Here is a 113,248-nt window from a genome sequence, read left to right as displayed (position 1 = left end):
GCAAGTCGCTTGCCGGCCTGTGGGAATTTCCAGGCGGCAAGGTGGAACAAGGCGAAACACCGGAGGAGACCCTCGTCCGCGAGTTGGACGAGGAGTTGGGTATCAAGACCAAGATAGCCTGCCTCGCGCCGCTGACGTTCGCCAGCCATACCTACGAGACTTTTCACCTGCTGATGCCGCTTTACGTGTGCCGTCGTTATGAAGGCATGGCCCATGGGCGCGAAGGACAGGCAATTAAATGGGTAAAGCCGCAGGCTCTGCGTGATTATCCGATGCCGCCGGCCGACGAGCCGCTCATCCCCTTCCTTCAGGATTTGCTTTAAAGCGAACTTCCTGGCGGGTTCGATCCCCTCGCGCAGCCTGTTGAAAACATCCCGTAACTCCGCTTTACCGTGCCAAAACGAGGCTGTGTTAACAGATCGTTCAGCACCCTCTGGCAGATTGTTAAGCTAAAGAAGCGGTAAACTGCGCGTATGAGGTTGGCTATGAACGAGGATTTCTGGAAGACGGTGGAAGGTCGTCAGTCTTACTCCAATAAATCCCGTCGCACCGGCGTTCTTAATGTCGCGCTGCTTTTCGGGACGGCTGTGATTGCTCTTTCCTTGATCGTCACCCCCATGCTTGCCGGAAAATCATCAACGCGCGTCGCGCAGTTCTCCGACAATTACGACATGATAAGCACCGGCTCCATCAAGAAGACCGATGCTGGCAAGACGTATTCCATCCGCCGCAGCATAACCCAGCCGATGCCCGAGATGCCCTGTGTCGTGACGGGCTATAGCAGCGAGAGCGGTTGCTGATCGTTTACCATCATCGGTAACGGATTACTCATGCCCGTGGCATAGTATAAATTCGATTTTAGCAATATATAATGCCGGTTAGCGTAAGCACCGGATGGCGGATGGAGAATATCCCGTGCTGCATTGTTTTATTCGTTTCTTTAAAGACGAAAACGGCGCGACCGCAGTCGAATACGGCCTGATCGTCGGCGTTATTTCCGCCGCCATCATCGGTGGCGGAACCACCATCGGCAGCACCATCAATGCTGTATTCCAGTTCCTCGCCGATACTTTTGCCAACATCTGAGGCCTGCGCTACGCCTATCAGGAAAGCTTGACTTCGGTCGTCTTCAAGGCATCGGCAAGGCGCATTTTGGCGGAACCAGGTTTCAGCGGTTTCTGCTGGCTCTCGTGCGGTGCCCAGCCTGAGACATAGATGATGGAAAACGTGGCTCTGATCCGCCCGTCCGGATCGGAATAACGTTCGGCGTAAAGCTCCGCTGCCCGCAGGAAAAAAGCGCGGTTGAGCGGTTTTCTGCTGCGGCTTGCCAGCGGATTGGCCATGCCCATGGCGCGCAGATCGCGCATCAGCGGAAAAATCGAGTCGTAACGCACCGTATAAGTTTCCGCGTCGGTGACGGGAAGCGCAAAACCGGCACGCTGCAACAGTGCGCCAACATCGCGCACATCGGCAAAGGGAATGACGCGCGGGCTGGCGCCGCCGGTCAACTCGGCTTCTGCAGTCAACAGCACATCGCGCAGTTCCTGCAATGTGCCGCTGCCGGGAATGGCTCCGAGAAACAGTCCGTCCGGCTTTAACGCCCGCCTTATCTGGATCAACGCACCGGGGGTGTCGTTGGTGAGGTGGAGGGCAAGCGGGGAAACAATGAGATTGGCGGAGGCTTCTTCGAGCGGCAGATGCTCCATGGAGGCCACCTGCGGCAGATTCCCATCCGTCGCAAAGGAGGTATCCGTCTCGATACGACGGATAGCATCCACCTTGCCCGTCTCGGTCAAGCGCCGGGCGGTGATGCCCGTCCCGCCGTGCAGTTCGATTGCGGTCTCGAAACGGCGCTCGACGATGGCGAGCCTGTCGGCAAACTCGTCGGCGGCCATGTCGAGAAGAAACAGGGCCTTGTCGTCACGCCGGTTCCACGCCCGGCGGCGATTTTGTTCGATCAGGGCCTGGTCAAAGAGAATATCCATCGTCGTGCCTGCTCGGCCTGTAGCGCCTTTGGGATTGGCGGGCCGCATCGTTGCTGTCATGCCGCTTCGGGCATTGTTTTTCCGGTCAGAGGCCGAAACATATCTCTCTCGCAAAGGCACCCGTTCGGCGCTAAAGTCAACCTCATGGGCGCTGGTGAAGATCTGTTTTCGGGATTGCTGTCGAGGTCCGCGACGGTGTCGGTGGCGGCACGCAGCGTGTTGCACTCGGCCTTCCGCATGGTCTATCCGCCCACTTGCGCAGGGTGTTCCCGCATGACCGGCGGCGAGGGTGCCCTGTGTGCGGATTGCTGGCGGGATGTGGCCTTTATCGATCGACCTTTTTGTGAGGTTCTGGGCATTCCCTTCGCCCGGGATCACGGCGCGGGTGTTGTAAGCGCACAAGCCATCGCCGACCCACCGCCTTTCGACCGTCTGCGTGCTGTTGCCAGCCATGAGGGAACCGCGCGTAAACTCGTACACCGGCTGAAATATCAGGACCGGACCGATCTTGTGCGTTTCATGGCGCTGTGGATGCTGCGGGCAAGCGACGGAACGGTTGATAGCTGCGACTGTATCGTGCCGGTTCCGCTGCATCGCCACCGCTTCTGGCGTCGCCGTTTCAACCAGTCCGCTGAGCTCGCACGGCATCTGGCCAAGGCCACCGGCAAACCGCTGTTTGCCGGCACGCTGTTGCGCGTGAAGCCGACCGAGCGGCAGGTGGGGCTTTCCGCGCTTGCCCGGCAGGACAATGTGCGGGGTGCTTTTGCAATAGCGCCCGGCCGAAAAACCGATGTTTATGGCAAGCGAGTGGTGCTGGTGGATGATGTTTATACCACTGGTGCAACGGTGGGCGCGGCAAGTCGCGTCTTGCGGAAGGCGGGTGCCACGGATGTGACCGTTTTGACCTTTGCAATGGCCATTTCCGGCCCTATATGAAGCCTGAATGAAACGAGGATATCGTGCGTTTCAGCACACGTTTGCGAGGCTTCGAAATACATGGCACCGGTAACGATCTATACACGGGATTTTTGTGGTTATTGCGCGCGCGCCAAGGCGTTGCTGGACAGCAAGGGCGTCGATTACGCCGAATATAACGCGACGACGACGCCGGAATACCGGCAGGAAATGATCGAGAAATCCGGCGGAACGACCTTCCCGCAAATCTTCATCAACGGCCAGCATATCGGCGGTTGCGACGATCTGCATGCACTGGAGCGTGCTGGCAAACTCGACGTTATGCTGGCCGCTTAATCGGCTCGATTTTCGATACGGAGGACGTGATGATTTTCAAGGCTGCCGCCATTCAGATGCGCTCGGGTGTCGATACGGTGAAAAACGCCGCCGATATGGAGCGCCTGGTACGTGTTGCTGCGGCTGCGGGCGCTGTCTATGTTCAGACGCCGGAAATGACCGGCGCTCTCCAGAAGGACAGGCAGGCGCTTCGCGCCCAGCTGCGTGACGACGATGGCGATATCATCGTTGCGACCGCCGCGCGGCTGGCACGCGAACTCGGCATCCATGTCCATGTCGGCTCGACAGCGATTGCCCGCCCGGATGGCAAGATTGCCAATCGCGGTTTTCTGTTTGCGCCTGACGGTTCGCGTATCTGCAGCTATGACAAGATCCATATGTTCGATGTCGATCTCGACAATGGCGAAAGCTGGCGCGAAAGTGCGGCTTACGAACCCGGCGCTGTCGCTCGCGTTGCCGAACTGCCGCTGGGGAAATTCGGCTTTGCGATCTGCTACGATGTGCGCTTCCCGCAGCTTTTCCGGGCGGAGGCACTCGCCGGCGCCGAGGTTCTGACGGTTCCGGCCGCCTTTACCCGCCAGACAGGGGAAGCCCACTGGGAAATTCTGCTGCGTGCCCGCGCCATTGAAAACGGCGCTTTCGTCATTGCCGCCGCACAGGCCGGCCTGCATGAGGACGGGCGGGTCACGTTCGGCCATTCCATCATCATCGATCCCTGGGGCAAGGTGCTGGCAATGGCCGGTGGCGCCGGGGAAGAGATCATTTTCGCAGAGATCGACACGTCTCTCGTGGCTGCCGCGCGCGGGAAAATCCCCAATCTGCGCAATGCCCGCGAGTTCGGACTGGACACGGTTATTCCTGCTGGAGGTGAGGCGGCGTGATCCGTTATGCGCTGGCCTGTGAAAAGGGCCATGAGTTCGAAGGCTGGTTTTCCGGGAGCGACGATTTCGACAATCAGTTGCAGCGCGGCTTCCTGTCCTGCCCGATGTGCAATTCCCCGCAGGTTTCCAAACTTCTGATGGCGCCTTCGGTCTCCACCGCCCGCAAAAAAGACGAACGCCAGTCGCTCGCCATGGACACGGCCAGAAAAGAGGCTATCGCAAAAATCCGCGAGGCGGTCGCAAATATCCGCGCGAATGCGGAAGATGTCGGCGATAAATTTCCTGAAGAAGCCCGCAAGATCCACTATGGCGAGGCCGACGAACGCGGCATCATCGGCCACGCGTCTGCCCAGGACGCGAAGGCCCTGATTGACGAGGGCATCGAGATTGCACCGTTGCCAGTGCTGCCCGATGATGTGAATTGAGTTTGCTTGCGATTCTGATGACGTCCACCACTCAGGGTGACGTCATCCGTCGTTCATGACCGGAGAGTTGGGTACGCTGGCTTCACGCGGGTCTTTTCGCCAGCATCATGTAGTTGACTTCCATGTCCGGCGAGAGGTTCCAGCGGTCCTGCAATACGTTGTAGAAGACGCCGGTACGGTGGACGATATCCATGCCGCTGGCCACCAGCGGTCGTTCAAGCTCATCCGGGCGAACCAGCTTCTCATATTGGTGGGTGCCGCGCGGCAGCCAGCGCAATACGTTTTCGGCGGCGAAGATCGCGAGCGCGCGGGCTTTCAGCGTGCGGTTGATGGTGGCGGCGAACATCAGCCCGCCGGGACGCACCATTTTCGCGCAGGTGGTGACGAAGAGATCGACATTGGCCACATGCTCGACAACTTCCATGTTGAGGACGACGTCGAAGGTTTCGCCCGCCTCCAGCAACTGTTCGGCGGTCACGGCGCGGTAGTCGACGCTGACACCGCTTTCACGGGCGTGGGTGGAGGCGATGCCGATATTCTTTTCTGAAGGGTCGGCGCCCACCACGTCCGCGCCCATGCGCGCCACGGGTTCGGAAAGCAGGCCGCCGCCGCAGCCGATATCTAGCACACGCAGCCCTTCAAGCGGGCGGTGCGCCTTCGGGTCGCGGCCGAAATTATCGCAGATGCGGTTGCGGATATATTCAAGCCGCACCGGGTTGAATTTGTGCAGCGGCCGGAACTTGCCCGTCGGGCTCCACCATTCCGCAGCCATCGCGGAGAAGCGATCCACTTCGCTCTGGTCGACGGTCGTCTGTGCGGTTTCGCTCATGGTTCTGCTCCATATTGCTGTTGCATTGAAGTCGGATGATTGATCCCCGAAGTCAAGACCGGCGGCACATTCCGTCGGCAAATTCCCGGGTGCTTCATTGCCGCAGGTGGAACTGAAACGGGCTGCGATTTGTTTCATGCTGCGTTCATGGAACACGGCGTATTTTCCAGCCATGGCAGTATGTGGAACGCATGCTCGTCCATCGAAATCGATGGACGCCGACAAGGGCAAAGCGGGCTTTTGCTTGAGGAGAAGTAAGTGAAGAAAAAACTGTTTGGCGCAATTGCGCTGGTGGCCATGCTCGCCGCGCCGGCCCTTGCCGAAGCTGCGACTCGCGGCTTTGCCACCGCGAATGTGAATATGCGCTCCGGTCCGAGCACAGCCTATCCGGCCGTGGTCGTGATCCCGGTCGGCGCACCATTGACGGTTCATGGCTGCCTGTCCGATACGCCGTGGTGCGACGTCTCTTTCGTCAGCGGTCGTGGTTGGGTCGCCGGTCGTTACATCCAGACGACGTTCAGGCAGAACCGGGTCTACGTTGAGCCGCGTTATTACCGCGATCTCGGCGTTCCCGTGATCACCTTCGAAGCCGGTCGTTATTGGGACCGTTATTATCGTGACCGTGACTTCTACCGCGAGCGTGACCGCTGGCGTCGTCCGCCGCCATCAGGCGGTTACTGGAATGCTGCGCCTCCGCCGCCGCGCGGTGACTGGGAACGCCCGCGTCCGCGCGACGAATGGCGTGATGGCCGCCGGGATGAATGGCGCGATCCGCGTCAGGGCGGTGGACCGAATGATGGCCGCTGGGAGCGCCGTTACGGCGACTGGAACCAGGGTGACAGAAACCGGGGCGATGGAAATCAGGACAGGCCGCGTCGAGATGGTGACCGCCCGCGGTTCGAGGAAGAAAATCGCGACCGCAATCGCGATCGCCAGCCGAATCAGGACGAAGGCCAGCGTCGTCCGGAGCGCCGCCAGTGGGATGATCCACGCCGCGCGCCCGCCTCGGAAAACTTTCAGGGCGGTTGCCGGGTCGGTGATCCCGGTTGCGATCCGCGATAAACAGACAAAGCCCGGCGAGATTTCGTCGGGCTTTTCATTTGCCGGTTCATATTATCACGAGAGTACTTTTATTTCGCGGTTGCTGCCTTGCGTGCACGGGCCTTGGGTTTTGCGGGGGCTTCTGCCTCCGGCTCCGCAGCAGCGGTCTTCGGCACTGCTTTCTTGCGCTGGGCAGGCTTTGTCGCCTCCGACGTCTTCAGCAGCGAAAATTCATGCTTTGCCTGTTCCCAATGGTCCGCGTCACGGCCATGAGGATGGCCTTCCTTTTCCCAAAGTGTATAGGCCCGTTTGCTGATCCACTCTTGTTCCGAAACCTGCATGCTCGTCTCCCGTTGCTGTTGACAACGCCTTTGACAAGGCGACATTCCGCTTGGTCCGGCACACGCTCGACAGGAATCAATGCCGGCATTTCAAACTCCATTACATGCCATGATTTTCCGGGCGTCAAGCAAACATGCTGCATTGCGAAAGCGGATTTCAGGCATTTTACGCGGGTGAAAGCGGTTTGAGCGAAAGACGTTCCTGAAGGACAAGATCAACGTTGCGTGATCGCGCCCGGACCTCCAAGATGGGCTGGTGAACGGTAGCGGAGGAGGCGACCTTGGAAGTTGCAACGGAAGCGGAGACGCAGGTCGTCATCGAGAGACGGGTAGGGGCCGGTGTCATCCACCTGAACCGTCCGAAAGCCATCAACAGCCTGACGCTGCCGATGGTTCGTGCCATGCTTCAGGCGCTTCACCGTTTCGAGGATGATCCTGACGTTTCCTGCGTGGTGCTGACAGGAGAAGGCGACAGGGGGCTCTGTGCGGGGGGTGACGTTCGGATCATTCACGATCTCGGCAAAGCGGGCGATCCGCAGGTGCTGGATTTCTGGCGCGAAGAGTTTCCGCTGAATTATCACATTGCCCGCTTTGGTAAACCTTATGTCGCGTTGATGGACGGCATCGTCATGGGTGGCGGCGTCGGCATTTCCGCCCATGCCAGCCACCGCATCGTCACCGAGCGGACGAAGCTTGCCATGCCGGAAACCGGTATCGGCTATTTCCCTGACGTCGGCGGTTCCTGGCTTTTGCCCAGAGCGCCGGGCGAATGTGGCACCTGGCTGGGGCTGACAGGCAATGCGGTCACTGCTGCCGATGCGATCTATGCCGGTTTTGCCGATTATTTCGTCCCTTCTGCGCGCCTTACAGATTTGGTGCAGAATCTATCACAAGCGCTCGATCCTGATGGTGTCGAGGCGGTAATCGGAACTTATGCCGTCGAAGCTGGTGAGGGGGTCCTGTCGGCACACCGTGAGATCATCGACGCGGCATTCCGTTTCGACACGGTCGAGGAGATTTTCGCAGCACTTTCGGAGCGTGACGATACGTTTTCGCGCGAGACTCTGGAAATTCTCAAAAAACGCTCCCCTACCAGTCTCAAACTAACCCTGAAGCTGCTGCGCCTGGGGCGGGAAAGCGCCAGCCTCATCGAATGCCTCGAACGGGAATTTGCCGCCGGCACGGAGATATTGCGGGGTCATGATTTTTATGAGGGCGTGCGTGCGGCCCTGGTCGACAAGGACCGCAATCCGCGCTGGCGACCGGCACAGCTGGAAGAGGTGCGTGAAGAAGACCTTCTGCCATATTTTACCAAACATTCCGGTAATCTCTTTCCCGAGCACCGCCTTTAGATTGCGCAACGCAAAAGAAATCCGGCTTGCGGACATATATGAAATCATCACCTTTCGAATTGATGTTGCTTGGGTGAAATTTCTAATACGCTTCTGCTTAACGCACGGCTGTTGCTCGCAGGCGTTGTCGCCCCCCGTTATGTTGACGACCATTCGATTTTCCGGGGGTATTCATGAAACGTCTTCTCATCATCGGCACTGCCATTGCCGCTCTTTTTGCAGGTGCGGCGCAGGCGCAGTCTCCGACCACCATTCTCAACGCCTCCTACGATGTTGCCCGTGAGGTTTTCGCAGCCGAGAACGAGGCTTTCATCAAGCTGCATCCGGGTATCACGGTTGATCAGTCGCACGCCGGCACCTCCAAGCAGGCGCGTGCCATCGTTGAGGGTCTGGAAGCCGATGTCGTCACCTTCAACCAGGTAACGGATGTCGATTTTCTGGTGAAGCAGGGTTTCGTTTCCGCCGACTGGCAGAAGGATTTTGCGAACGACGCCTCGCCGTTCTATTCTTTCCCGTCCTTTCTCGTGCGTGCCGGTAATCCCAAGCACATCAAAGACTGGGACGATCTTGCCCGTGACGACGTGAAGGTGGTTTTCCCCAATCCGAAGACCTCGGGTAACGCCCGTTACACCTATCTCGCCGCCACGGCCTATGCCAAGGAGAAGTTCAACGGCGACGAGAAGAAGGTTCAGGAATTCGTCAAGAAAATCTTCGACAACACCCCTGTTTTCGACACCGGAGGCCGCGCCGCCACCACCACCTTTGTGGAACGTGAAATCGGCGACGTGCTGATCACCTTCGAAGCTGAGACCCGCGGCATTGCCAAGCAATATGGCGCCGACAAGGTTGAGGGCGTGGTGCCTTCCGTCAGCCTGCTCGCCGAATTCCCGGTCGCTGTGGTGGACAAGGTGGTCGACAAGCGCGGCTCGCGCGATCTGGCGAAGAGCTACCTCGATTTCCTCTACACCGAAGAGGGCCAGCGCATTGCTGCCGAATTCGGCCATCGCGTTCACAACGAAAAGGTTGTCGGCGAGTTCAAGGACAAGTTCCCGGCCATTCGCCTCGTCAACGTCAATGACGTCTTCGGCGGCTGGAATAAAATCCAGAAAGAGCATTTTGCGTCCGGCGCGACGCTTGATACGCTCTACGGCAGCCGTTAATCACGACGATATGCAACAGGTAAAAGACCCGGCGGGAAACTGCCGGGTCGCTTTATGATGAAATGGGGGCGGGGTTTGAAGCGGAATGTTCTGCCGGGGCTTAAATTGTCCCTCGGCGTTACCCTCACTTACGTCGCCATCATCGTGCTTCTGCCGCTCTCGGCGCTGGTGTTCAAGGCGGCGAGCCTCGGGCCAGCCGAATATTGGGCCATTATCTCTTCGCCGCGCGCTGTTGCGAGCTATCGCGTCACGGTGCTCTGCGCTCTCGCCGCGACCTTGTTCAACGTCGTTTTCGGACTGGCGCTCGCCTGGGTGCTGACGCGTTACCGTTTCCCCGGCTGGCGCCTTGTCGATGCCATTGTCGATCTGCCTTTTGCGCTTCCCACCGCCGTTGCCGGCATTGCGCTGACGACGCTGTTTGCGGGTAACGGCTGGTTCGGCTCGGTGCTTGCGCAATTCGGCATCAAGGTTGCCTATACGCCGCTCGGCATCATGGTGGCGATGGCCTTTACCAGTCTACCCTTCATCGTGCGCACCGTGCAGCCGGTGCTCGAAGACCTCGATCCGGCATTGGAGGAGGCGGCGCAATCGCTCGGCGGTTCCGATCTCGAAATCTTCCGCAAGGTCATCCTGCCGCTTTTGACACCCGCTCTGCTGGCTGGTCTTTCGCTGTCCTTCGCACGCAGCCTCGGCGAGTTTGGGGCAATCATCTTTATTGCCGGCAACCAGCCGTTCTCGACGGAAATCACCGCACTGCTGATCTTCATCCGGCTTGAGGAATATGATTATCAGGCCGCCGCCGCCATCGCCTCGGTGCTGCTCATCGCGGCCTTCGTGATGCTGGCGGTGACCAATTACCTCCAGGCGCGTGCGCTTCGTTATACGGTGAGGAGCTGAGACATGAGCGCGTTTTCTTCCCGCCGCAAGCCGCCACGCGTTGGTGATGCACCCTGGGTTCGCCGCAGCCTGATTGCTTTTGTGCTCGTCATCGGCGCGTTCCTGGTTGTCGCTCCTCTGACCATCATCGGTGTCGAGGCTTTTTCGCAGGGCTGGAAGGTTTACTCAGCCACCATCACCCACCCCGATACCCGCCACGCCATCATGCTGACGGTGCTGACGGCGCTGATTGCGGTGCCGATCAACACGGCCTTCGGCGTCGCGGCCGCATGGGCGATCACCAAATTCGATTTTCCCGGCCGGCGCTTCCTGCTGGTGCTGATCGAGATACCCTTCTCCATCTCGCCGATCGTCGCCGGTGTCGCCTATCTCTTCGTTTATGGGCTGCAGGGGCTGTTTGGGCCGTTCCTCGATGCGCATAATATCAAGATACTCTTTGCACTACCCGGCATCGTCATCGCGTCGATGTTCGTCACGGCACCCTTCGTGGCGCGCGAGCTGATCCCATTGATGCAGGCGCAGGGCCGCGATCTGGAGGAGGCGGCCACCTCGCTTGGCGCATCCGGCTGGCGCACCTTCTTTTCGGTGACGCTACCGAATATCAAATGGGCGCTGCTCTACGGCGTCGTTCTGTGCAACGCCCGCGTCATGGGTGAATTTGGCGCGGTGTCGGTCGTGTCAGGTAATATTCGCGGCCAGACCAACACGCTGCCGCTGCATATCGAGCTGCTCTACCATGATTACCAGACGGCCGGCGCCTTTGCGTCGGCCTCCATCCTCGCTCTGCTCGCCGTCATCACCATCATCGCCAAGGTGGCGCTGGAAGGGCGCGGTGCGGGGCGCGGGGCCAAGAAGACCAACGGCGGTGCCGCCATCGCCACGGAGACCTGATACCCATGAAAATCCGCCTCGAAAATGTGGTGAAGACCTTCGATACATTCCGCGCGGTGCGCGATGTTTCGCTCGATATTGAAAGTGGCGAGCTTCTGGCGCTGCTCGGCCCCTCGGGTTCAGGCAAAACCACGATTTTGCGCATGGTCGCCGGTCTCGAATATAGCGATGGCGGCCGCATCTTTTTTGGAGACGAAGACGCCACCAATATTCCGGTGCGCGATCGCGGCGTCGGTTTCGTGTTCCAGCACTACGCACTTTTTCCGCATATGACGCTGCATGAAAACATCGCGTTCGGCATGAAGGTGTCGAAGGTGAAGCGCGACAAAGCGGCGATCGATGCGCGGGTCGGGGAACTGTTGAACCTGGTCAAGCTTGACGGTCTGGGCGACCGGTTCCCGGCGCAGATTTCCGGTGGGCAGCGGCAGCGTGTGGCGCTGGCCCGTGCGCTTTCGGTCGATCCCAAAGTGCTTCTACTGGATGAGCCCTTCGGCGCGCTGGATGCCAATGTGCGCCGCGACCTGCGCCGCTGGCTGCGTGAAATTCACGGCGCGCTGGGCATTACCACGATTTTCGTGACACATGATCAGGAAGAGGCACTGGATCTCGCTGACCGCGTCGTCATCCTCAATCAGGGCGAGATCGTGCAACAGGGCACGCCGAAGGAAGTGTGCCGCCAGCCGAACAGCGCCTTCGTCATGCGCTTTCTCGGCGATGCCAACCGTGTGTCCGGCGTGGCGCGCGGCGGCAAGGTCTATGTCGGTGACAACGAACTGCCCTTCTCCTACGGTCAGGCGGATGGCGCCGTTGAGATCTATGCCCGTCCCTCCGACCTGGAATGGGAAGATCTGCACGAGGGCATTCCAGCCTCGGTTTCGCGGGTTCTCGACAGGGCAGGCKAGCGGCGGGTGATTGCCAGCACAGATGGCGGCGATCTCCTGGAATTCGACGTGCCGCCGGAAAATGATGTCGCGGCAGGCGATCGCGGTTCCGTCATCATCCGCCGTGCGAAGATTTTCCCGGCGGCTTGAGGGACGCTCTCGCCAGCCTCATATCAGCAGTTCGAAAAAGGCCTCGGCCGCCAGCCTGCCATTGACCATCAGGTCAACCTTGTGAACACCCGCATAGTGCTTGCGGGTGGTGAAATCGCGCATGGCGCGGCTTATCGAGAGCGCGCACGTTTCGCCCGGCTGCAACTCGATTTCTTTCCACTTGAAGACTTTCGCGGAGGCGTCACCGCTCTTTTTCACGTAATGCACGGCATAATCGATCACCAGTTTCTGCGGGCTTTCTGCCGTCGAGGTGAAAGAAGCTGAAATCCGCACTGGATTACCAAGAGCGACCTTTTCAGGAGAAACCTGAAACGCCGAAAGTGCGATCTGAGCCTCCTTATGGGCGCCCAAATGGGCGAGTGCGGCAGCGTCGCCTTTCTTGACCAGAGTGCGCAAGGCCTGCCGCACGATCCAGCGCGTATGCGGGTTTTCCTTCGGCCATGTGTCGATGAACGCCAGCACGAAAGCGGCATTGTCCTTGGTGATGTCGTTCAGATGATTGGCGACGGATTTGCGCACGTAAAGCGCCTCGTCAGCTTTCATGGCATCGAGGATCGCGGTGACCGGTGAGGGATCATCGATCAGGGCTTTGAGCTGAAACGACCAAGGCAGGCGCGGCCGGCAGCCTTCGCTCGCCAGCCTTCGCACATGTTCGTTGTCATGTCGCGACCATGTTTCCATCACGGCAAGTGTTCGGGCCAGATCCCTTTGCAGGAAATGGCGGATGGCAAATTCCGAGGAGCCGAAACGGGTGAAATATTGCAGCGCCTGCATGGAAAGATCGAAATCGTCGAGACCGTAAAGCGCCACATATTCTGGCAGCGAAATGGACGCGAAACCGTTGCCTATCCCGGGTGCTGCGGCTGTCAGAATTTCGATGTTGCGGGCAAAGTCGCCGGGAAGCGTGGCGTGCAGGCTGGTCGCCACCTGCCGCATGCGCTGCATGATGCCCAGCGCTTCGAGATTTGTCGTGGCAAGCGCCATGAAGGCGGGAACATCGAAAGGCGCATGAACGGCTTTGGTCTGATCGGCGATGTGTCGCAGTTTTTCGTGGTTGAAGATTTCCTTCAACGCGGGTGCCGCTGTCTCGCTCATAGGGCCTCTCAAAGTTCACTTTTTGTTCTTTTAGGACATGATGAGGACGGAGGCAAGGGAAGGCGCTACTACCGAAGAAAAGACATAGCAGATCTTGCTTCTTCACAGATTGACGAAGGCCTTTCACTCCGTCATTCCGGGCTTGATCCGGCATCCGGCATCCGGAATCCGGCCACTGGGCGCCTGCGCGGCGAATAGTCTTTTGCGATCAGTGACTTGACCGCGCTGGACCCCGGATCTAGTCCGGAGTGACGATGCGTGGAGATTCCGGGTTCGCCAAATTCAGGTTCAGGGCGGATATTGTCATCCGCCCTGAGCTTGCATCCAAAGCTTCAGCTCATCTGGCTGACGAATTTCGTCTCCAGATAGGCCTGAACCGCCTCCGAACCGCCCTCCGTGCCATAACCGGAATCCTTGACGCCGCCGAAGGGGACTTCGGGAAGCGCAAGGCCGTTGTGGTTGATGGTCAGCATGCCCGCCTCGACCTGGTGGCCGAGCGCATGCGCTGTCTTGACCGAGCTGGTAAAGGCGTAGGATGCGAGGCCAAAAGGCAGGCGGTTCGCTTCGTTGATGGCATCATCGAACGTCGAGAAGCGGTTGATGATGGCGACGGGACCGAAGGGCTCGTCGTTCATGATCTTGGCTGTCACTGGCACGTTGGCGAGCACCGTGGGCTCGAAGAAGTTGCCCTTGTTGCCGATGCGGCGGCCACCGGTCTTCAGTTCCGCGCCATGGGAAACGGCGTCGTTGATCAGGCCTTCCAGCGCTGGGATGCGGCGCTCATTGGCGAGCGGCCCCATGACGACACCTTCTTCCAGGCCGTTGCCGACCTTGATCGCCTTCGTGGCTTCCACGAAACCTTCAAGGAAGCGATCCGCCACACCGTCCTGCACGAGGAAGCGGGTGGGAGCGACGCAGACCTGACCGGCATTGCGGAACTTGGCAAGCGAGGTCACCTCGATCGCTTTTTCGATATCGGCATCGTCAAAGATCATCACTGGCGCATGACCGCCGAGTTCCATCGTGGCGCGCTTCATGTGCTTGCCGGCAAGCGCTGCCAGATGTTTGCCGATCGGCGTGGAGCCGGTGAAGGAAATCTTGCGGATGACCGGATGCGGGATCAGATATTCCGAAATCTCGGATGGCACGCCGTAAACGAGACCGATGACACCCGCCGGCACGCCCGCATCCACAAACGCTCGGATCAGTTCCGCCGGCGATGCCGGTGTTTCTTCCGGGGCCTTGACGATGATGGAGCAGCCCGTGGCAAGGGCAGCCGAAAGCTTGCGGACGATCTGGTTGATCGGGAAGTTCCATGGCGTAAACGCCGCGACGGGACCAACCGGCAGCTTGATGGCAAGCTGGGAAACGCCGGTTGCGCGCGCCGGGATGACCTGGCCGTAGGTGCGACGTGCTTCTTCGGCGAACCAGTCGATGGTATCGGCGGCGCCCATGATTTCGGTTGCCGATTGCGACAGCGGCTTGCCCTGCTCGCGGGTCATTATATAGGCGATCTTGTCCTTGCGCTCGCGCAGGATATCGGCTGCCCTGCGCATGATCTTGGAACGCTCGAAGGGCGAGGTGTCGCGCCAGACCTTGAAGCCACGCTCGGCGGCGGCAAGTGCCAGATCGAGGTCCGCCTTTTCGGCATGAGCGATCGCGCCGATGATTTCGTCGGTCGCAGGGTCGGATACGGCGATCGTCTTGCCGGAAACGGCGTCTCGCCATTCGCCATCAATGAGAAGTTTGATGTCGGGATAGGTGTGCATAGGGACTACCTTCATGATGCGGCCGATACGGCAGGGTGCCGTCCAGCCCGGAGACGTGAACAGAATTTTCCTGACCGGACTATATCCGGTATCGCCGCTTGCGCTGCGCGGAACGGGCGTCTGGGCATTTCCGGCAAGAGGAAGCTGAAAATGCCGGAAACGGAAATGACAGCTCTTATATTAAGTTGCGTACGGTATGTTTCAACCGTTCGCTCTGGCAATCGCCATGATTTTTCTGTGATGCGAAACTTGTCTCTCGGCTTTCCTGCCTGACAGGCAGGCGGATGCCGAACGCGCATTGGTCTTGTCCGATACGCGCGAATCATGTGTTGCTGTTGTTAAGCAATCACGCATATGCCGCAATTTGGCCTTTGTCGCACCAGACGGATTGATACGAAGACGTAACTTGTAGTGTTGCTTGCGTCATAACAGGGCGTGAAGTGTAAAAAAGTACAATAAGACGGAAAAATTATCCAAACGGTTTACTCAAAACCTAGAGAAAATACGGATAAAATCTCACTAAGGATATAACACTCATTCCTGATATATATTGCGAGCGTCGGTTCCCTTGACCCTCAGAGGTTGGCGAAAACCCCTCGACCTGAACGCTAGATGGAGAAAGAGTATGAGTTTCGCCCGGGTACTTCTCAGTGCGTTTCTGTCGCTCATGTGGCTTTCCTGTGCCGAGGCCGGGACGATCGCCAAGCCGCAAGGCAAGCCGATATTGACCATCTCCGGAAACATCACCAACACCAATGCCGATGGCGCTGCGGTATTCGATCGCGACATGCTGGAGGGATTGGGCATGGTGACGGTGGAGACCACGACGCCCTGGCACGATGGCCGCGTTCGTTTTGACGGCGTGTCACTGGCAAAGTTGATGGATCTCGTCGGTGCAAAAGGCACCAGCGTAACGGCAGTTGCACTCAACGATTATGTGAGCACCATACCGGTTGAGGATTTTAAGAAATTTAACGTTATCCTCGCGATCAAGCTGGATGGCAACTACATGACAGTTCGCGAAAAGGGTCCGCTGTTTGTCATCTATCCCTATGATAGCGACCCGGAATTGCAGAAGCAGACCTATTATTCGCGGTCCGCATGGCAAGTTGCCAAATTGATAGTGGAATAAAGGTGCCGTTTGCGAAAACTTGTGGCGGTGATCATCTGTTGCTTCGTCCTGGCAACGGGCTATATCGCTTTCGTCATTGCCGAGCGTCAGACCGCTCTGCAGAAATTTGCCCGCTATAACGATTCGTGGGCGGTCAGTCAGACCGTGGCGGAGTATCTCCGCCTTCAGAACAAATTGGCCGTTTTTGCGCTCAGTCCCGGTGTCATAGACCGGGACGAATTGCAGCTGCGCATGGACATCATGCTAAGCCGCCTGGAGCTCTTGAAGCAGGGTAACCTCGGCGCTTTCATCAATGAAAAACAGCAATGGCGGGATCTCGTAACCCGCCTTGACGCGGTTCTGGCCCGCCTGGAACAGCAGATGAACACCTTGGAGCCAAGGGATGTTCCGGATCTGCTCTCCGAGATGAGCTCGCTCGATGCGCCGATGACGACGCTGGCTTCGTCGTCGGTCGCCTATGACGTCAATCTGATCGATACGGCCCATGAGGACGTGCGCAAGCTGCATATCGTCTACACCGCGCTTGCGGGCGGATTGATCCTGTGCGGCATCGCGCTGGTGATATTGCTGCTTCGCCAGAACGATCTGTTGAACCGCGCGCAGAAAAGCATGCGCGGGCTGACGGACGACCTGCGCGCCGCCACGCTTGAATTGCAGGCCAAGAATGTCCGGCTGGAGCATGATGCCTATCATGATGCGCTGACGGGCCTTCCGAACCGCTCGCTGTTCCGGCAGGAACTTATCGAGCGGTTGCGCCGCTCTTTCGGCGGCAATGGAACGACGGCCATTCTTCTGCTTGATCTCGATGGGTTCAAGGACGTCAACGACACGCTTGGCCACGATTCGGGCGACGCCTTGCTTCAGGCCGTGGCACAGCGCCTTTCGGGGATCGGCGGTGATTACGACATGGTTTGCCGCCTTGGCGGCGATGAATTCGCTGTCGTGTCAGATGATCTCAATGAGGACACGGCGCGCCGTCTCGCCTCCAAGCTTATCGAGCAGATCAGCCGGACCTACCAGCTCGGCGAGCAGGAGGTGAAAATCGGCACCTGCATCGGCATCGCCATATCGCATGGTACCGTCGATGCGGATGAATTGTTCAAGCGCGCGGATCTGGCGCTTTATGAAGCCAAGGCCATCGGCCCTGGCCGGGCGAGTGTTTTCAAAGTCCGCATGCAAAAGCAGCTGACCGAAAAGAAATCCTTCGAGGCTGATCTGCAGACTGCGCTGCAGAACGACGAGATGGAGGTCTATTACCAGCCGCAGGTGGCGACGCAGACCCGCAAGCTTTGTGGCTTCGAGGCACTTTTGCGCTGGAAACATCCAGTGCGCGGCGATGTTCCGCCCAGCGTGTTCATTCCCGTTGCGGAACGAACCGGCCTTATCCATTCGCTCGGAAAATGGGTGATGGAGACTGCCTGCCGCGAGGCGATGCGATGGGATGAGGACATGAAGGTGGCGGTCAATCTCTCGCCGGTTCAGTTCCACAGTACCAACCTCATTCAGAACGTGATGGGTGCCCTTGATAAAAGCGGGCTGGAGCCGAGCCGGCTCGAGCTTGAGATCACCGAATCGATCCTGCTGAACAAGAGCGACCAGACGATCAACACGCTAACGCGGCTGAAGGCCGTCGGCATCCAGATCGCCATGGACGATTTCGGCACCGGTTACTCCTCGCTTGCGAATTTGCGCGGCGTGCCGTTCGACAAGATCAAGATCGACCGGTCATTCCTGCGCGATATCACCAGCGACCGCGACGCGCTGGCGATCGTCGAATTCGTGGTCGGCGTCGGGCGCAGCCTTAGAATGACCACCATCGCCGAAGGCATCGAGACGGAGGAGCAATATGAGCTGGTCAAACGTCTGGGATGCGATCTGGTACAGGGCTATCTGATCAGCAGGCCGTTGCCGGCCAAGGAGCTTGTGGCCTGGAGTTCTGTTTGAACGGGTTTGCTTTCGAACAGGGCAAGCCATGTTAAATTTCAGTGGGATACATCGTTGACGGCGAAAACCAATACCGTTTGTCGCACCGATACTGTAGAGCATTCGCGGTCTATGCGGGATCGTTCTGTTGACGAGACCGGGTTTTGAGAAAGGGCTTGGGAAATATGGAAATTCTGGATGTGCATGGCGTAGCCCTGCCTCTTTCTTCCGATGAGGTATCGCCCGTCATATGGCAGGCGCTGACCGACGGCAGCTATGAGGCGAAAGAGGCCCGCAGCGTCCTGAAAGCCATCAAGCCCGGCGATCGCGTATTGGAACTGGGGTCCGGCATCGGCATCATAACCTCGATCATTGCCGGTATTCAGGATGTTTCCGTTTGGGCATTCGAGGCCAATCCGTCCACAGCGGCACTGGCGGAACGGGTGATCAAGGCAAATTGCCGTGGCAATGTCGTGTTTTCCCAAGGACTTCTCACGGCCGACCAGCCGCGTACCTATCCCTTCTATGTCCGCAAGGATCTCTGGATGTCGTCCATGGACGAAAATCAGGGTCCTTATGAAAGGCGCATCGAAATCTCGTCCGAGAATATCGATGCGTTTGTCGCCAGCCGGGGCATCACGGCGCTCGTGATGGATATCGAGGGCGCGGAACGCGATCTGCTCGGCAATGCCGAGCTTGCTGGCGTGGAGCGGATATTCGTCGAGCTGCACGATCACCTTTATGGCCTCGAAGGTGTTCGCGACATCATGCAGGCACTGACCGCCAAGGGATACGCCTATGATCCGCGCGGTTCACGCGGCCCTTGCGTGTTGTTTTCCAAGGACGACAGCCCGAGGGAATACGATCCCGACGTGGATTGAGAGTTCGAATAACTTAGCGAGTTTCGTTTCCGGCGGTGTGCAGTCGCGACCGCGCCCGTGCGCCGTTGATTACAATTTAAACCGCAACTTATCCGGTTGGTTATTTCAATCCGTTTGCGTCTTCTGTCGCAACTTTTCGGTCGCGGTGCCGTTTAGCGCCGGTACCCGGGCGTAAGACAACGGGCGGCACGGCCATTATTGCCAGATCAGCAATTCATTCAGAATTATTGTTGCAATTGTTGCGGATATTTTCCTGCGTCATCATCCCTCCATCAAACCGGCGCACAACATAGATCGCACCGGAAGATGCCAACGCAACCGAAGGAGAAACGATCATGGGCTTTGTTAAGACGACAGATGGAACGGACATCTTCTACAAGGACTGGGGCCCGAAGGATGCTCAGCCCATCGTGTTTCACCACGGCTGGCCACTCAGCTCCGACGACTGGGATGGACAGATGCTGTTTTTCCTCTCGAAAGGGTATCGTGTCGTCGCCCATGATCGCCGTGGTCACGGTCGCTCCGCGCAGGTTTCCGAAGGTCACGATATGGACCATTATGCCGCAGACGCCTTTGCCGTTGCAGAAACGCTGGACCTGAAAAATGCCGTGCATATCGGCCATTCCACCGGCGGTGGCGAAGTGGCGCGTTATGTTGCCAGACACGGTGAACCCGCAGGCCGCGTCGCGAAGGCCGTTCTGGTTTCCGCCGTGCCGCCGCTGATGCTCAAGACCGAGGCCAACCCCGAGGGCCTTCCGATGGAGGTTTTTGATGGCTTCCGTTCAGCACTTGCCGCAAACCGCGCGCAGTTCTTCCGCGATGTGCCCTCCGGCCCGTTCTACGGCTTCAACCGCAATGGAGCGACCGTTCAGGAAGGCGTGATCCAGAACTGGTGGCGGCAGGGTATGATGGGCAGTGCCAAGGCGCATTACGATGGCATCAAGGCATTCTCGGAAACCGACCAGACCGAAGACCTGAAGGCCATCAGCGTGCCCACACTCGTGCTGCACGGTGAAGATGACCAGATCGTGCCGATTGCGGACTCTGCGCTGAAATCGGTGAAGCTCCTGAAAAACGGTACGCTGAAGACCTATCCCGGCTTCTCGCACGGCATGCTGACCATCAATGCAGACGTGCTCAACGCCGATCTCTTGGCCTTCATCAAGGCTTGATCCTTTTGCAAAACGGAATGCGGCTGGATACCCGGCCGCATTTTGTCGTCTTGCGTCAAGCCAGACGGGCCTGCCATTCGCTGCGATAGGCGGGAAGCCCTGCAATGGCATCGGGAGCGAAATGACGCTCGCGGCCGGCAAGTGGTTTGATACCGGTGAGGAGTGCTGCCCCGGCACTGGTGCCTGTGGAACCGCTGACGGCGATGACCTCAGTTTCGGCAACACCTGCCAGCGCCTTGAGATAAAGCGCATTGCTGGCGAATGGCCCTTCGACCAGTATCGGGCCTTTCTGCCCGATGAGCGATAGACTGAACTCCGTCATCAGGGCGAGATAAAGCGCCGCTGCCGCGTGCCGTTCAGCAACCGTGGCATTGTCGTCGGCAATCCAGCGCGCTGTTTTGCCGGGGAAGGGGCCGGAACCGCTGACGACGCTGGGCAACAGCATCATGCCTCTTGTGAGCACGCCGCCGAGAGCGGCTTTGGTTTCTTCGTCCGGAGCAGGCCCGAATTGTTGCGTCAGCGTTTCATATTCCCTGCCGCCCATGAAGCGGGAGGAGGGAACGGGACGCCCGAGGGCATCGACATTCAAAAGCGTATCACGGGCGGGATCCAGCGTCTCCGCCGTACCGCCGATGGCGAAATTCACCACCCAGGTGCCGGTGGAGACGACCGAAAAATCACCCTGCCGCCGCAGCAGATGCGGCAGTAGCGAGGCGTTGGAATCGTGGATGCCGCAATAGACCGATATATCCGCCGAAAGCCCGGTTTCCAGCGCCACCGATTCGCGGACTGGCCCGAGTACATCGAAGGCGGAGCGCACCGGTGCCATCAAGTGCGCAATGCCCAAGCGCTCGACCAGCGATGAAAACGCCTTCAGCCGCGGATTCCACAAATCCGTATGGCAACCGAGCGAGGTCGTCTCGGTGGCCTGAACGCCGGTCAGCCGCCCCGCCCAATATTGCGCGTAGGTGACGATGCTGCGCACCCCAGCGAATTCCTGCGGAAAGGCGGTTTTCTGGAAATGGATTTGTGCGCCAAGGTTCAATCCGGCTGGAAGCGAGGGCGAGCCGGTTTCAGCAAAATCCGGCCTGATGCGGAGATAGGCTTCCGCAACGCTTGCGGGGTAGCTGTGCTCGTAATCCAGCACAGGCATGGCAAGATCGCCGTTTTCGTCAAGAAGTGCGGCAGACGCGCCATGGGTCGTGATGGAAATCGCGTCGAAACCCGGCTCTTCCGCGAACCGCCGCAGAGAGGCGAGAATGAAGCTCCAGAGCATCTCCACATCGTAATGCGGATAAATGCCGTCACGAAGGACAGGGTTGGAACGTCTGTCACCGGTTATCTCTTCGCCGTTTCGGGTGTCGATGACAACGACCTTGGCATTGGTCTTGCCTATATCGATGACCGCGACGCGGCGTGGCTTTGTCATGTCATTCATGGCAGGTGGAACACCGTCACAAGGTCAGTCGCGACAGGCGAATTATCGGGGTTGCTTTCCATGATGTCAGCCATATGCGCCCACCATTTCTTCATCACGGGATGCTCGGGCAATGCTGCCATGCCGTGGTTCTTCGGGCGGGTCAGCACGCCGAACAGGATGTCGGTTTTCGGGTCGAGGTGGATTGAATAGTCGCTCACACCCGCTTCATGCAGTAGAGCAACCAGTTCCGGCCATATCTCGTCATGGCGCCGTCTATATTCGGCTTGCTTGCCGGCGAAGAGTTTCATCTTGAAAGCGTGTTTTTCTAATTCCGGCATGGCTTAGCCTCTGATGGCGCGAAGGCGGCGCACAACGATGGGTATGGCGATGGTGATGATCAAAAGCAGGCCGACGAAGATCGACATGACGATGCCAGGCACGTTCAGAAGACCGAGGCCGAAGGTGACGAGGCCCATGACGAAGGCAGCGATGACGACACCTGCAATGGTGCCGGAGCCGCCGAGAATGGACACGCCGCCGAGCACCACCATGGTCACGACTTCAAGCTCCCAGCCTTGAGCAATCGAGGGACGGGTGGAACCGAGCCGCGAGGTGAGGCAGACGGCGGCGATGCCGCTCATCAGGCCGGTCAAAAGGAAGAGGATGAATTTGACCCGCTCGACGGGAATACCGGAAAAACGGGCGGCAAACGGATTGTTGCCGATCACGTAGACCTGCCGGCCGAAATTGGTGGCGTGCAGCAGAATGGCGAAGATGACGGCCATGGCGAGGAACAGTACGAATTCGAAGGAGATGACCGAGTACACGTAACCCTGACCGAAATAGGCGAAATCCGCCGGATATTTGCCATAGGCCTGATCACCCAGCACCATATAGGAAATACCGCGAAACAGGCTCATCGTACCGATGGTGACGACGATGGATGGCAGTTTGAGGCCAGCGACGAGAAAGCCGTTGAACGCCCCGCAGAGTAGCCCGGTTCCGATGCCGATGGCGACGAGCCCCGGCGTGCCGACACCCATCTGCGCCGCCGCACCCATTGCGGTGGAGGCGAGAGCGATGATGGCGGCGACTGAGAGATCAATCTCGCCAGCGATGATCAGAAGCGCCATCGCAAAGGCGATGATCGCCTTTTCGGTGAAGTTGAACGTCGCGTCGGACAGGTTCCAGGCATTGAGAAAATAGGGCGAGGCAAACGAATTGGCGATGAAGATGAGGATCGCGACGCCGAGCAGCAGCACTTCCCAGCTTGCCAGGAGACGGCGCAACGGCGTGCCAAGCTTGTCTGGAATGATGCGCGGCTTCTGCGCCGGTTGAGAATTCGTACTCATGCTGCGGCCTCCTTGGCCTGATCGCTTGCCGCCCGGTCGCGCAGGATGAAGCGCCCTTTTCGAGCTTCGGCGCGGGCGTTGAAGACGACGGCGAGCACGATAACCACGCCGGAAATCGCCATTTGCGCGAAGGGAGAAATGCCGATGACGGGCAGGGCGTTCTTGATGACGCCGAGAAACAGTGCGCCGAGCACAGCGCCTGCCACCGAGCCAATGCCGCCGGCAATGGAGATGCCGCCAATCACATTTGCCGCCACGCTATCGAGTTCGAAACCGGCGGCGATATCCACATAGGCAACGGCATAACGCGACACCCAGAGATAGCTGGCAAGTCCTGCCAGTGCACCCGACAGAACGAAAGCCAGAAAGCGCGTGCGGCCGACATCGATGCCGGCATAGACCGCAGCGCCCGGATTACCGCCGGAAGCGTAGGCGGAGCGGCCGAAAGAAGTCCGGCTGAGCACCAGCCAGGCACCGGCGATGATGAGGATGGCGACCCAGGACAGAACCGGCATGCCGAGGATCATGGTGCGCGGCACGTTGAGGAAGGTCGGCGAAAGCTGGTGCGCATTCACCCAGCCGCCGCCCGACAGCACGAAGGCCATGCCGCGATAGATGGTGAGCGTGCCGAGCGTGACGACGATGGGCGGAATGCCGAGCCACCAGACGAGAATGCCGTTGATCGATCCCAGAAACGCGCCGATGCCGACCGCCATGGCGATGAGAAGCGGCAGTGGAATTCCCGGGAAGGCGGCATTGGTCATCGCCACTGCCATGCCGGTGAAGGCGAGGTTGGCGGCAACCGAAAGATCGATGGATTTGGTGAGAATGACCGCCATCTGGCCAAGCGCCAGGATGATGAGGATGGAGGTATCGTTGAAGATATTGACGAGATTGGCCGGCTTACCGAAACCGGGCGCTCGCAGCGCAAAGCCTGCGATCATGATGACGATGATGCCCGCCAGCAGCCATTCGCGATTTTTGAGAAAACGTTGCATGGTTTTGCCCCTCTCAGGCGTTGCCGGTGGCGGCGCGCACCAGCTTTTCCGGAGAAAAATCGGCGCGTTCGAACTGACCTGCCATCAGGCCTTCGCGCATGACGATGGCGCGGTCGGACATGCCGAGAATTTCGGGAAGTTCAGATGAAATCATGATGATGGAGAGACCTTCGGCCGCCAGCTCGCTGATGAAGCCGTGCACGGCGGCCTTGGAGCCGATATCGATGCCCTTGGTGGGTTCATCGAGAATAATGACTTTCGGCTGCGTGGCGAGCCATTTGCCGATCACCACCTTCTGCTGGTTGCCGCCGGAAAGCGTGCCGACGGGCACGGACAGGGCGGCGGCGCGCAGGTCGAGGCGTGAGGCATATTTGCGCGCCAGAGCAAATTCGTTTGCGGCGGCGAGAAAGCCCTTGCGAGAGGTGCGGGCAAGAGAGGGGAGCGACATGTTCTGGTAGATCGGCATGTCCAGCGCCAGCCCATGCCGTCCACGCTCTTCCGGCACATAAACGATCCCGGCGCGGATCGCATCCTCCGGCGAACGGATGACGAGCGGTTCGCCGTTGAGGGTAATCTGTCCTGAGGCTGGGCGCGTGATGCCGAAAAGCGACTGGCACAGTTCCGACCGCCCGGCGCCGATCAGCCCATAAAGGCCAAGAATTTCGCCTTTGCGCAGATCGAGAGAAATATCGCGAAATTCCGTCTGGTGTGAATAATTTTGCACCGAAAGAACCGTCGGGCCGAGTGTGACCTCCTGTTTCGGAAAGGCGTTCGTGACGTCGCGGCCAACCATCAGGCGCACGATCTCGTCCTGCGTGGTGGCGGCGAGATTACCCGCGCCGACCATCTTTCCGTCCCGGAATACGGCGTAATTTTCAGCGATTTCATATACTTCATCGAACTTGTGGCTGATGAACAGGATGGCCTTGCCCTGCCGCTTCAGGTTTTCAACGATGCGGAACAGATCATCGATTTCCTTGCGGGAAAGGGCGGCTGTCGGTTCGTCCATGATGACGATACGTGCCTCGACGGAAAGCGCTCTGGCGATTGCCACGAGGTGGCGCTGCGCGATGGAAAGGTCCTTCAGCCGAATGGACGGATCGATGGTGCTTTCGAGCTGTTCAAGCAGGACCCCGGCGCGCGCATTGATGGTCTTCCAGTCAATGAGGCCGAAACGGCCTTTGGGCGCATGACCGAGGAAGATGTTTTCGCCCACGGAAAGCTCGTCGAACAGCACGGTTTCCTGATGAATGGCGGTCACGCCGGCATCGATGGCATCCTGTGCGCCGTTAAAGGTGACGGGCCGGCCATCGAGAAGGATTTCCCCTTCATTCGGGCGGTAGATTCCGGTGAGAATTTTGACGAGCGTGGATTTTCCAGCACCGTTCTCGCCGATCAGCGCCGTGACCTTGCCGGGATAAAGCGCGATATCGACGCCATCCAGCGCCTTCACGCCGGGGAATATCTGGCTGATGCCGCGCATTTCCAGAATGGGCGTCGCGCTGGAAGTCTCGGTAACGTCTAAGATTTTGGTTTCAGCACGCATCATTCCGTCTTACCGGTTGGTTTTGAGTGAAGCGGCGAGAGGCACCCCCCTCTGCCCTGCCGGGCATCTCCCCCACAAGGGGGGGAGATCGGCAAGCGGATACACCCTGCCTATGGAACGAGCGGGTGCGGCATATCGATCTCCCCCCTTGAGGGGAGATGTCCGGCAGGACAAAGGGGGGTAGCCTTCGCACTGCCGGAAATTATTCAGATCAGAAAATCTTCGAGAACTGATCGATGTTTTTGGCGTCATAAATGAAGGGATCGGCCATGGCCGCTTCGCTATTTTCGCCAACCTTGATCTTGCCCATGCGGCCGGCTTCGATTTCCGAGCCCGGCTTGCCGTCTGCTTCACCCTTCACAAGGCGGTAGGCAATCTGGGTGGCGGAATAACCGAGGTCGATCGGGTTCCAGATGGCGAATTCCTTGGTTGCGCCTGATTTGATGGCGCCAGCCATCTCCGAGGGCAGGCCAAGGCCCGTCACAAAGACCTTGCCGATCTTGCCCGCATCCTTCACGGCCTGAGAGGCCGCAAGAACGCCAACCGTCGTCGGTGCGACGATGACCTTTACATCAGGATGGGAGGAAAGCAGGCCCTGTGCTTCGCGGTAGCTCTTGTCGGCAAGGTCGTCACCATAAACGGTGGTAACGAGGTTGAGGCCGGGGAAGTCCTTCAACTGCTTCTTCATCTCATCGATCCAGATATTCTGGTTCGTGGAGGTGGTGGTGGCAGAAAGGATGGCGAAATCGCCCTTGCCGCCTTCCAGGTGCGATGCGGCAAGCTGCAGGCACATCTTGCCGATCAGCGCGTTGGACGAGGGGTTGAGCTGCAGAATGCGGCCTTCAGGTGCCACGCCGGAATCCCAGGAGATGACCTTGATGCCGCGCTGCGCCGCCTTTTTCAGCGCCGGAACTACGGCGTCCGGGTCATTGGCGGAAATGGCGATGGCATCCACGCCCTGCGCGATCAGCGAATTGATGACCTCGATCTGGCCTTCCGCGGTGGTGCTGGTCGGGCCCGTATAGATGATCTCGACGCCACCGAGGTCTTTTGCAGCCTCCTGCGCGCCCTTGTTGGCGGCTTCGAAAAAGCCGTTGCCAAGTGATTTGACCACCAGCGCGATCTTCACATCGGCTGCCTGGGCAACGCCGCCAAGACCCGCGACGGAAAGCGCCGCGCTAAGTGCCAGGACGCTCGTCAATGTTCTGCGTGTAAGTTTCATGTTCCTTTTCCTCCCGTTTTTGAACCTGTTCCTCTCTTCGGTGCTTCCTCAAGCGACCGAAGAGGAATCCTCCTCATCAGGCGGGTTGGCTATCTTGCTATCCCCCGCTGCGCCGGCGATCAGCAATTCGACGCCGGCATTTTCAACCATCCGCGCCGCCTCATCCGAAATCCCGTCATCGGTGATGATGGTCGAGACGTTTTCGAGTGGGCATAAAATCAGGCTGGATCGTTTTTTGAATTTCGAGGAATCGACCATCACGATCAGCTCTTCCGCCTGCCGCATCAGCTTCTGCTCGCTCTGGATCACCAGCGCGTCCGATTCCATGATGCCGAGTGCGCCGATGCCCTGCGCGCCGAGAAAAATTCGCCTTGCGTAAAAATTGCGGATGGCATCGTTTTCGAAGGGCGACAGGATGAGGCTTTGATCGCGATAGATCGCGCCACCAGGCACGCTGACATTGCATTTGGAATGTTTGACCAGATGCTCCGCAATCGCGAAGGAATTGGTCATCACCTGCAGCCGTCGCGCCGCCATGTAGTGCACCATCTGGAATGTGGTCGTGCCACCATTCAGGATGATCGCATCACCATCATTACAGAGATCAACCGCCTTGCGCGCAATTGCGCGTTTCTTGTCGATGTTGACCGATTCGGACACGCGGAACGGTCGCGCGGCCAGATTGCCCAACTGCGGTGGATGCACCGCTTCGGCACCGCCACGCACGCGTCGTAACTTTCCCTGAACATGCAGGGACGCGATATCCCGGCGGATCGTTGCTTCCGACGCATCCGTCAGTTCGGCAATATCCTGCACCGTCACGACAGCTTTTTCCTGTGTGGCGCTCAAGATGATGCGATGGCGTTCGCGTTCGTGCATGTGGTCCTCCTGATTGTGATTATTCGCAATCTCTTTAAGTTGTCAATCAAGAACGATCAAATTAATCAATATCGCGCTGCAACATGAAAATTTATGATCGTTTTTGATTGACATTATGCTTTTGTATGCGCGATATCTGCCGTCAACGGAGGCGGGCCGATATCGGCACCCGCGAATGCAGACTTGACTTGGGAGGAAGACATGACGGGAAAATCCCGCCTTCTCGAAAGCCGTTGGGACGATGCCTATGCCAAAACGCTCGATGAGCCTGGCAAGCTGCTTTATCGCTCCAATCTGCTTGGCGCCGACAAGCGCATCACCAATTACGGCGGCGGAAACACATCCGCGAAGGTGCTCGAAACCGATCCGCTGACGGGCGAGAAAGTCCGCGTCATGTGGGTTAAAGGGTCCGGCGGCGATGTCGGTACCATCAAGCTCGATGGTTTTGCGACGCTTTATCTCGACAAGCTGGAAGCGCTAAAGGGCATTTACAAGGGTGTCGAGGATGAGGACCGCATGGTCGGCTTCCTGCCGCATTGCACTTTCAACCTCAACCCACGCGCCGCCTCCATCGATACGCCGCTGCACGGCTTCGTGCCTTTTGATCATGTCGATCATATGCATCCGGATGCGATCATCGCGATTGCCGCCTCCAAAAATTCGAAAGAACTGACGCAGCAGATCTTTGGCGATGACATCGGCTGGCTTCCCTGGCGCCGTCCCGGTTTCCAACTGGGTCTCGATCTCGAGGCTTTCGTAAAAGCCAACCCCGAGGCCAAGGGCGTTGTGCTGGAAAGCCACGGTCTGTTCACCTGGGATAACGACGCCAAGACATGTTACGAACTGACGCTCGCCATCATCAACAAGGCGATCGAATGGTTTGCGGCAAAGACCGAAGGCAGGACGATTTTCGGCGGTGCCGTTGCCAGGAGCCTGCCACTTGCCGAACGCCGCGCGATTGCTGCGCGGTTGATGCCGGAAATCCGTGGTCGGATCGGCCGCGAGGAGCGCAAGCTCGGCCATTTCGATGATCAGGACGCGGTTCTGGAGTTCGTCAATTCGAAGGATCTGAAGCCGCTCGGAAATCTCGGCACCTCCTGCCCGGATCATTTCCTGCGCACGAAAATACGCCCGCTGATCCTCGATCTCGATACGGCAAATCCCGATGTGGATGCGCTGACAGCCGCTCTCGACAAGGCGCTGGAGGCCTACCGCGCCGACTACGTCAGATATTATGAGGCGTGCCGCCATGATAATTCGCCTGATATGCGCGACCCGAACCCGGTGATTTTCCTGATCCCCGGTGTCGGCATGCTGTCCTTCGCCAAGGACAAGGCGACCGCCCGTATCGCCGGTGAATTTTACGTCAACGCCATCAACGTCATGCGCGGCGCTTCCACCGTGTCCGAATATCAGGGCCTACCCGAACAGGAAGCCTTCGATATCGAATATTGGCTGCTGGAAGAGGCAAAGCTGCAGCGCATGCCGAAGCCGAAAAGCCTTGCCGGACGCGTGGCCTTTGTCACCGGTGGCGCCGGCGGCATCGGCCGGGCGACGGCGGAAAGGCTGGCAGCGGAGGGCGCCTGCGTTGTTCTCGCCGATATTGACGAGGCGGCGCTGGAAGCGGCCAAGGGCGATTTCGCGAAGCGCTACAGTGCTGATGCGGTGCGCAGCGTCAAGCTGGATGTGACGCAGGAAGACGCGGTCATTTCCGCCTTTGCGGAAGCGAGCGTGGAATTTGGTGGCGTGGATATTCTCGTCTCCAATGCCGGCATCGCCTCTTCTGCACCGGTGGAAGACACGACGCTTGCCATGTGGAACAAGAATATCGATATTCTCGCGACGGGTTATTTCCTCGTGTCGCGAGAAGCATTCCGGCTACTCAGGCGTCAAAATCTCGGCGGCAACGTGGTGTTCGTCGCCTCTAAAAACGGTCTTGCCTCTTCGCCCAATGCTTCTGCCTATTGCACGGCCAAGGCGGCGGAAATCCATCTTGCCCGTTGCCTTGCTCTGGAAGGGGCAGAAGCCGGCATTCGCGTCAACACCGTCAATCCCGATGCCGTTCTGCGCGGTTCGAAGATCTGGAACGGCGAGTGGCGCGAGCAGCGCGCGGCCTCGTCCAAGATCGAGGTGACCGATCTGGAGGAACATTACCGCAAGCGCTCGATGCTGAAGCTCAATGTATTCCCGGAAGACATCGCCGAAGCGATCTACTTCCTGGCGTCCGACGCGTCGGCCAAATCAACCGGCAATATCATCAATGTCGATGCCGGCAATGCGCAGAGCTTTACGCGGTAGGAATTTCGGCACGTCTCACATCCGTCATCCCGGCTGAATGCCGGAATGACGGAGGGGGCGATGATCGAGCATGCACTGGACCGATTCCGGGGAGGAAGAGATGACCGACACCAAAATCGCCGCCGATGTGATCGCGGCCGAAAACGACAAGCGCGCCGCCGCGCTGAAGGACGACTACGATGCGCTGGGCAACCAGCTTGCGCGCCGCAACATCGATATCGATGCTGTCACCGCCAAGGTCGCGGAATTTTTCGTCGCTGTTCCATCCTGGGGTGTCGGCACCGGCGGCACCCGTTTCGCCCGCTTTCCGGGCGAAGGTGAGCCCCGCGGCATTTTTGACAAGCTGGATGATTGCGCCGTCATCAACCAGCTGACACGGGCGACCCCGAATGTCTCCCTGCATATTCCGTGGGACAAGCAGGACCCGAAGCGTTTGAAGGACCATGCCGACACGCTAGGTCTCGGCTTCGACGCCATGAATTCCAATACCTTCTCGGATGCACCGGATCAGAGCCATTCCTACAAATACGGTTCGCTCAGCCACACCGATGCCGCAACGCGGGGCCAAGCCGTGGAGCACAACATCGAATGTATCGAGATCGGTAAAGCCATTGGTTCCAAGGCGCTGACGGTGTGGGTGGGCGATGGTTCCAACTTCCCCGGCCAGAGCAATTTCACCAGAAGTTTCGAGCGCTATCTCGCGGCCATGGCCGATATCTACAAGGCGCTGCCGGATGACTGGCGCATCTTTTCCGAACACAAGATGTTCGAGCCTGCTTTCTATTCCACCGTCGTGCAGGATTGGGGCACCAACTACCTCATCGCCAATACGCTCGGTGAAAAGGCGTTCTGCCTCGTTGATCTCGGTCACCATGCGCCGAACACCAATATCGAGATGATCGTCTCCCGGCTCATCCAGTTCGGCAAGCTCGGTGGCTTCCACTTCAACGATTCGAAATATGGCGATGACGATCTGGATGCCGGCTCCATCGAGCCTTACCGCCTGTTCCTCGTCTTCAACGAGCTGGTAGATGCCGAACATCGTGGCGTGAAGGGCTTCCATCCCGCCCATATGATCGACCAGTCGCACAATGTGACCGACCCAATCGAAAGCCTGATTTCCAGTGCCAACGAAATCCGCCGCGCCTATGCGCAGGCGCTGCTGGTGGATCGCGCGGCTTTGGATGGCTACCAGCAAGACAACGATGCGTTGATGGCCTCCGATACGCTGAAACGGGCCTATCGCACCGATGTCGAGCCGGTTCTCGCTAAAGCAAGGCAGTTGGCGGGCGGCGCGATCGATCCTGTTGCCACCTACCGGGCGAGTGGTTATCGCAAACGGGTTGCGGCGGAACGCCCGGCTTCGGTCGGCGGCAGCGGCGGGATTGTTTAGGGGTTGGGGTTTGAGGGGACAGGCGGAGAAGCCGAGCCTACTTACAAACCTTGCCGCAAACGCGACGTCATCCTCGGCCTTGTGCCGAGGATCTGCCGACATTTCACAAAATAGATAGGTAGCAGATGCTCGGGACAAGCCCGAGCGTGACGAAGGTGAAGGTGTCCGTCACCACCTCACCAACTCCTCTGCGCCGTTCCCTCACTCCCCGGAAGGCGATTGCCTGCGGACCTGAAACGTATGCTCCGGCCCCGGAAACGCACCGGAGCGCACCTCTTCGGCATAACCTGCCGCTGCCTGTGAAACGGTCGCACCCAGATCGGCGAAACGTTTGACGAATTTCGGTTTGAAATCGGTGAAGAGACCGAGCATGTCGTCGGAAACCAGCACCTGCCCATCGCAGGCCGGTGATGCGCCGATGCCGACAGTCGGGACGGAGAGTTTTTCGGTCAATTCGCGCGCAAGCGGCTCGACGGTACCTTCCACGACAATGGCGAAAGCACCGGCCTGATCGACCGCAATCGCATCGCGCCAGATTTTCTGCGTTTCCGCATCTGAATGCCCAAGAGAGCGAAAACCTCCGGCGGTGTGGACCAGCTGCGGCATCAGCCCGACATGGCCGAACACCGGAATGCCGCGCGCCACGAGAAAGGCGATGGTTTCGGCCATTTCCTCACCGCCTTCCAGCTTCACGCCATCACAGCCGGTTTCCTGCATCAGTCGCACTGCGTTGCGGAACGCCTGTTCCTTTGATTCCTGATAGGTCCCGAAGGGGAGATCGACGATGACGCAGGCGTGTTCCACACCACGCATGACGGCGCGGCCGTGGGCGATCATCATATCCAGGGTGACGCCGACCGTCGTGTCCATGCCATAAAGTACCATGCCGACTGAATCGCCAACCAGCAGCAGGTCGCAATGCGGATCGAGCAGGCGGGCAATCGGCGTCGTATAGGCGGTGAGGCAGACGATGCGCGCACCGCCTTTCATTTGCTTGATGGAGGCTGTCGTCAGCCGCTTCTGTTTCGCGTGCGTGCTCATCGTGCAGCCTCCTGTTTGCCGGTTTTATCACGTCCGATGACGCGGTTGTCGAGAAGGCGGGTGTTGCCGACCCGCACGAACAGTGCCACCAGCACAGGCCCCGCCTGCAGCGAAACCACGGGGGCCAGCGTGTCGGGATCGCGCACCGCCACGACTTCGGGCAACGCCAGCTTCTCCTTGGCGATGAATTTTTCTATCGCCGCTTCTAAAGTGGCCGGGTCGTCGCAGCCCTCATCGTACAGCCGCTCGGCCTCATCAAGCGCGCGCGGCACAATTACGGCGGCGGCACGCTCTTCAAGGCTCAGGTAGACATTGCGCGAGGAGCAGGCGAGCCCATCCGCCTCACGTACGGTGGCGACGGGAACGACGCGGACTGGCTGGGCGAGATCGTCCACCATGCGCCGGATCAGCGTTACCTGCTGGTAGTCCTTTTCACCGAAATAGGCGGCACCCGGCTGCACGAGATTAAAAAGCTTAGTGACAACAGTCGTAACCCCGGCAAAATGCCCCGGCCGTACCGCACCTTCCAACTGGCTTCCCAGTTCCGGCACATCCACCACGGTCTGCATCGGGCGCGGATACATCTCCGTAACCTCGGGTGCGAAAAGAATGTCGACACCTGCCTCTTCCAGCAGCGCGCTATCGCGGGCGAGATCGCGGGGGTAACGGGCAAGATCCTCATTGGCTCCAAATTGCAGCGGATTGACGAAGATCGAGACCACCGTCACGTCGTTCTCCGCTTTCGCCCTGGCAACCAGCGTCAGATGGCCGATATGCAAAAAACCCATGGTCGGCACGAAGCCGACGGTCTTGCCATCGCGACGAAACTTGGCGGTCAGACCGCGCAACTCGGCGACGGTTTTTACAAGGCGCATAGGTTCTCCTCCGGCTCCCCGATCGCCCTCCGGCGAAAGGTGGTGGATAGAACTCGATTTGCCGAACGGGGTCAACGCGACTTTGGGCATTATATCGATTAAGACCTTGAGCGGTGGTTCAGGACCCGCCAGCCCAGATCGGCGGGCGTTTTCCAGCGAAGGCGTCTCTGCCTTCGCGCGCCTCCTCGCTGCTGCTGATCTTCGCGATGACGCTTTCGGCAAAGGCGAGCCGTTCACTGGCCGGCATGTCGCGCATCCTCAGCAGCGCTGCCTTTCCGGCGGCGACTGCGCCCGGCGCGTTCTGCCGCAAGCGGGCGATTACTCCCTCGATCACGCCATCGAGTTCGGCACGTGGCGCCGTGCGGTTGATGAGGCCGATGCCTTCGGCCTCTGCGGCGGTGACCGGTTGCCCCAGATAGGCCATTTCGTGGAGGCGGCTCAGCGGTATTTTGGCCAGAAGTTTCGCCGCCACCATGGCCGGGAAAAGCCCGACGCGAACTTCCGGCAGGCCGAACTCAGCATGATCGGCGGCATAAGCGAGATCGCAGGCCGCGATAAGGCCTAGCCCACCCGCCAGCACCCGGCCATTGACGCGGGCGATGACGATTTTGTTGCAGGTCTCGATAGCGCGCATCACATTGGCGATGGGGTTCGTTCCGTCTCGCGAGAGGAACATGCCACCAGCGCTTTCCTTCAGATCGGCCCCTGAGCAGAAGCTACGGTCGCCCGCCGCCGTTATCACAACGGCACGCAGGTCGCCGTCGCTGGAGGCCGTCCGGATCGCATGCGTCAAGGCGTCCGTCATCGCGGCGTTCATGGCGTTGTGGACGTCCGGCCGGTTAAGCGTCAGCCACAGAACGTCCTTGCGCTTCTCGCTCAACAGCTCACCCACCATGTGCATTATCCTCCATCTTTACGGCAAGCAGTGCTTTACCTGCGCGTGCCGCATTCGCCCTGCCGAGATGGCGACTTATCCAGTCTCCCGTTCTCGCCAACGTCATCAGGTCGATGCCGGTTTTGATGCCAAGCCCGTGCAGGAGATAAACAACGTCTTCGGTGGCGACATTGCCGCTTGCGCCCGGCGCAAAGGGGCAACCGCCGAGCCCGGCCACGGAACTGTCGAACACACAAATACCTTCCTCAAGCGAAGCCAGCACATTGGCGACGCCCTGCCCATAGGTGTCGTGGAAATGCATGGCGAGTTTTTCGCGCGGGATGCGGGTCGATACATGTTGGATGAGCTTGCGGATTTGCCCGGCCGTGCCGACACCAATCGTATCGCCGAGCGAGATTTCGTAGCATCCCATGGCGACAAGCGCTTCGGCCATCGCCGCCACATCTTCGGGTGCGACCGCGCCGTCATAGGGGCAACCGGCGATGCAGGAGACATAGCCGCGCATGCGGATGTTACGGCTGGCAGCTGCCTCCGAAACATCGCGCAGGCGCTCGAGGCTTTCGGCGCGCGAACAGGCGATATTGTGCTGGCTGAAGCCTTCGGATGCGGACACGAAAACGGCTATCTCCGTCACACCGGCTTCAACGGCGGCCTCGAAACCCTTGATATTTGGAACGAGCGCCGGATAGGCGGTATTGGGGTGTCGTTTGAGGCCTAGAAGCACCTCCTTCGACCCTGCCATTTGCGGAACTTTTTTTGGCGAAACGAAGGCTCCCGCCTCCACCGCTGCCAATCCGGCCGCAGCCAGCCGCTCGATCAACCTGATCTTGATGGCGGTGGGAACCTCAGCAGTTTCGTTTTGCAGGCCATCACGTGCGCCGACCTCGACGATCTTGACGGTTTTGGGCAAGGCCATCTCATGCGCCCTCCGGTTCGAAATCCACCAGCATGGCGCCGGCTTCGACCATATTACCTTCGGCGCAGTTGATGGCGGTGACGGTGCCTTTTGCTGGCGCACGGATAGTGTGCTCCATTTTCATCGCCTCCATCACCACAAGCGCGTCACCGGCCTCAACCGCTGCGCCCTGCTTGCTTAGAATGGCGCGGATGACGCCGGGCATCGGGGCTTCCAGACCGCCGGTATGGGTGGAGGTATCCGCTACATCGACCGGGTCGGGCTGGCTGATGCGATAGTGCTCGCCATCCAGAAAAAGCGCGTGGCCGTTATCGCTGGCAAAGAAACGGCACTGCCTTTGCCTGCCATCGACGGTCGCCCGCAGTGCGCCGTCTTGTGAGATGCTGCCATGAGCGCGGATTGCCCGCGTGCCGATCTCCAGTGAAAAACCATCTGGCTCATGTTTAACGGCGACATCGACCGGCTGTTGATCCAGGACGAAACGCAGGGTTTCCCGCGCTGGCGCATTGAGGCGGAAAGAGTTCGTATTGTTCCAAGGGCTATAAGGATCGGCCTGCGGCTTGGCCCCGTTCCGGCGTGAGAGAAGCAGGCCGAGCGTGGCCAAAGCTATTTCGTTCTCGCCCGTGGCTCCGGGGGCAAAGAGCGCCGCTTCGTTGCGGGCTATGAAGCCGGTATCGAGTTCGGCGGCGGCGAAAGCATCCAGCCCTGCAAGCCGTGTTAAAAAGGCGGCATTGCTGGTGACGCCGCAAATCGCCAGTTTTTCGAGTGCAAGACGCAGACGCCGCACGGCAGACAGACGGTCGTAATCCCAGACGATCAGCTTGGCGATCATCGGATCATAGTGCACGCTGATGGCGTCGCCGGTGCGTATGCCGCTATCTATCCTAAGGTGAGGTCCTTCTTCCGGAAAGGCGAGGTGGCTGACCGTGCCGATTGACGGCAGAAAATCATGCGTCGGGTCTTCGGCGTAAATCCGTGCCTCGATGGCATGGCCGTTGATGCGCAGATTGCCCCAGTCGTCCGGCAGCGCCTCTCCATTCGCAACACGGATCTGCCATTCTACCAGATCGAGCCCGGTAATATATTCCGTGACCGGATGCTCGACCTGAAGCCTCGTGTTCATTTCCATGAAATAGAACGCGCCGGACGGGTCGAGCAGGAACTCCACCGTTCCAGCCCCGCGATAGTCGATGGCGCGGGCGGCGGCGACCGCCGCGTCGTACATGCGTTGCCTGAGCGTATCGGGCAGGCCGGGGGCAGGGGCCTCCTCTATGACTTTCTGGTGCCGGCGCTGGATCGAGCAATCGCGCTCGAAAAGCGAAAGACAATTGCCATGGCCATCGGCAAAGACCTGCACCTCCACATGTCGCGGCCGTTCCAGATATTTCTCGATCAGCATACGGTCATTGCCGAAGGCGGCGAGCGCTTCGCGTTTTGCGCCGGCGAGTTCTGCCGCAAATTCACGCTTTTCACGGACAACGCGCATGCCCTTGCCACCGCCGCCAGCTGAAGCCTTGAGTAAAACCGGATAGCCGATGGCTTCTGCCTCGCCGGCAAGCTTTTCGTCGGCCTGATCCTCGCCGTGATAGCCGGGCACCACGGGAACGCCCGCCTTCGCCATAAGCGCCTTCGCCTCGCTTTTTCCGCCCATGGCGCGGATGGCATCGGGTGTCGGGCCGATGAAAATGATGCCGGCAGAGGCGCAGGCTTCGGCGAAACCGGCATTCTCCGAGAGAAAACCGTAACCGGGATGAATGGCTTGCGCGCCGCTTGCCTGTGCGGCGGCGATGATCTTTTCAGCATCGAGATACGACGAGCGGGCAGGTGCAGGACCGATCGCAATGGCCTCGTCGGCCAGCGCCACATGCATGGCGTCGCGGTCGGCATCCGAATAGACCGCGACGGTGCGGATGCCCATCTTGCGGGCGGTGCGGATGATCCGGCAGGCGATTTCGCCGCGGTTGGCGATCAGTATTTTTGAGAACATCGTCGCCTCACATCCTGAATATGCCGAAACGGGTGGGTTCAATCGGCGCGTTCAGCGCGGCCGACAGGCCAAGGCCGAGCACGAGGCGGGTGTCCTTCGGGTCGATGATGCCATCGTCCCACAGCCTTGCACTGGCATAATAGGGGTGACCTTCCCGCTCGTATTTTTCCCGGATCGGCTGTTTGAACGCCTCCTCGCCCTCCTTGGACCAGTGGCGGCCATCCGCCTCGATGCCGTCGCGCCGGATTTGCGCCAGAACGGATGCCGCCTGCTCGCCGCCCATGACGGAAATGCGCGCATTCGGCCACATCCACAAGAAGCGCGGCGAATAGGCGCGCCCGCACATGCCGTAATTGCCCGCACCGAAGGAGCCGCCGATAATGACGGTGAATTTCGGCACTTTAGCCGATGCAACGGCCGTAACGAGCTTGGCGCCATCCTTCGCGATACCATCAGCCTCATAGGCCTTGCCGACCATGAAGCCGGTGATGTTCTGCAGGAAAACCAGGGGAATGCCGCGCTGGCAGCAGAGTTCAATGAAATGCGTGCCCTTCAGCGCCGATTCCGAAAACAGAATGCCGTTATTGGCGACGATGCCGACGGGATAACCGTGGATATGGGCGAAACCACAGACCAGCGTCGTGCCGTAAAGCGCCTTGAACTCGTCGAATTCGGAACCATCCACCAGACGCGCGATGATCTCGCGCACCTCGAAAGGCTTGCGCGTATCGGTGGGCACGATGCCGTAAAGCTCCTCCGATGGATAAAGCGGTTCTGCGGGTTCGCGAATATCCAGCTCCACGCGTTTGCGGCGATTGAGGGTGGAGACGATCCTTCGGGTCAGCGAAAGCGCGTGGCGGTCATCGTGGGCATAGTGATCAGTCACGCCGGATTGCCGCGAATGCACATCCGCGCCACCCAGTTCTTCCGCACTCACCACTTCGCCCGTTGCGGCCTTCACCAGCGGCGGGCCGCCGAGGAAGATCGTGCCCTGATTTTTGACGATCACGGACTGGTCGCTCATAGCAGGCACATAGGCCCCGCCAGCCGTACAGCTTCCCATCACCACGGCGATCTGGGCGATGCCTGCCGCCGACATATTGGCCTGATTGTAAAAGATGCGGCCGAAATGATCGCGGTCGGGAAAAACCTCGTCCTGATTGGGAAGGTTCGCACCGCCGGAATCGACCAGATAAATGCAGGGCAGGTGGTTTTCGGCAGCGATCTCCTGCGCGCGCAGATGTTTCTTGACCGTCAGCGGATAATAGGTGCCGCCTTTCACCGTCGCGTCATTGGCCACGATGACGCATTCACGGCCTGCGACCCGACCGATGCCGGTGACGATGCCGGCGGCCGGAACGGGTTCGTCGTAGACCTCGTATGCTGCGAATTGCGAGAATTCGAGAAACGGACTGCCGGGATCGAGCAGTGCCTCTATCCGGTCGCGCGCAAGCAATTTGCCGCGTGACAGATGCCGTTCGCGCGCCTTGTCGCCGCCGCCCTTGGAGATTTTTTCGACATGCTGCCGCAGGTCATCCACCAGGCCCGACATGAAGGTGACGTTGGCGGAAAAGGTGGGATCGCGGTTCAGACTGGATGTAAGCTTCATCGCATTCCTCACCCGTTGCCTTTGACCAGTTCGCGGCCGATCAGCATCCGGCGGATTTCGCTGGTGCCCGCGCCGATTTCATAAAGCTTGGCGTCCCGAAGCAAGCGACCCGCCGGGCTTTCATTGACATAGCCGGAACCGCCGAGAAGCTGGATTGCATCCAGTGCAACTCGCGTCGCCCGCTCGGCGGCAAACAGGATCGCACCTGCCGCATCCTGCCTTGTGATGCGGCCATTGTCGCAGGCGCGCGCCACGGCATAGACATAGGCGCGGGAGGCGTTCATGGCCGAATAGATATCGGCAAGCTTTCCCTGCACCAGCTGGAATTCGCCGATCGGCTTGCCGAATTGCTTGCGCTCGCGCGCATAGGGTAGCACCAGATCGATAGCCGCCTGCATGATGCCAACAGGGCCGGCAGCCAGCACCGCGCGCTCGTAATCAAGCCCGCTCATCAGCACCGTCACGCCGTCGTTCAAGCGCCCGAGGAGGTTTTCCTCCGGGACCTCGCAATCCGTAAACACCAGTTCGGAGGTGGGTGAGCCGCGCATGCCAAGCTTGTCGAGTTTTTGTGCGGGGCGAAAACCCTTGAAGCCTTTTTCGATCAGAAAGGCCGTGATGCCACGCGCACCGGCGGACATGTCCGTCTTGGCGTATACAACCAGCGTGTCTGCCTCGTGACCGTTGGTGATCCACATCTTTGTGCCGTTCAGCACATAGACGTCGCCCTTACGTTCCGCCTTCAGCCGCATCGAGACGACATCCGAGCCGGCTTCCGTCTCGCTCATGGCGAGCGAACCGACATGCTCGCCCGACACCAGCTTCGGCAGATATCGCCGCTTCTGCTCTTCCGTTCCCCAGCGATGAATCTGGTTGATGCAGAGGTTGGAATGTGCGCCATAGGACAGGCCGATGGACGCGGAAGCGCGGCTTATCTCCTCCATCGCCACGCAATGAGCGAGATAGCCCATGTCAGCACCGCCGAATTCCTCCGAAACGGTAATACCGTGCAGACCGAGTTCACCCATCCGCGGCCAGAGCTGGCGCGGAAACTGATCGTTGCGATCGATTTCTGCGGCGAGCGGCGCTATTTCATCGTCTGCGAATGCTCTTGCGCTGTCGCGCAATGCTGCGATTTCCGGGCCGAGATCGGCATCGAAAATGGCGGCGAGGTTCAAACTCATCGCGTCTCCTCCTCCGGACGGCCTTTTATCTCCGTCCCTCTCGTCAGCGGCCAGCACCTCCTCCGTGCTGGCAACTCTCATTTATGGCGCGTCACCTCCGGTGAAGGCGGCGGAACGGCGCACGAATGTCTTGATGGCGAAATTGGACTGGATGCGCGACACACCGGGAACCGTGGTCAGGAAATCCAGAAGCTGCTGATAATGCGGTAGATCCCGCACCATTGCATGAATGAGATAGTCGGAACTGCCGCTCGTCTGGTAGCCGCCCACCACTTCCGGAATGGAGGCGACATGGTGCTCGAACGTCGTCAGCGCTTCCTTGATCTGCCGTTCCAGCGTGACGGAAATGAAGACGCCCATATTGCCGAGCAGCCGGTTCTCATCGAACACGGCGGTATAACCGCGAATGATGCCTTCTTCTTCCAGCTTGCGCACGCGGCGCAGTGTCGGCGTGAAGGAAAGCCCGATCCGGGCCGCCAGATCGCGCCAGCTCACACGCCCGTCATCGCCAAGCACATGGAGAATCTTCTGGTCGAAACTGTCGAGCTCAATCATGGATCATTTGCTCTATGATATGACTAATTGTTGGATCAAAGATATCGCCAATCAAAAAACTGTCAATCAAAATAGCTTTGAAATGAATTCGAGATAGTGATAGCGTTCACGTCAGTCGCGGTCTGGAGGAGATAGCGATGACGGTCGTTCTCTCGGTGGGAGGATGACCAAGGGAGGTGAATTTGGCTGTGCATGACCCTGTCGTTATCGTCGGGGCCGCCCGTACCGCTATGGGTGGGTTCCAGGGCGAATTCAAATCGGTGGCGGCTTCCGATCTCGGGGCGGCGGCGATCCGCGCGGCCGTCGAACGGGCTGCAATTTCTTCCGCTGACATCGACGATGTGCTGATGGGCTGCGTGCTCTCAGCCGGGCAGGGACAGGCTCCTGCCAGACAGGCAGCGATTGCCGCCGCCATTCCCAACTCGGTTGGCGCAACAACAATCAACAAGATGTGTGGCTCGGGCATGAAAGCGATCATGCTGGCACATGACCAGCTTGCGGCGGGAAGCTCTTCCATCGTGCTTGCCGGTGGCATGGAAAGCATGAGCAACGCCCCCTATCTGCTGGACCGCGCCCGCAACGGCTATCGTCTCGGCCACGGAAAGCTCACCGACCACATGTTTCTCGACGGTCTCGAAGACGCCTATGACAAGGGCAGGCTGATGGGGACTTTTGCTGAAGATTGCGCGCAAGAGTATCAATTCACTCGTGCGATGCAGGATGATTTTGCGCTCGCCTCACTGGAACGGGCACGACGCGCCGTAGAGGAAGGTGCGTTCGAAGCGGAAATCGCGCCTGTTGGCGATGATGGCGTGGACGAGTTGCCGGGGAAGGCAAAGCCGGAAAAGATACCGCAGCTGAAGCCCGCCTTTCGCGACGGCGGAACGGTGACGGCGGCGAATTCCAGTTCTATCTCGGATGGTGCAGCCGCTCTCGTTCTCACGCGCCGTTCCGAAGCGGAAAGACGAGGCCTTTCACCGCTGGCGACCATTATCGGTCAGGCATCCCATGCGGATGCACCCGCCAGATATCCGACGGCCCCCAACGGCGCGATGACAAAGCTGTTCGAAAAAACCGGCTGGTCGGCAAAGGATGTCGATCTGTTCGAAATCAACGAGGCTTTCGCGGTTGTGGTGATGGCGGCCATGCGTGATCTCGATCTGCCACATGAGAAGGTGAATGTGCATGGCGGCGCCTGCGCGCTCGGCCATCCCATCGGGGCTTCCGGTGCACGCATCGTCGTCACGTTGCTGGCCGCTTTGCAGCGTCACGGACTGAAACGCGGCGTTGCCGCCGTCTGCATCGGCGGCGGCGAGGCGACTGCGCTTGCGGTCGAGCGGCACTGAAGGGAGGCGGAGATGATCCTGAACGAAGCCCAGCAACAGATCAGGGACATGGCCCGCGATTTCGCCCGCGAGCGGCTTGCCCCCGGTGCTGCCGCGCGCGACCGGGAAAGCCGGTTCCCGAAAGACGAGCTGAAAGAAATGGGTGAGCTCGGCTTTCTCGGCATGCTGGTCTCGGAGGATTATGGCGGGTCGGAAACCGGTGCTGTCGCCTACGCCCTGGCGCTGGAGGAAATCGCTGCCGGTGACGGCGCCTGTTCCACCATCATGAGCGTCCACAATTCGGTTGGCTGCGTGCCGATCCTGAAATTCGGCACGGCAGAGCAGAAGCAGCGTTTCCTCCCCAAGCTCGCCTCCGGCGAATGGATCGGCGGTTTTGCGCTGACCGAACCGCAGGCCGGTTCCGACGCCTCCAATCTGAAGACAAAAGCGCGGCGCGATGGCGACCGCTATATCATCGACGGCGCAAAACAGTTCATCACGTCGGGCAAGAATGGCGATGTCGTCATCGTCTTCGCCGTCACCGATCCTGCTGCTGGCAAAAAAGGTATCACGGCCTTCATCGTGCCGACAGATACGCCCGGTTACGAGGTAATCAGGATCGAGGAAAAACTCGGTCTGCATTCTTCGGATACCTGCCAGATTGCCTTTACCGATATGGCGGTCCCAGCCGAATTGCGGCTCGGTGAAGAGGGGCAGGGGTATCGCATCGCGCTCGCCAATCTGGAAGGCGGTCGTATCGGCATTGCCGCACAGGCGGTTGGCATGGCGCAGGCGGCTTTCGAGGCGGCGCGGGATTATGCCCGCGAGCGCAAGGCCTTCGGGCAAGCCATCATCGAGCATCAGGCCGTTGCGTTTAGGCTTGCGGATATGGCAACGCGCATAACGGCGGCGCGGCAACTGGTGCTGCATGCGGCGGCGCTGAAGGAAGCGGGCGAGCCCTGCCTTTCGGAGGCCTCGATGGCAAAGCTCTTTGCCTCGGAAATGGCGGAGCGTGTCTGCTCGGACGCCATCCAGATTCACGGCGGTTACGGCTACATGGCGGATTATCCGGTGGAGCGGATCTATCGCGATGTACGCATCTGCCAGATTTACGAGGGAACCAGCGATGTCCAGCGCATGGTCATCGCGCGAAACCTCTGAAAATTGTTTCGTCGTCTGGAGGAGATGGCGATGGGAGGAGTAGAATGGATATTACCGAAACCACGCATCTCAGCCTGCATGTTCCCGAACCAGCGGTGCGGCCAGGCGACCAGCCGGATTTCTCCAATGTGAAGATACCCAAGGCCGGCTCCGTGCCACGCCCGGAGGTGGACGCAGCACCTGAAGACATGCGCGATCTGGCCTATTCCATCATCCGCGTCCTCAATCATCAAGGTGAGGCTGTCGGCCCGTGGGCCGGGCTGCTTTCGGATGAGGATTTGCTCGTCGGCCTGAAGAACATGATGCGGCTGCGGGCTTTCGATGCCCGCATGCTGATGGCACAGCGGCAGGGCAAGACCTCCTTTTACATGCAACATCTGGGCGAGGAAGCGGTCAGTTGCGCCTTCCGCAAGGCGCTCTCCAAAGGCGACATGAATTTCCCGACCTACCGGCAGGCCGGTCTGTTGATCGCCGACGATTACCCGCTCGTCACCATGATGAACCAGATCTATTCCAACGAACTGGACCCGCTGCATGGGCGGCAATTGCCGGTTCTTTACTCCTCGAAGGAGCATGGCTTCTTCACCGTGTCGGGCAATCTTGCCACGCAATATGTGCAGGCGGTCGGCTGGGCGATGGCATCTGCCATCAAGGGCGATACGAAGATCGCGGCAGCATGGATCGGTGACGGCTCAACGGCGGAATCGGATTTCCACTCGGCGCTGGTCTTCGCCTCCACCTACAAGGCGCCGGTCATCCTCAATATCGTCAACAACCAATGGGCCATTTCCACCTTTCAGGGTATCGCGCGCGGCGGTTCCGGCACCTTTGCGGCCAGAGGCCTGGGCTTCGGCATTCCGGCGCTCCGGGTCGACGGCAACGATTATCTCGCCGTTTATGCCGTGGCTCGCTGGGCGGTGGAGCGGGCGCGGCGCAATCTCGGACCGACGCTGATCGAATATGTGACCTACCGTGTCGGCGCGCATTCCACTTCCGACGATCCGAGCGCTTATCGCCCCAAGACCGAGTCCGAGGCATGGCCACTGGGTGACCCGGTTCTGCGGTTGAAGAAACATCTCATCCTGCGCGGCGTCTGGTCGGAGGAGCGGCACCGGCAGGCGGAAGCGGAAATTGCCGACGAGGTGCTTGAGGCGCAGCGTGAGGCGGAAAGCCACGGTACGCTGCATGAGGGCCGCAAGCCGCCAAAGAAGGATATTTTCGAGGGCGTTTACGCCGAGATGCCGCCGCATCTCGCCCGCCAGCGCCAGAAGGCAGGGTGGTGAGACATGACAAGAATGACGATGATCGAAGCCGTCCGCAGCGCCATGGATGTGTCCATGGAGCGCAGCGACGATGTGGTGGTATTCGGCGAGGATGTTGGCTATTTCGGCGGCGTGTTTCGTGCGACGCAGGGCTTGCAGGGCAAATATGGCAAGACACGCTGTTTCGACGCGCCGATCAGCGAATCCGGTATTGTCGGCACGGCCATCGGCATGGCCGCTTATGGCCTGCGCCCCTGCGTCGAAATCCAGTTCGCGGATTACATGTACCCGGCCTATGACCAGATCACCCAGGAAGCGGCGCGCATTCGTTATCGCTCCAATGGCGATTTCACCTGCCCCATAGTCCTGCGCATGCCGACCGGCGGCGGCATTTTTGGCGGGCAGACGCATAGTCAGAGCCCGGAGGCGCTTTTTACCCATGTCTGCGGGCTAAAGGTGGTGGTTCCCTCCAATCCTTACGACGCCAAGGGGTTGCTGATCGCCTCGATCGAAGACCCGGATCCGGTGATGTTTCTGGAGCCGAAGCGGCTTTATAACGGCCCCTTCGACGGCCATCACGACCGGCCGGTAACGCCATGGTCGAAGCACGAGATGGGCGAGGTGCCGGAAGGACATTACACCATTCCGATCGGCAAGGCCGAAATCCGCCGCGCCGGGCAGGATGTCACTGTCATCGCTTACGGCACCATGGTGCATGTTGCGCTCGCCGCAGCGGAAGAAACGGGCGTGGATGCCGAGATCATCGATCTGCGCAGCCTTTTGCCACTCGATCTGGACACCATTGTAAAGTCCGTTGCCAAGACCGGTCGCTGCGTCATGGTGCATGAGGCAACGCTCACGTCAGGCTTCGGTGCGGAGGTCGTTTCGCTGGTACAGGAACACTGCTTCTATCATCTGGAAGCACCCGTCGTCCGTGTGGCTGGTTGGGATACGCCTTATCCCCACGCGCAGGAGTGGGATTATTTTCCGGGGCCGGCCCGCGTCGGGCGCGCCCTCGTCGAAGTCATGGAGGCCTGAAGATGGCGGAATTTGTTATCACTATGCCCGATGTCGGCGAAGGTGTGGCGGAAGCCGAACTGGTGGAATGGAACGTCAAACCCGGCGATCCCGTGCACGAGGATATGGTGCTGGCCGCTGTGATGACCGACAAGGCGACGGTTGAAATCCCCTCGCCGGTTGCGGGCGTCGTCACATGGTTGGCAGCGGAGGTGGGTGATACGGTGGCGGTTAAGGCACCGCTGGTGCGCATCGAAACCAATGCCTCCGCTGTTGCTGCTGCCCCCGCGGATGTGACCGAGCCGGAAGCGCCATCCGACATGACGGAAGAGCCGCCAGCGGCTGAAATCCAGCCCGCCCGCGAAATACAGGATGCGCCGCCTTCCTCTGAGGTGGAACACCATAAACCTCTGGCGTCGCCAGCCGTTCGCCAGCGCGCCGACGATCTCGATATCGATCTCGGACAAGTGAGGGGAACAGGGCCGGACGGGCATATCACCCACGCCGATCTCGATACATTTCTGACCGCACGGTCGCAATCTGAGCGGCCCGCTGCGCCGATAGCTTCCCGCGATAGCGCTGTCGAAGAGGTGAAGGTGACAGGGCTGAGGCGCAAGATCGCCGAGAAGATGACGCTGTCCGTCTCCCGCATTCCCCACATCACCTACGTCGAGGAAATCGACGTGACCGATCTGGAGGATTTGCGCACGACCATGAATGGCAACCGCCGGTCAGGACAGCCGAAACTGACGATCCTGCCGTTCCTGATGCGCGCACTTGTGAAAACGGTCGCCGATCATCCCGGCATGAATGCCACCTTCGATGACGAAAAAGGGGTCGTCAGTCACTACGAAGCGGTGCATATCGGCATAGCCACGCAGACACCTACGGGGCTGATGGTCCCGGTCGTTCGCCACACGGAAGCGCTCGGCCTTTGGGATTGTGCTGCTGAAGTTATGCGCGTGGCCGAGGCGTCGCGCACCGGCGCCGCGCAACGGGACGAGTTGACGGGGTCCACCATCACCATCAGCTCGCTCGGCCCCCTTGGCGGTATCGTTTCGACGCCCATCATCAATCACCCGGAGGTGGCGATCATCGGCGTGAACAAGATCGTGACGCGACCGGTCTGGGATGGCAGCGGTTTCGTGCCGCGCAAAATGATGAACCTCTCCTCCAGCTTCGATCACCGGGTCGTAGACGGCTGGGATGCCGCCGTCTTCATTCAGGCTATCAAGGCGCTGCTGGAAAAGCCGGCGCTGATCTTCATCGACGGCTGAGCTTCGTTCGAAAAGGATTTTCTTCCGTGAAGCACTTCAGCTTCACGGAACTGTTTCGGTGTCGGTATAGGCTTGCGTTCGCGATCTTCGAGTATAGAAGAGAAAGAACGAGAAGCGTGTTTTCTCATCATGATCATAGTGGCGGACGGGGGCGCTCCGGTGCCCAGCGCTTCGCTGTTCGTCGGCAACCGAATGAAGAAGAAGGTCCTTTCATGAGCACTCCCAAACCCGTTGTCCTGACTATTCTCGATGGCTGGGGACTGAGCGAGGACACGTCCAGCAATGCGCCGGTACTGGCAAACACGCCCACCATGGATAGGCTTTTCGCCACCTGCCCGAATGCGCGGCTGACCACCTTCGGCCCGAATGTCGGTCTGCCCACCGGGCAAATGGGCAATTCGGAAGTTGGACACACCAATATCGGCGCCGGTCGCATCGTCGCCATGGATCTTGGCCAGATCGATCTGGCTATCGAAGACGGCAGCTTTTTCAGGAATGCTGCGATGCTCGATTTCGCCGCCAAGGTGAAGGCTGCGGGCGGCGTGGCGCATGTGATGTGCGTCGTTTCCGATGGCGGCGTTCACGGCCACATCGTCCACGGTCGGGCGGCGGTGAAGCTGCTGACCGATCTGGGTTTGAAGGTCGTCGTGCACGCCATCACCGATGGTCGCGATGTCGCGCCGCAGTCCGCAGAGGGCTTCGTCCCCGCATTTGCGGCAAGCCTGCCGCAAGGCGCCAGCATCGGCACGGTGATCGGCCGTTATTATGCGATGGACCGCGATAATCGCTGGGAGCGTGTTGAAAAGGCCTATGACGCCATGGTTCTCGGCCGGGGCGAACATGCGCCGGACGCGGTGAGCGCGGTTGCCGCAAGCTACAAAAATGATGTTACGGACGAATTCATCCTGCCAACGGTCATCGGTGGTTACGAAGGCTTCAAATCCGGCGACGGTCTCTTCTGCCTGAATTTCCGTGCCGACCGCGCTCGTGAAATCCTGCTTGCCATCGGTGCGGACGATTTCGACGGGTTTGTCCGTGAAAAGCCAGTGCTTTCGGCGCTGCTTGGCATGGTGGAATATTCGACCAAACATGCGACCTTCATGACGACGGCTTACCCTAAGCGCGATATCGAAAATACTTTGGGTGCCTGGGTTGCCAAGCAGGGTCTGCGGCAGTTCCGTCTGGCCGAGACGGAAAAATATCCGCATGTCACTTTCTTCCTGAATGGTGGCAAGGAAGAACCTGAAGTGGGCGAAGACCGCTTCATGCCGAAGTCTCCGAAGGTTGCGACCTACGATCTGCAGCCGGAAATGAGCGCGCCTGAGGTGACGGAGAAATTCGTCGAGGCGATCGGCAAGGGTTACGATCTCATCGTCACCAATTACGCCAATCCCGACATGGTGGGCCATACCGGCGATCTGCAAGCCGCGATCAAGGCTTGCGAAGCCGTGGACCGGGGGCTCGCCGCAGTCGTTGCCGCTCTGGAAAAGGTTGGCGGCGCCATGCTGGTGATTGCCGACCACGGTAATTGTGAAACCATGGTCGACCCGGTAACCGGTGGCCCGCACACCGCGCACACCACCAATCCGGTGCCGGTGATCCTGTTCGGTGGACCTGAAGGCGCGAAGCTGCATGACGGTATCCTTGCCGATGTCGCTCCCACGCTGCTGCAATTGATGAATGTGCCGCTGCCTGCGGAAATGACGGGCAAAAGCCTGATCGACCTGTAATCCAGCGACGATGCGCGAGAGCCTGCTGCTCTCGCGCATGTCCAGGCAAGGCGGAAATGCCTACCGTTTGGCGTAGATTCGGTCGTGAACGAGCATGCCGGCGATCATGGCGCAAACGAGGAGAATGACCGGCATTAGGCCGAGAGCAAGCGCCGATATCGCCGGGCCGGGGCAGAAACCGGCAAACCCCCAGCCTGCGCCGAAAATAGCCGAGCCCACAACCAACGGCGCGTCGACCCGAGTTTTGGCGGCAAGGTGAAATTCCGCACTGAGAACTGGTTTGGCAAGGAAACGGCACAACAGAACGCCCGGCACGGCGACCAAAACCGCACCGCCGAGAACGAACATCAGGCTCGGATCCCAATGGCCGCTCGCCACGTCGAGAAAGCCTGAAACGCGGGCAGGATCGATCATGCCGGACAGGGAGAGGCCAAATCCGAACAGTGCCCCGGCCGCAAGTGCCACCACGAAACGCGCCATGACCTGATTTTTCATGACAGCGCTCCGGTTATCGTCGCGGCAAGGATACCGGTGATCAGGAAGATGGCAGTGGCGGTGATGGAGCGCCGGGAAAATCGTGCAAGACCCATGATGCCATGGCCGGATGTGCAGCCGGATCCCATGCGCGTACCGAACCCCACCAGCAGCCCAGCAATGACGATCAGCGGCCAGGGTGCAGATATGGTGAGCGCGGGAAAGCGGCCGAATGCGGCGGCGTAAAGATAGGGGCCTGTGAGCAAACCTGCGACGAAAGCCACATCCGTCAAGCGCCGTTCCTTGCCGAGTACATTGCCCAGGATGCCGCTGATACCGGCGATGCGGCCGTTAAAGAGAAACAGAAGAATACTCGCGAGGCCGAGCAGCATACCGCCGAATAGAGAGGGCCAATAGGCTGTCACGGGTTTTCCTCCGGCGCACAGAAGATGGTATAGAGAGCCTCGATCAGCTGCGCCGCTTTTTCCTCGGTTAACCGGTAGAAGATCTGTTTGGCCTCGCGCCGCGTTTCAACAACGCCCGCCTCACGCAAAACCCCAAGCTGCTGGGAAAGTGTAGGCTGGCGGATATCCAGCTTGGCTTCCAGCTCGCCAACGGAAAACTCCCCCTGCGCCAGCGTGCAGGCGAGCATCAGCCGCGCGGGATGGGCAAGCGTCTTCAAGAGTATGGCGACCTCGACTGCGCGTTCCTCCATCTCGACAAGCGGGATTTCGGTGATATCAGGTATCTGTTTCCGCATGTTTTCCTTTACCATGTGCTGCCCTCCAGCACGTCGAGCGGGAATTTCAGATAACGTTTGCCATTGGCCTCCGGCTCCGGCAGGCGGCCGCCACGGATATTCACCTGCAAGGCGTGCAGAATGAGCTTCGGCATCGGCAAGGTGCGATCCCGCGCCTCGCGCAGTTGAATAAAGCCTTCCTCTGTCATGCCAACCAGATGCGGATTGCCGCGTTTCTGTTCTCCAACAGTGCTTTCCCATTTGGGCGCGCGGCCACCGGGTTGATAGTCGTGGCCGGTGAAAAGCCGCGTTTCGTCGGGGAGGGCGAGGATGTCCTGAATGGATGCCCAGAGCTCTCTGGCGCTGCCGCCTGGAAAATCGGCGCGCGCCGTGCCGGAATCAGGCATGAAAAGAGTGTCATGCACGAATGCGGCGTCGCCCACCACGTAGGTTACGGAGGCAAGCGTATGTCCGGGTGAAAACAGCACGCGAGCTTCCAGCGAGCCGATGGTGAACCGGTCTCCCGCTTCAAACAGCCGGTCCCATTGCGAGCCGTCTGTTTCAAGATCGGGCCAGTTATATTTCTCCTGCCACAGCCGCTGCACACCGGTGACCTTGGCGCCGATTGCCGTTTTCGCGCCGGTTCTTTGGCTGAGATAGTGGGCGGCGGAAAAATGGTCGGCATGCGGATGCGTGTCCAGAACCCATTCCACCGCCAGGCCTTGCTCCTTGACATAGGCCAGAATGGCATCGGCATTCACCGTGCCGGTCGCCCCCGATTTCTCGTCGAAATCGTAGACCGGATCGATGATGGCGCAGCGCCGGGTTGCGGGGTCGGAAACGACATATTGCACGCTCGATGTGCTCGGATCGAAGAAAGCCTTGACGTGCGGCTTTGCCGCAGCCTGCCGCTCCAGCCAGCGGACGGCGCCGGAAAGATCGAAACCATGCTGTTGGCCGAAAGTCGCGATCTCGCTTTGTTTCATGCGCCCGTCCAGCGCTTCGCCAAGCACATAGAGGGTCAGCGCTCGCGCTCCACCCTTGCAATGGGCAAATACGGGGCCTTTTGCCTCGGTCATCGTCTGCTGAAAGGCACGAATATCGGCTTCGGTAATAGTCGGGCCATTGACCGGAATGAAACTGTAGGCAAGACCCGCAGCATTGGCGGCGCTTTTTTCATGTTCATTGCCCGGCTGGCCGGGCTCTTCGCCATCCGGCCGGGCATTGATGATGCTTTTGTAGCCCTGATCGGAAAGCGATGAAAAGTCGGAGATATCCGGCTGGCCTGCGACCGTCAGACGTTCGTTGATCCTCACGGCACTCATCGGTTTCTCCTGTTGTTCTAAATTAATATACGTTATCATATAATGTATATTGTTCGGCGGCAACAGACGGAAGAGAAAATTTCAGAGGTGGCGATTTCCTGTGTTCGCGACGAAATCACAAGCTTGCCCGAAGGGGATCGAGCAAGTGTGCTTTTCCGGGAAGCCCGCAGGTGAGTGTGGGCGGGGGCTGGCTTCAGGCTAAAAGCTTGCGGCGCGTCGCTTTCCAGCCAAGACAGATTGCCGCAACAAGCAGGGCGAGTTGAGCGACAAGGAATGGTGGTTCGTTGCCGTTCGGAGCAAGTGCGTTCAGTGCCTCGACCTTGAGAAAGGACTGAACGATCAGCACGAACATATTCAGATAAAGGCCCATCGTGGCGGTGATCGAATAAACAGTTCGCGCCCTGCCATTGAGACCGTATCCGTAAAGCGCGACCAGCGCGACCGCCAGAATGATGGTCGAGATGATGCCAACGCCGAGTGCCGGTGTGAAGTTGCCGATTGGAAACAGGAAGCCGGTGAGCGTTGTGGCGAGCGTGGTGACGAGAAACAGCGCCATCATGCGCGGCATCCATCGCCCTGCCGCATAAGCGGGCAGGGCGATCAATCCGGTTACGATGCCTATGAGGCTCAAGGCAACGTGCAATGTCGTGAATTGGGGAATGGTCAGTCCGAGGATCATGATGCGTCTCCCTCTATTCAGTTTGGGTTGCACCATACCGGCTGGCGGCATGTGCATGCGATAGATTGGGCCTCAATGCAGCGCGGGCCGCAAGGAAATTTTCAAGGTCTGCCGTATCCGGCAGGGAAGGAATGGTCAGCGTCTCGCCCAGATCAAGACCGGCCAGGGCTGCATCCACCATCTCGTGGGCATCCATGACCATGGCGGCGGGAATGGCGTCGAGACGTTCCTCGTCCCAGATGGCCGTGCGGGTGATGCCCGGCAGGACACCCTGAACCCGAACGCCGGAAGGGGAAAGCTGCGCGTGCAGCGCCTCGGTGAAGGCAAGCACAAAGGCTTTGGTCGCCGGATAAACGGCGGTAAATGCAGCCGGCATCAAGGCCGTGACCGAGGTGATATTGATGATCGTGCCCTTTCCATCTGCTGCAAGACGCGGTGCGATCGCCGCTGCAAGCCGGGTGACGGCAAGGATATTGAGATTGATCATCGTCGCGACATGGGCCGGGTCCAGTTCCGTGATAGCGCCGTCTCCGGCAATACCGGCATTGTTGACGAGACCGATGATCCGCCGGTCCTCGCGCAGCCGTGCCTCTACCCTTTCGAGGTCTTCCGCCCGTGAAAGGTCTGCTGCCAGAACCTTGACAGCGATCTGGTGATCCTTTTCCAGCCGCTCGGCCAGCGTCTTAAGCTTTTCGGCGCGTCGCGCCACGAGGATAAGATCGTGGCCGCGTTTTGCCAGGCGCTCGGCATAAACAGCGCCAATGCCATCGGACGCGCCGGTGATGAGAAACGTATTCTGTGTCATGTCCCGTGTTTCCTCTGTCTGATGGTTTCAGGCGTTGATGAAAGCAAGAAGGTCGGCGTTGAACCGGTCCTGATGGGTCTGTGTCAGTCCATGGTCGGCGCCCTCATAGACCTTGAGGGTCGCATGTTTGACGATCTTGACCGTGGAGAGCGCAGAAGCGCCGATCGGCACGATCTGGTCGTCGTCGCCGTGCAGTACGAGCGTTGGCTTGTCGAAAGCCTTCAGGTCCTGATGAAAATCGCTTTCCGAAAAGGCGCGGATGCTGTCTAGCTGGCCCTTGAGGCCGCCCATCATGCCCTGCCGCCAGAACTCGTCGCGAATACCTTCAGAAATCACAGCACCTTCACGGTTGTAGCCGTAGAAAGGAATGGTCAGATCCCTGAAGAACTGGCTACGATTGTCGTAGGTACCCTTGCGGATGCCGTCGAAAACATCGATCGGCAGGCCGATGGCATTGCTTTCCGTCTTCAGCATCAGTGGCGGTACTGCGCCGATGAGGGCGATCCTGGCGACGCGGGCCGTACCATGGCGGCCAATATAGCGCGTTACCTCGCCGCCGCCGGTGGAATGGCCGACGAGAATGATGTCGTGAAGATCGAGCTGTTCGATCAGCTCGGCCAGATCGTCAGCATATTGATCCATGGTGTTGTTGTGCCAGACCTGGTCGGAGCGGCCGTGGCTGCGGCGATCATGGGCGATGGTGCGGAAACCGTTATTGGCAAAGAATACCATCTGCGCGTCCCATGCATCGGCACTGAGCGGCCAGCCGTGGGAAAAGATGATGGGCTGGCCGTCTTTCGAACCCCAGTCCTTGTAGAAGATGTGCGTTCCGTCTCTGGTGACTATCGTTGTCATGGCTCTCTCTCCTGTTGCGGGTGGTTTGCTTGCGTCCTGTGGGAATAGAGATACTCTGGAGACAGCCGGGGCTGGATTGGCGCTTCTGACAGAAAACGAGCCGAAACTGACAAAACGGGGATGTGGGGCATGGCGGGTGTTGCGGGAAGTGCGCTGGAAGTCGGTCTGGTTCTCTACCGGGACTGTCAGGTCGCCATGGTGCACGGCATCACCGATCTTTTTGCCATCGCGTCGGTCTTCTCAGAGGATCGTGGTGGGCCGAAACTGCGGGTCAGCCACTGGAGCATGGGTGAGGGCGGTGAGTTTTCCCGTTGTCATGACACCGAGCCGGGCAGGGCGGGGCATCCCAATATCTTCGTCGTACCCGGCAGGCTGACCGGGCCAGCCGAAATCGACGAGGCCGGGCCCTATGCCCGCTGGCTGCTGGACCGGCATGCGCAGGGCGCGACGCTGGCCGCCAGTTGCGGAGGTTCCTTCATCGTCGCTGCGACAGGTCTTTTGGCCGGCCGCCCGGCCACTACCCACTGGCTGTTTGCGGAACGGTTTCGCGAGCGCTTTCCCGATATCCGCCTGGAGATAGACAAGATCGTCATCGAAGACGGCGATATCATCACGGCGGGTGGGCTGATGGCATGGACCGATCTTGGTCTGCGCATTGTTGACCGGCTGCTTGGGCCTTCGGTGATGATCGAGACCGGTAAGTTCCTTCTGATCGACCCCTCCGGTCGGGAGCAGCGACATTACAGCAGTTTCGCGCCGCGGCTGACGCATGGCGACGAGCCGATCCTGAAGGTGCAGCATTGGCTGCAGGCGCGCGCCGGGCGGGCGACCAGTGTCTCCGATATGGCCGCACATGCCGGGCTTGAGGAGCGAACCTTCCTTCGCCGCTTCAAGGCCGCCACCGGTATGAAGCCTATCGAATATGTCCAGCATCTTCGTGTCGGCAAGGCGCGGGAACTGCTGGAATTCACCCGTCGTTCGGTAGACCAGATCGCCTGGTCGGTGGGATACGAGGATGCCGCTGCCTTCCGTCGTGTGTTTCACCGTATTCTCGGCCTCTCGCCGGGCGAGTACAGAAACCGCTTTTCCAGCGGTTCGGCCATGGTGGCCGCCTGAGGGCAAATCCCGCAGTTGCGACATTGCCGCTTTGCAACGAGGTTGGTGCGAGAGCGCGGCCCTTGCAATGTGGCGGGTGTTTGCTAACATGCCAGACAAGTTTAAAACAGGTGGGCCGGAATGGACGTTGAGAGCAGCACGAAGCCGGGAATATCGCTCGCGGCGAAAATCAGCTCCGCATTGCGGCGAGATTTGTCTGAAGGCGTGTTCCGTCCCGGCGACCGTCTCCCGAGTGAGAGCGCGCTGACACGCGAATATTCCGTCAGCCGCACCGTGGTGCGGGAGGCCATCGCCATTCTACGCGCGGATGGTCTCGTAGAGGCCCGCAAGGGAGCGGGCGTTTTTGCCATTGAGGTGAAGCCGGCCAAGGAAGTGCCTTTCAATGATCTCGCCGTGGGACGGATCTCCTCGGTAATCGAACTGCTGGAATTGCGCACCGTCTTCGAAGTTGAGTCCGCCGGGCTTGCGGCATCGCGCCGATCCGCCGTGCAGGTGGAGTCGATTGTCGATGCGCATCGGCGCGTTGGCGACTGTCTCGCCGCCGGGTTGCCGACGCGGGATGCCGATTTCGAGTTCCATCTGGCCATTGCACAGGCGACGCAGAACAGGCGATTCCCCGAGTTTCTTCAACTCATCCGCTCCGGCATCATCCCGCGTGGCGAATTACAGGGGGCGGCGCCCGGTTCCCGTCCGAAGGACTACAATCTTCATCTCCAGGAGGAGCATGCGAAGATCGTTGACGCCATCATCGAAGGCGATGCCGATGCTGCCCGCCAATATATGGCGGCGCATCTGCGCGGTAGTCTTGAGCGCTACAAGGTGCTTTTGCGCTCCCGCACAGCCGCCGAATAACTCGGAAATTTCAGCTTTCTCAGCAGGTTAAGCGCTCGCCCGTCGGTAGAAAGCCAGAGAGGCGGCAAGCGTCAAAAGTGCGCCGCCGCAAATGCGGTCGAGCCATAACGCCCCTGACTTCCGCAACAGTCTGACGGCCTGCGAGCCCAGCAGGGCATATCCGAACATGACGATGAAATCGATGCCGGCAAAAACCAGCGCAAGCACCGCATATTGCTGGATCTGCGGTGCTGCCGGATCGATAAATTGCGGCAGGAAAGCCGAAAAGAACAGATATCCCTTGGGGTTGGTCACGGCTACAAGGAAGCTTTTGAGGAAAATCGAGCGGGCGGAAGTGGCCCCGGAAGTGTCTGCCGATTGAAGAGCGCCATCAAGCGAGCCTCTCGAGCGCAAAAGCATGGCGCCCAGGAAGGCAAGATAACAAACGCCGACCCATTTGACGACGCCGAACCAGAACTCCGAGGCGGCGAGCAATGCTCCCAATCCCAGTGCAACCGCGCCGATCAGGACGAAATCGGAGAGGACCGCGCCGGCCATACCTGTAAAGGCGCGGCGAACCCCGAAACGCGAGCCATTCGCAAGCGCCAGCAAAACCGTCGGGCCAGGTGTGGCAATACCGATAAAGGCAACTATCGCAAATGCCAGAAGTGTCATTTCCGCCATGTCTTCCTCCCCCTTGAAGCAGGAGATGTGCCGGTGCCGGACCGGCATCTCCACAGGCAGTTCGAAGCGAAGAATACAGGCTTTTGTCATCGCGGCAATATGTGTGATTCCTTTCTCCGGCAAAGCAAAGAACCGCTGGTTTTCGGATGAAATCTCGGTCTTGAAAGGCAGCGTTGTTGCCTGCTTCAGTCATTTTCCAAGCCTGCCGCAGGACCAATTTTATCGGCATATGCTTGACAGCTCTCCACACCTGTGACAACTTGCGAATAGTTGTCAGACAGGATTGCGCCTTTGTTATTTTGTGCAATCGACTTCTGGCAAGGGAGGAACCATGCCAAAAAGACGCCTTTCGCTGTATGGCCTGTCCGGCCAGATCGGAAGTATTGCGGTCACGCTGCTCGGATTGCTGCTGCTGACCTTTTTCATCGGCCGCCTGATGCCCGCTGATCCGGTGCGGGCCATCGTCGGCGAGGACGCGACCCGCGAAACCTATGAGCAGGTTTACCATGCGCTCGGTTTCGACCGTCCGCTCTGGCAACAATTCATCTATTATCTCGGCGATGTGTTCACCGGCGATTTCGGAACCTCGATCCGCACGGGCCAGCCTGTCATCCAGGATATCATACGCGTCATGCCGGCGACGATGGAGCTTGCGACCTTCGCGATCCTGATCGGTGCCGGCCTCGGAATTCCCATGGGGGTTTATGCCGCCGTCAAGAAAGACCGCTGGCAGGACCATTTGGTGCGGGTGCTCAGCCTGTTCGGCCATTCCATGCCGATTTTCTGGACCGGTATGATTGCGCTGATCGTTTTTTACGCTCATCTCGGGCTTGTCGGCGGCGGTGGCCGCATGGACCAGTTCTATATCGGTCTCGTGGAGGAACGAACGGGCTTCTTGCTCATCGACAGCCTGCTGGCGGGCGATATGGAAGTCTTCTGGTCGGCCATCAATCACCTCATCCTGCCCGCCGCTCTGCTTGGTTATTCATCGTCGGCCTATATCACCCGCATGACGCGCAGCTTCATGCTCGACCAGCTGGGCCAGGAATATGTGACGACTGCGCGCGTCAAAGGCCTGTCGCAACGCCAGACGGTGTGGCTGCATGCCTTCGGCAATATTCGTGTGCAGCTCGTCACCATCATTGCCCTTGCTTACGGCTCACTGCTGGAAGGCGCTGTCCTTATCGAGACCGTCTTCGCCTGGCCGGGCTTCGGCCAATATCTCACCAGCAATCTTATCATCGGCGACATGAATGCCGTGATGACCTGCGTGCTTATCGTCGGCGTCATCTTCATCGGGCTCAATCTCCTGTCCGACATTATGTACCGCTTTTTCGATCCGAGGACCCGCTGATGACGGCTCGTGCAGAAACTTCCTTGCGTCTTCCCGTGCCTTTGAACGCGCTGAAGAACATCATTGTCTTCCTGCTGAAAAGCCCGACATCGGCCTTCGGCCTGGTGATATTGCTGCTTCTCGTCATCGCGGCGATTTTCGCGCCCTGGCTTGCGACGCATGATCCTTACGTGCAGGATCTCGCCAAGACGCTGCAGCCGCCCGGTAACGGCCATTTCTTCGGCACGGACGAGCTTGGACGCGATATTTACAGTCGCCTTCTGTGGGGCGCGCGCATCACTCTCACCATCATCTCGCTGGTGTCGATCATCGTCGGTCCGGTCGGTCTGCTGGTCGGCACGGCCTCCGGTTATCTCGGCGGCAAGTTCGATACGGTGATGATGCGCATCACGGATATTTTCCTGTCGTTCCCGAGCCTCATCCTGTCGCTCGCCTTCGTGGCCGCGCTCGGACCCAGCCTCAACAATGCGATCATCGCGATCGCGCTCACCTCATGGCCGCCGATCGCGCGGCTCGCACGCGCCGAAGCGATGACATTCCGCAAGGCGGACTACATTGCCGCCGCAAGGCTTCAGGGTGCTTCGCCGCTGCGTATCATCATAAAATCGATCATGCCCATGTGCCTGCCTTCGGTCCTGATCCGTCTGACGCTGAATATGGCGACCGTCATTCTGACCGCCGCAGGCCTCGGCTTCCTCGGCCTTGGCGCGCAGCCGCCCCTGCCTGAATGGGGCGCGATGATCGCGACCGGACGCCGTTACATGCTCGACAGCTGGTGGCTCGTCACTTTCCCCGGCGTTGCGATCCTTTCCGTCAGCCTTGCCTTCAACCTTCTGGGTGACGGCCTGCGGGATGCGCTCGATCCGAAGCAGATGAACCGGAAATAGGGCCATGGAAAAACCAATCCTCGACGTCGAGAATCTTCGCATCCGTTATGGCGGTTCGCCCACCGAGGCCGTGCGCGGCATCTCCTTCACCCTTGGCCGGGAGCGTCTCGGCATTGTCGGCGAAAGCGGCTCGGGCAAGTCCACCGTCGGCCGGGCCTTGCTGCGCCTCCTTCCATCGGCGACGATAACGGCCGACAAGCTTGATTTTGATGGCCTCGATCTTCTGTCGCTCAGTGAGAAGGAGATGCTGAAGGTTCGCGGACGGCGCATGTCGATGATCCTTCAGGATCCAAAATTCTCTCTCAATCCCATCCGCCGTGTCGGCGATCAGGTGACGGAGACCTATCTGCGCCATTTCAAGGCGTCGAAATCGGAAGCCCGCGAAAAGGCGCTCGCCATGCTCGATGCGGTCAAAATCCGCGACGCCGCGCGCGTCTACGAGCAATATCCGCACGAGATTTCCGGTGGCATGGGCCAGCGCGTCATGATTGCGATGATGCTGCTTGCCGATCCTGATCTGGTCATTGCCGACGAGCCGACCTCCGCGCTGGATGTGACGGTACGGCTGCAGGTTCTGAATATTCTCGATGGCCTCGTTCGGGATAGAGGCATCGGTCTCATCATGATCAGCCACGACCTCAATCTCGTGCGCAATTTCTGCGACCGGGTACTCATCATGTATGCCGGCCGGGTGGTGGAAACGCTTGCCGCGCGCGACCTCGATCAAGCGCAGCACCCCTACACGCGCGGCCTGCTCGCGGCGCAGCCGCGGATTGGCGGCACGCGTGCGCCACTTGCGGTGCTGGATCGCCGCCCCGAATGGCTGGAGGAGAAAGTATAATGGCCGTTTCCGTTGAAACCCGCGATCTCTCCATCACCTTCGGCAGCGGCCACACGGCGCTTAAAGTGCTGCCTTCGGTGTCCTTTCGCGTCGAGCCGGGCGAGTGTTTCGGTCTGGTCGGTGAAAGCGGTTCGGGCAAATCAACAGTGTTGCGCTGCGTGTCGATGCTGAATGATTTCTGGAGCGGCGAAATCCTCATCAATGGAAAGTCGGTTCGCGACATGCCGCTGATCGAGCGATGCCGCACGTTGCAGATGGTGTTTCAGGATCCCTATGGTTCGCTGCATCCGCGCCAGTCGGTGCGCACCGTTCTCGGAGAATCGCTTGCCATCCATAAACTGGGCGATCGTGAAGAGCGCATGCGCAAGGTAATTACGGATGTCGGTCTGCCCGTGTCGTTCCTGGACCGCTTCCCGCATCAGCTTTCCGGCGGCCAGCGGCAGCGCGTAGCGATTGCGCGTGCGCTGATCCTTGAACCGTCGCTGCTTCTGCTCGACGAGCCGACCTCGGCACTCGATGTTTCGGTGCAGGCCGAAATCCTCAACCTGTTGCAGCGCCTGCGCGAAGAGCGCGGCTTCACCTATATCATGGTGACGCACGATCTCGCAGTGGTCGACCACATGTGCGATCGCTTCGCCGTGATGCTGCGCGGCGAAATCACCGAAATCCTGCCGCGTGAGGCCATCGCCGGCAATGGTGCGACACATCCTTATGCGCGCGAACTGATCGGCGCCTCGCTGGAATATGAAGGCGCATGACACCTCCCAAAGCGTGATCGTCCTCCTCCGGGGCATCACGAATAATAAAATCCTCCTTCCTTGCCCGGCCTTCAGTGCCGGGCAATTTTTTTGGATGGCTACGGCGGGATGGCGGGCCGCCAACTGCGCTTAGGCTGCTCACACAAGACCCCGGATCTCGTCCGGCGTTACGGAGTGCGGAGGCTTCGCCTAACACATTGGGTGAATGGAGCTTCATTACAGCAAAAAGGCGCGGGGTTAGCCGCGCCTTCTCCTACTCGCAGATATGGCAGCCGATCACCGCTCCTTGCTCACCTCTTCAAAGCGCGAGAGCCATGGGCTGACGATCATACCCTTGATGTCGCTGCGGAAAGCGGCGGTGTCGACAACTTCGGAGAATGGCTGAATGGACATGACGATCTCGTCCATATAGGCCTGAAGGTCCTCGTAGAGCTTCGTCTGTTTCGCCACGTCGCGCTCGACAAGGGCTTCCTCGATCATCTTGTTCAGCTTTTCATCGAAGAAGCTCGTGCGCCAGCTCTGATAGTTGGTGAGCTTGGCGTCGTCCGCATTGTTCGGATTATAGGCGATGGAGCGCAGGTTGTTGTCCGGATGCGGCTGCTGACCGCCGCCGCCGCGGCCGAGAAGCAGTTCGAAGTTGCGCTCGCGCATGGCGCCGTAAATCTGGTCGCCGGAACCGCTGATAAGTTCGGCCTGGATGCCGGCCTGGGCCAGTGTGTTCTGGATTGCCGTTGCCGCTTTCATGAAGGGGTCTTCCGAGAGCACGCGCAACGTCGTCTTGAAACCGTTTGGATAACCGGCTTCAGCCAGAAGCGCCTTGGCTTTTGCGATATCGAGCTTGTAGCCCTGATCCGGCAGCGCGCCCATCACACCGGTGCTGAGAGAGCGCTGATGCAGCTTGCCGTAATAGGGCATGACCGCCTTGTCGAGACCGTCGTAGTCGATCAGGTAACGCAGGGCTTCGCGCACTTTCTTGTTCGCGAAGCGCTCGTCCTTCATCGAAACGCTGAGGTAATAAAAACCGGAGCCGGGTGTGGATTCGATGGCGATGGTCTTGTCGGCTTCGAGCGACTTCAGGTCCGGCGCCTGCAGGGAGTAGGCGACATCGATGTCGCCCTTTTCCAGCATCAGCCGCTGCGATTGCGATTCCGGCAGATGGCGCATCAGGACGCGCTTCATCTTGGCCTTTTCACCCCAGTAATCGTCGTTGCGGGTGAGAATGATATATTCGTTGGATTTCCACTGGGTCAGCTTGAACGGGCCGGAGCCCGCCGAATTGAGCGTCAGCCACGCGCCACCGAGATCGCCGTCCTTTTCGTTGGCAAGCGCCGTCTGGCTGTCGATGATCGAGCCGGGCCCATTCTGTGCAAGGATCATCAGCAGCAGGTTGGGATCATCAGGCTTCGGAATATTAAGCACGAAGGTCTGGTCGTTTTCGGCGACGAAAAGCTTGTCGGCATCCTCCAGCTTGAAACCGCGCGTTTTGAGGAAAGACGATTGCGCCAGATTGCGGGCGAGCAGACGTTTCAGGCTCCAAGCCACGTCCTTGGCCGTCACGGCGTTACCGGACGCGAACTTGGCGTCGGCGCGCAGGTGGAAGCGGATCGATTTCCGGTCCTCGCCGATTTCCCAACGTTCGGCAAGGCGGGGCTGGACGCTGCGATCTTTGGGCGAAAGCACGACCAGCGTGTCGTAGATATTATTCAGAACCTGCACCGTCTCGCGGCCGGTAATGGCGGCTGGATCAAGGGTCAGGATATTGCTCATGGTCGTGGCGACGATGAGCTGGTCCTTCGGCGTTTCTGCAAAGACGCTGAGCGGCACGGCGCCGATCAGCAGTGCACCGAGGGCTGCGGTTGCAAGAAAATGTCTCATTTTTCCTCCCATACGGCCGGTTCATACGGCCTTCCACGTTTCGATCCGCGCGCCTGTTCCTCCACAGGCTTCGTGTGATCAGCCAAGAATGTCTCTGACCGGAGCGGCGAGCGCCCGGCCGATTGCGGCCGTTGCCGGCGCTTCCAGATGCACGCCATCCACTGGCGAGGCGCTGGCGACCGATCCGGCATCAAAGAAGTGATGCCCAAGTTCGGCGGCGAGTTTGTGATAGAGCGGCGCAAGCCGTAGTGATTGTCCGATATCGCGGCCGCCCGCCGGTTCTCCAGCGGGGCCTGCGACGCAGGGCGGTGGCGCGACGATAAGAAGCTTAGGCACTGCATCTCGCGGCTTGTAGATGAAGGTCTCGACGATTTGCGCCAGCCGCCGCATGCCCGAAACGGCGGCTTCCGCGCGACCGCCATGCACCGGCTTGATGTCGTTGGTGCCCAGCATGACGATGACGAGATCAAGCGGCATGTGGCACGAAAGCGCGACTTCAAGAGCTCGCGCGCCATTGCGGCAGGCCGGGCCGGCATGGTCGTCATAACAGGTGGTGCGCCCGCCAAGTCCTTCGGCATGAACCTTCGCCATTCCGGAAAGCTCGGCCTCCAGCACCTCCGGCCAGCGATGCTCAGGCCGGTGGCGGAGACCCGTTGCCGGGTCTGCGCCCCAGGTGAGGCTGTCTCCAAAGGCGAGCACGGTTTTCATAGCCTTATCTCACCCGGTTGTTGTCGATGAAATCGAAATCGATATCCTCGCCAAGGCCCGGCCGGTCGGGAACGTGAACGAACCCATCGCGGTCCATCGGGTCGGACAAAGACTTCAGATAGTCGTGGCCGTCATCATATTCGAGGAAGGGATGCAGGAGGCCACGCTCGTACCAGCGGCAATTCTTGGTGGCGGCGACCACATGCAGGTTCATGGCCGTATTGCCATGCACCTCGCATTCCATACCGAAGGCTTCGGCCAGGTGCATGGTCTTGAGCGCCGGCGTGATGCCGCCGACATCGTTGACGCCGGTGCGAAGAATATCGCAGGCGCCGGCCTTGATCCATTCTGCGCGGTGCCAGTGCTTGCCAGCTGCACTTTCCGGGCCGACGACGGGAATATCGAGATTGTCGGCGAGCCACTTGTAGGAGGAGAGCGACTGCTCATCCATCGGCTCTTCGATCCAGTCGAAGCCGAGCTTTTCAAGGCCACGTCCCAATGCCAGCGCATCGATGCGGGAATACCAGTGAAAGGCGTCGATCATCAGGCGGATATCGGGCCCGACCGCTTCGCGCACGGCCGCGCAGGCCTTGAGGTCCATCTTCACATCCGGCGCCCAGCTGACGGGCGGCATCCAGGTGTGAAGCTTGATGCCCTTGTAACCGCGCTTCACCAGCGTTTCGGCAAACCGGCCATAGTCTTCAGGCGTTGCTAGGCCGCCTTCCAGCTCGTCCCCGCACATGATCGAGCCATAGGCGAGCACCTTGTCGCGATAACCGCCGATCAACTTGTATACAGGTTGTCCGAGGCTGCGGCCGGCAAGGTCCCAGAGCGCGCAGTCCACCACCGCCAGCGTGCGGTCAGTCAGCTGCGCCGCCGAGCCGCGTTGCCAGTGAGCAAGGTCCTGCCAAAGGCGTTCCCGGTCGCGATGATCCTCGCCGATCAGCACCTTCTTGACGAATTTTTCGATGACATGCGGGCGAACGATTTCCGGCGCTGTGAAGGAATGGCCTTCTTGCCCGTCTTCCGTGCGGATGGTCAGCATGGCCTGTTCCACCTGATGCGCCGGACCCGGATGTGCGTGACCGGCACTGTCCGAGTGCCGACGGGTCGTCGTGCGGAAAACACGGACCTCGACGTCGGTGATGATCATAATTCCTCCCTCATGCAGGTATCGCAGCGTTCGTGGTGGCTGCAATGTCATACATGTATGCATTATTTGTCAACATGTATGATAATCTGTATTACATGTTGTGGAGGAAAATCAAGGGCATTCGCGCGGCGCTCGATACGTCGGCGTATTTAAAAGGATGGAGAGGGGACAAAGCGACCGCTCCTTGAGGATTAATCTATAATTTTAGTAGACTACTGAATCGCGCAACGATCTTTCAAAAATCGCCGGGACTATAAAAGACCATGCCGCGCCAGCGATGCCGGTCATCGTGCATTCTGCTTGGGTATGCGCGGTACAGGATGATGGCCGCACCTGCGCTGTCTGAGCTTCATCATGCCTCAACAAACATTCCCGGATGCACACCATGCCTATTTCCCATATCTCGCATTTTGCTTTTCTGGTTCCCGGCAACTATCACGATGATGATCCTGCGCAGGGGCTGGAGGAAACTCTGCAGCTTTTCGAAGCCGGCGAGGCGCTGGGTTATGATAGCGCCTGGGTCCGCCAGCGTCATCTGGAACGCGGTGTGTCCTCGGCCGCCACCTTTCTCGCGGCGGCGTCGCAGCGCACCAAGCGGATTGGCCTCGGCACCGCCGTCATTCAACTGGGTTATGAAAACCCTTTCAGGCTGGCGGAAGATCTCGCCACCGTGGATGTGCTGTCACACGGACGGTTGAATGTCGGCGTCTCTGTCGGCGCGCCGCCCTTCGCCCATCTGATTTCGGATTATGTCGATACGGCGCCCGATGCGGATTACAGCCATGCCCGCGCCGAGAAGCTCACCAGGGCCTTGAGATCAGAACCGCTGTCCAGCGAAACGGAGGCGGGCAATGCAGCGGGCGCGCAGGTGCCGCGCCTTCGGCCCTTCGCCAAGGGGTTGACCGACCGGCTGTGGTATGGCGGCGGATCGCAGAATTCCGCTCGCTGGGCGGGGAAGGCGGGATTCAATCTGCTGACCGGCAATATCGTCAGCGGTGAAAATACCGATGATTTTCTGACGGCGCAGGCGGCCCTCGTTGCCCGGTTCCGGCAGGAATGGGCGCATGAGCGCCAGCCGCGCGTCGCCCTTGGCCGCGTGATTTTACCGACGGACAGTGCCAGCCCGGCGACACGCCGCCGTTATGCGGAGTTTGCGGCCGAGCGCGACAAGCGCACGCATACGCCGCATGGTGCGCGCCGCACGCTTTTTCTGCCTGATATTGTCGGGACGACGGATGAAATTCTGGAGAAGCTGTCGCGCGACCCCGTTCTGCCGTTTGTCTCGGAATTCCGCCTCGAACTTCCCTATGAATTCCAGCCGGAAGATTATCGCCAGATCGTGACGGATTTCGCCTCTGTGCTGCCGCAGCTTTCCGGCGAAAGGCCGGTTTTGAAAGTGGCAACAGCTCAATAGTGCGTTCACAACGTCGCCATTCCTTCGCCGAGCGTGGGAATGGCGAACGAGGCGAACAGCGTCAGTCCGGTTGAGGCAGGTCGTATCTCTCGCGTATGGTCGTGCCTTCGTATTCGCGCGGATAAACGCCGCGGTCTTGCAGCACCGGCACGACTTGTTCGACGAATTCGGCGATATCGTCAGGGGCACGGGGCGGCTGCAATGTGTAGCCGTCAACCGTTCCGTCCTGCCAGAGATCGATGATGCCGTCCGCCACCTCTTCTGCTGTGCCGAGCAGCAGCCGGTGATGCCCCTCCGAGCGCCGCACGGCCTCGCGGGCGGTGAGCTTTTCATGGGTCAGCAGTTCGGAAAGGCCAAGCCCCATGCCGACAGCCCATTGTCGGTTCTGGTCGGGAATGAAGCGCTCGCCATCCAGTTTCGCATCGGGATCGAAATCGCGGGGATCGATACCGTTTTCCTTGGCGAAGCGTGCCAGAAGACCGTCTTCCGAGCCGGTTCCGCTGTAGAGTTCGTGTTTGCGCAGCGCTTCCTCGCGCGTCTCGCCGAGAATGACGACGAGGCCGGGAACGATGCGGATGCGGGAGGGATCGCGGCCGAAAGACACTGCGCGGTCACGGACCTTTTTGCCAAAGGCCTGGCCGGCGGGACGGGACAATATGTTGCAATAGATGATCTCGCCATGACGTGCCGCCAGATCGATGCCGCCCTCGGAAGCGCCCGCCTGGGCGATGACGGGGTGCCCCTGCGGTCCACGAGGGACGTTGAGCGGGCCTTTGACATGAAAATATTGCCCCTCGTGATCGATGGTCTCGGCCGTCGCCGCATCCCAGAAGCGGTCTTCCGGTATCTCGCCTTCGCGGCGCGGATCCCAGCTCGACCAGAGCTTTTTCGCGACATCGAGAAATTCCGTGGCCTTGGCATATCGCTCATTGCGCGGCGGCAGCGGGTCGTTGCCGAAATTGGCGGCGACGTTCGGATTGAAGGAGGAGACGATGTTGACGATCAACCGACCGCCCGTGACGATATCGATGGATTGCGTTCGTCTCGCAAAATTATAGGGCGAGTTATAGGTGGAGGACACCGTCGCCACGAATCCGATGTCCGGCACCTGTGCGGCAAGCGATGTGGAAAGGATGAGCGGATCGATGGTGTGAAACGGCCGGCTTGTCGGGTCGGTCAGCAATGCCGGGTGATCCGAAAGGAAAACGGCGTCGAACCGGCCTTTGTGAGCCAGTTCCGTCAGTCGCCGGTAATAGCCGATATCGTTGATATCGTGCCGGTCTCCGCTCCTGTATTTCCAGGCATTGGCGAGGTATCCGGCGGTATTGATGCCGACATTGAGATTGAGCCGGCGTTTGTTCGTGCTCATGCTGCCACTTTTTCTTTCAGGTCTGTTGGATTGCCGGCTTGCGGTTCCGACACAATTGCGGGGAAGCGTAACAGCCGGGGTTCCGGTCGCGAGTTAAAAATCCTTGCTGTCAGGAGAAGAAAAACTTCCCAGCCATGGCCGACGCTCCCAAGGAAAGGCTCACATCGCGTGCCGCTCTTCGCCGAAGTATCGCTTGCGAATGACGCCGTTTCCGAAAGGATATTTTACCGGAAGTACGAAGCCATGATGATATGGAAACGAATTTCCTCAATGGCCTCTCAAATAGTACACTTTATCTATAGAAAATATTTTATGGCGTGTAGCGTGTCGTAGAGATCGCAATTGAGAGGACGAACGCCATGGCTGATGCGGCCCTTCGCCAGATAACCCACCCTGAAACCGTCTGGTACACGCGCTGCCCGGCGCCAACGCCGCTTTCCATCGCGGCGCAGCTTGGCTGGATCGAGGAGAGTTTCGCCGGCCACGGCATTACTGTTTCTTCCATTCGCGATGCGGCGGATCCGGCCATTCGCCAAAGCCATTTCGATCACCGTCTGGACTGGTCATTCCGTCAGGGCGGTAATATTCCGCCTATCTGGGCAAAATCCGGCGGACGCCAGACGCGTCTTGTCGGTTTGACTAGGACCGACGAGTTTCAGGCGGTCATAGCGCTGCCAGCCAGTGGTATAACAAAGGGCGGCGAACTGAAGGGCCGGCGCATCGGGCTGCCGAAACGACCGAACGAAACCATCGACTTCCAGCGCGCCACATCGCTCAAGGGCATCGTGTCGGCACTGACCGTTTCCGGCCTTTCCGTGGCGGAGGTCGAGCTGGTCGATCTCACCGCAACCGAGCCGGTGCTGCTCGGACCGGCTGACGACAGGTTCCATGGCCTGCGCCGACGGCTGCCCTATGGGGAGGAGATCGCGGCATTGCATCGCGGAAAGATCGATGCGTTTTTTGTCAAAGGAGCGGAGGGCGTCACCGTCGCCAATCTCATTGGCGCGCACGTCGTCGTGTCGACCGGGTTTCACCCCGATCCGAAAATCCGCATCAATAACGGCACGCCACGTCCTTTGACTGTAGATGCCACCTTTGCCGATGAAAGGCCCGATCTCGTCGCCGACCTCGTGGCCACGGTACAGCGGGTTGCCGGCTGGGCGAACGCCAATCCGGCGGAAGCGGTGCGTTTCATCGCCCGCGAGATCGGTGTCAGCGAGGAAGCGGTTATCGCCGCCAACGGGGCGGATGTGTACCGTAACCTGAGGCTCGATCTCGATCCGGCGGAGCTGGATGCGCTCAGCCACTTCAAGGATTTCCTGCTGGAATGGAAATTCATCCCTGACGATTTCGATGTGAACGACTGGGCCGATCCGCGCGCGCTTTCTTTACTGCAACAGGCTGCGGCGAAGTGAGGGCGTCATGACAGCAACCATTCTTGTAACGGGTGCAACCGGCAAGCTCGGCCAACGCGTCGTCAGCCGCCTTTTGCAGAAAGAGGCGAAGGTTAGGGTGCTGACCCGCCGGGGTGAGGACGCGCTCAAGCTTTGGGGCGACAGGGTGGATATTTCGGAGGGGAATTTCTCCGATCCGGCCAGCCTGAAAGAGGCCTCACGCGCAACAGACACGGTGTTCCTGCTTTCCCCAATCGGTGAAACGCTGGCGGCGGACCAGAAAGCGGTCATCGATGCCGCTCTCTCCGCCAGCGTATCGCGGATCGTGAAAATATCCGGTTCCGACTGGACCATCGCCAATGCCGCACGCTCCATCTCGGGTGCCGCCCATGCCGAGGTCGAAAAACATCTAGCCGGGAGCGGCATTGCGCATACGGTGCTGCGGCCGAATGCCTGGATGCAGGTGGCGCTGGAACCCGTCGTCGCAGCACTACGCCAGGGGGAGGATGTGCCCGCCCGTTTCGGCGATGCGGCAGTTTCCTTCATTGATGCCGACGATATAGCCGATGTGGCGGTTCACGCCTTGACTGCGAGCACGTCTGTTTCCGGCACCTTGGTGCTAACCGGCGGTGAAGCCTTGACGGCACTGGAAATCGCCCGCATCGCGGCCCGTATCCTGCATCGCCCCGTGGGGATATCGCATCATTCCGCTTCGGTTTTTCCACCGCATATCGGAGCTTTCGAACAGAAGGCGATTGGTGAATTCGGCCAACTTATCCGCGAGGGCCTCGCGGCCCCCGTCAACGACAACATCGAACGGATTACCGGTCGTCAGCCCCGCAGCGTGGAGGCCTATTTGCGCGCCCGGCTGGCAGCGACCACCCCGCAGGGTAATCATTCCGAGGGAGAAAAGACATGGCGCTGACTGTTTCACTGCCTGAAGGTCCCGAACTGAAAAGCCCCACTGATTTCGAAGACAGCCCGCTCAGCCGCGCGGTGAAGCAGCCACTGATGCTGGGGCTGTTCCTCAATCTGCAGGACATCAACTTCTCCAGCCTGCCAACCAGCAATAGCTGGACCTTCGACTACAATGCGGAACTGGTGAAGCGCGCGGAGGAGCTTGGTTTCGAAATCGCCTTCAGCCGCACGCAATGGCTGCCCAAGGGCGGTTATGACGGCGAATCCTCGCTCGACAGTTTCATTGCGCTGGGCGCCATGGCGGCGGTCACCAAGAGCATTCTTCTGATCTCCACCATTCATGTGCTTTACGGTCCCCTGCATCCGCTTCATCTCGCCAAATATGGCGCAACGCTGGATCATATCGCCAGGGGACGATGGGGCATCAACATCGTCACCGGCCATCGCGCCATAGAGCATGAAATGTTCGGCTGGCAGCGGATCGACCATGACAAGCGCTACGACATGGCGGACGAGTTGTTCGATGTGCTGCATCGCCTGTGGGGAGAAACCGAAAACTTCTCCTACGAGGGCAAGCTTAACCCCTGGGCCATCAACAACGGCTGGATAACGCCGAAGCCCGCCTTTGGCCGCCCGCCGCTGGTGACGGCGACCGGCTCGCCGGCCGGTATCGATTTCGCCGCCCGCCATTCCGATCTGGTTTTCGTTACCTCGCCCGGCGGCGCGCATATCGACAGCGCGCTGGAAACGCTTCCCGATCATATCGCCACCATCAAGAACCGCGCCAAGGCCTATGGCCGTCAGGTGAAGACGCTCATCAATCCGATCATCGTCAGCCGCGATACGGAGAGGCAAGCGATCGCCTATGCCGACGCCATCGAGGCGGGAAAACCGCAGCCCGGCACCCGTGCCTTTGCGACCAACAATTACGACAGCGACGCCCATGCCTGGCGGGGTCGCGGCGATGCGCGCCACAAGCAGGGGCGCAATCTCGGCGGCAATATCGAAATCATCGGCTCGCCGGAGCAGGTGGTCGAGCAGCTTGTCGGCTTGAAAAAGGCTGGCATCGATGGCGTGCAGCTGAATTTCTACGATTTCCGCGAAGATCTCGAATATTTCGCTGAGCGCATTCTGCCCTTGATGAAGGAGGCTGGCCTGAGGCTCTGACGCCTCTCCGGCCTCAGATTTCCAGTTCTGAAGCTTAGCACTTCGCAATCACAGAGATTGCGAGAACGATCTTTTTTGCCCTGAGGAGATACCGTGAATATTGCCGTCGATCCCGTCAAAACGCCCGCGCCGAAAGTCATAGACCGGATCGGGACCTATGTTCCCGAACTCGTCTCCATCCGCCACGATCTGCACCAGCATCCTGAAATCGGTTTCGAAGAGGTGCGCACCTCCGGCATCGTCGCCGAGAAGCTCACCTCCTGGGGCATCGAGGTGCATCGCGGTTATGGCAAGACCGGCGTGGTCGGCGTGCTGCGTGGCCGTCATGCTGGCAACCGTTCAATCGGGTTGAGGGCGGATATGGATGCCCTGCCGATGCCGGAAGAAACAGGGCTGCCTTATGCATCGGTCTATCCCGGTAAGTTCCACGGCTGCGGGCATGATGTGCACACCACCATATTGCTTGGCACCGCCCGTTATCTGGCGGAAACCCGTGATTTCGCCGGCACGGTGATTTTCATTTTTCAGCCCGCCGAAGAAGGACTGGGTGGCGCGCGCGCCATGATCGCCGATGGGTTGTTCAAGGATTTCCCCGTTGATGAAATTTACGGGCTGCACAATTCCTCCCATGCAGCACCCAACCATCTGAAGGTTTCGCCCGGCACCATTCTGGCAGGCGCCGATTTCTTCGATATCCGGCTGAAGGGCAGGGGCGCGCATGCGGCTCACCCGGATGTCTCGCGTGATCCGGTGCCGGCGACGGGTGAACTCATCCAGGCCTTGCAGACCATCGTCAGCCGCAATGTGCCGCCGACCGATCCGGCCGTCTTGTCGATCACCCGCATCGAGGCGGGATCTGCCTATAACGTCATCCCCGAAACGGCCTCGATTGCAGGCACGGTGCGGGCCTTCTCCGACAGCGTGCGCGAGACCATAAGGGGCCGAATCCGCACGATTTCCGATCACATTGCCGCCGCTTATGGGCTCACCGCCGAGGTGGATATTCGCGACATATTCTCGGTTCTGACCAATGACGACGCGTCGGTGGAGATTGTGGCCGGGGTGGCGCGCGAAGTTCTCGGAGACGAGCGCGTTTCCACCGAGCCCAGCCGCTTCATGGGCAGCGAGGATTTCGCCGACCTCCTGAAACATGCGCCCGGTGCGTTTTTCACCCTCGGTCATTCCGGCACCGTGCCGGCCCATAATCCCGGTTTCATTGTCGACGATGCCATCCTGCCGGTCGGCGCCACCTTGTTTGCCCGGCTGGTCGAAACCCGGCTGAAGCCTGCCTGAAAATTTGAAAACAAGCCTGCAAGAGGAAACATCCATGGATATTACAAGACGTAAGACATTGCTTTTGAGTGCTGCGCTAGGTGCGGCCATGCTGCTGCCATCCGCGCCGGTGCTGGCGGCGGAGACGCCGAAAAAGGGCGGCATTGTTACCCTTGCGGGCCTCGGTGAGCCGACGACGCTTGTGCCGCTTTCCGATTCCAATACGCGCACGCGCGCGATTTCCACCAAAATCCTGGAAGGATTGGTGCGCTTCGACAGCGAGTTCAAGCCGCATCCGGTTCTCGCAGAAAGCTGGGAAACCTCCGCCGACGGGCTGCGCTACACCTTCAAGCTGCGCAAGGGCGTCAAATGGCATGATGGCAAGGATTTCACTGCACAGGATGTGAAATTTTCCCTGCTTGCCTTCAAGAAGGTGGGCCCACGCGGCCGTATCACTTTCGCCAATGTTGCCGATATCGAAACGCCCGATCCGCTGACGGCGGTGGTGGTGCTTTCCAAACCTGCGCCTTATCTTCTGCGGGCGCTGACCGGTGGCGAAACGCCCATTTTGCCGGCCCATGCCTATGCTTCGGAAAACTACAATGAAAGCCCGAATGGCAACGCGCCCGTTGGTACTGGCCCCTTTGTGTTTGAGGAATGGAAACGCGGCAGCTATGTGAAGCTCAGGAAAAACCCGAACTACTGGCAGGCCGATCTTCCCTATCTAGATGGCTTCGTGGCGAGGTTCGTCGCTGACGCGGCCTCCACCACCATCTCGGTGGAAACGGGCGAGGCGGATTATACCGCCGATGTCTCCTACAGCGATCTGGAGCGTTTGCGGCAGAATCCCAAGCTTTCGGTGGAGGTCTATACCGACTCCTATCTCAATAACGCCGCCATATTCGAGTTCAATCTGGAGAACCCGATCCTCGCGAAAAAGGAGGTGCGGCACGCGCTGGCACATGCCATCGACCGCAATTTCATCAACGACGCGATCTTTTTCGGCACGGCGAAACCCGCCGGTTCGAACATTCCAGCGGTATTCACCGCCTATAATGACGAGAAGCCCTTTACCTATCCCTTCGATCTGGCCAAAGCGAATGAGCTGCTGGACAAGGCGGGGTATCCGAGGGGTGCGGATGGCACGCGTTTTTCGCTGCGGCTGGCCTTCCTGCCCTCCGACGTTTTCCGCAAAACCTCCGAATATCTACGCTCGTCCTTCGGCAAGCTCGGCGTGAAGGTGGATATCGTCGAAGGCGATCTCGCGACCTTCATCAAGCGCGTCTATACGGAGCGCGGTTTTGACCTGACGGTGAACGGCATCAGCCGGTTGTTTGATCCGACAGCGGGCGTGCAGCGGCTCTACTGGTCCGATGGCATCAAGAAACCCGCGCCATACGTCAATGCCGCCCACTACAACAATCCCAGGGTGGATGATCTTTTCCGCGCCGCTGCGATTGAAGTGGATGAAACGAAACGGGCGGGGCAGTTCCACGATATCCAGAAAATCACCGGTGACGAATTGCCGAATTTCTCTATCGTCGCCCTGCCGACCGTCATTCTGCGCAACACCAGCCTGCAGTCTCTCGTCACCACCATCGACATTGCCTATGGCGATCTGTCGACGGCCTGGAAGAACGAGTGAGCGTTTTGCATATGGCAATAAAAAACCCGGCAATTTTGCCGGGTTTTTTATTGCTGAAAACGGCCCTCCGGCCTTTTTTCACTATCGCGGGATAACGGCGTTTTCGGGAAAAACGTTGCCTTTGGAACAGGCCGGCAGGAACGGTGATGCCAATTATCGGAACTCTAAAAAAATCAATTTCTTCAATAATTTAGGGCGAAGGAATTCTTCGTTTTGCGGGAAGAATAGCTTTCTGGACCTCTGATTTCTCTGCCTGCACTGTGTCCATGAAATCTCACCCGCACACGATGGATGCCATGGCCAAGGATACGCTTTTTTTGATCGCCCCCGGTTTTGAAGACCCCAAGCACCCCGGTGTCCGGTTCGTCTGCCCGCATTGTAACCAGATCGAAGGCCTGCTTGCCGCCTTTCCGGACCTTGCCGCCGGGATCGATATCCACCGGGTCGGTTTTCAGCGTCCGCGCGAAGCGGTCATCGCCGTCGTGGGTGAGGAAAACCAGTCGTTGCCGCTGTTCGTCTTTACCGGCGATGCACCAGCCGATGCGACGACCAAAGGCGACACGCACTTCATTCAGGACACGAAACGCATTTTGCAAATCCTCGCCGAGCGTCACGGGTTCCCGCAACTGCACTGAGATGCCGCACCCCGCACATCGGATTTTTATCGGAGATAGACATGACCTTTTCCAGACGCCAGTTTCATAAAATTGCACTCGCCGCTGGCGCTTTCGTGGCGCTTCCCGGCGGTTCTTTCGCTGCTGCTGAAGAGCCCGTTTCGGGCGGTACGCTCAAGATCGTCTATTTTCCCGAGCCGACGCAGCTCGTGGCAATCAATACCAGCGCGGGCGGTCCGCAGTTCATTGGCTCGAAGATTTATGACGGGCTTTTGACGTACGATTACGAACTTTCGCCTAAGCCGAGCCTTGCCAAAGAATGGAGCGTTTCCGCCGACGGGCTGGAATATGTCTTTCATCTGCAGCCGAATGCGAAGTTCCATGACGGCAAGCCGGTGACATCGGCGGATGTGGAGTTCTCGATCCTGCGGCTGAAGGAAGCCCATCCGCGCGGCCGGGCGACTTTCTCGCATGTTGAAAGCGTCGATACTTCCGATCCGCTGGTCGCGAAGGTGAAGCTTTCCAAGCCGGCGCCGGGATTGATAACCGCGCTCGCCTCGTCGGAATCGCCTGTTGTGCCAAAGCACATCTTCGAGACCTTCAAGCCGACTGACAATCCAAAACCCGCCCAGATCATCGGCAGCGGCCCCTTCGTCCTGAAGGAATGGGTGCCGGGCAGCCATATTCTTCTGGAAAAGAATGCCGACTACTGGGACGCGTCAGGTCCTTATCTCGACCGCGTCATCATTCGCCTCATCAATGATGCGGGCGCTCGCGCGGCGGCGCTGGAAACCGGAGAGGGCGACATTGGCTCGAACCCGGTGGCGCTTGCCGATCTGGAACGGCTGAAATCCATCCCGACGCTGAAGGTGGATGACCGCATCTACGCCTATGCCGGCCAGCAGAACCAGCTCGTCATCAACCTTGAGAACGAATATCTCAAGGAATTGAAGGTGAGGCAGGCCATTGCCCACGCGATCGACGTTCCGGCGCTGATCGATACCGTGCTTTACGGTTACGCCGTGCCATCGCCCACGCCGATCAGCCCCGGCCTTGCGAAGTTCCACAATCCGGATATCGGTTTTGCGAAATTCGACGTCGCGCTGGCGGAAAAGCTGCTGGATGAGGCGGGCTTTCCGCGCAAGGATGGCGGCAAGCGCTTCAAGCTCAGGGTCACCACCAACCCGTTCAACCCGCAGACCTATTCGGATTTCATAGCGCAGGCGCTCTCCAAGATCGGCATCGAGGCGGATATCCAGAAATTCGATTTCGGCACCTATGTGAAGGTCGTTTATACCGATCGCGCCTGGGACCTTTCAGTCGAATCCCTCTCCAATACCTTCGATCCGACGGCTGGCGTGCAGCGTGTCTACTGGAGCAAGAACTTCAAGATCGGCCTGCCATTCTCAAATGCCAGCCACTACGCCAATCCGGAAGTGGACCGGCTGCTGGAAGCGGCCGCGGTGGAGCCGGATATCGAAAAGCGCGCAGCCTTCTTCAAGGAGTTTCAGGCCGTCGTCGCCAAGGATCTTCCCGTCATCAATCTCGTTTCGCCAATCCAGCCGGTCGTCGGCAGCGTCCGCATCAAGGATTACGCGACAGGGGCGGAGGGGCTCAGCGGCAATCTCGCCAAAGCCTGGGTGACGAAGGAGGCGTAAGCGCATCCTCACCTCTCGTTTAAAGCCGCGTCAAAGTTGAAAAGGGTTCATCGCCATGAGCAGAAAATCCGAGAAGCTGGTCCTCAATGCGTTCATCTATCCGGGTGGGCACCATGAAGCAGCCTGGCGCCACCCCGAGTCGGAGCCACTGCGCGTCACGGATATAAGGCTCTACCAGGATATCGCCCTCAAGGCCGAGGCGGCAAAGCTGGATGCCATTTTCTTTGCCGATGCGCCGGTGCTGGACGCCAATATCCGCTATGCCGCCCGGCACCGGCTGGAACCGATCACCATGCTGGCGGCCTTGGCGGCCGTCACCGAAAAGATCGGCTTCATTGCGACGGCCTCCACTACCTATTACGAGCCCTACAATCTCGCGCGGCTGTTCGCCTCGGTCGATCATATCAGCGGCGGCCGGGTGGGCTGGAACATCGTGACGACCTCGGCCGATGCGGCTGCCGGAAACTTCAATCTCCAGCAGCATCCGCCGCATGCCGACCGTTACCGGCAGGCGACTGAGTTCGTCGATGTGGTGACGAAGCTCTGGGACAGCTGGGAAGACGATGCCATCGTCGCCGACAAGGAGAGCGGTCTTTTCGCCGATACCGACCGCATCCATCCCGCCAGTCACGAGGGCGAGTTCTACCGGGTGCGGGGCGCGCTCAACCTGCCACGCTCGCCGCAGGGCAGGCCGGTCTATGTGCAGGCCGGCTCTTCGGAGGACGGCCGTGGCTTTGCTGCCCGGTATGCCGAGGCAATCTTTACCGCGCATCAAACTCTGGAGAGTGCGCGGTCTTTTTATTCCGACATAAAGAGGCGCGTGGCGGCCACGGGGCGCAATCCCGCCCATGTGAAAATCCTGCCGGGGATCAGCCCCTTCATCGCCTCCACCGAAGAGGAGGCGCGAAAGCTCGAGGCGAGTTTCAACGATCTCATCCAGCCGGCCTTTTCGCTTGGGCAGTTGCAGCGCATTACAGGCATTGATCTCTCATCGGCCGATCTCGATCAGCCGTTGCCGAAGGAGGCGGTGGAAGCGACGCGCGCGCAGGCGGACAGCAGCCGGCATCAATTGGTTCTCGATGTCATCGACCGGGAAAATCCGACGATCCGGCAATTGCTGCACCGGCTTGCCGGCGGGCGCGGGCACAAGGTGATTTCGGGAACGCCGGAACAGGTGGCAGACTGGATAGAGACCTGGTTCCGTGAAGGTGCTGCCGACGGCTTCAACATCATGCCGCCATGGCTGAATGGCGGGTTCGATATTTTCGTCGACGAGGTCGTGCCGATCCTCAAACAGCGCGGGCTGTTCCGCGAGGATTACGAGGGCGACACGCTGCGTGATCATTACGGCCTGCCCCGGCCGGAAAACATCCATACGACCAGGGAGTTGCAAAGGGAACGCGCCTGATGTGGGACGGGCGTGTTCAGGCGGCGGCTTCGAGAGAGCGTGTATCCTCGCGCAACAAGGCGAGTAGAGATGCGATTTCCGGCAGCCGCCGCCTGTCAGGACTGGTCAGAAGATGATACCGGCTGGCGGTCGGCTGAGGCACACCGAAAGGTGCGATCAGACGGCCGGTTCGAAGCTCTTCGGAAATGAGCGAGTGGCGCGCAAGGCCGATGCCGTGGCTGGACAAGAGTGCCTCTATCAGCGCGGTCTGACGCGAAAAGCGCGGTCCTGCTGCGGAAAGCCGAAGCGGAATGCGGCAGGCGCGCAGCCAGTTTGCCCATTCGAAGGCAGCATCGGTGCCGTTGCCGCGCAACATCGCAAAAGAGATATCCCGAAGCCGCTCGGGTTCACCACCAAGCTGGTAGCGGGTCGCAAAATCCGGAGTGCAGACGGCACTGACGGTGTCGGTAAAAAGCGGTTCGTGGATGAAACCGGGGATTTGTCCGTGGGTCGCTACGATCGCGCAATCGGCATCGAAATGGGTGAGGTCGATGGTATCGCCCTCGAGAGATTCAATCGAGATATCTACGTCTCCAAGGGCTGGAACGATGGTTCCCAACCGCGGCGCCAGCCATCGGGCCGCAAAACAGCCTTCCGCCAGAACCTTCATCTGCCGCCGGCCGCCGGAGGCCATGAGATCGGAAAGGCTGCCAATCATCGTCTCGAAAGCGTCCGCAAGGCCGGGGTAAAGCGTGCTGCCGGCCTCGGTCAGCACCAGTTCGCCGCGCTGGCGGCTGAAGAGTGTTTGCCCGAGATGGGTTTCGAGAATGCGCACCTGCTGGCCGATTGCGGCAGTCGAGACATGCAGTTCTTCCGCCGCCCGCGAGAAGCTGGCGTGACGCGCGGCCACGACAAATGCGCGCAGGGCCGTCAGCGGCGGCAGCCGGGAAAGCGTCGGCAACCGGAAAGCCGCTCTTGCGACCGAAGGAGGGATGAATTCCGTTCTCATGGCCGTTTTCCCTTCATGGCTAGAATACACGGCCTTCCCTAAGGTGCGTCGTGGTGCCGTTGAGATAGTAGTCGCCGATGACACGCGCCTTGTGGGCAAGCGGATTGTGGTTGTAGACCGTGCGGATGTTGCGCCAGTGGCGGTCGAAATTCCGCTCGCTGGACGTCGCCGATCCGCCGCCCAGTTCGTAAAGGTTGGTGGCGACCGTCAGCGAAAGCTGCGATGCGATGATCTGGGTACGGGCGGTGGCGAGAGAACCTTCCAGCAAAGCCGCTTCTATCGCCTCTTCGTCGCCGCTGGAAAAGGCGGCGGCGGTCCTGTCGAGCGTTCTTGCCGCCTCGCGGATCAGCGTCTTGACGGCGAAGGCACCGGCGCTGATCTCTCCGAGCATCTTCTGCACAAAGGGGTCCTGATTGGCGGTTTCGGCGCTGCTGTGGAGCGTGGTGCGCGCCTGGCGCAGAACATAGTCGATGCCATCGTTGAGTGCACCCTGAACGGCACCGGCGGCAGAGGCAGCGAGATGCAACTGTCGCATGGCCGAGCTGTGGCGCCCGATCTGGCTGCCGAGCTTGCGGGTCGTCAGTTCATGCGGGAGAACCTCGACATTTTCAAGCAAAACGCCGCCGCTTGCCGTCATGCGCTGGCCCATGCTGTCCCAGTCGTCGAGAATGGTGATCCCGGGCCGATCAAGCGGAATGAGGACGCCGATCGGCTGTTCGTCGTCGCCGACAGCGCTAAAGGTGCCGAAATCTGCGAAGGCGGTGCCGGTCGCATACCATTTGCGGCCGTTCAGACGATAACGGTCGCCATCGGCGCTGAGGCGCGTGGTGATTTCGCCGGGGCGTTTGGTGCCCTGTTCCGTGCTGGCGCCCGCAAAGAGCTTGCCGGTGAGGACATTTTCCAGGTGCCGCCGATCCTCGAGCTCGATCGGTGTGAGAGCGAGGTTTTCGGTGAAATTGAAATGGCTGCGGAGTGCGTGCGGAATATTGCTGTCGGCTTCCCCGAGGATCATCAGCACTTCTATATAGTCCGCAATCGAGCCTCCCGGCCCACCCTTGGCCTCGGGGATGCGCAGCGTGCCGATCCTGGCTTCTTTGATCAGGCCGAAGATTTCGAAGGGAAGTTCCCGCTGACGCTCACGGCGAGCGGCATCCTTGGCGGCAACAGCCGCAATGTCCCTGGTGCGGGCCAGAATGTCGTCTCGGCTCGGCACGCCGGAATTATCGGTGGTTGCGGTCTGTATTTTAGGATTGGACATTGCGGATTTTCCCTGAGCGGATGTGATGACCTGCGGCACGGTCGCGCCGCAGGCATTTTCTTCTGGACGATCAGGCGACCGCGCGCGGCTTGACGACCGGGCGGGGAGCCGGTTCGATATTGCGCGGCACGCGGCCTTCGACGGGATGGCTCGGATCGTTGAAGCCGGGTGTCGAGGGATGGCCTGTCGTCACAAGGCTGTCGACCAGCGCCTCGTCTTCCGCATCGATCTTCACATCGAGGGCGCGGACGTAACCGTCCCAATGGTCTTCAGTACGCGGGCCGGTGATCGCGGCGGTGACGAACTTGTTGTTCAGCACCCAGGCGAGCGCAAAATCCGCTGCCGAAACACCCTTTGATGCGGCGTGCGCCGCAACCTTCTGGGCGATTTCGACCGACTCGGGGCGCCATTCGGTTTCCAGAACCCGCTTGTCGCCACGGCCGACACGGGTATCTGCGCCCGGCTGCTCACCCGGCTGATATTTCCCGGTCAGCACGCCACGTGCCAGCGGCGAATAGGAAACGACGCCCAGCCCGTAATTATGTGCCGCGGGCAGCTGCTCGGCTTCGGCTGTGCGGTTGACGATGTTGTAGAGCGGCTGGCTGGCGATAGGCCGGTCGATGCCGAGCTGATCGGCCAGATGCGAAATTTCGGCGATGCGCCAGCCCCGGAAGTTGGAAACGCCGAAATAGCGCAGCTTGCCCGCACGGATGAGATCGGCAATGGCGCGTACCGGCTCTTCCAGCGGCGCGTCGAAGACGGCGCGGTGGAAATAGAGGATATCGATGTAGTCGGTGTTGAGACGGCGAAGCGAATTCTCGACGGTCTCGATCACCCATTTGCGCGAATGGCCGCCAAGGTTCGGACCCTTGGTGTGGGAATTGACGAATTTCGTTGCCAGAACCCAGTGATCGCGACTGGCCTTGATACCGCGACCAACGACTTCTTCCGACTTGCCGTCGTGATAGACATCGGCAGTGTCGATGAAGTTGATGCCCTGCTCGCGTGCCTTGTCGATGATGCGGAAGGCCACGTCATCCGGCGTCGGGCCTCCGAACATCATCGTGCCGAGGCTCAGCGGTGAAACTTTCAGCGCGCTGCGTCCGAGATAGCGATAGTCGACCATTATGGTTGCTCCTTCAGTTTATTGGGCATGGTGGCAAGCCACGGCGTGGTTCTTGCCGAAAAGGGTGTAATCCGGCGCTTTTTCGCGACAGAGATCGGTGGCGAGCGGGCAGCGGGTGTGAAACCGGCAGCCGGATGGCGGGTTGTGGGGGCTCGGCAGGTCGCCGGAAATGGGCGCTGCCTGCTTGCGGCGCGCGGGATCGGGAACGGCTGCGAGAAGCGCACGGGTATAGGGGTGTTTCGGCGAGGCCCAAAGCTCCGCGGTCGGCGCGCTTTCCACGATCTTGCCGAGATACATGACCAGAACGCGATCGGAAAAATAGCGTACGACCGAAAGGTCGTGGGATACGAAGAGATAGGACAACGAAAGCCGTTTCTTCATCTCCACCAGAAGGTTGAGGATCTGCGCCTGGATGGAAAGATCGAGCGCCGAGACAGGCTCGTCGCAGACGACCAGTTCCGGCTCGAGAACGAGCGCCCGGGCAATGCCGATGCGCTGGCGCTGGCCGCCGGAAAACTCGTGCGGATAGCGGTCGAGTGCATCAGGCGGCAGACCCACCTGCGCGACGATCGCCTCGACGATCTCCCGCTGTTGCTCCCTGTCGCCAATGCCGTGCACCTTCAACGGCCCGGTAAGGATGGTTCGCACCGTCTGGCGTGGATTGAGCGACGCGAATGGGTCCTGAAAGATCATCTGGATGCGGCGGCGGATGCCGCGCAGCTGCGACGACGACATCGCCGTGACATCGGCGCCCTTGAAGGTGATCCTGCCGGAAGTGGGCTCCACCAGCCGCATCAGCGACTTGCCGAGCGAGGATTTGCCGCAGCCTGATTCACCCACCAGCGCCACGGTCTCGCCCGCCTCGATGTCGAGCGACACATCGTCGACGGCGCGGACTGTTCCGCGTCCTCCCGAATAGTGGGTGGAAAGACTATGCACTGACAAGAGCGTCATCGGATACCTCTTGGGATGTGGGGGATACGAAGGGGCAGGCGGCGTAGCGGCCTTCCGAGACGAGCCTCAGCGGCGGTACGAACTGCCCGCAGAAACCGCGGGCGCTCGGACAGCGTGGCCGGAAGGCGCAGCCGCGCTCGCCCGTAGCGGAAACGATTGAACCCGGAATTTCGATGAGTGGCCCGTCGCGATAATGCTGGCCGTCTTCAGCGCGCGGAGAGGCAGCCAGCAGGCCGCGCGTATAGGGGTGGTAAGGATTGGAGAAAACCGGTTCAGGCAATCCTTCTTCCACCTTGCGGCCGGCATACATGACCATGACCCGATCGGCCCATTGCGCCACAATGCCAAGATCGTGGGTGATGAGGATGACGGCCATGTTGAGATCGCGGCGCAGATTGTCGAGCAGCTGCAGGATCTGCGCCTGTATCGTCACGTCGAGCGCGGTCGTCGCCTCGTCGGCGATCAGCAGTTTGGGATTGCAGGCAACGCCGATGGCGATCATGACGCGCTGGCGCATGCCGCCGGAAAGCTGGTGCGGATAATCGTCCACGCGGCGCTGAGCGTCGGGAATATTGACGAGGTCCAGAAGCTCGATGGCGCGTTTGCGCGCCTGGTGCCTGTCGATCCTTTCATGGATGCGCAGCACCTCGACGATCTGTTCGCCCACCGTCAGGACGGGGTTCAGCGATGTCATCGGTTCCTGAAAGATCATGCCGATATCGCGGCCGCGAATGCCGCGCCATTGCCGCTCGGAAAGCGGCAGGAGATCGCGGCCTTCGAGCAGAACACGCCCGCCGGTTTTTGCATGCGACGGCAACAGGCCGATCAGGCCGAGCGCAGTCAGCGATTTTCCCGAGCCGCTTTCGCCGACGATTGCCAGCATTTCGCCGGACTCCACATCGAAGCTGACGCCCTTGACCGGTTGGGCTGAGCCGAAGCTGACGGAGAGATCGTGGACTTCGATAAGTTTGCTCATCGGCGTTCCTCCGAAAAACGGGGGTTTAGCGCATCGTTGAGACCGTCGCTGATGAGGTTCAGCGAAATGACGGTGAAGACGATGGCGAGGCCGGGAAGGGCGGTCAGATACCAGGCGGTGCGAATGACGTCGCGTCCCGACCCGATCATCGAACCCCAGGAAACACGGTTGGGGTCGCCAAGTCCCATGAAGGAAAGGGCTGCTTCCATGAGGATCGCACCCGCCACCATGACGGAGGAGGTGACGATGATCGGCGGCAGGGCGTTGGGCAGAATTTCCTGAAACACGATACGCGCATGGCCATAACCGAGGCTTCGTGCGGCAAGCACATAGTCCTTCTCGCGGATGGCGCGGAATTCGGCGCGGGTCAGGCGCGCAACAAGTGGCCAGGTAATGATGCCGATTGCCGAGGTTACCGTGGTGACCGAAGGCTGGGCGATGGCGACGAGCACCACCAGCAGCACGAAGTTCGGCAATGTCTGGAAGATTTCGATGATCTTCACGAGAATATCGTCGATGACGCCACCGAAATAACCGGCGAAAGCACCAATTGTTATGCCGATCGTCAGCCCGATCAGGGTGGCAACGACACCGACGGTGAGCGAGATGCGTGCGCCGTGCACAATGCCCGCCAGCACATCACGCCCCATGGAATCGGTGCCGAGCGGATAGGCTGGATTCTGGCCGGGCCAGAGGAAGGGGCGGGCCACCATTTCCAGCGGATCGCCCGGATAGATCAGCGGGGCCGTGACAGCGGCGATGAGGACGGTGGCAAGGAACAGCAGCCCAACGATAGCGTTGGGATTGGTCAGGAAAATCTTCAGTTCCCGCCGCAAGCCGCGCCGCGGCACGGAGACGGAGCGGGCTGAAAGCGCGTCCGGCGCATGGATATAGGGCCAGACTTTTTCTTCAGGTTTTTTAGGTTTGGGATTGCTCTCTTCGGCACTGAGTTCGGCCGCGTCGAGAACTGCTGATGTCTGGGAGGAATTCATCGGCTTTCTCCGATGCGGGGGTCGAGCCATGCCTGCAACAGGTCCACGGCGGCATTGACAATGATGACGACAAGGGAAGACAGAAGCAGAATGCCGAGCAGCACGCTGAAATCGCGGGCCATGACGGCCTCGAAAGCAAGACGGCCAAGGCCTGGCCAGCTGAAGACGGTCTCGACCACGACCGCACCGCCCAGCAGGCCGCCAATATGCATGCCGGCCATGGTGGTGATCGGGATGAGCGCGTTGCGCAGAATATGGCGTGTGGTGAGCCGGAAGGGTGAAACGCCTTTTGCCCGTGCCGTGCGCACATAGTCCTGGGATTTGACTTCCAGCATCGCCGCGCGCGTGAGGCGGGCATAAATCGCCAGAAAATAAAGCGCCAGCGAAAGGGCGGGGAGAACGATATAGCGCAGCCTGTCCAGAAGGGCGTCGAGGCCGGTGAGGCTGCTGCCGATGGTGCTGTCGCCGCCAGACGGAAGCCAGCCGAGCTTGACCGAGAAGGTGAGGATAAGCATCAGGCCGATCCAGAAGCCCGGCACGGAATAAAAGATTAGCGAGCCAATCGAAATGATCCGGTCCGGCAGCTTGCCGGAAAAGAGCGCCATGATGGAGCCGAGGAAAACGCCGACGAAAATCGCAATGCCAAGTGCTGCTCCCATCAGCGCCAGCGTGCCGGGCAATCGCTGGCCGATAAGATCGGCGACCGGCATGCCGTAGCGGGGTGAAAAGCCGAGGCTGAACTGGGCCAGATTGCCGAGATAGTTCATGAGCTGATGGACGACCGGCAGGTCGAGCCCGAAGCGTGAGCGAATTTCGGCCATGGTCTCGACGGTCGCCGAACCCGCTTCCGCGGCCAGCACGTCAGCCGCATCACCAGGCGCCAGCTGCAGCAGGAAGAAGTTCAGGATGACGATACCGAGAACCGTCGGGACGGCCTGAATGGCCACCCGCCTTGCCTGCGATAAAATCCGTTTCGAATTCGACATCGGCTCCAGTCCATTCGCTTGAAAACATGAAATCGGCCCGTAAAGGCGTTGGTATTAGTTGACTAATTTTATGGAATTTGTCAAAGAGTAATAGAATTATTTTCTGAAATTTACGGAAAAATGCGCCATAAAGAAAAGATAATTCCTATTTATGAGAATGGTTGGTGCTTCATGCCAATCTCACTCTCGTCTGCGGAACAAACTTCTTCCCAAGCGCGGCCGTTCAGTTTTGCCGGTTTTTCGCCGGTTCAATTAAGGAGAGGTATCGCATGACTGTTTTCAACCAGACGACGCGCCGCGGATTTCTGCTGGCGTCGGTGGCGCTTGGCGTGGTGTCGTTGCCGGGGCTGAAGCTCAACGCAGCAGAGCCGGCAAGCGGCGGAACGGCCACTTTGCTCATCTCATCGGAGCCGCCGGTTCTGACGACGATCGCGCACACGGCCTATAATTCCGTCTACATATCGCCCAAGGTCACGGAAGGGCTGCTGACCTATGATTTCGACCTCAATCCCAAGCCGCTGCTGGCCAAATCATGGGATGTCAGCGGCGATGGCCTGCGTTACACCTTCAATCTGAGACCCGGTGTAAAATGGCATGACGGCAAGCCTTTCACATCTGCCGATGTGGCGTTCTCCATCAACACCATCAAGGAAGTGCATCCGCGCGGGCGCAATACCTTCCTGAACCTCACCAGTGTCGAGACCCCGGATGATCTGACGGCCGTGCTGGTTCTTTCCAAGCCTGCGCCGTATCTGATAACAGCGCTTGCCGCTGCTGAAACGCCTATCGTGCCCAAGCATCTTTATGAAGGCACGAAAGTTACCGAAAATCCCATCAATCTCGCGCCTGTTGGCACCGGCCCGTTCAAGTTCAAGGAGTGGGTGCGGGGCAGCCATATCGTTTTTGAGCGCAATGCCGATTACTGGGATGCGCCGCGCCCCTATCTCGACAAGCTGATTGTTCGCTTCATTCCTGATGCTTCGGCCCGGGCGATTGCCATCGAAACCGGTGAAATCGATCTCGCTCCGAGCACCCCGGTCGCCTATAGCGATCTCGACCGTCTGAAGGAACTACCGAGCCTCGGCTTCGAGACCAATGGCTATCAATATACCAATTCGATCAGCCGCGTGGAGTTCAACCTCGAGAAGGACGTGTTCAAGGATGTCCGCGTCCGCCGCGCCTTCGCGCATGTCATTGACCGTAACGTCATTTTCAACACGGTCAATTATGGCTATGGTGCGACGATTACCGGACCGATCAATCCGAAGCTGACGAAATGGTTCGTGGACGATCTGAAGACCTATCCGATCGATCTGAAGGCGGCCGAAGCGCTGCTGGACGAGGCGGGATACAAGCGCGGTGCGGATGGCATCCGTTTCAAGCTCAATCTGGACTATGTGCCGAGCACCGAGGCCTATCCGCGTGGCGCGGACTATATTCGCCAGGCGCTGGCGAAGGTCGGTGTGGATGTGACGGTGCGGACGCAGGATTTCGCCACCTATACCAAGCGCATCTACACGGATCGCGATTTCGATTTTGCCTATGAGGGCATGAGCAATCTCTTCGACCCGACCGTCGGTGTGCAGCGGCTATACTGGTCGAAAAACTTCAAGAAGGGCGTGCCCTTCTCAAATGGCGCCGCCTACAGCAACCCCAAGGTGGATGCGCTGCTGGAAGCTGCCGCTGTCGAGATCGATCCGGACAAGCGCGTCGCGCAATGGAAGGAAATACAGCAGATCCTCGTCGATGACGTTCCTGCCATCGACATCGTTGCGGCACCTGAAATCACCATCTTCAACAAGCGCATTGCCGATCACACGATCGGTGCCGAAGGCGTCGCGGGCAGCCTGGCCTTCGCGCATATCGCGGCATCCTGATCGTCTCGCCAGCCCCTGCCCGCCGTTTGCGGCGGGTAGGGATATCTCCCTTTCGTCGACGGGCACCGCAGCATCGCTTTCTGGTGTCATCGTTTTCATCGAGGCCAAAGCCATGAGCACGACACTTTCTGAAATCTGGTACACACGTTGCCCGGTGCCCACGCCCGTGGGGCTTGCGGCGCAGCTCGGTTATCTCGCACAGACCTTCGAGGATGTCGGCATATCGCTGAAATCCATCATCGATTCACCGGATCGCTCCGTCCGGCAGAGCCACTTCAACCACACGCTGGAATGGTCCTTCCGCCACGGCGGCAATGTGCCCCCTATCCGCGCCCGCTCGGAAGGGCGCAATACGCGTCTTATCGGCATTACCTGGACCGATGAGTTCCAGGCGATCATCACCCTTCCGGAAACCGGTATCCGCTCGTTTGCCGATCTCGTCGGCCGCCGTTTCGGTGTGCCGCGCAGACCTGATGGGATTGTCGATTTCATGCGAGCGACAGCTTTGAAGGGCATCGTTTCGGCGCTTTCGCTGGAGGGGCTTAAGGTCGAGGATATCGAGCTGAAGGATATCGTGATCAAGGATTCCGTGCTGGCGACACAGGAGGGACCATCCCTTTTCGGCCTGAAGCGGCGACAATCCTTCGGTGAGGAGATCATCGCGCTGTTGCGGGGTGAGGTCGATGCGATTTTCGTCAAGGGTACTGCCGGTATCGCCGCCGCGAACCTGATCGGCGCCGTGCAGGTGGCGGAATTCGGTTTTCACCCCGACCCGAAGATACGTATCAACTCCGGCTCTCCCCGCGTGCTGACAGTCGACGGTCGGCTTGCCGATGAGCGCCCCGATCTAGTGGAGCGGCTGGTTGCCGCCATTGCCAAAGCCTCGCTCTGGGCGGAGCAGCATCCGGAAGAGACCCGCCGTTTTATCGCGCGCGAGGCGGGTGCGACCGAAGAGCAGGTTCTGGCCGCCAACGGCCCGGATGTCCACCGCCATCTAGGTCTTAGCCTCGATGCGGACCTCGTCGCCGCCGTCGGCCATTACAAGGATTTCCTGCATCAATGGGGTTTCCTTGAAAACGACTTCGATCTCGCTGCGTGGATCGATGACCGTTTCGTCACGACCAGTGAAAGGGCGGTGGCATGAGCGGCGCTTTATCCGCCGTTCCGAGCCCGGAGCAGCACTTGAATCCCGTCGCCATCGCAACCGCGCTCGCCGAAGATTTCAGCCTGACTGCGGCGGAGTATGACAAAAGCGGCGAATTCGCCGCCGGTAATTTCGAGGCGCTTTTCAAGTCTGGCCTGCTTGGTCTCGTGACGGCTGAAAAGGACGGTGGCTGGGGGGAGGGCATGGAAACCGCGCATGCCGTCATCGCCGCCATTGCCAAGGGTGATCCGTCAACCGCCCTCATCCTTGCCATGCATTACAGCGTTCATGCTGCCATCCGGCGCGGCAGGTGGCCGGCAGATCTCGCGGCAAAGGTGCTGGCCGCCAATAACAGGGAGCGGGCGCTTCTGAACAATGCACAGGCAGAGCCGGGGATCGGTTCCCCGGCCCATGGCGGCCTGCCGGAAACGACGGCGCGGATCGAGGGCGATTTCTGGGTGGTCAATGGCCGCAAGAGCTTCGTCACCGGCCTGCCGGGTCTGAAATGGGCGATTGTACTTGCCGTCACGACGGAAGAGGTGCCGCGCCTGATCCAGCTTCTGGTCCCGCTCGATGCGCCGGGCATCGGCCGGGAAAAGGCATGGGAAGCGACCGGAATGTATGCCACCGCCAGCGACGATCTCCTGCTTGAGAATGTGAGGGTGCCGCTCGCCGATATCGTTGCCGAACAGCCGGCGGACGAGCCGTTGCGGCGGGATGAGGCGGACGGTTACAATTTCTTCGTGCTGCTGGCCTCCGTCTATCACGGTGTCGCGCTTTCGGCGCGTGACGCCCTCTTGCGCCATCTGACAGGCCATGTTCCGGCAAGCCTCGGCGCGCCGCTGTCATCCATTCCCCGTATTCAGGAAGGTCTGGGCGAGATCGAGGTGCTTCTTGCGGCCAACAGGCGTCTGCTCCGCTCCGTCGCGCGTGATGTCGATGCGGGTGAGAGGGTAGGCACGGATGCGCTCGCCGTTCGTCATGTGGTGATCGACAATGCGGTGGCGGTGACGGATCTGGCGCTGGAGCTTGGCGGCAATCGCGGCCTTCGCCGGGACTATAATCTCGAGCGGCATCACCGCGACGCCATAACGGCAAGGGCGCATGCGCCGCAAAGCCACATGATCCGAACTATCCTCGGCCGTCAGAGCATCAAGGCTGTTGGCGGCTGACCGTAGAAGACATGGGCGGCTTTGTTTGGCAGACCGCCCATGTTGACGCCGCCCGCATCAGTCCCGGAGTAGCGGCAACAGCTTGTCGCCCTGCCGTTCAATTTCCTGAAGATAGGGCGTGTCGGAAAGCACGAAATGGGTGATGCCAAGCGCGCGGTATTTGCGCAGCGACGCGGCGACGTCTTCCGCCGAACCGACGAGCCATGTCGTTGCGGCACCGCCTCCGCCAAATTTGCCGGGTGCGGTATAAAGATTGTCGTCCAGCACATCGCTCTGCGTGTGCAGATCCAGCAGGCGGCGCTGGCCGACTGCGACACCTTGCAGATGATCGTTCCAGCGCACGCCATTGTTCGCAGCCATCTCCGCCACCTTTGTTTCCGCATCGCGCCAAGCCTCAGCCGTGGTTTCGCGCACCAGCGTGGTGATCCGCAGACCGAATTGCAGCGGCGGCAGGTCACGGCCGAGGGTCTCACTGAAATGTCTGAGACGTTCGATCCTTTCGCGCACGCCGGCGAGCGGTTCGCCCCAGAAGAGCTGGACATCGGCTTCAGTTGCGGCAACCTGTTCGGCGGCCTCGGACGCGCCGCCGAAATAAAGTTTGGGATGTGGCCGTCCGGCACTCTCGCTGATACGCGGCGAGACGGTGGAGTTCTTGACCCGGAAATGGTCGCCATTGAAAGTGACGTTTTCCTCAGTCCAGAGCCGCCGCACCAGCCGCATGAACTCCTTCGTGCGCGCATAACGCTGCGCCTGATCGCCTTCTTCGTCGCCATAGGCCGCAAGCTCGTCCCGGCCGGAAACGACATTGATTCGTACCCGGCCACCAGAAAGCTGATCGAGCGTGGCGGCGGCCGATGCGAGATTGGCCGGCTTCCAGTAGCCGGGGCGGATAGCGATCAGTGGCTCGAAAGTGGTGGTACGCGCGGTAAGCGACGCCGCAACCGTAAAGGTATCCGGACGCCCCCAGCCGGTGCCGATCAACGCGCCCTTCCAGCCATGGTTTTCCAGCGCCCTGGCATGGGTAGTTAAAGTATCGAGGCTGTTGTGGTTTTCGCTGACGGCGTCGCCCCGATGTCCGGGTTTGACGTCATTGGGGATGTACCAGAGAAATTCGCTCGTGCTGCTCACATTATCCGCCTGAATTTTCGCTTTATGTCGCGGTGGAATGGCCCTGCCGAGGCTCGGCATCTGCCATTTTGGGGTTCGGGAGGTTGAGGTCTCCGATAGTGCGAGAATGACAAACCGGCGGCGGCACGGCCAAGCAGCGGCGTTTCTTTTCGGATGCGGCAGAGGAAAAGCTTTCCGCGTCTTTTGCTCAATTAGAACATATTTTCTATGGAAAATATTTTAGGCAATGATTCCACATGCGCAGTTTTGAGGCCCGCTGCCGAGGACGTATTTTTTGCCAGAGCGGAATTGTATGGATCGATTTTTCTCGAGTTCGGAAAAGCTGAGCAAGGCAATAGTCGACTAAAATTGCGAAATTCACCATTCTTGGCACACCCCGCCCGCAAACCACGGAGTAGGCATGTGTACCACCTTGATTGTCCCCGGCCTCAACGGTTCGGATGAGGGGCATTGGCAGCGGCACTGGCTGCTGGAAGATTCGGAGGCGCAGCTGGTCGATCAGCAGAATTGGGAATGCCCGGTTCTTGAAGACTGGCTTGAGCGTCTGGAAGCGGCGCTCGCCGCAACCGAAAGCGCCTATATTGTCGCCCACAGCCTGGGTTGCCTGCTTGTCGCCAATATGGCGACACGACCCGTGGCCAGCAAAATCAGGGGTGCGCTTCTGGTGGCGCCCGCCCATCTCGACAGAGTGGAGGCAATGCATCCATGCATCGTCCGCTTCGGCGCATTTCCTCGGTCGCCGCTCGCCTTCCCCAGTCTCGTCGTAGGTAGCATGAACGACCCCTATATGAACCCGGACGAGTTAGCCCGCACCGCTGCTTACTGGGGAAGCGATATCGTCAATCTCGGCTCGGTTGGACACATCAATATTGCCGCCGGTTTCGGCCGGTGGTCCGAGGGCTATGCTCTTTTCGCACGCCTGAAAGCGGCGTCCGAAATCAAGGCCAGCAGATCGAAGAAGCGCGGATCACCCGTTCTGCACGGTGCGCTGCTGCAGGGTGATGCCGGCGCTCTATAGTCTTTTCGTCCCAAGTCCGTGCTTTGAGCGGCCATCGTGTCGGTGCCATTGCGATGACCCCTTTATTGGCGGTTCGAAACGGAATTTTTCCCGCTGCCGCAACCTTAGTCCACGTTTGCCGGCAATCCGCCAATTATAGAATAGTAATTTTATGGAAAATATTGACCAATCTGGGCGCTCGCCGGAGGATAGAGCGAATTGACCAAAGGAGGCGCACATGCCGCAGGGACTTCATGCGTTTACTGTCGATCTGTTCGGTCTGGCCAGGCGTAGGCCGCGAGGGGATGATCAGGGCAGGCTCCAGCCGCTGGATCATTCCGGTCGTATCAAGCGGGAAAAGAGCGATCTCGACCTTGAGCGGGAAGAGATTTACGAAATGAATTTCGCGATGCTCGGACTTTATCCGGTCCTCTGACACAGGGAGGCGAAAGGTTTGTTTTCGCTTCCCAGACCCATTTCCCAGCGGAGATAAACTCTCCTTGCGGCACGGAAATTGGAACAAAATTTCTTAAACGCGGCGGGGAATTGGCTACCCTTTTAGTACCCAGCCGAATTGCCCGATGGGCGGATTGCAAAGGACCTGTCGATGAGCACAGCTGACAAACCACTCGATTTTCTGTGGTTCATACCCACCTCAGGCGACGGCAGCTATCTTGGCTCCGACGATCTGTCACGTCCCGCCGATCCCGGCTATTTCCGGGAAATAGCGCAGGCTGCGGATCGGCTCGGTTATTCCGGGGTGCTTATTCCCACCGGCGTCGCCTGCGAGGAATCCTTCATCCTCGCGGCCAATCTCGCCGCCTATACCGAGAAACTGAAATTCCTCGTCGCCATCCGTCCGGGCGTTGCCTCGCCGGCCTATTATGCGCGGCTGGCCTCCACGCTGGACCGTGTTTCCCATGGTCGGCTGCTTCTCAACATCGTCGTTGGCGGCAGCGCGCAGGAGCTGGCTGGTGATGGCATCTTCCTGCCGCACGACGAGCGTTACGACCACGCTGACGAGTTCTTCCAGGTGTTCAATTCGTTGATCGAAACTGGCAAGGGGGATCTCGACGGCAAATATATCAAGGCACAGGGTGCCAGGCTCGGCCTGCCACCGGTGCAGGAACCGCGTCCGCCGCTTTATTTCGGCGGCTCCTCCGATGCCGGGATCGAGTTCTCGGCCGGTATCACCGATAAATATCTGACCTGGGGTGAGCCGCCGGCACAGGTGGCGGAAAAAATCGCCAAGGTTCGCGCCGCCGCAGCGAAAAAGGGGCGAGAAGTGACATTCGGCATTCGCCTGCATTTCATCGTGCGCGAAACCGATGAGGAGGCCTGGGCCGATGCGGACAAACTGATTTCCAAGCTTTCCGACGAAACCATCGCTTCCGCTCAGGAGGCCTTCTTAAAGGCGTCGGATTCGGTCGGTCAGGCAAGGATGCGGGCGCTGCATAATGGCCGGCGTGACCAGCTTGAAGTCTCTCCGAACTTGTGGGCGGGAATTGGTCTTGTCCGCTCCGGCGCCGGCACCGCGCTGGTGGGTTCGCCGAAGACAGTTGCGGCGCGGCTGCGGGAGTATCAGGCGCTGGGCATCGATACCGTCATCGCATCGGGCTATCCGCATCTGGAGGAAGCCTATCGTCTATCCGAATTGCTGTTTCCGGAAATCGGGCTTGATGGGCCACGTAATCAGATCCGTTCGTCTTTCGGCACGAAACAGGTTTTCGGCGGCGGCGGCCACGGCGGTAACGTCAAGCTGGTATCCGGCTCGTGATCAATCGCCGGAAGGCAGGCGGCCCTGTCTTCCGGTTAGCCTTTCCGATGGGCGTCATTCGGCGGAGCGTTCACGGGAGAGCGGCATATAAAACATTATTTCCATAGAATATAAGTATTATGGAAAACGATGTCTATTTCACGCCCCGCCGCCGCTGCTAACTATTGAGCAACAAGCTGTTTTCAGGAGCGATCGATGACATTGCAATATGCGGCCAAGGATCAACAATTCATCAATCTCCGCGATCCCGTCTCTGGCAAGGCGCCGGATGCCGATAGCCTTAAGGCGGCGCTCAGGACGCTGGGCGGCGGTGTCAGCGTCATTACGGCGGGCGAGGGTGATGCGCGCACGGGTGCTACGGTAACATCCGCCACAGCCCTGTCGGTCGATCCGCCAAGAATTCTGGTTGCGCTCAACCGCTCCTCCTCCACATGGCCTGTGGTGCAGCGCTTCGGCCATCTGGCGGTGAATATTATCGGCCCGAACCATCAGTTCATCGCCAACCAGTTTGCCGGTGTTGGCGGTCTGAAAGGTGTGGACCGTTATCGCGGCGCGGAATGGACCCGTCTGGCGAGCGGCGCGCCCATCCTCGAGGACGCCGTCGCCGCGATCGATTGCACCATCGAGGAGGCGATCGAGCGCCACAGCCACGTCATCATCATCGGCAAGGTGGAGGCGATCCGCATCGGGTCGGGTCACTCGCTGGTCTATCAAAACGGCCGTTATCATTCGCTGGACTGAGCTCCGGCCTTTCCGGCGCTTTCACTGGGTCATTCTTTGAGGGAGTTGAGCATGGGATCTGTCACGCCGCTCGGCGAAAGAATTCGTTTCGTGTCCCCGCGTCTCGGCGCGGATGGGGATGTACTGACCGTTGCCCGGACGATTGCCGAAAAATGCGCGGTGGAAAGTGCCGCACAAATCCACGCGCGGATTGCCCGTTCCGGCCTTCTCGCCCTCTCCGTTCCAAACGATCTGGGCGGGGCGGACATCACAAACGACGTTCTCTCGCAAGCTCTCTCGATTATTTCCGCGGCGGATGCGGAGGCGGCGCATGCGCTTGCCGAACACTTCACGGCGCTTGAATTCATCAGGAACGCCGGTAGCGAAGAGCAGCGCAAGACCCTCTTCGCCCGCCTCGATCTTGGCGAGACTTTTGCGCTTGCCTCATCTGACGCCGGCGTGGATCAGGCGGTTCTGTTGACTGGCGACGACTATGGCTTGCGGCTGCCCGATGACATTGCCCGATCTGTTACCTCAGATGCAGACTGGATCGTTGTCCCGGCAGTCAACACGGCAGGGCAGGCCGTGCTCGTTGTTCTTCGCAATCGCCCGGATACATCATGGGACGGCCTGCTGCGCGCCGATCAGGTCGCGTTTCTTGCCCAGGGCGCTGGAAATCTGGCAGCCTCCGTTTTCACCCTTCTGAAGGCCGCCGTGGCTCTGGGTGAGAAACAGCGTGAGCTTTCAGCGTTGCTGATTGACAGATTGGCCGAGGAAGGTGATGCGCGCCCCCTTATCGGCGAAATATTTCTCGCAATCGAATTGCTGAAGGCACAGATTTCCCGCCTCGCGGCCAATATCGATGCGGCGCAGGTGGGGGCGGAAAGCGTGACCTTTCGCTCTGTCCGCAACAATGCCATCACGCTGGAAATTCTAATGGCCCGTCTCGGCCTTATCGATGGTGCAAGCGAATCCGGGCTGATTGCGACCCTGGGAGACGATCTGCGCAGGCAGTAAACGGCGCTTATTCGCCTGCCGGAATAAATTGCGCGTCTTGTCCGCCTTTTGCCACGAATTGTGCGAGCGTCATATTGTCCAGGATTGTTGCGATGGCGTCCCGCACGTCCGTCATCGAAACCCTAACCTGACAGGTCTCGGGATCGTCGCAGTCGTCGCAGGCTTCAAAAGCGGTGCGGCTGGCACAGCGGATGGGGGCCAAGGGCCCGTCCAGCGTTCGGATGACCTGCCCGATCATGATTTCCGATGGCATTTTCGACAGCGAATAACCGCCATTCGGTCCCTTCTTGGAACGCAGAATGCCGCTGTTGCGCAGTTCCAGAAGAATAGTATCCAGAAATTTTTTCGGAATATTGTTGCGGGTTGCAATCTCGGTCACAAAGGCGGTCTCGCCCTGGGGCAACCGCGCCAGATCGACAAGAGCCTTCAGTCCGTATTTGCCTTTTTTGGTCAACATCGCATGATCCGCAAAGAGGGCCAGCACCTTCTGAGTGCCGGGTTATGGTGTTCTCAACTTACTAAGTAGTTTTTACCGAATTCCCGCGCAAGTCCGTTTCGTCCCGGCTCGATGCACAAAGCGGCTTTACACCATCGTTTTTCGCCCTGTTTCCTCATCGTTTCGGATTGCTTTGCCAAAGACGCCTGCCGAAACCATAGCGGGAAACAATATTTTCTCTGATCGCGTCGCAACGTGGAACGAACGTCCTTTATTACTATATAAAATCAGTAGACAAAGTATGCATCAAAAGACATGCGAGGTGATGATGTATACTCTCAGTTTGCTGGACAAGAGCCCTGTTCCAACGGGTGAGAACGCGGCAAGCGCGTTCCGCGACACGATCAATCTCGCCAAACGCGCCGAAGAACTGGGCTATCGCCGATTCTGGGTGGCAGAACATCACAATTCGCCGGAGCTTGCCGGTTCCGCGCCGGAAGCGCTGGTTGCATGGATTTTGGCGAAGACCTCTCGTATCCGCGTCGGCTCGGGCGGCGTGATGCTGCAGCATTACAGCCCCTACAAGGTCGCCGAGGTTTTCAACGTGTTGTCGTCGCTCGCCCCCGGTCGGGTCGATCTCGGCGTCGGCAAGACACCGGGCGGGCTGCCGCTTGCGACGTCTGCCCTACAGCAGGCCTATGATCCCGCCCGCAAGCCGGATTTCGAAACGGCTTTTGGTGAACTTACCACGTTTCTCTCCGGTGCCGCACCGCAGGGGCATGCGCAGGCCGGGTTGCAGGCAACACCGGTGCCGCCGGTTGCGGTGGAACGGTTTCTGCTCGGTGCCAGCCCGGAAAGCGCAAGGCTTGCAGCTTCCAAAGGATGGAATTTCGTCTTTGCCGGCCACCTCAATGGTGATCCGGAGGTTCTTCGCAGCAGCCTCTCGGCTTTCCGTGAGGAGAGCGGCGGAAGGGCGCCGATCCTTGCCCTCTCCGTCTTTGCCGCCAGTGATCCCGACCATGCGGCGCGGCAGGTGGAAGGTCAGCGCATCTACCGGGTGTTCCTCAGCGACGGCAAGGCGTTCAACCTTGGCCGCCGTGAACAGGCGGAAGAATTCGCCCGCCAGTCCGGCGATACCGATTATCGCATTGAGGAGCGTAAGCCCAACGTCCTGCATGGCGGGCCGGACGATATTCACAAGGCGCTGCGCGCGCTTTCCGATGAGCACGGTATCGAGGAATTCATCGTGGAGCCGCCGCATGTGGGGGCCGATCAGAGGCTCGCCTCGATCGAATTGCTCGCCACACACCGCCTTTCCAGGGCCGCGTGAACTTGTCCTCAGGAGGAAATGACATGACGAAAAAGACAATCCGTTTCGGCATCATGCTCCAGGGCCCCGGCGGGCACATGAACGCCTGGCGGCACCCGAAAAGCCCTGTTGATGCCAGCGTCAACTTCGATTTCTTCAGGAAGAACGCGCTGAAGGCAGAAGCCGCCGGCATCGCCTTCGCCTTCGTTGCCGACGGGCTTTACATCAACGACAAGTCCATTCCGCACTTCCTCAACCGGTTCGAGCCTTTGACCATCCTTTCGGCGCTGGCCTCCGTCACCTCGAAGATCGGTCTTGCCGGCACGGTTTCGACCTCCTACAGCGAGCCCTTCACCATCGCGCGCCAGTTCGCCTCGCTCGATCTTCTGAGCGGTGGCAGGGCCGGCTGGAATGCAGTGACGACGCCACTCGAAGGTACGGCGAAAAACTACAGCCGCAACCATCCCGAACATGCGCTGCGCTACGAGATCGCCGATGAATATCTGGAGGTGATCAAGGGCCTGTGGGACAGCTGGGACGACGATGCCTTCGTGCGTAACCGCGAGACGGGACAGTTCTTCGACAGGCAAAAACTCCACACGCTCGGCCACAAGGGTCGCTTCTTCCAGGTGGAAGGTCCGCTGAACATCCAGCGTTCGCCGCAGGGACAGCCGGTGATTTTCCAGGCGGGTTCTTCGGATGCCGGTATCGGGCTTGCGGGCAAACATGCCGACGCCGTTTTTACTAATTCTGCATCGCTCGAGGAAAACCAGACATTCCTCAAGCGCGTGAAGCAGAGTGCTGTCGCGCAGGGCAGGTCCGCTGCCGACGTGAAGATTTTCCCTGGCATCGGGCCGATTGTGGGCGAGACGCAGGAGGAGGCGGAAGCGAAATACAACATCATCCGCAACCTCATCACCATCGAGGATGCGCTCGCCTATCTCGGCCGTTTCTTCGACCACCACGACTTCAGTGTCTATCCGCTGGATGAGCCTTTCCCCGAACTTGGCGAGATCGGCAAGAATAGCTTCCGTTCGACGACCGACCGCATCAAGCGCCGTGCGAAGGAAAAGAGCCAGACGTTGCGCGAAGCGGCGCTGGAGGCGGCGACCCCGCGCGAAGGTTTCATCGGAACTCCGGACAAGGTGGCGGACGAGATCATCCGCTGGGTTGAGCACGATGCGGCCGACGGTTTCATTCTGGGCTTCCCGGTGATTGCCGAAGGGCTGGATGATTTCATCCGCCTCGTCATACCGGTGCTGCAACGGCGCGGATATTTCGAACCGCATCTGGAAGGCAGAACGCTGCGTGAGCATCTCGGCCTGCCTTTCAAGGAGAGCATCTATTCCCACGCTGAAAGCGGTTCCAGCAAGGCGATCGCATAAAAGCGGGGTCGGGCGGCAGCCATTGCCGCCCGGAGAGAATTTCAAGGTGCTGTGCGGGTAAAGCGCAGCGCAGGAGACCAGAACCATGAATATCCGCATTGACGGCGCGCGTCCGCAGGACGACGCCGAACGGGGAATCCTTGCCTTCATCGAGGAAAGCATCGCCATCCGGCACGATCTTCACCGACATCCGGAGCTTTCGCTTGGGGAAAAGCGCACGGCGGCGCTCGTTGCCCGTTATCTCCTCTCCTTCGGATATGAGGTGACCGAGGGTGTCGGGGGCCATGGCGTCGTCGCCACCTTGAAACGTGGTCATGGTGACAAGCGTCTGGGTATCCGCGCCGATATCGACGCCCTGCCCATCGTCGAGGAAACCGGTCTTGCCTATGCCAGCCAGACACAGGGTGTGATGCATGCCTGCGGTCATGACGGTCACACGACTATCCTGCTCGCCGCTGCCCGTTATCTAGCTGAAACATCGAGTTTTTCCGGCACGCTGACGCTGATTTTCCAACCCGCCGAGGAAATCGGTGCGGGTGCTAGAGCGATGATAAAGGACAGGCTTTTCGAGCGGTTTCCCGTCGATGCCGTGTTCGGGCTGCACAACTGGCCGGGTGTCGAAACCGGACAATTCGGCTTTGTCGAAGGGCCTGCCATGGCCTCCGTCGACAAGGCGAAGGTTCGGATCATCGGCAAGGGCGGGCACGGGGCGGCGCCGCATGAAACGGTTGATCCGGTTCTTGCCTCGGCAAGCTTCGTCACCGCCTTGCAGAGCATCGTCTCGCGCAATGTCGACCCGCGAGACATGGCGGTGCTGACGGTAGGCTCCATCCATGGCGGAACTGCTTCCAACGTCATTCCCGAGAGTGTCGAACTGCAGATTACCGCGCGGGCCTTTTCGCCCGCCGTGCGCGACAGACTGGAGGAGCGGCTTCCCGCCCTTGCCAAAGCACAGGCGGAAAGCTTCGGCGCAAGCGCCGATGTCACCTACTCCCGTGGCTTCCCCCCCGTCATCAATCACATCAGGCAGACAGCTTTTGCCCGCGACGTCGCCAAACGGCATTTTCCAGCCGAACAGGTTGCAGAAGGCTTTCAGCCGCGTACGGCGAGCGAGGATTTCGCCTTCATGCTTCTGGAGCGGCCGGGCTCCTATCTCTTCGTCGGCAATGGCGACAGCGCGCCGCTGCACAGCCCTCACTACGATTTCAACGATGCGATCATTGCGCCTGCGGCACGCTTCTGGGTGCGCCTGGCCGAAGCATACCTCTCCTGATGCAACGAGTTTAGGACAATGAGATGAGCGACAGTTTTCTCTACACATCGGTCAAGGATCCGCTCGCAACTCCGCTTCTGGAGGAGTTGCTGTTCGAATATGACAGCCGCTACGGCACATATTTCAACGCGGAAGGCGCCAAGGCGGAACTTAACAAATATCCGCCGGAGGCTTTCAGCCCGCCGTCGGGCAATTTCCTGCTGCTCTTGCGTGGCGGCAAGGCGATCGCCGGCGGTGCCTTCATGCGCTACGACGAGGAAACCGCCGAGTTCAAGCGGGTCTGGACCCATTCGGCCCACCGTCGGCAGGGGCTTGCCAAAATAGTGCTTCAGGAGCTGGAGCGGCAGGCGATCCGGCAGGGTTACGCCCGTGTCTATCTGACCACGGGCTTCCGCCAGCCGGAAGCGGTCGGCCTATATCTCACCAACGGTTATCGCGCGTTGTTCGATACGTCGGCCGATCCTGAAACGATCAGGTCGCTGCCTTTCGAAAAATGGCTTGCCGATAGCGCCTCCGCCTCCGTTGCGGAAGGCGCGTCGATACCGGCGGCCCGGCCGCATTCTTCCCCGGCCCACCCGTGAAAGGCTTTTTCAGATGACGATAGCCTCTGATTTTCCGCATGTTGCATTGAGCGAGCAGAAGGGTGAACCGATCAAGGGTGGGTATTCCCATTTCCGCATCGTGCCGGCCCGCTACCCCTTGCGGACGGTGGGAACAGTCTTCTCCGTACTTATCATTGCGGCCGTTCTGCATTCCGTTTTCGGCAATCCGCGCTGGGGCTGGGATGTCTTTGCGGAATGGTTTTTCGCTGAACCGGTGTTGGTCGGCTTAGGACGGACGCTGCTGCTGACCGCGCTCGGTGCGGTGCTCGGCTTCGCGCTGGGAACGCTGCTGGCGCTTGCCCGCGTTTCACGCTCGCCGCTGCTGGTTGCCGTATCCTGGACCTATATCTGGATTTTTCGATCCATCCCGCTGATCGTGCTTTTGCTGATCCTCAACAACCTCGGTTATCTCTATGAGACCGTGACGATCGGTGTGCCCTATATCGGCATCAACTTCTTCAGCTGGAATACCACGCAGCTGATGACGCCGTTTGCGGCCGCCGTTCTGGGGCTGACGCTCAATCAGGCCGCCTTCGCATCCGAAATCGTCCGTGGCGGCATTCTCTCGGTTGATCAGGGGCAGCTTGAGGCTGCCGCAGCACTCGGCCTTCCCCGACGGCGGCAGGCGTCCCGCATCGTTCTCCCGCAGGCGATGCGCTCCATCTTGCCCACCGCCTTCAACGACATCATTGGCCTCGCCAAGGGGACTTCGCAGGTCTATATCCTTGCCCTGCCGGAGCTGTTCTACACGATCCAGATCATCTATCGCCGCAATCTGGAAGTGATCCCGCTGCTGATGGTCGCGACCGTCTGGTATCTGGTGATACTGACGGCGCTTTCGATCGTGCAGCACCATATCGAGCGGCATTTTTCACGCGGTGCGCTGCGCAATCCGCCGCCGTCACTGTTCGCCACGATTTACCGCACCTTCCTGCCGCGCAAACCCTTGCCTGAAGCCGTGGAAACGGTGGCCACGACAGCCGTAAGGCCCGAGCGTTCGGTGCCTGCCCGTGCCGTGAGCTTTCAGCTCGGAAATCGTGGCGGGTCGGTCAATATTCATGGCGTTTCGAAATCCTTCGGGTCGCTGAAGGTGCTTGATGATATCAGCCTTTCCATTCCGGCAGGCAGTGTCACCACCATTCTCGGCCAATCCGGCTCCGGCAAGTCCACATTGCTGCGCTCCATCAACCATCTCGAGCGTGTCGATGACGGTTTTATCGCCATAGACGGTGAATTGGTCGGTTATCGTCAAAAGGGCGATACGCTTTATGAGCTGAAGGAACGGGAAATCCTCAAGCGCCGCGCCGAAGTGGGCATGGTGTTTCAGAGCTTCAACCTGTTCCCGCATCTGACCGCGCTTGAAAACATCATCGAAGCACCCATCGCCGTTCGTGGCATATCGAAAGAGCAGGCGCAGGCCGAGGCGCGCGATCTTCTGGCTCGCGTCGGCCTTGCCGAAAAAGCTGGCGCTTATCCCCGTCAGCTTTCCGGCGGTCAGCAGCAACGCGTGGCGATCGCCCGGGCGCTGGCGTTGCGGCCGAAGGTTTTGCTGTTCGATGAGCCGACATCCGCGCTCGATCCTGAACTCGTCAACGAAGTGCTTGATGTCATCAAGGAGCTTTCCCGCTCCGGCGTCACGCTCATCATCGTTACCCATGAAATCGGTTTTGCCCGTGAAGTCTCCGACAGGGTCGTCTTCATGGAACAGGGCCGCATCATCGAAACAGGCACGCCGGACCAGGTGTTCAACAGCCCGGAACATCCCCGCACCGCCGAATTCCTCGCAAAAGTTCTCTAATCAAAACAACAAAGGAAACACTCGCATGGCTTTTTCATCGAAATTATTGTCGTTGCTTGCAGGCGGTCTTTTCACCGCTACCACCGCGCTGATACCGGCTGCGCATGCGCAGGAAATCGACCTGTCGCCGGAGCAGAAAGGGCGAGTGCGCGCCGAGAAGGTGGAAGAAGCGATCAAGCTTCTGCCCGCTGGCCACAAGTTCGTCGCGGATGGAAAGTTGACGGTCGCGACCGTGCCTTTCCGGCTGCCGCTGGTCGATTATGCCAGCGATACGAAAACGCCTATTGGCGTGGAGCCGGATATCGCCCAGCTGGTTGCTGACAGTCTTGGCCTTGAACTTCAGCTAGTTCCCATCGCCTGGGCCGATTGGCCGCTGGGTCTCACCTCCGGCAAATATGATGCCGTCACCTCCAACATCACGGTCACTGAAGCCCGCAAGGAAAAGTTCGACTTCTCCAGCTACCGCAACGACCTGCTCGGCTTTTACGTGGGCAGCAACAGCAAGGTGACGAGCATCAGCAAGCCCGAGGATGTTGCCGGGTTGAAGGTTATCGTCGGCGCTGCCACCAATCAGGAGCAGATCCTGCTGAAATGGATCAAGGACAACAAGGCCAAGGGTCTGGCCGACACCGATGTGCAATATTACGACGATCAGGCCGTGCTCGATGTCGCCCTGCAATCCGGCCGCGCGGACGCCTATCTCGGCCCCAACGCGACGTCAGCCTTCCAGGCAGCAAGCCAGAAGAAGACCAAGCTCGTTGGTACCTTCTCCGGCGGTTGGCCGGAAGCAGCTGAAATCGCCGTTGCCTCCAAAAAGGATGCCGGAATTGCCGCAGCCATCACGGCGGCACTGAACGCCCAGATCAAAAACGGCAATTACGGCAAGGTTCTTGCCCGCTGGAACCTCGGTTCGGAAGCCATCACCGAATCCCGGACCAATCCGCCCGGTCTGCCCAAGAGCTGAGTGCTGGTTTGCTGCCAGAAAGCTGAGTTTCCACAAAGCTGAGTTGAAGGTGGGACATCACTCAGCCGGTAGCGCGGGCCTCCTCCCGTCCGCGCTACCTCCGTCCTGCAATTCATTTTATCGGGGAGCCAGAATGGCACTCACCTCTCGTCTTGCCACAGTCACGTTCGGCGTTTTTCTCTCTGTCGCCGCTTTCGGGTCGGCTTTCGCAACTGATGTCTTCGATCTTTCGCCAGACCAGCCTGGCCGGATCAGGGTAGAAAAAGACCCCGCAGCGATTGCCGCCATCCCGAAAGATTTCAAGTTCATCACCCCGGGCAAACTCACGGTCGCGGTCGCACCTGGCGGACCACCGCTCGCGACCTATGCGACGGACGCCAAGACCGTGGTGGGTGCCGATCCGGACTATGCGCTTGCGGTGGCTGATAGTCTCGGCCTTGAGCTTGAGCTGGTTGCTGTCGCCTGGGCCGACTGGCCGCTGGGGCTTGCCTCCGGCAAATACGATGCTGTCATTTCCAATGTCGGGGTGACCGAGCAGCGCAAGGAGAAGTTCGACTTCTCCACCTATCGTCAGGGCCTGCACGGCTTTTTCGTGAAGTCCGACAGCGGCATCACCGCCATAAATGAGCCGAAGGATGCGGCGGGCCTGAAGATCATCGTCGGCGCTGGCACCAATCAGGAGCGTATTCTGCTGAAATGGAATGACGAGAATGTAGCCGCCGGGTTAAAGCCGCTCGAGCTGCAATATTATGACGACGAGGCCACCCGGCTTGTCGCGCTTTCTGCCGGGCGGGCGGATGTGATCGTCCAGCCGCATGCGCAGCTGGTCTTCATCGCCGCGCGTGACAAGACCATCAAGCGTGTCGGAACACTCTCCGCCGGCTGGCCGGAACGTTCGGATGTCGCCATCACCACCCGCAAGGGTTCGGGATTGGCCGATGCGCTGACGCTCGCCACCAACGATCTGATCAAGCGCGGCGCTTACGCGAAGATACTGGAACGCTGGCAGCTTTCGGAAGAGGCCTTGCCGGAATCGAGAACCAACCCACCCGGCCTGCCGAAAAGCTGACCGGTCGAATAAATGCGGTGGACGGCAGCACCCGCAGGTCATGCCTGCGGGTGCTGTTTTGATTCGTCTGTTGGCCTGCGCAGAACAATCAGAAATCCGCGACCTTGCCCCATGACGAGTCAAGGAAACGGCTGGGATGATACGGGGCGGGGTCAACGATCGGGGTTGAACCCGTCACGATATCGGCGATCAGGTGGCCAGCGCCGGGGCCGATGCCGAAACCGTGGCCGCTGAAACCGGCGGCGAGGATGAAGCCGGGCAATTCGCTGGTCTCGCCGATGGCGGGCACACCATCCGGCGTGCTGTCGATGAAGCCGGCCCAGGCAGCGGATATCTGGGTTTTGCGGAGTGCAGGCAGAAGTTCCAGCGCCCTTTTGTGGGTCTCACGGATGGCGGCGGCATTCGGTTTCGGATCGAGAATACGAACCCGCTCCATCGGCGTCGGCGCATCGAGCCGCCAGTGTTTCAGCGTTTCGTGCCCACCGCGAATCCCTTCCAATCCACCCGGTCGCAGGCTGCGCCAGCGCTTGAGGAACATTGGAACGAATTCGCGTGCAAACCGCATTTGCTGCGCGGTCGGGTCGATGCGACCGAGGCCGCTGATGGCGAGCGTGTAACCGCCGTTGCTCCGGCGTGTTACAGAAACGGCTTTTGTATGCAGCGCATCCGGCAGTCCTTCCGCACCTGCTGTGACGGACAGGATTGAGGAGCGGACAGCGGCTTGCGGAAAACGAATTCCGAGCTGGCGGCAGAAGGACGAGGCCCAGGCGCCGCCGGACATGATGGCGGTTTTGGTGCGGATCGTGCCTTTTTCGGTAACGACGGCGCTAACGCGACCACCTTCCGTCTCCAGACCGCGCGCGGCGCAATTCTGGTGCACCGTTCCGCCCAGTTTCATGAGGGCACGCGCGACGGCCGGCGCCGCCATCGAGGGATCGGCGGTGCCGTCCGTTGGCGAAAAGACGCCACCCTTCCAGCGTTTTCCAGTTGCGCGTCCGCGGTTGCTCGCCTCATCCGCGCTCAACATATGCGTCGTCACGCCTGCGGTGATGGCGAAGTCGCGCCAGCGCGCCCAGCCGGCAATTTCAGCTTCGTTGTCGCTCAGGTAGAACAATCCGCAGCGGCGAAAACCGGTGTCTTCGCCGCTTTCTGCGGCAAACCGTTCCCAGAGCGTAAGGCTCTGCGTTGAAATCGGCAATTCGCGGGCGTCGCGGTTCTGCTGCCGGCACCAACCCCAGTTGCGGCTGGATTGCTCCGCGCCAACAAGACCTTTTTCGACAAGAGCCACTTTCAGGCCACGCCGGGCGAGGTAATAGGCTGCGAACACGCCGACGATACCGCCGCCGATAATGACGGCGTCCGCCGATTTCGGCAGTTCCGGTGATGTCGTGATCTGTTGCAGCGGCGCAGGCATGGTGAGGCTCCTTGTATTCGTCTTAATTTACCTTGGTCGCCGGGTAAACGCTGCCAGACTGCGCCGATTGCCGGAATCTCCTGCTGTTCGTAGCCATGTCTGCAACTCTTTATGCTGGATGAAAAAAACATCCCCGCGTCGACAGGGCACGCTCATGTGATAAGATTTCCATGGCCGCGTCAGAATTTTATGCCGCGTGCACGAAAAAATATAAAAGGGGTTCCGCACGTGATGAAACTTGACCGGATCGACATCAAGATCCTCTACGAACTCCAGAAAAATGGTCGCATCACCAATGTCGAGCTGGCGGAGCTTGTCAATCTCTCGCCAAGCCCCTGCCTGATGCGCGTCAAGAAGCTTCAGGCCGAGGGCTATATCGAAGGTTATTCGGCACAGATCAACATCAACAAGCTCGGCCAGACGCTGACGGTATTCACCGAGATCACGCTCAAGAACCACCGGCAGATCGACTTCGCCCGTTTTCTCGGCGTTATCGAAAAGATCGATCAAGTGGTAGAATGCCACCTCGTTTCAGGCGGTTACGATTACCTCCTGAAATTCGTCACCTCCGGCATCGTCGAATATCAGTCGATCATGGAGCGGCTGACGGACATGGATGTCGGTATCGACAAATATTTCAGCTTCGTTGTGCTGAAATCTCCGATCATCAAATCGCATATGCCGCTGACCAGCCTGTTTCCGCTTTGAGGTGGAAGACGTCCCTTTGCAGGGGCGCCAGAGTATCGAGATACGTCGCTTCGTACTCAACGTCATCCTGGGGACGAGCCCGAGGATGACGAAAGTGATGTTGTCACCTCTTGGAAAACGCCCGCACCAACTCTGCATCCTGCTGAAGATTGTCGAGCCATTTCGGGTCGAGCTTCGGTACCGAGGAGAACAGGAGCTTCGAATAGGGATGGGTCGGCGACTTGATCGCTTCCGTTGCCAGATGCTCCACTTTCTGCCCGCCATACATCACGACGATTTCGTCGCAGATGGTTTCCACCACAGAGAGATCGTGGCTGATGAAGATGTAGGAGAGGTTCAGCTCTCGCTGGAGTTCGCCGAGCAGGTCGATGATCGCGGCTGCGACGACCGTATCAAGCGCCGACGTAATTTCATCGCAAATGATGAGCGATGGTTCTGCTGCGAGTGCGCGGGCGAAGTTGACGCGTTGCTTCTGTCCGCCCGACAGACCGGAAGGATGGCGGTGGCGAACCGAGCGCGGCAGCTTCACCATATCCAGCAACTGGTCGATCCGGGCGTCGCGCGCCTTGCCTCTCATGCCGTGATAAAAGGTCAGCGGCCGGCCGAGAATATCCTCGATGGATTTGGCCGGGTTGAGCGCCGTATCGGCATATTGGAAGACGATCTGCATGCGGCGCAATTGATCGCTGGTGCGTTGGCGGGCATCGGCATCCAGCTGCCGACCTTCGAAGATGACATGACCGCTGGCGGCGGGCAGAATGCCGGCAATGGCGCGCGCCAGCGTCGATTTTCCGCAACCGGATTCGCCGATGATGCCGAGATTGCGTCCGGGATAGACTGCAAGGCTGACGGAATCGACCGCACGCACCAGCGGCATATGGTCGTCACCTTTCGTTCCATATCCGGCGATCAGCTTCTCGATATCCAGCAGCGGCTTCGCGTCACTTTGTTTTAGCGGCGCTACGGTGCGTACCTTGTCATTAAAAGCGGTGAGCAACTCCCGCGTATAAGGATGCTGGGCATTCTCGAGAATATCCGTGGTCGTGCCGGTTTCCTGTATCTCGCCGCCTTTCAGCACCACGATCCGGTCGGCAATCTGGGCGACGACTGCGAGATCGTGCGAAACATAAACGCCGCCGATACCGCCCTTGCGCATCGCTGATTTGAAGGCGCGGAGAACCTCGATCTGTGTCGTCACATCGAGTGCCGTGGTCGGTTCGTCGAAAATGACCAGGTCCGGGTTGCCGATCAGCGCCATGGCTGCGGAGAGACGCTGAAGCTGGCCGCCGGAAACCTGGTGCGGATAACGGTCGCCGATGGTTTCGGGATTGGGCAGCGACAATGCCTTGAACAGTTCCACCGCTCTTTGGCGCGCCTCCTGCGGCGGCATCAGATCGTGGATGCGGGTGACCTCTATGACCTGGTCGATAATCTTTTGCGCCGGATTGAAGGCGGCTGCGGCGCTTTGAGGGACGTAGGAGATTTTCGTACCGCGGATCTTTGCCCGTTCCATTTCGGAAAGCTGTACCATGTCGCGGCCTGCCACCGTGACGCTGCCGCCGGATATACGGCAGCCTGTGCGGGCATATCCCATCAATGTCAGTGCAATGGTGGTCTTGCCGGAGCCGCTTTCGCCGATCAATGCGACGATCTCGCCATCGGCGATATCGATGTCTACACCCCTGATGATTTGGATGCGGCGGCCGGAATCGGTGGTCGCCTCGACTTTAAGTCCACGGATTTCAACAAGATTTGTCATTATTCGCTCCTGTCGCGGATTTTCTGCGGCAGATTGTCGATCAGCAGATTGACGCTGATCGTCAGGCTGGCAATCGCCAACGACGGAAAGATCACGGCTGGCGCGGCAAAGGGCAGGCCGCCGATGTTTTCACGCACCAGCGCACCCCAGTCTGCATTCGGCGGCTGCAGGCCGAGACCGAGGAAGGAAAGGCCCGACAGAAGCAGCACGATGAACACAAAGCGCACGCCGAGATCGGCCAGCACAGGACGGATGATGTTGGGCAGGATTTCGGAGCTGATGAGGTGCAAGAGGCTCTCGCCGCGCACGCGGGCCACGGTGACGAAATCCATGGTGTTGACATTGACGGCGAGCGCCCGGGCAAAGCGATAGGCGCCCGGCGTATAGATTACCGACAGGGTGACGATCAGCACAGGAATGGAGGAGCCGACGGCAGCGACAACCACAAGTCCGAAAAGCTTGCTTGGAATGGAGTTCACCGCATCGAGAAAACGGCTGAGGGCCGCATCGAACCAGCCGCCGACCACGGCAGCGCTCATGCCGAGAACGACGCCCGACACGCAGGCGATCGTTACGGCCGCAAGTGAAATGCCGACCGTGAAACGCGCGCCCATGAGAATGCGGGAAAACACGTCGCGGCCGAGATAGTCGGAGCCGAGCCAGAGATCGGAGGTCATCGGACCGAAATAATCGAGATCGACGATTTCACCCACGGGATGCGGGATGAGATAGGGCGCAAAGATCGCAACCATGGCCCAGAGAAAAATGACGAGAAAGCCGAAAACGCCGACGACGTTGATTTTGTAACCCAAGCGCGAGGTCCCCGAAGTTGTTTTGATATTGTCGGTCATCAGCGCAGCCTCGGATTGGACATGATGGCGATGATATCGGCGGTTGTGATGAGGAGGAGATAACCGACGCAGAAAATCATTGCGCAGCTCTGGATCAGCGGCAGATCACGGGTCGCGACGCCATCAACCATCAGCTTGGCGATGCCTGGATAATTGAAGATAGTCTCGACGATGATGACGCCGCCGACGAGATAGGAAAGCGACAAAGCAACCGCATTGACGATGGGACCAAGCGCATTGGGAAGTGCGTGGCGCAGGACGATGCGCATGCGCGGAGCGCCCTTCAGGAGCGCCATTTCCACATAGGGCGTATCGAGCGTCTCGATGACGGCGGCGCGGCTCATGCGGATCATCTGTGCCGACACGACGAAGGTGAGCGTGATGACCGGCATGGCGTAAACCCGCAGCACATCGAACACGGTATGCACCTCGCTGACCAGCGACAGGGCTGGCAGCCACTTCAGGTATACGGCGAACAGCAGAACCGCGAGCGTCGCGATCATGAATTCCGGCACCGAAATGACACCGATGGTCAGGATGGTGACGGTGCGATCATAAAGCGTTCCACGCAGCATGGCGGAGCTGATGCCGAGCGTCAGGGCCAGCGGCACGGCGATAACAGTGGTGATGCCGGCAAGCTTCATGGAGTTGACGAAACGTGGGCCTATGAGGTCGGCGATCGCCATATTGTTGGCGTAGGACGTGCCGAGTTCGCCGTGCAGCAGGCCAAAAAGCCAGCGGACAAAACGCAGAAGCGCCGGGTCGTCGAGATGCATGGCGGTGCGCAGACCAGCCACGGCCTCCGGCGTTGCCGACTGGCCAAGAAGGATAGTTGCCGTGTCGCCGGGCAGCAGGCTGGTGGCGGAAAAGACGATAAACGATACGATAAGCAGCGTCGTCAGCATGACGACCAGCCGCCTGGCGATAAGGGAGAGTATCCGGCTGTTCATTTACATGCTCCTGCGACCTGCCTGGATCATGATGATTTCAGGCCCGATCGACCTGAAATCATCATGATCCAAATTATGTGGCTGGAGCGAGATATCAGGCGAAAACCGCTTGTTTTTCAAAGTGTCGCTCCAGCTGTGGAGGCTTCCCGCACCGGCGGAAAGGTTGCCGGGCGCATCGGCGCCCGGCCCCTTGGTCTATCAGGCTTCGAGCCAGACGTATTCAGCAAACGCGTAACCCATCATGCCGCCGAGCGGATTGGCTTCCAGACCCTTCAGCTTGGAGGTGATGGCGTCGACATTGGTGATATAGGCGGGAATGATGGTGCCGGCTTCGTCGGCGATCATCTTTTCCATTTCGAAGTAGATCTGCTTGCGCTTGTCCATGTCCAGCATGCCGCGTGCTTCGAGCATCATCTTGTCGAACTTTGGCGACTTGTACTGGCTTTCGTTCCACGGCGCGTCGGAGGCGTAAAGCAGCGAGAACAGAATATCCGGGGTCGGGCGCGGGTTGATATTGCCGAAGTGAATAGGCGCCTTGAGCCAGTAATTGCTCCAGTAACCGTCCGAGGGAACGCGCTGCACATCCAGCTTTACACCGATTTCTGCGGCCGACGCCTGGATGATCATCGCCATGTCCACGGCAGAGTTTGCAGCATCCGAGGTGATGACGGGGATGGACTGACCGATAAGACCCGCTTTTTCAAAGTGGAACTTCGCCTTATCAGGATCGAAGGCCTTCGGCTTGAGGTCCGGATTGTGGTAGGGACTCATTGGCGGCACTGGCTGGTCGTTACCGACTTCGCCGAGGCCACGCAGAGCCGCTTTGACGATCTGCTCGCGGTTGACGATCGACTTCATGCCAGCGATGAAATCGGCATTGTTGCCGGGCGTCTGGTCCAGCCGCATATTGAGGTTGGTGTAGTTGCCGGACGTTCCCTTGGACAGAACGATGCCTTCCTGCTTGTCGAGCAGGCGCAGCGAACGCGGATTGATAGCCGCTGCGAGGTGGATATCGCCCGAAATGAGGGCGTTAACGCGGGCATTGTCTTCGGCAATCGCGAAGAATTCGAAGCTATCGACGTGCGGACCACCCTGTTTCCAGTAATTGGTGTTTTTCGACATGATCGAGCGGACGCCGGGTTCGAATTTCTCCAGCTTGAAGGCACCGGTGCCGTTCCCCTTGGAGAAATCGGTCGCGCCATCGGCAACGATCATGAAGTGATGCAATGCCAGGATGGCCGGCAGGTCTGCATTCGCGTTTGCCAGCGTGATCTCGACGGTGCTCTTGTCGATCGCCTTGAAGACGGTCATCTGGGCGGCGATCTTGGCGACCTTCGAACCGACGGCCGGGTCAAGGTGACGCTTCAGCGAATAGACCACGTCATCGGCGGTCAGTGCCTTGCCGTCATGGAAGGTGACGCCGGAACGCAGCTTAACGGTCCAGGTCTTGGCGTCCTTCGTTTCGATGGATTCGGCCAGCTCCATCTGGGGCGTGCCGGAAACATCGAGGAAGCTCAGCCGGTTATAGAGCGCGCAGCAACGAACGTAATCCGTCGAAAGCGAGGCTTTTGCGGGATCGAGCGTGTCGGCCGTGGAGGAGGACCAGCCGGCCGCCTTCAGCGTGCCGCCGGAAACGGGAGTGGCCGCCAGCGCCTGCGAGGCGCGGCCGAGAATGGCCGAACCGGCGGAAAGTGCTACGCCGCCGGCCAGCATCATGTGAAGCAGCTCTCGCCGCGTCGCGCCGCGACGGATAGCCTGTTCAACGGCGGCATCGTCAGAGCGGGTCCAATTTGTAATCCTGTCACTCATGGTCTTCCCCTTTTGTATAATTTGTTGAAATGGCATCTGCAGTAATTTTCGGCATCCACGCCCCAGTGCGCGTCATGCCACAGGCGCTTCAGCGGCCCGAGTGTCTCGTGGCCTCGGCAAGGCCGGCCATCGAGGTGAAGTGGTAGTCCGGTTCGGTAAAGTTCTCCGGCTCGATGGTGCCGCCATATCCCTTCTGGGCGTGGCGGCGCTCTATCCAGCAATTGGTCATCCCGAGTTTCCGTGAAATGCCGATATCGTGGTACTGGCTCTGCGCAACGTGCAGAATGTCGTCCTTCGATGCGCCTTCGCTTTCAACGAAGGCGAAAACCTTCTCGAAGAATGCTGGATCCGGCTTTTCCGTGCCGGTATCATCCGCTGTGAAAGAGGCGTAAAAGGGACTACCGAGTTCCTTCGAGAAATACTCGAAGGCCCAGCGCTGGGCGTTGGTCATGGCAATGAGACGATGCGTCTTTGCAAGCTCGGCCATCGCGGCGCGACTGTCTTCAAAGCCTTTCCAGTTTTTTGCCGCGTCGCGCAGGCGCTCACCCAGAGCGCGCTCCGCCGGCAAACCGAGTTCCGGAGCGATGATCAGGTAGACGCGGACGAGATCGTCCGGAAACAGATCGGTGGCGTCGGAGTAACGCGCCGCGCGGTAAAGGCTAAGCGCCTTTTCACCGTCGACCTCAACGCCGTTTTCAGCGCCGATCTGGATCAGGGTCGATTTCAAGCCACCTTCGAAATCGATGAGAGTTCCCACCACGTCGAAGCTCATATATTTGAAGTCGCTCAGTTTCTTGGGCAATGTCGGTCTCCGCTTTGCCGCGCAGAGCCCTTGGGAAGGCTGCGGCATTTTATTCTGTTCCCGGACGGGATCCTTGCCCCGTTCCCATTCTCGCTAACGCCCTTTTTTATGGCGTTTAGTGCTTTTTCTGTTGATAGTTTGGCAGTTCCAGCGCGCCGGATTCTCCGAAAAGGATCGGGTCTTCGGCAGAATATTGCGAATATGTGCGGCGTTGCGACATTTCGAGAAGGTGCCGCAACGCCATCCACTGTTCGCCTCAGGCCATGGCGGCCCGCACTGCCGGGTCCTCGAGCGTCTGGTCGAGGGTTTTCCGCGTCCGCTCTATAATGGCGTCGATCTCGTCATCGGTGCAACACAGCGGCGGCGCGTAGCCGAGGATGCCGTTGGCGAAGGCGCGCACGATGAGGCCGTTTTCCCAGGCGCGGTCAAAAACCTTGCGTGCAGGGGCCGCTGCAGCCGGCAACGGGGTTTTCCTCTCTTTGTCGGTCACGAGTTCGATAGCGGCAAGCATGCCCCGGCCACGCACATCGCCAACCAGCGGATGGCTTCTCAATCCTTCCATCCCGGCCATCAGCCGCTGACCGGCGCGCCGGCCGTTTTCCAGCAGCCCGCCCTCGTAAAGTTTCAGCACTTCGAGACCAACGGCGGCACTGACGGGATGGGCGGAATAGGTATAACCGTGCCCGACCGCGGCATCGCCAGCGAAGTCGGCTATTGTATCATAAACATGGTCGGCCATGAAGACGGCGCCCATCGGCACATAGCCCGAAGTCAGACCCTTGGCGGCCGTGATGAAGTCCGGCACGATATCTTCGTCGGCACAGGCAAACAGTGGTCCCGTGCGGCCGAAGCCGGTAATAACTTCGTCGGCAACGAAGAGAATGCCGTAGGAACGGCAGAGTTCTCGCATGGCCTTGATCCAGCCAGGCGGCGGCACCAGAACGCCACCGGAGCCCTGAATGGGCTCTGCATAAAAGGCGGCGACCCGCTCCGGGCCGATAGCCTCGATCTTGTCCTTCAGGATTTGCAGGGAAGAGGCGATGATGGCGGCGGGGTCGCTCCCGACCGGATTGCGATAGGCATAGTGAGACGGAATTTTGTGCTGCCAGTCGTAAGGCACGCCGAAACCTGCATGGAAGGCGGGAAGCGCAGTCAAGCCTGAACCGGCGGTGGTGGAGCCGTGATAACCCTGTTCGATGGAAATGAACTGGTCGCGCTGCGGCTGGCCTTTGGCGTGCCAGTAATAGCGGATGAAGCGGATGGTGCTGTCCACCGCGTCGGATCCGCCAAGCGTGAAATAGACGTGGTTGAGATCGCCGGGCGCGCGGTCGGCGAGTTCGGAGGCCAGGCGAATGGCGGGTTCGCTGCCAATGTCGAAATAGGCAGTGGCATAGGGCAGTTCACGCATCTGCTTTGCCGCCGCTTCCACGATGCTGTCATGGCCATAGCCTGCATTGACGCACCAGAGGCCGGCAAAACCGTCGATCAGCTGGTGGCCGGTCATGTCGGTAATCGTTGCACCCTTTGCCGATTTCAGCACGCGAACGCCAAGCTTTTCATGGCCACGGAAGGAAGAGACAGGGTGCACCAGATGGGCGCGGTCGAGCTCGATCAGTGAATTGCTTAACATGGGTCTCTCCGGATTCAGCCCAGCGCCTGGCTGGTCAACGCGAATGTTTTCAGTTTTTTGTCGGCAAAGGTTTCCGCCTTCGGTCGGCGCATGGCGATGCCGCCACCGACATGGGCAAGACCGTATTCGGCAAGCCAGGGACCAAGTCCCGTCTCGGTGGTGGTGTCTACGCGCAGGAATGCGCCGGGGCGCTCGGAAACTACGAAGGCAATCAAATCCTTTGCGATTTCAGCAGTTTCCGCGACAATCGGGCCGATGACTTCACCACGGCCAAAGGCGCGAAGGCCTGCAAAACCCATGATGGCGCCATGCTGTTGAACCACCGCAAACCGTGCCCTATCTGCAAGCTCGGTAAAGAGTGCCGTACGATCCGCACCGAATGCCTGCGCGTCGAGTGCGCCAAGCTCGGCCGGTACAATCGTTTCTGCCCATGCCACGTTAGCGGGCTTATCGGCGGCCGTAGGAATTCCCTGGTGCTGACGCACCTCGCCGCATGCGACGAACCCCATCTTCTCATAGAGGGGGAGGCCTTCAGCGGTGGCGGTCAGACGGCACTCGCGATTTTCCGCAGCATCGACGACTGCCTGCATCAGCTTGCGTCCGAGACCACGGCCGCGCATGGCCTCGTCCACGATCACCATGTTGACGGTGGCGCAGGTGTCTCCGAGAAGCGTGGCCATTGCGGTTCCGACGACGCGACCGTTTTCGATAGCGACGAAACCCTTGCTCAGTGAAAGGACGAGCGCCCAGTCTTCCCGGCGGTGTGGCCAACCGGCCTGGCGGGAAAGCTCGACGGCGGCGTCGAGGTGTTGCGGCTCAAATTTCTGGATATCGATGAGGCTGGCTTGCATGGCCCAACTCCGTTTTATTCTTCATGTTCATTGATAGACCGGCGGCAAAAGAACATTGTCCCGACGAATGGCAAGGTTCGATATGTTTCACTGTTGCTTTTACCCGCCGCCGCATCTTATGCCGCACATCATCTGCTTCCATCCGCAGAACGGGGGTGGGCGGCGGCTTCCGGTTTTATCGCACGCAACTCTCTGCCAAACTGGCGGCTGCATACGCAACAATCTGCTTTCGAGAATGGCAATTGCAGTGCGTCGACCGGGCAAAGGCCTCTATGATCTTGTTATTGCAGCCACCACCCATCCCCAAGCAAGGACGACGACATGACCATCTTCCGCCCGAAATACATCACTTTCGATTGCCACGGTACGCTGATTCATTTCCAGATGGCAGAAGCTGCCCGCGATCTCTATGGTGATCGTCTGGGCGAGGCCGAGATGCAGCAATTCATCAAGGACTTCTCTGCCTATCGCCTGGACGAGGTCATGCATGACTGGAAGCCTTACGCCGAAGTTGTCCATAACGCCCTGTCGCGCACCTGCAAGCGCAACGGTGTGGCCTTCAAAGAC

At 59.6% G+C, this 113,248-nt stretch carries 107 protein-coding genes (2 of these 107 running past the window's edge); 58 read left to right on the top strand and 49 right to left on the bottom strand.

Going from position 1 to position 113,248, the window contains the following annotated elements; translation table 11 throughout:
- From mutT to AC1DCP_RS11155, 3 genes are all read left to right on the top strand, one after another.
- On the top strand, positions 1-323 hold the 3' portion of the coding sequence (gene mutT, locus AC1DCP_RS11165) for an 8-oxo-dGTP diphosphatase MutT (RefSeq protein WP_003511235.1). Its footprint begins 91 nt before the window's first position; only the last 323 of its 414 coding nucleotides appear in the window; the start codon falls outside the window, past its left edge; its stop codon occupies positions 321-323.
- 162 nt (positions 324-485) lie between these two features.
- Positions 486-800, top strand: a complete 315-nt coding sequence (locus AC1DCP_RS11160) for a hypothetical protein (RefSeq protein WP_003511234.1) — start codon at positions 486-488, stop codon at positions 798-800.
- A gap of 94 nt (positions 801-894) precedes the next feature.
- On the top strand, positions 895-1,086 hold the full coding sequence (locus AC1DCP_RS11155; RefSeq protein ID WP_026330706.1) for a Flp family type IVb pilin: 192 nt from the start codon (positions 895-897) through the stop codon (positions 1,084-1,086).
- Positions 1,087-1,103: 17 nt separating this feature from the next.
- On the opposite strand, the gene AC1DCP_RS11150 is transcribed toward AC1DCP_RS11155, so the two are convergent.
- Entirely contained in the window at positions 1,104-1,985 is an 882-nt protein-coding gene (locus tag AC1DCP_RS11150) for a methyltransferase domain-containing protein (RefSeq protein WP_003511231.1), read from the bottom strand.
- A 144-nt stretch (positions 1,986-2,129) separates the two neighbouring features.
- Here AC1DCP_RS11150 and AC1DCP_RS11145 point away from each other — a divergent pair, with 144 nt between their 5' ends.
- The 4 genes from AC1DCP_RS11145 to AC1DCP_RS11130 are packed head-to-tail and all read left to right on the top strand — an operon-like array spanning position 2,130 to position 4,542.
- On the top strand, positions 2,130-2,921 hold the full coding sequence (locus tag AC1DCP_RS11145; protein ID WP_065662512.1) for a ComF family protein: 792 nt from the start codon (positions 2,130-2,132) through the stop codon (positions 2,919-2,921).
- 60 nt (positions 2,922-2,981) lie between these two features.
- A complete protein-coding gene (gene grxC, locus AC1DCP_RS11140; protein WP_003511229.1) occupies positions 2,982-3,236 on the top strand; it encodes a glutaredoxin 3 in 255 nt (84 codons plus the stop codon).
- A gap of 29 nt (positions 3,237-3,265) precedes the next feature.
- Complete coding sequence (locus tag AC1DCP_RS11135; RefSeq protein WP_003511228.1) at positions 3,266-4,117, top strand: carbon-nitrogen hydrolase family protein; 852 nt, start codon at positions 3,266-3,268, stop codon at positions 4,115-4,117.
- Entirely contained in the window at positions 4,114-4,542 is a 429-nt protein-coding gene (locus tag AC1DCP_RS11130; RefSeq protein ID WP_003511227.1) for a DUF1178 family protein, read from the top strand. The genes AC1DCP_RS11135 and AC1DCP_RS11130 overlap by 4 nt, the downstream gene beginning before the upstream one ends.
- Positions 4,543-4,624: 82 nt before the next feature.
- Here AC1DCP_RS11130 and ubiG read toward each other — a convergent pair whose 3' ends face one another.
- On the bottom strand, positions 4,625-5,371 hold the full coding sequence (gene ubiG, locus AC1DCP_RS11125; protein ID WP_026330704.1) for a bifunctional 2-polyprenyl-6-hydroxyphenol methylase/3-demethylubiquinol 3-O-methyltransferase UbiG: 747 nt from the start codon (positions 5,369-5,371) through the stop codon (positions 4,625-4,627).
- Between the two features lie 39 nt (positions 5,372-5,410).
- Here ubiG and AC1DCP_RS11120 point away from each other — a divergent pair, with 39 nt between their 5' ends.
- A complete protein-coding gene (locus tag AC1DCP_RS11120) occupies positions 5,411-5,629 on the top strand; it encodes a hypothetical protein (RefSeq protein WP_139104343.1) in 219 nt (72 codons plus the stop codon).
- On the top strand, positions 5,630-6,433 hold the full coding sequence (locus tag AC1DCP_RS11115) for an SH3 domain-containing protein (protein WP_003511225.1): 804 nt from the start codon (positions 5,630-5,632) through the stop codon (positions 6,431-6,433).
- 68 nt (positions 6,434-6,501) lie between these two features.
- On the opposite strand, the gene AC1DCP_RS11110 is transcribed toward AC1DCP_RS11115, so the two are convergent.
- Complete coding sequence (locus AC1DCP_RS11110; protein ID WP_065687836.1) at positions 6,502-6,753, bottom strand: DUF2934 domain-containing protein; 252 nt, start codon at positions 6,751-6,753, stop codon at positions 6,502-6,504.
- A 281-nt stretch (positions 6,754-7,034) separates the two neighbouring features.
- On the opposite strand from AC1DCP_RS11110, the gene AC1DCP_RS11105 reads away from it, so the two are divergent.
- The 5 genes from AC1DCP_RS11105 to AC1DCP_RS11085 all read left to right on the top strand — a co-directional run bounded on the left by AC1DCP_RS11105 (position 7,035) and on the right by AC1DCP_RS11085 (position 12,084).
- Positions 7,035-8,105: an enoyl-CoA hydratase/isomerase family protein gene (locus AC1DCP_RS11105; protein WP_142851173.1), complete on the top strand. Its 1,071-nt coding sequence runs from the start codon at positions 7,035-7,037 to the stop codon at positions 8,103-8,105.
- Between the two features lie 173 nt (positions 8,106-8,278).
- Positions 8,279-9,265, top strand: a complete 987-nt coding sequence (gene cysP, locus AC1DCP_RS11100) for a thiosulfate ABC transporter substrate-binding protein CysP (RefSeq protein ID WP_065659633.1) — start codon at positions 8,279-8,281, stop codon at positions 9,263-9,265.
- A 54-nt stretch (positions 9,266-9,319) separates the two neighbouring features.
- Positions 9,320-10,162 carry a sulfate ABC transporter permease subunit CysT gene (gene cysT / locus AC1DCP_RS11095; RefSeq protein WP_013761717.1) on the top strand — a complete coding sequence of 281 codons (843 nt, stop codon included), beginning with the start codon at positions 9,320-9,322 and terminating at the stop codon, positions 10,160-10,162.
- A 3-nt stretch (positions 10,163-10,165) separates the two neighbouring features.
- A complete protein-coding gene (gene cysW / locus AC1DCP_RS11090) occupies positions 10,166-11,053 on the top strand; it encodes a sulfate ABC transporter permease subunit CysW (RefSeq protein WP_065687834.1) in 888 nt (295 codons plus the stop codon).
- A gap of 5 nt (positions 11,054-11,058) precedes the next feature.
- Complete coding sequence (locus AC1DCP_RS11085; protein ID WP_476774264.1) at positions 11,059-12,084, top strand: sulfate/molybdate ABC transporter ATP-binding protein; 1,026 nt, start codon at positions 11,059-11,061, stop codon at positions 12,082-12,084.
- 18 nt (positions 12,085-12,102) lie between these two features.
- Here the strand turns inward: AC1DCP_RS11085 and AC1DCP_RS11080 are convergent, their stop codons facing one another.
- Positions 12,103-13,200, bottom strand: coding sequence for a DNA alkylation repair protein (locus AC1DCP_RS11080; protein ID WP_142851172.1), 1,098 nt, complete (start codon positions 13,198-13,200; stop codon positions 12,103-12,105).
- Between the two features lie 332 nt (positions 13,201-13,532).
- Positions 13,533-14,969 carry an NAD-dependent succinate-semialdehyde dehydrogenase gene (locus tag AC1DCP_RS11075; RefSeq protein WP_003511213.1) on the bottom strand — a complete coding sequence of 479 codons (1,437 nt, stop codon included), beginning with the start codon at positions 14,967-14,969 and terminating at the stop codon, positions 13,533-13,535.
- Between the two features lie 625 nt (positions 14,970-15,594).
- Between AC1DCP_RS11075 and AC1DCP_RS11070 the strand changes: the two genes are divergently transcribed.
- From AC1DCP_RS11070 to AC1DCP_RS11055, 4 genes are all read left to right on the top strand, one after another.
- Positions 15,595-16,101: a putative pterin-binding protein gene (locus AC1DCP_RS11070; protein ID WP_003511212.1), complete on the top strand. Its 507-nt coding sequence runs from the start codon at positions 15,595-15,597 to the stop codon at positions 16,099-16,101.
- Between the two features lie 9 nt (positions 16,102-16,110).
- Complete coding sequence (locus AC1DCP_RS11065) at positions 16,111-18,045, top strand: putative bifunctional diguanylate cyclase/phosphodiesterase (RefSeq protein WP_003511211.1); 1,935 nt, start codon at positions 16,111-16,113, stop codon at positions 18,043-18,045.
- Positions 18,046-18,209: 164 nt separating this feature from the next.
- Entirely contained in the window at positions 18,210-18,905 is a 696-nt protein-coding gene (locus tag AC1DCP_RS11060) for an FkbM family methyltransferase (RefSeq protein ID WP_065687832.1), read from the top strand.
- A gap of 335 nt (positions 18,906-19,240) precedes the next feature.
- Positions 19,241-20,077: an alpha/beta fold hydrolase gene (locus tag AC1DCP_RS11055; protein ID WP_112674739.1), complete on the top strand. Its 837-nt coding sequence runs from the start codon at positions 19,241-19,243 to the stop codon at positions 20,075-20,077.
- A gap of 55 nt (positions 20,078-20,132) precedes the next feature.
- Here AC1DCP_RS11055 and AC1DCP_RS11050 read toward each other — a convergent pair whose 3' ends face one another.
- From AC1DCP_RS11050 to AC1DCP_RS11020, 7 genes are all read right to left on the bottom strand, one after another.
- On the bottom strand, positions 20,133-21,515 hold the full coding sequence (locus AC1DCP_RS11050; RefSeq protein ID WP_065687830.1) for an FGGY-family carbohydrate kinase: 1,383 nt from the start codon (positions 21,513-21,515) through the stop codon (positions 20,133-20,135).
- On the bottom strand, positions 21,512-21,835 hold the full coding sequence (gene rhaM, locus AC1DCP_RS11045; RefSeq protein ID WP_065687829.1) for an L-rhamnose mutarotase: 324 nt from the start codon (positions 21,833-21,835) through the stop codon (positions 21,512-21,514). Before rhaM ends, AC1DCP_RS11050 begins: the two co-directional genes overlap by 4 nt.
- A 3-nt stretch (positions 21,836-21,838) precedes the next feature.
- Positions 21,839-22,849 carry an ABC transporter permease gene (locus AC1DCP_RS11040; protein ID WP_142851170.1) on the bottom strand — a complete coding sequence of 337 codons (1,011 nt, stop codon included), beginning with the start codon at positions 22,847-22,849 and terminating at the stop codon, positions 21,839-21,841.
- Entirely contained in the window at positions 22,846-23,847 is a 1,002-nt protein-coding gene (locus AC1DCP_RS11035; protein ID WP_065687828.1) for an ABC transporter permease, read from the bottom strand. Before AC1DCP_RS11035 ends, AC1DCP_RS11040 begins: the two co-directional genes overlap by 4 nt.
- 13 nt (positions 23,848-23,860) lie before the next feature.
- The gene (locus tag AC1DCP_RS11030) at positions 23,861-25,396 is read right to left on the bottom strand and encodes a sugar ABC transporter ATP-binding protein (protein WP_476774263.1); all 1,536 of its coding nucleotides are present in this window, start codon (positions 25,394-25,396) and stop codon (positions 23,861-23,863) included.
- A 208-nt stretch (positions 25,397-25,604) separates the two neighbouring features.
- Complete coding sequence (gene rhaS, locus AC1DCP_RS11025; RefSeq protein WP_003511200.1) at positions 25,605-26,615, bottom strand: rhamnose ABC transporter substrate-binding protein; 1,011 nt, start codon at positions 26,613-26,615, stop codon at positions 25,605-25,607.
- Between the two features lie 48 nt (positions 26,616-26,663).
- Entirely contained in the window at positions 26,664-27,494 is an 831-nt protein-coding gene (locus tag AC1DCP_RS11020) for a DeoR/GlpR family DNA-binding transcription regulator (RefSeq protein ID WP_112959514.1), read from the bottom strand.
- 201 nt (positions 27,495-27,695) lie between these two features.
- Between AC1DCP_RS11020 and AC1DCP_RS11015 the strand changes: the two genes are divergently transcribed.
- Positions 27,696-29,792, top strand: coding sequence for a bifunctional rhamnulose-1-phosphate aldolase/short-chain dehydrogenase (locus AC1DCP_RS11015; RefSeq protein ID WP_174060020.1), 2,097 nt, complete (start codon positions 27,696-27,698; stop codon positions 29,790-29,792).
- A gap of 100 nt (positions 29,793-29,892) precedes the next feature.
- Positions 29,893-31,185 (top strand): L-rhamnose catabolism isomerase, encoded by a 1,293-nt coding sequence (rhaI, locus tag AC1DCP_RS11010; protein WP_003511194.1) that lies wholly within the window; start codon positions 29,893-29,895, stop codon positions 31,183-31,185.
- A 201-nt stretch (positions 31,186-31,386) separates the two neighbouring features.
- Here the strand turns inward: rhaI and panB are convergent, their stop codons facing one another.
- The 8 genes from panB to AC1DCP_RS10970 form a co-directional block, all read right to left on the bottom strand.
- Complete coding sequence (panB, locus tag AC1DCP_RS11005; protein ID WP_065687825.1) at positions 31,387-32,226, bottom strand: 3-methyl-2-oxobutanoate hydroxymethyltransferase; 840 nt, start codon at positions 32,224-32,226, stop codon at positions 31,387-31,389.
- Complete coding sequence (gene panC / locus AC1DCP_RS11000) at positions 32,223-33,101, bottom strand: pantoate--beta-alanine ligase (RefSeq protein WP_065687824.1); 879 nt, start codon at positions 33,099-33,101, stop codon at positions 32,223-32,225. Before panC ends, panB begins: the two co-directional genes overlap by 4 nt.
- A 118-nt stretch (positions 33,102-33,219) precedes the next feature.
- Positions 33,220-33,996: an enoyl-CoA hydratase-related protein gene (locus AC1DCP_RS10995; RefSeq protein ID WP_113291591.1), complete on the bottom strand. Its 777-nt coding sequence runs from the start codon at positions 33,994-33,996 to the stop codon at positions 33,220-33,222.
- Entirely contained in the window at positions 33,986-34,912 is a 927-nt protein-coding gene (locus AC1DCP_RS10990; protein WP_142851169.1) for a hydroxymethylglutaryl-CoA lyase, read from the bottom strand. Before AC1DCP_RS10990 ends, AC1DCP_RS10995 begins: the two co-directional genes overlap by 11 nt.
- A gap of 1 nt (position 34,913) precedes the next feature.
- Positions 34,914-36,899 (bottom strand): acetyl/propionyl/methylcrotonyl-CoA carboxylase subunit alpha, encoded by a 1,986-nt coding sequence (locus tag AC1DCP_RS10985; RefSeq protein WP_112674735.1) that lies wholly within the window; start codon positions 36,897-36,899, stop codon positions 34,914-34,916.
- Positions 36,900-36,906: 7 nt separating this feature from the next.
- Positions 36,907-38,508 (bottom strand): carboxyl transferase domain-containing protein, encoded by a 1,602-nt coding sequence (locus tag AC1DCP_RS10980; protein WP_035199563.1) that lies wholly within the window; start codon positions 38,506-38,508, stop codon positions 36,907-36,909.
- Positions 38,509-38,516: 8 nt separating this feature from the next.
- A complete protein-coding gene (locus tag AC1DCP_RS10975) occupies positions 38,517-39,689 on the bottom strand; it encodes an isovaleryl-CoA dehydrogenase (RefSeq protein WP_035199562.1) in 1,173 nt (390 codons plus the stop codon).
- An 81-nt stretch (positions 39,690-39,770) separates the two neighbouring features.
- Complete coding sequence (locus AC1DCP_RS10970) at positions 39,771-40,244, bottom strand: Lrp/AsnC family transcriptional regulator (RefSeq protein ID WP_003500312.1); 474 nt, start codon at positions 40,242-40,244, stop codon at positions 39,771-39,773.
- Between the two features lie 182 nt (positions 40,245-40,426).
- Between AC1DCP_RS10970 and AC1DCP_RS10965 the strand changes: the two genes are divergently transcribed.
- From AC1DCP_RS10965 to gpmI, 6 genes are all read left to right on the top strand, one after another.
- Positions 40,427-41,590, top strand: a complete 1,164-nt coding sequence (locus tag AC1DCP_RS10965; protein ID WP_081308483.1) for an acetyl-CoA C-acyltransferase — start codon at positions 40,427-40,429, stop codon at positions 41,588-41,590.
- Positions 41,591-41,602: 12 nt separating this feature from the next.
- A complete protein-coding gene (locus AC1DCP_RS10960) occupies positions 41,603-42,730 on the top strand; it encodes an acyl-CoA dehydrogenase family protein (RefSeq protein WP_060642351.1) in 1,128 nt (375 codons plus the stop codon).
- A 44-nt stretch (positions 42,731-42,774) separates the two neighbouring features.
- Positions 42,775-44,013, top strand: coding sequence for a 3-methyl-2-oxobutanoate dehydrogenase (2-methylpropanoyl-transferring) subunit alpha (locus AC1DCP_RS10955; RefSeq protein WP_003511177.1), 1,239 nt, complete (start codon positions 42,775-42,777; stop codon positions 44,011-44,013).
- A gap of 3 nt (positions 44,014-44,016) precedes the next feature.
- Positions 44,017-45,030: an alpha-ketoacid dehydrogenase subunit beta gene (locus AC1DCP_RS10950; protein WP_013761697.1), complete on the top strand. Its 1,014-nt coding sequence runs from the start codon at positions 44,017-44,019 to the stop codon at positions 45,028-45,030.
- 2 nt (positions 45,031-45,032) lie between these two features.
- The gene (locus AC1DCP_RS10945; protein ID WP_065687820.1) at positions 45,033-46,286 is read left to right on the top strand and encodes a dihydrolipoamide acetyltransferase family protein; all 1,254 of its coding nucleotides are present in this window, start codon (positions 45,033-45,035) and stop codon (positions 46,284-46,286) included.
- Positions 46,287-46,498: 212 nt separating this feature from the next.
- Positions 46,499-48,016 carry a 2,3-bisphosphoglycerate-independent phosphoglycerate mutase gene (gpmI, locus tag AC1DCP_RS10940; protein ID WP_065687819.1) on the top strand — a complete coding sequence of 506 codons (1,518 nt, stop codon included), beginning with the start codon at positions 46,499-46,501 and terminating at the stop codon, positions 48,014-48,016.
- A gap of 60 nt (positions 48,017-48,076) precedes the next feature.
- On the opposite strand, the gene AC1DCP_RS10935 is transcribed toward gpmI, so the two are convergent.
- From AC1DCP_RS10935 to AC1DCP_RS10905, 7 genes are all read right to left on the bottom strand, one after another.
- Positions 48,077-48,511: a YeeE/YedE family protein gene (locus tag AC1DCP_RS10935; RefSeq protein WP_065687818.1), complete on the bottom strand. Its 435-nt coding sequence runs from the start codon at positions 48,509-48,511 to the stop codon at positions 48,077-48,079.
- The gene (locus AC1DCP_RS10930) at positions 48,508-48,915 is read right to left on the bottom strand and encodes a YeeE/YedE family protein (protein WP_003511172.1); all 408 of its coding nucleotides are present in this window, start codon (positions 48,913-48,915) and stop codon (positions 48,508-48,510) included. Before AC1DCP_RS10930 ends, AC1DCP_RS10935 begins: the two co-directional genes overlap by 4 nt.
- The gene (gene bigR, locus AC1DCP_RS10925; protein ID WP_065687817.1) at positions 48,912-49,265 is read right to left on the bottom strand and encodes a sulfite-sensing transcriptional repressor BigR; all 354 of its coding nucleotides are present in this window, start codon (positions 49,263-49,265) and stop codon (positions 48,912-48,914) included. The genes AC1DCP_RS10930 and bigR overlap by 4 nt, the downstream gene beginning before the upstream one ends.
- Entirely contained in the window at positions 49,259-50,554 is a 1,296-nt protein-coding gene (gene blh / locus AC1DCP_RS10920) for a bifunctional sulfur transferase/dioxygenase Blh (RefSeq protein WP_065687816.1), read from the bottom strand. Before blh ends, bigR begins: the two co-directional genes overlap by 7 nt.
- A 193-nt stretch (positions 50,555-50,747) precedes the next feature.
- Positions 50,748-51,233, bottom strand: a complete 486-nt coding sequence (locus AC1DCP_RS10915; RefSeq protein ID WP_003511169.1) for a hypothetical protein — start codon at positions 51,231-51,233, stop codon at positions 50,748-50,750.
- A gap of 13 nt (positions 51,234-51,246) precedes the next feature.
- Entirely contained in the window at positions 51,247-52,038 is a 792-nt protein-coding gene (locus AC1DCP_RS10910) for an SDR family NAD(P)-dependent oxidoreductase (RefSeq protein ID WP_113291588.1), read from the bottom strand.
- A gap of 27 nt (positions 52,039-52,065) precedes the next feature.
- Positions 52,066-52,893: an alpha/beta fold hydrolase gene (locus AC1DCP_RS10905; protein ID WP_013761690.1), complete on the bottom strand. Its 828-nt coding sequence runs from the start codon at positions 52,891-52,893 to the stop codon at positions 52,066-52,068.
- A gap of 129 nt (positions 52,894-53,022) precedes the next feature.
- Between AC1DCP_RS10905 and AC1DCP_RS10900 the strand changes: the two genes are divergently transcribed.
- Together AC1DCP_RS10900 and AC1DCP_RS10895 are read left to right on the top strand one after the other, a co-directional pair.
- Entirely contained in the window at positions 53,023-54,009 is a 987-nt protein-coding gene (locus tag AC1DCP_RS10900) for a GlxA family transcriptional regulator (RefSeq protein WP_113291652.1), read from the top strand.
- 120 nt (positions 54,010-54,129) lie between these two features.
- Entirely contained in the window at positions 54,130-54,861 is a 732-nt protein-coding gene (locus AC1DCP_RS10895; protein WP_003511162.1) for a FadR/GntR family transcriptional regulator, read from the top strand.
- Between the two features lie 27 nt (positions 54,862-54,888).
- On the opposite strand, the gene AC1DCP_RS10890 is transcribed toward AC1DCP_RS10895, so the two are convergent.
- On the bottom strand, positions 54,889-55,524 hold the full coding sequence (locus AC1DCP_RS10890; protein WP_065688007.1) for a LysE family translocator: 636 nt from the start codon (positions 55,522-55,524) through the stop codon (positions 54,889-54,891).
- A 331-nt stretch (positions 55,525-55,855) separates the two neighbouring features.
- On the opposite strand from AC1DCP_RS10890, the gene AC1DCP_RS10885 reads away from it, so the two are divergent.
- From AC1DCP_RS10885 to AC1DCP_RS10870, 4 genes are read left to right on the top strand one after another with little or no spacing between them, the layout of a single operon-like run.
- A complete protein-coding gene (locus AC1DCP_RS10885; protein ID WP_065687814.1) occupies positions 55,856-56,878 on the top strand; it encodes an ABC transporter permease in 1,023 nt (340 codons plus the stop codon).
- Positions 56,878-57,765: an ABC transporter permease gene (locus AC1DCP_RS10880; protein ID WP_003511156.1), complete on the top strand. Its 888-nt coding sequence runs from the start codon at positions 56,878-56,880 to the stop codon at positions 57,763-57,765. The genes AC1DCP_RS10885 and AC1DCP_RS10880 overlap by 1 nt, the downstream gene beginning before the upstream one ends.
- A gap of 4 nt (positions 57,766-57,769) precedes the next feature.
- A complete protein-coding gene (locus AC1DCP_RS10875) occupies positions 57,770-58,606 on the top strand; it encodes an ABC transporter ATP-binding protein (RefSeq protein WP_013761686.1) in 837 nt (278 codons plus the stop codon).
- The gene (locus tag AC1DCP_RS10870) at positions 58,606-59,364 is read left to right on the top strand and encodes an ABC transporter ATP-binding protein (RefSeq protein ID WP_003511153.1); all 759 of its coding nucleotides are present in this window, start codon (positions 58,606-58,608) and stop codon (positions 59,362-59,364) included. Before AC1DCP_RS10875 ends, AC1DCP_RS10870 begins: the two co-directional genes overlap by 1 nt.
- Positions 59,365-59,640: 276 nt before the next feature.
- On the opposite strand, the gene AC1DCP_RS10865 is transcribed toward AC1DCP_RS10870, so the two are convergent.
- From AC1DCP_RS10865 to AC1DCP_RS10855, 3 genes are all read right to left on the bottom strand, one after another.
- Positions 59,641-61,239, bottom strand: coding sequence for an ABC transporter substrate-binding protein (locus AC1DCP_RS10865; protein WP_003511152.1), 1,599 nt, complete (start codon positions 61,237-61,239; stop codon positions 59,641-59,643).
- Positions 61,240-61,317: 78 nt separating this feature from the next.
- The gene (locus AC1DCP_RS10860; RefSeq protein ID WP_065687813.1) at positions 61,318-61,947 is read right to left on the bottom strand and encodes an SGNH/GDSL hydrolase family protein; all 630 of its coding nucleotides are present in this window, start codon (positions 61,945-61,947) and stop codon (positions 61,318-61,320) included.
- A 4-nt stretch (positions 61,948-61,951) separates the two neighbouring features.
- On the bottom strand, positions 61,952-63,100 hold the full coding sequence (locus AC1DCP_RS10855; protein ID WP_065687812.1) for a mandelate racemase family protein: 1,149 nt from the start codon (positions 63,098-63,100) through the stop codon (positions 61,952-61,954).
- Between the two features lie 385 nt (positions 63,101-63,485).
- Here AC1DCP_RS10855 and AC1DCP_RS10850 point away from each other — a divergent pair, with 385 nt between their 5' ends.
- On the top strand, positions 63,486-64,514 hold the full coding sequence (locus AC1DCP_RS10850) for an LLM class flavin-dependent oxidoreductase (protein ID WP_065688006.1): 1,029 nt from the start codon (positions 63,486-63,488) through the stop codon (positions 64,512-64,514).
- Positions 64,515-64,575: 61 nt separating this feature from the next.
- Here the strand turns inward: AC1DCP_RS10850 and AC1DCP_RS10845 are convergent, their stop codons facing one another.
- The gene (locus tag AC1DCP_RS10845) at positions 64,576-65,883 is read right to left on the bottom strand and encodes an NtaA/DmoA family FMN-dependent monooxygenase (protein WP_476774262.1); all 1,308 of its coding nucleotides are present in this window, start codon (positions 65,881-65,883) and stop codon (positions 64,576-64,578) included.
- 359 nt (positions 65,884-66,242) lie between these two features.
- On the opposite strand from AC1DCP_RS10845, the gene AC1DCP_RS10840 reads away from it, so the two are divergent.
- From AC1DCP_RS10840 to AC1DCP_RS10805, 8 genes are all read left to right on the top strand, one after another.
- Positions 66,243-67,298: an ABC transporter substrate-binding protein gene (locus tag AC1DCP_RS10840; RefSeq protein ID WP_065687810.1), complete on the top strand. Its 1,056-nt coding sequence runs from the start codon at positions 66,243-66,245 to the stop codon at positions 67,296-67,298.
- Between the two features lie 7 nt (positions 67,299-67,305).
- Positions 67,306-68,202 carry an NmrA family NAD(P)-binding protein gene (locus AC1DCP_RS10835; RefSeq protein WP_065687809.1) on the top strand — a complete coding sequence of 299 codons (897 nt, stop codon included), beginning with the start codon at positions 67,306-67,308 and terminating at the stop codon, positions 68,200-68,202.
- Positions 68,193-69,362 (top strand): LLM class flavin-dependent oxidoreductase, encoded by a 1,170-nt coding sequence (locus AC1DCP_RS10830; protein ID WP_065687808.1) that lies wholly within the window; start codon positions 68,193-68,195, stop codon positions 69,360-69,362. The genes AC1DCP_RS10835 and AC1DCP_RS10830 overlap by 10 nt, the downstream gene beginning before the upstream one ends.
- A 93-nt stretch (positions 69,363-69,455) precedes the next feature.
- Entirely contained in the window at positions 69,456-70,655 is a 1,200-nt protein-coding gene (locus tag AC1DCP_RS10825) for a M20 aminoacylase family protein (protein WP_019564768.1), read from the top strand.
- A gap of 34 nt (positions 70,656-70,689) precedes the next feature.
- Positions 70,690-72,279 (top strand): ABC transporter substrate-binding protein, encoded by a 1,590-nt coding sequence (locus AC1DCP_RS10820; protein WP_065687807.1) that lies wholly within the window; start codon positions 70,690-70,692, stop codon positions 72,277-72,279.
- 296 nt (positions 72,280-72,575) lie between these two features.
- Entirely contained in the window at positions 72,576-72,914 is a 339-nt protein-coding gene (locus AC1DCP_RS10815; RefSeq protein WP_026330699.1) for a DUF3088 domain-containing protein, read from the top strand.
- A 41-nt stretch (positions 72,915-72,955) separates the two neighbouring features.
- Positions 72,956-74,551, top strand: a complete 1,596-nt coding sequence (locus tag AC1DCP_RS10810; RefSeq protein WP_476774261.1) for an ABC transporter substrate-binding protein — start codon at positions 72,956-72,958, stop codon at positions 74,549-74,551.
- Positions 74,552-74,606: 55 nt separating this feature from the next.
- On the top strand, positions 74,607-75,959 hold the full coding sequence (locus AC1DCP_RS10805) for an LLM class flavin-dependent oxidoreductase (RefSeq protein WP_113291585.1): 1,353 nt from the start codon (positions 74,607-74,609) through the stop codon (positions 75,957-75,959).
- A gap of 16 nt (positions 75,960-75,975) precedes the next feature.
- Here AC1DCP_RS10805 and AC1DCP_RS10800 read toward each other — a convergent pair whose 3' ends face one another.
- From AC1DCP_RS10800 to AC1DCP_RS10770, 7 genes are all read right to left on the bottom strand, one after another.
- The gene (locus tag AC1DCP_RS10800) at positions 75,976-76,947 is read right to left on the bottom strand and encodes a LysR substrate-binding domain-containing protein (RefSeq protein ID WP_065687804.1); all 972 of its coding nucleotides are present in this window, start codon (positions 76,945-76,947) and stop codon (positions 75,976-75,978) included.
- Between the two features lie 19 nt (positions 76,948-76,966).
- Positions 76,967-78,205, bottom strand: a complete 1,239-nt coding sequence (locus tag AC1DCP_RS10795) for an acyl-CoA dehydrogenase family protein (protein WP_065687803.1) — start codon at positions 78,203-78,205, stop codon at positions 76,967-76,969.
- Between the two features lie 70 nt (positions 78,206-78,275).
- A complete protein-coding gene (locus AC1DCP_RS10790) occupies positions 78,276-79,331 on the bottom strand; it encodes an aldo/keto reductase (RefSeq protein ID WP_003511118.1) in 1,056 nt (351 codons plus the stop codon).
- Between the two features lie 18 nt (positions 79,332-79,349).
- The gene (locus AC1DCP_RS10785; RefSeq protein ID WP_065687802.1) at positions 79,350-80,285 is read right to left on the bottom strand and encodes an ABC transporter ATP-binding protein; all 936 of its coding nucleotides are present in this window, start codon (positions 80,283-80,285) and stop codon (positions 79,350-79,352) included.
- On the bottom strand, positions 80,263-81,261 hold the full coding sequence (locus AC1DCP_RS10780) for an ABC transporter ATP-binding protein (RefSeq protein ID WP_003511115.1): 999 nt from the start codon (positions 81,259-81,261) through the stop codon (positions 80,263-80,265). Before AC1DCP_RS10780 ends, AC1DCP_RS10785 begins: the two co-directional genes overlap by 23 nt.
- The gene (locus AC1DCP_RS10775; protein WP_003511114.1) at positions 81,258-82,253 is read right to left on the bottom strand and encodes an ABC transporter permease; all 996 of its coding nucleotides are present in this window, start codon (positions 82,251-82,253) and stop codon (positions 81,258-81,260) included. Before AC1DCP_RS10775 ends, AC1DCP_RS10780 begins: the two co-directional genes overlap by 4 nt.
- Entirely contained in the window at positions 82,250-83,239 is a 990-nt protein-coding gene (locus AC1DCP_RS10770; RefSeq protein ID WP_065687801.1) for an ABC transporter permease, read from the bottom strand. Before AC1DCP_RS10770 ends, AC1DCP_RS10775 begins: the two co-directional genes overlap by 4 nt.
- A gap of 269 nt (positions 83,240-83,508) precedes the next feature.
- Between AC1DCP_RS10770 and AC1DCP_RS10765 the strand changes: the two genes are divergently transcribed.
- The 3 genes from AC1DCP_RS10765 to AC1DCP_RS10755 all read left to right on the top strand — a co-directional run bounded on the left by AC1DCP_RS10765 (position 83,509) and on the right by AC1DCP_RS10755 (position 87,432).
- Complete coding sequence (locus AC1DCP_RS10765; RefSeq protein ID WP_065687800.1) at positions 83,509-85,116, top strand: ABC transporter substrate-binding protein; 1,608 nt, start codon at positions 83,509-83,511, stop codon at positions 85,114-85,116.
- Between the two features lie 112 nt (positions 85,117-85,228).
- Positions 85,229-86,260 (top strand): ABC transporter substrate-binding protein, encoded by a 1,032-nt coding sequence (locus tag AC1DCP_RS10760; RefSeq protein ID WP_476774260.1) that lies wholly within the window; start codon positions 85,229-85,231, stop codon positions 86,258-86,260.
- The gene (locus AC1DCP_RS10755; protein ID WP_065687799.1) at positions 86,257-87,432 is read left to right on the top strand and encodes an acyl-CoA dehydrogenase family protein; all 1,176 of its coding nucleotides are present in this window, start codon (positions 86,257-86,259) and stop codon (positions 87,430-87,432) included. The genes AC1DCP_RS10760 and AC1DCP_RS10755 overlap by 4 nt, the downstream gene beginning before the upstream one ends.
- A 57-nt stretch (positions 87,433-87,489) precedes the next feature.
- Here the strand turns inward: AC1DCP_RS10755 and AC1DCP_RS10750 are convergent, their stop codons facing one another.
- Positions 87,490-88,560, bottom strand: coding sequence for an LLM class flavin-dependent oxidoreductase (locus AC1DCP_RS10750; protein WP_065688004.1), 1,071 nt, complete (start codon positions 88,558-88,560; stop codon positions 87,490-87,492).
- 400 nt (positions 88,561-88,960) lie between these two features.
- Between AC1DCP_RS10750 and AC1DCP_RS10745 the strand changes: the two genes are divergently transcribed.
- The 5 genes from AC1DCP_RS10745 to AC1DCP_RS10725 all read left to right on the top strand — a co-directional run bounded on the left by AC1DCP_RS10745 (position 88,961) and on the right by AC1DCP_RS10725 (position 93,071).
- Complete coding sequence (locus tag AC1DCP_RS10745; protein WP_065687798.1) at positions 88,961-89,578, top strand: alpha/beta hydrolase; 618 nt, start codon at positions 88,961-88,963, stop codon at positions 89,576-89,578.
- A 217-nt stretch (positions 89,579-89,795) separates the two neighbouring features.
- Positions 89,796-89,993, top strand: a complete 198-nt coding sequence (locus AC1DCP_RS10740) for a hypothetical protein (protein WP_003511101.1) — start codon at positions 89,796-89,798, stop codon at positions 89,991-89,993.
- A gap of 171 nt (positions 89,994-90,164) precedes the next feature.
- Positions 90,165-91,334 carry an FMNH2-dependent alkanesulfonate monooxygenase gene (gene ssuD / locus AC1DCP_RS10735; protein ID WP_003511099.1) on the top strand — a complete coding sequence of 390 codons (1,170 nt, stop codon included), beginning with the start codon at positions 90,165-90,167 and terminating at the stop codon, positions 91,332-91,334.
- Positions 91,335-91,529: 195 nt separating this feature from the next.
- Positions 91,530-92,075: a flavin reductase family protein gene (locus AC1DCP_RS10730; RefSeq protein ID WP_003511097.1), complete on the top strand. Its 546-nt coding sequence runs from the start codon at positions 91,530-91,532 to the stop codon at positions 92,073-92,075.
- Between the two features lie 51 nt (positions 92,076-92,126).
- On the top strand, positions 92,127-93,071 hold the full coding sequence (locus tag AC1DCP_RS10725; protein ID WP_035199523.1) for an acyl-CoA dehydrogenase family protein: 945 nt from the start codon (positions 92,127-92,129) through the stop codon (positions 93,069-93,071).
- 7 nt (positions 93,072-93,078) lie between these two features.
- On the opposite strand, the gene AC1DCP_RS10720 is transcribed toward AC1DCP_RS10725, so the two are convergent.
- On the bottom strand, positions 93,079-93,528 hold the full coding sequence (locus AC1DCP_RS10720) for an RrF2 family transcriptional regulator (RefSeq protein WP_003511094.1): 450 nt from the start codon (positions 93,526-93,528) through the stop codon (positions 93,079-93,081).
- Between the two features lie 304 nt (positions 93,529-93,832).
- Between AC1DCP_RS10720 and AC1DCP_RS10715 the strand changes: the two genes are divergently transcribed.
- From AC1DCP_RS10715 to AC1DCP_RS10685, 7 genes are all read left to right on the top strand, one after another.
- Positions 93,833-94,837: an LLM class flavin-dependent oxidoreductase gene (locus tag AC1DCP_RS10715; RefSeq protein WP_065687796.1), complete on the top strand. Its 1,005-nt coding sequence runs from the start codon at positions 93,833-93,835 to the stop codon at positions 94,835-94,837.
- 23 nt (positions 94,838-94,860) lie between these two features.
- Positions 94,861-96,201 (top strand): LLM class flavin-dependent oxidoreductase, encoded by a 1,341-nt coding sequence (locus AC1DCP_RS10710; protein ID WP_112674695.1) that lies wholly within the window; start codon positions 94,861-94,863, stop codon positions 96,199-96,201.
- 85 nt (positions 96,202-96,286) lie between these two features.
- Positions 96,287-97,474 (top strand): M20 aminoacylase family protein, encoded by a 1,188-nt coding sequence (locus AC1DCP_RS10705; RefSeq protein WP_013761660.1) that lies wholly within the window; start codon positions 96,287-96,289, stop codon positions 97,472-97,474.
- A 23-nt stretch (positions 97,475-97,497) separates the two neighbouring features.
- On the top strand, positions 97,498-98,055 hold the full coding sequence (locus AC1DCP_RS10700; RefSeq protein ID WP_003511088.1) for a GNAT family N-acetyltransferase: 558 nt from the start codon (positions 97,498-97,500) through the stop codon (positions 98,053-98,055).
- A 13-nt stretch (positions 98,056-98,068) separates the two neighbouring features.
- Positions 98,069-99,874, top strand: coding sequence for an amino acid ABC transporter permease/ATP-binding protein (locus AC1DCP_RS10695; protein WP_112959481.1), 1,806 nt, complete (start codon positions 98,069-98,071; stop codon positions 99,872-99,874).
- Between the two features lie 25 nt (positions 99,875-99,899).
- Positions 99,900-100,838, top strand: coding sequence for an ABC transporter substrate-binding protein (locus AC1DCP_RS10690; RefSeq protein ID WP_065662550.1), 939 nt, complete (start codon positions 99,900-99,902; stop codon positions 100,836-100,838).
- 133 nt (positions 100,839-100,971) lie between these two features.
- Positions 100,972-101,907 carry an ABC transporter substrate-binding protein gene (locus AC1DCP_RS10685; RefSeq protein WP_112391265.1) on the top strand — a complete coding sequence of 312 codons (936 nt, stop codon included), beginning with the start codon at positions 100,972-100,974 and terminating at the stop codon, positions 101,905-101,907.
- An 88-nt stretch (positions 101,908-101,995) separates the two neighbouring features.
- On the opposite strand, the gene AC1DCP_RS10680 is transcribed toward AC1DCP_RS10685, so the two are convergent.
- A complete protein-coding gene (locus AC1DCP_RS10680; protein ID WP_060642327.1) occupies positions 101,996-103,321 on the bottom strand; it encodes an NAD(P)/FAD-dependent oxidoreductase in 1,326 nt (441 codons plus the stop codon).
- A 231-nt stretch (positions 103,322-103,552) separates the two neighbouring features.
- On the opposite strand from AC1DCP_RS10680, the gene AC1DCP_RS10675 reads away from it, so the two are divergent.
- Complete coding sequence (locus AC1DCP_RS10675; protein WP_013761655.1) at positions 103,553-104,029, top strand: Lrp/AsnC family transcriptional regulator; 477 nt, start codon at positions 103,553-103,555, stop codon at positions 104,027-104,029.
- 103 nt (positions 104,030-104,132) lie between these two features.
- On the opposite strand, the gene AC1DCP_RS10670 is transcribed toward AC1DCP_RS10675, so the two are convergent.
- The 7 genes from AC1DCP_RS10670 to AC1DCP_RS10640 all read right to left on the bottom strand — a co-directional run bounded on the left by AC1DCP_RS10670 (position 104,133) and on the right by AC1DCP_RS10640 (position 112,681).
- Positions 104,133-105,788 (bottom strand): ABC transporter ATP-binding protein, encoded by a 1,656-nt coding sequence (locus tag AC1DCP_RS10670; protein ID WP_112191966.1) that lies wholly within the window; start codon positions 105,786-105,788, stop codon positions 104,133-104,135.
- Positions 105,788-106,639, bottom strand: coding sequence for an ABC transporter permease (locus tag AC1DCP_RS10665; RefSeq protein WP_013761653.1), 852 nt, complete (start codon positions 106,637-106,639; stop codon positions 105,788-105,790). The genes AC1DCP_RS10670 and AC1DCP_RS10665 overlap by 1 nt, the downstream gene beginning before the upstream one ends.
- Entirely contained in the window at positions 106,639-107,589 is a 951-nt protein-coding gene (locus AC1DCP_RS10660; protein WP_112152993.1) for an ABC transporter permease, read from the bottom strand. Before AC1DCP_RS10660 ends, AC1DCP_RS10665 begins: the two co-directional genes overlap by 1 nt.
- 198 nt (positions 107,590-107,787) lie before the next feature.
- Positions 107,788-109,398, bottom strand: a complete 1,611-nt coding sequence (locus AC1DCP_RS10655) for an ABC transporter substrate-binding protein (protein WP_476774259.1) — start codon at positions 109,396-109,398, stop codon at positions 107,788-107,790.
- An 88-nt stretch (positions 109,399-109,486) separates the two neighbouring features.
- Positions 109,487-110,200: an HAD-IA family hydrolase gene (locus AC1DCP_RS10650; protein WP_112191967.1), complete on the bottom strand. Its 714-nt coding sequence runs from the start codon at positions 110,198-110,200 to the stop codon at positions 109,487-109,489.
- Between the two features lie 256 nt (positions 110,201-110,456).
- Positions 110,457-111,830: an aminotransferase class III-fold pyridoxal phosphate-dependent enzyme gene (locus AC1DCP_RS10645; RefSeq protein ID WP_476774258.1), complete on the bottom strand. Its 1,374-nt coding sequence runs from the start codon at positions 111,828-111,830 to the stop codon at positions 110,457-110,459.
- Positions 111,831-111,844: 14 nt separating this feature from the next.
- A complete protein-coding gene (locus tag AC1DCP_RS10640) occupies positions 111,845-112,681 on the bottom strand; it encodes a GNAT family N-acetyltransferase (RefSeq protein WP_112959479.1) in 837 nt (278 codons plus the stop codon).
- 321 nt (positions 112,682-113,002) lie between these two features.
- On the opposite strand from AC1DCP_RS10640, the gene AC1DCP_RS10635 reads away from it, so the two are divergent.
- Positions 113,003-113,248, top strand: the start of a protein-coding gene (locus tag AC1DCP_RS10635) for a haloacid dehalogenase type II (protein WP_003511068.1). It continues 423 nt past the right edge of the window; 246 of the gene's 669 nt are visible here — the first part of the coding sequence; its start codon is at positions 113,003-113,005; its stop codon lies beyond the right edge, outside the window.

The organism is Agrobacterium sp. 10T429, from assembly GCF_056393925.1.
Note: the sequence above shows the minus strand (reverse complement) of the source record. Positions and strands in the feature narration are given on the sequence as shown.

Excerpts from the sequence above, each read along its gene's own strand:
- AC1DCP_RS11160 (WP_003511234.1), top strand. The coding sequence starts at position 486 with ATGAACGAGGATTTCTGGAAGACGGTGGAAGGTCGTCAGTCTTACTCC.
- AC1DCP_RS11155 (WP_026330706.1), top strand. The coding sequence starts at position 895 with ATGGCGGATGGAGAATATCCCGTGCTGCATTGTTTTATTCGTTTCTTT.
- AC1DCP_RS11150 (WP_003511231.1), bottom strand. The coding sequence starts at position 1,985 with ATGGATATTCTCTTTGACCAGGCCCTGATCGAACAAAATCGCCGCCGG.
- AC1DCP_RS11145 (WP_065662512.1), top strand. The coding sequence starts at position 2,130 with ATGGGCGCTGGTGAAGATCTGTTTTCGGGATTGCTGTCGAGGTCCGCG.
- grxC (WP_003511229.1), top strand. The coding sequence starts at position 2,982 with ATGGCACCGGTAACGATCTATACACGGGATTTTTGTGGTTATTGCGCG.
- AC1DCP_RS11135 (WP_003511228.1), top strand. The coding sequence starts at position 3,266 with ATGATTTTCAAGGCTGCCGCCATTCAGATGCGCTCGGGTGTCGATACG.
- ubiG (WP_026330704.1), bottom strand. The coding sequence starts at position 5,371 with ATGAGCGAAACCGCACAGACGACCGTCGACCAGAGCGAAGTGGATCGC.
- AC1DCP_RS11110 (WP_065687836.1), bottom strand. The coding sequence starts at position 6,753 with ATGCAGGTTTCGGAACAAGAGTGGATCAGCAAACGGGCCTATACACTT.
- cysP (WP_065659633.1), top strand. The coding sequence starts at position 8,279 with ATGAAACGTCTTCTCATCATCGGCACTGCCATTGCCGCTCTTTTTGCA.
- cysT (WP_013761717.1), top strand. The coding sequence starts at position 9,320 with ATGATGAAATGGGGGCGGGGTTTGAAGCGGAATGTTCTGCCGGGGCTT.
- cysW (WP_065687834.1), top strand. The coding sequence starts at position 10,166 with ATGAGCGCGTTTTCTTCCCGCCGCAAGCCGCCACGCGTTGGTGATGCA.
- AC1DCP_RS11080 (WP_142851172.1), bottom strand. The coding sequence starts at position 13,200 with ATGAGCGAGACAGCGGCACCCGCGTTGAAGGAAATCTTCAACCACGAA.
- AC1DCP_RS11075 (WP_003511213.1), bottom strand. The coding sequence starts at position 14,969 with ATGCACACCTATCCCGACATCAAACTTCTCATTGATGGCGAATGGCGA.
- AC1DCP_RS11070 (WP_003511212.1), top strand. The coding sequence starts at position 15,595 with ATGAGTTTCGCCCGGGTACTTCTCAGTGCGTTTCTGTCGCTCATGTGG.
- AC1DCP_RS11060 (WP_065687832.1), top strand. The coding sequence starts at position 18,210 with ATGGAAATTCTGGATGTGCATGGCGTAGCCCTGCCTCTTTCTTCCGAT.
- AC1DCP_RS11055 (WP_112674739.1), top strand. The coding sequence starts at position 19,241 with ATGGGCTTTGTTAAGACGACAGATGGAACGGACATCTTCTACAAGGAC.
- AC1DCP_RS11050 (WP_065687830.1), bottom strand. The coding sequence starts at position 21,515 with ATGAATGACATGACAAAGCCACGCCGCGTCGCGGTCATCGATATAGGC.
- rhaM (WP_065687829.1), bottom strand. The coding sequence starts at position 21,835 with ATGCCGGAATTAGAAAAACACGCTTTCAAGATGAAACTCTTCGCCGGC.
- AC1DCP_RS11040 (WP_142851170.1), bottom strand. The coding sequence starts at position 22,849 with ATGAGTACGAATTCTCAACCGGCGCAGAAGCCGCGCATCATTCCAGAC.
- AC1DCP_RS11035 (WP_065687828.1), bottom strand. The coding sequence starts at position 23,847 with ATGCAACGTTTTCTCAAAAATCGCGAATGGCTGCTGGCGGGCATCATC.
- AC1DCP_RS11030 (WP_476774263.1), bottom strand. The coding sequence starts at position 25,396 with ATGATGCGTGCTGAAACCAAAATCTTAGACGTTACCGAGACTTCCAGC.
- rhaS (WP_003511200.1), bottom strand. The coding sequence starts at position 26,615 with ATGAAACTTACACGCAGAACATTGACGAGCGTCCTGGCACTTAGCGCG.
- AC1DCP_RS11020 (WP_112959514.1), bottom strand. The coding sequence starts at position 27,494 with ATGCACGAACGCGAACGCCATCGCATCATCTTGAGCGCCACACAGGAA.
- AC1DCP_RS11015 (WP_174060020.1), top strand. The coding sequence starts at position 27,696 with ATGACGGGAAAATCCCGCCTTCTCGAAAGCCGTTGGGACGATGCCTAT.
- rhaI (WP_003511194.1), top strand. The coding sequence starts at position 29,893 with ATGACCGACACCAAAATCGCCGCCGATGTGATCGCGGCCGAAAACGAC.
- panB (WP_065687825.1), bottom strand. The coding sequence starts at position 32,226 with ATGAGCACGCACGCGAAACAGAAGCGGCTGACGACAGCCTCCATCAAG.
- panC (WP_065687824.1), bottom strand. The coding sequence starts at position 33,101 with ATGCGCCTTGTAAAAACCGTCGCCGAGTTGCGCGGTCTGACCGCCAAG.
- AC1DCP_RS10995 (WP_113291591.1), bottom strand. The coding sequence starts at position 33,996 with ATGGTGGGTGAGCTGTTGAGCGAGAAGCGCAAGGACGTTCTGTGGCTG.
- AC1DCP_RS10990 (WP_142851169.1), bottom strand. The coding sequence starts at position 34,912 with ATGGCCTTGCCCAAAACCGTCAAGATCGTCGAGGTCGGCGCACGTGAT.
- AC1DCP_RS10985 (WP_112674735.1), bottom strand. The coding sequence starts at position 36,899 with ATGTTCTCAAAAATACTGATCGCCAACCGCGGCGAAATCGCCTGCCGG.
- AC1DCP_RS10980 (WP_035199563.1), bottom strand. The coding sequence starts at position 38,508 with ATGAAGCTTACATCCAGTCTGAACCGCGATCCCACCTTTTCCGCCAAC.
- AC1DCP_RS10975 (WP_035199562.1), bottom strand. The coding sequence starts at position 39,689 with ATGAGTTTGAACCTCGCCGCCATTTTCGATGCCGATCTCGGCCCGGAA.
- AC1DCP_RS10970 (WP_003500312.1), bottom strand. The coding sequence starts at position 40,244 with ATGATTGAGCTCGACAGTTTCGACCAGAAGATTCTCCATGTGCTTGGC.
- AC1DCP_RS10960 (WP_060642351.1), top strand. The coding sequence starts at position 41,603 with ATGATCCTGAACGAAGCCCAGCAACAGATCAGGGACATGGCCCGCGAT.
- AC1DCP_RS10955 (WP_003511177.1), top strand. The coding sequence starts at position 42,775 with ATGGATATTACCGAAACCACGCATCTCAGCCTGCATGTTCCCGAACCA.
- AC1DCP_RS10950 (WP_013761697.1), top strand. The coding sequence starts at position 44,017 with ATGACAAGAATGACGATGATCGAAGCCGTCCGCAGCGCCATGGATGTG.
- AC1DCP_RS10945 (WP_065687820.1), top strand. The coding sequence starts at position 45,033 with ATGGCGGAATTTGTTATCACTATGCCCGATGTCGGCGAAGGTGTGGCG.
- gpmI (WP_065687819.1), top strand. The coding sequence starts at position 46,499 with ATGAGCACTCCCAAACCCGTTGTCCTGACTATTCTCGATGGCTGGGGA.
- AC1DCP_RS10935 (WP_065687818.1), bottom strand. The coding sequence starts at position 48,511 with ATGAAAAATCAGGTCATGGCGCGTTTCGTGGTGGCACTTGCGGCCGGG.
- bigR (WP_065687817.1), bottom strand. The coding sequence starts at position 49,265 with ATGGTAAAGGAAAACATGCGGAAACAGATACCTGATATCACCGAAATC.
- blh (WP_065687816.1), bottom strand. The coding sequence starts at position 50,554 with ATGAGTGCCGTGAGGATCAACGAACGTCTGACGGTCGCAGGCCAGCCG.
- AC1DCP_RS10915 (WP_003511169.1), bottom strand. The coding sequence starts at position 51,233 with ATGATCCTCGGACTGACCATTCCCCAATTCACGACATTGCACGTTGCC.
- AC1DCP_RS10910 (WP_113291588.1), bottom strand. The coding sequence starts at position 52,038 with ATGACACAGAATACGTTTCTCATCACCGGCGCGTCCGATGGCATTGGC.
- AC1DCP_RS10905 (WP_013761690.1), bottom strand. The coding sequence starts at position 52,893 with ATGACAACGATAGTCACCAGAGACGGAACGCACATCTTCTACAAGGAC.
- AC1DCP_RS10900 (WP_113291652.1), top strand. The coding sequence starts at position 53,023 with ATGGCGGGTGTTGCGGGAAGTGCGCTGGAAGTCGGTCTGGTTCTCTAC.
- AC1DCP_RS10895 (WP_003511162.1), top strand. The coding sequence starts at position 54,130 with ATGGACGTTGAGAGCAGCACGAAGCCGGGAATATCGCTCGCGGCGAAA.
- AC1DCP_RS10890 (WP_065688007.1), bottom strand. The coding sequence starts at position 55,524 with ATGGCGGAAATGACACTTCTGGCATTTGCGATAGTTGCCTTTATCGGT.
- AC1DCP_RS10885 (WP_065687814.1), top strand. The coding sequence starts at position 55,856 with ATGCCAAAAAGACGCCTTTCGCTGTATGGCCTGTCCGGCCAGATCGGA.
- AC1DCP_RS10880 (WP_003511156.1), top strand. The coding sequence starts at position 56,878 with ATGACGGCTCGTGCAGAAACTTCCTTGCGTCTTCCCGTGCCTTTGAAC.
- AC1DCP_RS10875 (WP_013761686.1), top strand. The coding sequence starts at position 57,770 with ATGGAAAAACCAATCCTCGACGTCGAGAATCTTCGCATCCGTTATGGC.
- AC1DCP_RS10870 (WP_003511153.1), top strand. The coding sequence starts at position 58,606 with ATGGCCGTTTCCGTTGAAACCCGCGATCTCTCCATCACCTTCGGCAGC.
- AC1DCP_RS10865 (WP_003511152.1), bottom strand. The coding sequence starts at position 61,239 with ATGAGACATTTTCTTGCAACCGCAGCCCTCGGTGCACTGCTGATCGGC.
- AC1DCP_RS10860 (WP_065687813.1), bottom strand. The coding sequence starts at position 61,947 with ATGAAAACCGTGCTCGCCTTTGGAGACAGCCTCACCTGGGGCGCAGAC.
- AC1DCP_RS10855 (WP_065687812.1), bottom strand. The coding sequence starts at position 63,100 with ATGATCATCACCGACGTCGAGGTCCGTGTTTTCCGCACGACGACCCGT.
- AC1DCP_RS10850 (WP_065688006.1), top strand. The coding sequence starts at position 63,486 with ATGCCTATTTCCCATATCTCGCATTTTGCTTTTCTGGTTCCCGGCAAC.
- AC1DCP_RS10845 (WP_476774262.1), bottom strand. The coding sequence starts at position 65,883 with ATGAGCACGAACAAACGCCGGCTCAATCTCAATGTCGGCATCAATACC.
- AC1DCP_RS10840 (WP_065687810.1), top strand. The coding sequence starts at position 66,243 with ATGGCTGATGCGGCCCTTCGCCAGATAACCCACCCTGAAACCGTCTGG.
- AC1DCP_RS10835 (WP_065687809.1), top strand. The coding sequence starts at position 67,306 with ATGACAGCAACCATTCTTGTAACGGGTGCAACCGGCAAGCTCGGCCAA.
- AC1DCP_RS10830 (WP_065687808.1), top strand. The coding sequence starts at position 68,193 with ATGGCGCTGACTGTTTCACTGCCTGAAGGTCCCGAACTGAAAAGCCCC.
- AC1DCP_RS10820 (WP_065687807.1), top strand. The coding sequence starts at position 70,690 with ATGGATATTACAAGACGTAAGACATTGCTTTTGAGTGCTGCGCTAGGT.
- AC1DCP_RS10815 (WP_026330699.1), top strand. The coding sequence starts at position 72,576 with ATGGCCAAGGATACGCTTTTTTTGATCGCCCCCGGTTTTGAAGACCCC.
- AC1DCP_RS10810 (WP_476774261.1), top strand. The coding sequence starts at position 72,956 with ATGACCTTTTCCAGACGCCAGTTTCATAAAATTGCACTCGCCGCTGGC.
- AC1DCP_RS10805 (WP_113291585.1), top strand. The coding sequence starts at position 74,607 with ATGAGCAGAAAATCCGAGAAGCTGGTCCTCAATGCGTTCATCTATCCG.
- AC1DCP_RS10800 (WP_065687804.1), bottom strand. The coding sequence starts at position 76,947 with ATGAGAACGGAATTCATCCCTCCTTCGGTCGCAAGAGCGGCTTTCCGG.
- AC1DCP_RS10795 (WP_065687803.1), bottom strand. The coding sequence starts at position 78,205 with ATGTCCAATCCTAAAATACAGACCGCAACCACCGATAATTCCGGCGTG.
- AC1DCP_RS10790 (WP_003511118.1), bottom strand. The coding sequence starts at position 79,331 with ATGGTCGACTATCGCTATCTCGGACGCAGCGCGCTGAAAGTTTCACCG.
- AC1DCP_RS10785 (WP_065687802.1), bottom strand. The coding sequence starts at position 80,285 with ATGACGCTCTTGTCAGTGCATAGTCTTTCCACCCACTATTCGGGAGGA.
- AC1DCP_RS10780 (WP_003511115.1), bottom strand. The coding sequence starts at position 81,261 with ATGAGCAAACTTATCGAAGTCCACGATCTCTCCGTCAGCTTCGGCTCA.
- AC1DCP_RS10775 (WP_003511114.1), bottom strand. The coding sequence starts at position 82,253 with ATGAATTCCTCCCAGACATCAGCAGTTCTCGACGCGGCCGAACTCAGT.
- AC1DCP_RS10770 (WP_065687801.1), bottom strand. The coding sequence starts at position 83,239 with ATGTCGAATTCGAAACGGATTTTATCGCAGGCAAGGCGGGTGGCCATT.
- AC1DCP_RS10765 (WP_065687800.1), top strand. The coding sequence starts at position 83,509 with ATGACTGTTTTCAACCAGACGACGCGCCGCGGATTTCTGCTGGCGTCG.
- AC1DCP_RS10760 (WP_476774260.1), top strand. The coding sequence starts at position 85,229 with ATGAGCACGACACTTTCTGAAATCTGGTACACACGTTGCCCGGTGCCC.
- AC1DCP_RS10755 (WP_065687799.1), top strand. The coding sequence starts at position 86,257 with ATGAGCGGCGCTTTATCCGCCGTTCCGAGCCCGGAGCAGCACTTGAAT.
- AC1DCP_RS10745 (WP_065687798.1), top strand. The coding sequence starts at position 88,961 with ATGTGTACCACCTTGATTGTCCCCGGCCTCAACGGTTCGGATGAGGGG.
- AC1DCP_RS10740 (WP_003511101.1), top strand. The coding sequence starts at position 89,796 with ATGCCGCAGGGACTTCATGCGTTTACTGTCGATCTGTTCGGTCTGGCC.
- ssuD (WP_003511099.1), top strand. The coding sequence starts at position 90,165 with ATGAGCACAGCTGACAAACCACTCGATTTTCTGTGGTTCATACCCACC.
- AC1DCP_RS10730 (WP_003511097.1), top strand. The coding sequence starts at position 91,530 with ATGACATTGCAATATGCGGCCAAGGATCAACAATTCATCAATCTCCGC.
- AC1DCP_RS10725 (WP_035199523.1), top strand. The coding sequence starts at position 92,127 with ATGGGATCTGTCACGCCGCTCGGCGAAAGAATTCGTTTCGTGTCCCCG.
- AC1DCP_RS10720 (WP_003511094.1), bottom strand. The coding sequence starts at position 93,528 with ATGTTGACCAAAAAAGGCAAATACGGACTGAAGGCTCTTGTCGATCTG.
- AC1DCP_RS10715 (WP_065687796.1), top strand. The coding sequence starts at position 93,833 with ATGATGTATACTCTCAGTTTGCTGGACAAGAGCCCTGTTCCAACGGGT.
- AC1DCP_RS10710 (WP_112674695.1), top strand. The coding sequence starts at position 94,861 with ATGACGAAAAAGACAATCCGTTTCGGCATCATGCTCCAGGGCCCCGGC.
- AC1DCP_RS10705 (WP_013761660.1), top strand. The coding sequence starts at position 96,287 with ATGAATATCCGCATTGACGGCGCGCGTCCGCAGGACGACGCCGAACGG.
- AC1DCP_RS10700 (WP_003511088.1), top strand. The coding sequence starts at position 97,498 with ATGAGCGACAGTTTTCTCTACACATCGGTCAAGGATCCGCTCGCAACT.
- AC1DCP_RS10695 (WP_112959481.1), top strand. The coding sequence starts at position 98,069 with ATGACGATAGCCTCTGATTTTCCGCATGTTGCATTGAGCGAGCAGAAG.
- AC1DCP_RS10690 (WP_065662550.1), top strand. The coding sequence starts at position 99,900 with ATGGCTTTTTCATCGAAATTATTGTCGTTGCTTGCAGGCGGTCTTTTC.
- AC1DCP_RS10685 (WP_112391265.1), top strand. The coding sequence starts at position 100,972 with ATGGCACTCACCTCTCGTCTTGCCACAGTCACGTTCGGCGTTTTTCTC.
- AC1DCP_RS10680 (WP_060642327.1), bottom strand. The coding sequence starts at position 103,321 with ATGCCTGCGCCGCTGCAACAGATCACGACATCACCGGAACTGCCGAAA.
- AC1DCP_RS10675 (WP_013761655.1), top strand. The coding sequence starts at position 103,553 with ATGAAACTTGACCGGATCGACATCAAGATCCTCTACGAACTCCAGAAA.
- AC1DCP_RS10670 (WP_112191966.1), bottom strand. The coding sequence starts at position 105,788 with ATGACAAATCTTGTTGAAATCCGTGGACTTAAAGTCGAGGCGACCACC.
- AC1DCP_RS10665 (WP_013761653.1), bottom strand. The coding sequence starts at position 106,639 with ATGACCGACAATATCAAAACAACTTCGGGGACCTCGCGCTTGGGTTAC.
- AC1DCP_RS10660 (WP_112152993.1), bottom strand. The coding sequence starts at position 107,589 with ATGAACAGCCGGATACTCTCCCTTATCGCCAGGCGGCTGGTCGTCATG.
- AC1DCP_RS10655 (WP_476774259.1), bottom strand. The coding sequence starts at position 109,398 with ATGAGTGACAGGATTACAAATTGGACCCGCTCTGACGATGCCGCCGTT.
- AC1DCP_RS10645 (WP_476774258.1), bottom strand. The coding sequence starts at position 111,830 with ATGTTAAGCAATTCACTGATCGAGCTCGACCGCGCCCATCTGGTGCAC.
- AC1DCP_RS10640 (WP_112959479.1), bottom strand. The coding sequence starts at position 112,681 with ATGCAAGCCAGCCTCATCGATATCCAGAAATTTGAGCCGCAACACCTC.